Origin of the sequence: Burkholderia sp. LFS061 (assembly GCF_047978125.1) — a bacterium.
Taxonomy (GTDB): domain Bacteria; phylum Pseudomonadota; class Gammaproteobacteria; order Burkholderiales; family Burkholderiaceae; genus Burkholderia; species Burkholderia pyrrocinia_C.
In genome coordinates, this window is sequence record NZ_JBFPFS010000013.1 from 1 (window position 1) to 110827 (window position 110827).

106 protein-coding genes, 1 tRNA gene, 1 other RNA gene and 1 riboswitch (1 of these 109 cut by a window edge) are annotated in these 110827 nt (G+C 67.6%); of the genes, 51 read left to right on the forward strand and 57 right to left on the reverse strand.

Annotated features, from left to right (window positions below; all coding sequences use genetic code 11):
- Positions 1 to 95 precede the first annotated feature (95 nt).
- Together ACNQQL_RS14370 and ppa are read right to left on the reverse strand one after the other, a co-directional pair.
- A complete protein-coding gene (locus ACNQQL_RS14370) occupies positions 96 to 644 on the reverse strand; it encodes a hypothetical protein (RefSeq protein ID WP_347064492.1) in 549 nt (182 codons plus the stop codon).
- 579 nt (positions 645 to 1223) lie between these two features.
- The gene (gene ppa, locus ACNQQL_RS14375; RefSeq protein ID WP_034178734.1) at positions 1224 to 1751 is read right to left on the reverse strand and encodes an inorganic diphosphatase; all 528 of its coding nucleotides are present in this window, start codon (positions 1749 to 1751) and stop codon (positions 1224 to 1226) included.
- Between the two features lie 192 nt (positions 1752 to 1943).
- Between ppa and ACNQQL_RS14380 the strand changes: the two genes are divergently transcribed.
- The 4 genes from ACNQQL_RS14380 (at position 1944) to ACNQQL_RS14395 (ending at position 6222) form a co-directional block, all read left to right on the forward strand.
- Positions 1944 to 3383: an aldehyde dehydrogenase family protein gene (locus ACNQQL_RS14380; RefSeq protein WP_347064493.1), complete on the forward strand. Its 1440-nt coding sequence runs from the start codon at positions 1944 to 1946 to the stop codon at positions 3381 to 3383.
- A gap of 94 nt (positions 3384 to 3477) precedes the next feature.
- On the forward strand, positions 3478 to 4236 hold the full coding sequence (locus ACNQQL_RS14385) for an SDR family oxidoreductase (RefSeq protein ID WP_347064494.1): 759 nt from the start codon (positions 3478 to 3480) through the stop codon (positions 4234 to 4236).
- 275 nt (positions 4237 to 4511) lie between these two features.
- Entirely contained in the window at positions 4512 to 5816 is a 1305-nt protein-coding gene (locus ACNQQL_RS14390; RefSeq protein WP_347064495.1) for an MFS transporter, read from the forward strand.
- A 40-nt stretch (positions 5817 to 5856) separates the two neighbouring features.
- Complete coding sequence (locus ACNQQL_RS14395; protein ID WP_239483339.1) at positions 5857 to 6222, forward strand: DUF4180 domain-containing protein; 366 nt, start codon at positions 5857 to 5859, stop codon at positions 6220 to 6222.
- Positions 6223 to 6341: 119 nt separating this feature from the next.
- Here ACNQQL_RS14395 and ACNQQL_RS14400 read toward each other — a convergent pair whose 3' ends face one another.
- Genes ACNQQL_RS14400 through hemC form a run of 3 tightly spaced genes read right to left on the reverse strand, consistent with a single transcriptional unit; the run spans position 6342 to position 10503 of the window.
- Entirely contained in the window at positions 6342 to 7529 is a 1188-nt protein-coding gene (locus ACNQQL_RS14400; protein ID WP_072440906.1) for a heme biosynthesis protein HemY, read from the reverse strand.
- Positions 7530 to 7531: 2 nt separating this feature from the next.
- Positions 7532 to 9502, reverse strand: coding sequence for a fused uroporphyrinogen-III synthase HemD/membrane protein HemX (hemDX, locus tag ACNQQL_RS14405; protein WP_347064496.1), 1971 nt, complete (start codon positions 9500 to 9502; stop codon positions 7532 to 7534).
- The gene (gene hemC, locus ACNQQL_RS14410) at positions 9502 to 10503 is read right to left on the reverse strand and encodes a hydroxymethylbilane synthase (protein ID WP_347064497.1); all 1002 of its coding nucleotides are present in this window, start codon (positions 10501 to 10503) and stop codon (positions 9502 to 9504) included. Before hemC ends, hemDX begins: the two co-directional genes overlap by 1 nt.
- A gap of 207 nt (positions 10504 to 10710) precedes the next feature.
- On the opposite strand from hemC, the gene ppc reads away from it, so the two are divergent.
- Positions 10711 to 13725, forward strand: coding sequence for a phosphoenolpyruvate carboxylase (gene ppc, locus ACNQQL_RS14415; RefSeq protein ID WP_347064498.1), 3015 nt, complete (start codon positions 10711 to 10713; stop codon positions 13723 to 13725).
- A gap of 137 nt (positions 13726 to 13862) precedes the next feature.
- Here the strand turns inward: ppc and ACNQQL_RS14420 are convergent, their stop codons facing one another.
- Positions 13863 to 14615 carry a class I SAM-dependent methyltransferase gene (locus tag ACNQQL_RS14420; RefSeq protein ID WP_347064499.1) on the reverse strand — a complete coding sequence of 251 codons (753 nt, stop codon included), beginning with the start codon at positions 14613 to 14615 and terminating at the stop codon, positions 13863 to 13865.
- A gap of 211 nt (positions 14616 to 14826) precedes the next feature.
- Between ACNQQL_RS14420 and ACNQQL_RS14425 the strand changes: the two genes are divergently transcribed.
- Positions 14827 to 15636, forward strand: coding sequence for a helix-turn-helix transcriptional regulator (locus ACNQQL_RS14425; RefSeq protein WP_347064500.1), 810 nt, complete (start codon positions 14827 to 14829; stop codon positions 15634 to 15636).
- Between the two features lie 6 nt (positions 15637 to 15642).
- Here ACNQQL_RS14425 and ACNQQL_RS14430 read toward each other — a convergent pair whose 3' ends face one another.
- Positions 15643 to 16641 (reverse strand): spore coat U domain-containing protein, encoded by a 999-nt coding sequence (locus ACNQQL_RS14430; protein WP_072440915.1) that lies wholly within the window; start codon positions 16639 to 16641, stop codon positions 15643 to 15645.
- A 252-nt stretch (positions 16642 to 16893) separates the two neighbouring features.
- Between ACNQQL_RS14430 and ACNQQL_RS14435 the strand changes: the two genes are divergently transcribed.
- The 5 genes from ACNQQL_RS14435 (at position 16894) to ACNQQL_RS14455 (ending at position 22800) form a co-directional block, all read left to right on the forward strand.
- Positions 16894 to 17427 carry a spore coat U domain-containing protein gene (locus ACNQQL_RS14435; protein ID WP_347064501.1) on the forward strand — a complete coding sequence of 178 codons (534 nt, stop codon included), beginning with the start codon at positions 16894 to 16896 and terminating at the stop codon, positions 17425 to 17427.
- 6 nt (positions 17428 to 17433) lie between these two features.
- Positions 17434 to 18144 (forward strand): molecular chaperone, encoded by a 711-nt coding sequence (locus tag ACNQQL_RS14440; RefSeq protein ID WP_347064502.1) that lies wholly within the window; start codon positions 17434 to 17436, stop codon positions 18142 to 18144.
- A gap of 34 nt (positions 18145 to 18178) precedes the next feature.
- Positions 18179 to 20524 (forward strand): fimbria/pilus outer membrane usher protein, encoded by a 2346-nt coding sequence (locus tag ACNQQL_RS14445; RefSeq protein ID WP_347064503.1) that lies wholly within the window; start codon positions 18179 to 18181, stop codon positions 20522 to 20524.
- 88 nt (positions 20525 to 20612) lie between these two features.
- Positions 20613 to 22022, forward strand: a complete 1410-nt coding sequence (gene argH / locus ACNQQL_RS14450; protein ID WP_152864270.1) for an argininosuccinate lyase — start codon at positions 20613 to 20615, stop codon at positions 22020 to 22022.
- Positions 22023 to 22116: 94 nt separating this feature from the next.
- Complete coding sequence (locus ACNQQL_RS14455) at positions 22117 to 22800, forward strand: HAD family phosphatase (protein ID WP_347064504.1); 684 nt, start codon at positions 22117 to 22119, stop codon at positions 22798 to 22800.
- A 105-nt stretch (positions 22801 to 22905) separates the two neighbouring features.
- Here the strand turns inward: ACNQQL_RS14455 and ACNQQL_RS14460 are convergent, their stop codons facing one another.
- The 5 genes from ACNQQL_RS14460 to apbC all read right to left on the reverse strand — a co-directional run bounded on the left by ACNQQL_RS14460 (position 22906) and on the right by apbC (position 28623).
- Entirely contained in the window at positions 22906 to 23736 is an 831-nt protein-coding gene (locus tag ACNQQL_RS14460; RefSeq protein WP_347064505.1) for a lysozyme inhibitor LprI family protein, read from the reverse strand.
- Positions 23736 to 26015 carry an arginine/lysine/ornithine decarboxylase gene (locus ACNQQL_RS14465; RefSeq protein ID WP_034178750.1) on the reverse strand — a complete coding sequence of 760 codons (2280 nt, stop codon included), beginning with the start codon at positions 26013 to 26015 and terminating at the stop codon, positions 23736 to 23738. Before ACNQQL_RS14465 ends, ACNQQL_RS14460 begins: the two co-directional genes overlap by 1 nt.
- A gap of 81 nt (positions 26016 to 26096) precedes the next feature.
- Positions 26097 to 26666: a dCTP deaminase gene (gene dcd, locus ACNQQL_RS14470; RefSeq protein WP_096471512.1), complete on the reverse strand. Its 570-nt coding sequence runs from the start codon at positions 26664 to 26666 to the stop codon at positions 26097 to 26099.
- Between the two features lie 195 nt (positions 26667 to 26861).
- Positions 26862 to 27398: a superoxide dismutase [Cu-Zn] gene (gene sodC / locus ACNQQL_RS14475; protein WP_347064506.1), complete on the reverse strand. Its 537-nt coding sequence runs from the start codon at positions 27396 to 27398 to the stop codon at positions 26862 to 26864.
- A gap of 133 nt (positions 27399 to 27531) precedes the next feature.
- Positions 27532 to 28623 carry an iron-sulfur cluster carrier protein ApbC gene (gene apbC, locus ACNQQL_RS14480; protein WP_034178752.1) on the reverse strand — a complete coding sequence of 364 codons (1092 nt, stop codon included), beginning with the start codon at positions 28621 to 28623 and terminating at the stop codon, positions 27532 to 27534.
- Positions 28624 to 28972: 349 nt separating this feature from the next.
- Here apbC and ACNQQL_RS14485 point away from each other — a divergent pair, with 349 nt between their 5' ends.
- The 4 genes from ACNQQL_RS14485 (at position 28973) to ACNQQL_RS14500 (ending at position 34680) form a co-directional block, all read left to right on the forward strand.
- A complete protein-coding gene (locus ACNQQL_RS14485) occupies positions 28973 to 29617 on the forward strand; it encodes an OmpA family protein (RefSeq protein ID WP_072440929.1) in 645 nt (214 codons plus the stop codon).
- 377 nt (positions 29618 to 29994) lie between these two features.
- Positions 29995 to 32148: a methionine--tRNA ligase gene (gene metG, locus ACNQQL_RS14490; RefSeq protein ID WP_347064507.1), complete on the forward strand. Its 2154-nt coding sequence runs from the start codon at positions 29995 to 29997 to the stop codon at positions 32146 to 32148.
- 203 nt (positions 32149 to 32351) lie between these two features.
- On the forward strand, positions 32352 to 33560 hold the full coding sequence (locus ACNQQL_RS14495; RefSeq protein WP_239483341.1) for a hypothetical protein: 1209 nt from the start codon (positions 32352 to 32354) through the stop codon (positions 33558 to 33560).
- Positions 33544 to 34680 (forward strand): DNA methyltransferase, encoded by a 1137-nt coding sequence (locus ACNQQL_RS14500; RefSeq protein ID WP_347064508.1) that lies wholly within the window; start codon positions 33544 to 33546, stop codon positions 34678 to 34680. Before ACNQQL_RS14495 ends, ACNQQL_RS14500 begins: the two co-directional genes overlap by 17 nt.
- A gap of 25 nt (positions 34681 to 34705) precedes the next feature.
- On the opposite strand, the gene ACNQQL_RS14505 is transcribed toward ACNQQL_RS14500, so the two are convergent.
- Positions 34706 to 38746 carry a translocation/assembly module TamB domain-containing protein gene (locus ACNQQL_RS14505; RefSeq protein ID WP_347064509.1) on the reverse strand — a complete coding sequence of 1347 codons (4041 nt, stop codon included), beginning with the start codon at positions 38744 to 38746 and terminating at the stop codon, positions 34706 to 34708.
- Positions 38747 to 38774: 28 nt separating this feature from the next.
- The gene (locus tag ACNQQL_RS14510; protein ID WP_347064510.1) at positions 38775 to 40589 is read right to left on the reverse strand and encodes an autotransporter assembly complex family protein; all 1815 of its coding nucleotides are present in this window, start codon (positions 40587 to 40589) and stop codon (positions 38775 to 38777) included.
- 252 nt (positions 40590 to 40841) lie between these two features.
- Between ACNQQL_RS14510 and ACNQQL_RS14515 the strand changes: the two genes are divergently transcribed.
- The 4 genes from ACNQQL_RS14515 (at position 40842) to panD (ending at position 43448) form a co-directional block, all read left to right on the forward strand.
- Positions 40842 to 41030 (forward strand): DUF3460 family protein, encoded by a 189-nt coding sequence (locus ACNQQL_RS14515; RefSeq protein WP_034178757.1) that lies wholly within the window; start codon positions 40842 to 40844, stop codon positions 41028 to 41030.
- Between the two features lie 4 nt (positions 41031 to 41034).
- Positions 41035 to 41907, forward strand: a complete 873-nt coding sequence (locus ACNQQL_RS14520; RefSeq protein WP_034178758.1) for a segregation and condensation protein A — start codon at positions 41035 to 41037, stop codon at positions 41905 to 41907.
- A 270-nt stretch (positions 41908 to 42177) separates the two neighbouring features.
- Positions 42178 to 43017: a pantoate--beta-alanine ligase gene (gene panC / locus ACNQQL_RS14525; protein WP_347064511.1), complete on the forward strand. Its 840-nt coding sequence runs from the start codon at positions 42178 to 42180 to the stop codon at positions 43015 to 43017.
- A 44-nt stretch (positions 43018 to 43061) separates the two neighbouring features.
- Positions 43062 to 43448, forward strand: coding sequence for an aspartate 1-decarboxylase (gene panD / locus ACNQQL_RS14530; RefSeq protein ID WP_031398432.1), 387 nt, complete (start codon positions 43062 to 43064; stop codon positions 43446 to 43448).
- 141 nt (positions 43449 to 43589) lie between these two features.
- Here panD and ACNQQL_RS14535 read toward each other — a convergent pair whose 3' ends face one another.
- The 4 genes from ACNQQL_RS14535 to ACNQQL_RS14550 form a co-directional block, all read right to left on the reverse strand.
- Complete coding sequence (locus tag ACNQQL_RS14535; protein WP_347064512.1) at positions 43590 to 44249, reverse strand: ParA family protein; 660 nt, start codon at positions 44247 to 44249, stop codon at positions 43590 to 43592.
- Positions 44250 to 44385: 136 nt separating this feature from the next.
- Complete coding sequence (locus tag ACNQQL_RS14540) at positions 44386 to 44799, reverse strand: DoxX family protein (RefSeq protein ID WP_347064513.1); 414 nt, start codon at positions 44797 to 44799, stop codon at positions 44386 to 44388.
- A 151-nt stretch (positions 44800 to 44950) separates the two neighbouring features.
- Positions 44951 to 45094, reverse strand: coding sequence for a hypothetical protein (locus tag ACNQQL_RS14545; protein WP_175964185.1), 144 nt, complete (start codon positions 45092 to 45094; stop codon positions 44951 to 44953).
- 80 nt (positions 45095 to 45174) lie between these two features.
- Entirely contained in the window at positions 45175 to 46677 is a 1503-nt protein-coding gene (locus tag ACNQQL_RS14550) for a cobyric acid synthase (protein ID WP_347064514.1), read from the reverse strand.
- Between the two features lie 75 nt (positions 46678 to 46752).
- On the opposite strand from ACNQQL_RS14550, the gene cobU reads away from it, so the two are divergent.
- Genes cobU through ACNQQL_RS14570 form a run of 4 tightly spaced genes read left to right on the forward strand, consistent with a single transcriptional unit; the run spans position 46753 to position 50183 of the window.
- Positions 46753 to 47319: a bifunctional adenosylcobinamide kinase/adenosylcobinamide-phosphate guanylyltransferase gene (cobU, locus tag ACNQQL_RS14555; RefSeq protein ID WP_347064515.1), complete on the forward strand. Its 567-nt coding sequence runs from the start codon at positions 46753 to 46755 to the stop codon at positions 47317 to 47319.
- Complete coding sequence (gene cbiB / locus ACNQQL_RS14560) at positions 47313 to 48257, forward strand: adenosylcobinamide-phosphate synthase CbiB (protein WP_347064516.1); 945 nt, start codon at positions 47313 to 47315, stop codon at positions 48255 to 48257. Before cobU ends, cbiB begins: the two co-directional genes overlap by 7 nt.
- Positions 48250 to 49269: a threonine-phosphate decarboxylase CobD gene (gene cobD / locus ACNQQL_RS14565; RefSeq protein WP_204424149.1), complete on the forward strand. Its 1020-nt coding sequence runs from the start codon at positions 48250 to 48252 to the stop codon at positions 49267 to 49269. Before cbiB ends, cobD begins: the two co-directional genes overlap by 8 nt.
- Positions 49266 to 50183: a cobalamin-binding protein gene (locus ACNQQL_RS14570; RefSeq protein WP_347064517.1), complete on the forward strand. Its 918-nt coding sequence runs from the start codon at positions 49266 to 49268 to the stop codon at positions 50181 to 50183. The genes cobD and ACNQQL_RS14570 overlap by 4 nt, the downstream gene beginning before the upstream one ends.
- A 100-nt stretch (positions 50184 to 50283) precedes the next feature.
- Here the strand turns inward: ACNQQL_RS14570 and cobC are convergent, their stop codons facing one another.
- Genes cobC through ACNQQL_RS14600 form a run of 6 tightly spaced genes read right to left on the reverse strand, consistent with a single transcriptional unit; the run spans position 50284 to position 56499 of the window.
- Positions 50284 to 50868 carry an alpha-ribazole phosphatase gene (gene cobC, locus ACNQQL_RS14575; protein WP_347064518.1) on the reverse strand — a complete coding sequence of 195 codons (585 nt, stop codon included), beginning with the start codon at positions 50866 to 50868 and terminating at the stop codon, positions 50284 to 50286.
- Positions 50853 to 51605, reverse strand: coding sequence for an adenosylcobinamide-GDP ribazoletransferase (locus ACNQQL_RS14580; RefSeq protein WP_347064564.1), 753 nt, complete (start codon positions 51603 to 51605; stop codon positions 50853 to 50855). Before ACNQQL_RS14580 ends, cobC begins: the two co-directional genes overlap by 16 nt.
- 13 nt (positions 51606 to 51618) lie before the next feature.
- A complete protein-coding gene (gene cobT, locus ACNQQL_RS14585; protein ID WP_347064519.1) occupies positions 51619 to 52674 on the reverse strand; it encodes a nicotinate-nucleotide--dimethylbenzimidazole phosphoribosyltransferase in 1056 nt (351 codons plus the stop codon).
- A 52-nt stretch (positions 52675 to 52726) separates the two neighbouring features.
- Positions 52727 to 53548 (reverse strand): ABC transporter ATP-binding protein, encoded by an 822-nt coding sequence (locus ACNQQL_RS14590; protein WP_347064520.1) that lies wholly within the window; start codon positions 53546 to 53548, stop codon positions 52727 to 52729.
- Positions 53545 to 54543 carry a FecCD family ABC transporter permease gene (locus tag ACNQQL_RS14595; protein ID WP_310138967.1) on the reverse strand — a complete coding sequence of 333 codons (999 nt, stop codon included), beginning with the start codon at positions 54541 to 54543 and terminating at the stop codon, positions 53545 to 53547. Before ACNQQL_RS14595 ends, ACNQQL_RS14590 begins: the two co-directional genes overlap by 4 nt.
- Before the next feature lie 39 nt (positions 54544 to 54582).
- Positions 54583 to 56499, reverse strand: a complete 1917-nt coding sequence (locus ACNQQL_RS14600) for a TonB-dependent receptor domain-containing protein (RefSeq protein ID WP_347064521.1) — start codon at positions 56497 to 56499, stop codon at positions 54583 to 54585.
- A gap of 63 nt (positions 56500 to 56562) precedes the next feature.
- Positions 56563 to 56817: riboswitch (cobalamin riboswitch) on the reverse strand.
- A 154-nt stretch (positions 56818 to 56971) separates the two neighbouring features.
- On the opposite strand from ACNQQL_RS14600, the gene ACNQQL_RS14605 reads away from it, so the two are divergent.
- The 5 genes from ACNQQL_RS14605 to ACNQQL_RS14625 all read left to right on the forward strand — a co-directional run bounded on the left by ACNQQL_RS14605 (position 56972) and on the right by ACNQQL_RS14625 (position 59403).
- Entirely contained in the window at positions 56972 to 57322 is a 351-nt protein-coding gene (locus tag ACNQQL_RS14605) for an ATPase (RefSeq protein WP_006478092.1), read from the forward strand.
- Complete coding sequence (locus tag ACNQQL_RS14610) at positions 57319 to 57633, forward strand: cell division protein ZapA (RefSeq protein ID WP_011352906.1); 315 nt, start codon at positions 57319 to 57321, stop codon at positions 57631 to 57633. The genes ACNQQL_RS14605 and ACNQQL_RS14610 overlap by 4 nt, the downstream gene beginning before the upstream one ends.
- A gap of 81 nt (positions 57634 to 57714) precedes the next feature.
- Positions 57715 to 57896, forward strand: a non-coding RNA gene (gene ssrS, locus ACNQQL_RS14615) — 6S RNA.
- Positions 57897 to 58007: 111 nt separating this feature from the next.
- A complete protein-coding gene (locus ACNQQL_RS14620; RefSeq protein ID WP_347064522.1) occupies positions 58008 to 58469 on the forward strand; it encodes an EVE domain-containing protein in 462 nt (153 codons plus the stop codon).
- Positions 58470 to 58662: 193 nt separating this feature from the next.
- Positions 58663 to 59403, forward strand: coding sequence for an SIMPL domain-containing protein (locus ACNQQL_RS14625; protein WP_072443552.1), 741 nt, complete (start codon positions 58663 to 58665; stop codon positions 59401 to 59403).
- Between the two features lie 111 nt (positions 59404 to 59514).
- On the opposite strand, the gene lgt is transcribed toward ACNQQL_RS14625, so the two are convergent.
- Positions 59515 to 60405 carry a prolipoprotein diacylglyceryl transferase gene (lgt, locus tag ACNQQL_RS14630; protein ID WP_347064523.1) on the reverse strand — a complete coding sequence of 297 codons (891 nt, stop codon included), beginning with the start codon at positions 60403 to 60405 and terminating at the stop codon, positions 59515 to 59517.
- A gap of 89 nt (positions 60406 to 60494) precedes the next feature.
- Entirely contained in the window at positions 60495 to 61409 is a 915-nt protein-coding gene (locus tag ACNQQL_RS14635; protein ID WP_347064524.1) for a LysR substrate-binding domain-containing protein, read from the reverse strand.
- A 135-nt stretch (positions 61410 to 61544) separates the two neighbouring features.
- Here ACNQQL_RS14635 and ilvD point away from each other — a divergent pair, with 135 nt between their 5' ends.
- Both ilvD and ACNQQL_RS14645 read left to right on the forward strand, forming a co-directional pair.
- Positions 61545 to 63218 (forward strand): dihydroxy-acid dehydratase, encoded by a 1674-nt coding sequence (gene ilvD / locus ACNQQL_RS14640; RefSeq protein ID WP_347064525.1) that lies wholly within the window; start codon positions 61545 to 61547, stop codon positions 63216 to 63218.
- 127 nt (positions 63219 to 63345) lie between these two features.
- Positions 63346 to 63672, forward strand: a complete 327-nt coding sequence (locus ACNQQL_RS14645) for a c-type cytochrome (protein WP_347064526.1) — start codon at positions 63346 to 63348, stop codon at positions 63670 to 63672.
- Positions 63673 to 63800: 128 nt separating this feature from the next.
- Here the strand turns inward: ACNQQL_RS14645 and ACNQQL_RS14650 are convergent, their stop codons facing one another.
- From ACNQQL_RS14650 to ACNQQL_RS14660, 3 genes are read right to left on the reverse strand one after another with little or no spacing between them, the layout of a single operon-like run.
- Positions 63801 to 64541 (reverse strand): DUF2486 family protein, encoded by a 741-nt coding sequence (locus ACNQQL_RS14650; RefSeq protein ID WP_347064527.1) that lies wholly within the window; start codon positions 64539 to 64541, stop codon positions 63801 to 63803.
- A gap of 25 nt (positions 64542 to 64566) precedes the next feature.
- Positions 64567 to 64983: a DNA polymerase III subunit chi gene (locus ACNQQL_RS14655; protein ID WP_048250341.1), complete on the reverse strand. Its 417-nt coding sequence runs from the start codon at positions 64981 to 64983 to the stop codon at positions 64567 to 64569.
- Between the two features lie 34 nt (positions 64984 to 65017).
- Entirely contained in the window at positions 65018 to 66529 is a 1512-nt protein-coding gene (locus tag ACNQQL_RS14660) for a leucyl aminopeptidase (protein WP_175964199.1), read from the reverse strand.
- 122 nt (positions 66530 to 66651) lie between these two features.
- On the opposite strand from ACNQQL_RS14660, the gene lptF reads away from it, so the two are divergent.
- The 3 genes from lptF to ACNQQL_RS14675 are packed head-to-tail and all read left to right on the forward strand — an operon-like array spanning position 66652 to position 69309.
- Positions 66652 to 67746, forward strand: coding sequence for an LPS export ABC transporter permease LptF (lptF, locus tag ACNQQL_RS14665; RefSeq protein WP_072443565.1), 1095 nt, complete (start codon positions 66652 to 66654; stop codon positions 67744 to 67746).
- Between the two features lie 3 nt (positions 67747 to 67749).
- A complete protein-coding gene (lptG, locus tag ACNQQL_RS14670; RefSeq protein ID WP_175964197.1) occupies positions 67750 to 68898 on the forward strand; it encodes an LPS export ABC transporter permease LptG in 1149 nt (382 codons plus the stop codon).
- 27 nt (positions 68899 to 68925) lie between these two features.
- Positions 68926 to 69309: a sirohydrochlorin chelatase gene (locus tag ACNQQL_RS14675; RefSeq protein ID WP_034178781.1), complete on the forward strand. Its 384-nt coding sequence runs from the start codon at positions 68926 to 68928 to the stop codon at positions 69307 to 69309.
- A gap of 78 nt (positions 69310 to 69387) precedes the next feature.
- Here ACNQQL_RS14675 and cobA read toward each other — a convergent pair whose 3' ends face one another.
- From cobA to ACNQQL_RS14705, 6 genes are all read right to left on the reverse strand, one after another.
- Entirely contained in the window at positions 69388 to 70137 is a 750-nt protein-coding gene (gene cobA, locus ACNQQL_RS14680) for a uroporphyrinogen-III C-methyltransferase (RefSeq protein ID WP_347064528.1), read from the reverse strand.
- Positions 70138 to 70212: 75 nt separating this feature from the next.
- Positions 70213 to 71529 (reverse strand): sulfate adenylyltransferase subunit 1, encoded by a 1317-nt coding sequence (locus ACNQQL_RS14685; RefSeq protein ID WP_204424179.1) that lies wholly within the window; start codon positions 71527 to 71529, stop codon positions 70213 to 70215.
- Between the two features lie 22 nt (positions 71530 to 71551).
- A complete protein-coding gene (cysD, locus tag ACNQQL_RS14690) occupies positions 71552 to 72514 on the reverse strand; it encodes a sulfate adenylyltransferase subunit CysD (RefSeq protein WP_072443575.1) in 963 nt (320 codons plus the stop codon).
- A 77-nt stretch (positions 72515 to 72591) separates the two neighbouring features.
- Positions 72592 to 73335 (reverse strand): phosphoadenylyl-sulfate reductase, encoded by a 744-nt coding sequence (locus tag ACNQQL_RS14695; RefSeq protein ID WP_347064529.1) that lies wholly within the window; start codon positions 73333 to 73335, stop codon positions 72592 to 72594.
- Positions 73332 to 73874, reverse strand: a complete 543-nt coding sequence (locus ACNQQL_RS14700) for a DUF934 domain-containing protein (protein ID WP_347064530.1) — start codon at positions 73872 to 73874, stop codon at positions 73332 to 73334. Before ACNQQL_RS14700 ends, ACNQQL_RS14695 begins: the two co-directional genes overlap by 4 nt.
- Positions 73875 to 73899: 25 nt before the next feature.
- On the reverse strand, positions 73900 to 75579 hold the full coding sequence (locus ACNQQL_RS14705; protein ID WP_347064531.1) for a nitrite/sulfite reductase: 1680 nt from the start codon (positions 75577 to 75579) through the stop codon (positions 73900 to 73902).
- A 217-nt stretch (positions 75580 to 75796) separates the two neighbouring features.
- Here ACNQQL_RS14705 and ACNQQL_RS14710 point away from each other — a divergent pair, with 217 nt between their 5' ends.
- From ACNQQL_RS14710 to ACNQQL_RS14735, 6 genes are all read left to right on the forward strand, one after another.
- Positions 75797 to 76738 (forward strand): CysB family HTH-type transcriptional regulator, encoded by a 942-nt coding sequence (locus ACNQQL_RS14710; protein WP_034178788.1) that lies wholly within the window; start codon positions 75797 to 75799, stop codon positions 76736 to 76738.
- Positions 76739 to 76910: 172 nt separating this feature from the next.
- Positions 76911 to 78068, forward strand: coding sequence for an ABC transporter substrate-binding protein (locus ACNQQL_RS14715; RefSeq protein ID WP_347064532.1), 1158 nt, complete (start codon positions 76911 to 76913; stop codon positions 78066 to 78068).
- 95 nt (positions 78069 to 78163) lie between these two features.
- Positions 78164 to 78248, forward strand: a tRNA-Leu gene (locus tag ACNQQL_RS14720).
- 869 nt (positions 78249 to 79117) lie between these two features.
- Complete coding sequence (locus ACNQQL_RS14725) at positions 79118 to 79675, forward strand: hypothetical protein (protein ID WP_175660277.1); 558 nt, start codon at positions 79118 to 79120, stop codon at positions 79673 to 79675.
- A 130-nt stretch (positions 79676 to 79805) separates the two neighbouring features.
- Positions 79806 to 80204, forward strand: coding sequence for a hypothetical protein (locus tag ACNQQL_RS14730; protein WP_347064533.1), 399 nt, complete (start codon positions 79806 to 79808; stop codon positions 80202 to 80204).
- A gap of 62 nt (positions 80205 to 80266) precedes the next feature.
- Positions 80267 to 80569 carry a hypothetical protein gene (locus ACNQQL_RS14735; RefSeq protein WP_175660279.1) on the forward strand — a complete coding sequence of 101 codons (303 nt, stop codon included), beginning with the start codon at positions 80267 to 80269 and terminating at the stop codon, positions 80567 to 80569.
- A 161-nt stretch (positions 80570 to 80730) separates the two neighbouring features.
- Here ACNQQL_RS14735 and ACNQQL_RS14740 read toward each other — a convergent pair whose 3' ends face one another.
- Positions 80731 to 81633, reverse strand: a complete 903-nt coding sequence (locus ACNQQL_RS14740) for a LysR family transcriptional regulator (protein WP_347064534.1) — start codon at positions 81631 to 81633, stop codon at positions 80731 to 80733.
- Between the two features lie 119 nt (positions 81634 to 81752).
- Here ACNQQL_RS14740 and ACNQQL_RS14745 point away from each other — a divergent pair, with 119 nt between their 5' ends.
- Both ACNQQL_RS14745 and ACNQQL_RS14750 read left to right on the forward strand, forming a co-directional pair.
- Positions 81753 to 82490, forward strand: coding sequence for an SDR family oxidoreductase (locus ACNQQL_RS14745; protein ID WP_347064535.1), 738 nt, complete (start codon positions 81753 to 81755; stop codon positions 82488 to 82490).
- Between the two features lie 44 nt (positions 82491 to 82534).
- Complete coding sequence (locus ACNQQL_RS14750) at positions 82535 to 83434, forward strand: SDR family oxidoreductase (RefSeq protein WP_347064536.1); 900 nt, start codon at positions 82535 to 82537, stop codon at positions 83432 to 83434.
- A gap of 30 nt (positions 83435 to 83464) precedes the next feature.
- On the opposite strand, the gene ACNQQL_RS14755 is transcribed toward ACNQQL_RS14750, so the two are convergent.
- The gene (locus ACNQQL_RS14755) at positions 83465 to 84355 is read right to left on the reverse strand and encodes an alpha/beta hydrolase (protein WP_347064537.1); all 891 of its coding nucleotides are present in this window, start codon (positions 84353 to 84355) and stop codon (positions 83465 to 83467) included.
- A gap of 106 nt (positions 84356 to 84461) precedes the next feature.
- Here ACNQQL_RS14755 and ACNQQL_RS14760 point away from each other — a divergent pair, with 106 nt between their 5' ends.
- Complete coding sequence (locus tag ACNQQL_RS14760; RefSeq protein WP_347064538.1) at positions 84462 to 85358, forward strand: LysR substrate-binding domain-containing protein; 897 nt, start codon at positions 84462 to 84464, stop codon at positions 85356 to 85358.
- Between the two features lie 40 nt (positions 85359 to 85398).
- Here ACNQQL_RS14760 and ACNQQL_RS14765 read toward each other — a convergent pair whose 3' ends face one another.
- From ACNQQL_RS14765 to ACNQQL_RS14780, 4 genes are all read right to left on the reverse strand, one after another.
- Positions 85399 to 86334, reverse strand: a complete 936-nt coding sequence (locus ACNQQL_RS14765; RefSeq protein WP_204424205.1) for a LysR family transcriptional regulator — start codon at positions 86332 to 86334, stop codon at positions 85399 to 85401.
- 187 nt (positions 86335 to 86521) lie between these two features.
- Positions 86522 to 87295: an SDR family oxidoreductase gene (locus ACNQQL_RS14770; protein ID WP_006478064.1), complete on the reverse strand. Its 774-nt coding sequence runs from the start codon at positions 87293 to 87295 to the stop codon at positions 86522 to 86524.
- Between the two features lie 179 nt (positions 87296 to 87474).
- Positions 87475 to 87975, reverse strand: coding sequence for a DinB family protein (locus tag ACNQQL_RS14775; RefSeq protein ID WP_072444858.1), 501 nt, complete (start codon positions 87973 to 87975; stop codon positions 87475 to 87477).
- A gap of 65 nt (positions 87976 to 88040) precedes the next feature.
- The gene (locus tag ACNQQL_RS14780) at positions 88041 to 88415 is read right to left on the reverse strand and encodes a copper resistance CopC family protein (protein WP_204424208.1); all 375 of its coding nucleotides are present in this window, start codon (positions 88413 to 88415) and stop codon (positions 88041 to 88043) included.
- A 104-nt stretch (positions 88416 to 88519) separates the two neighbouring features.
- On the opposite strand from ACNQQL_RS14780, the gene ACNQQL_RS14785 reads away from it, so the two are divergent.
- Positions 88520 to 89236 carry a 16S rRNA pseudouridine(516) synthase gene (locus ACNQQL_RS14785; protein ID WP_347064539.1) on the forward strand — a complete coding sequence of 239 codons (717 nt, stop codon included), beginning with the start codon at positions 88520 to 88522 and terminating at the stop codon, positions 89234 to 89236.
- Between the two features lie 105 nt (positions 89237 to 89341).
- Positions 89342 to 89530 carry a hypothetical protein gene (locus ACNQQL_RS14790; protein WP_347064540.1) on the forward strand — a complete coding sequence of 63 codons (189 nt, stop codon included), beginning with the start codon at positions 89342 to 89344 and terminating at the stop codon, positions 89528 to 89530.
- Here ACNQQL_RS14790 and ACNQQL_RS14795 read toward each other — a convergent pair.
- Positions 89513 to 90550, reverse strand: coding sequence for an NAD-dependent epimerase/dehydratase family protein (locus ACNQQL_RS14795; RefSeq protein ID WP_347064541.1), 1038 nt, complete (start codon positions 90548 to 90550; stop codon positions 89513 to 89515). The two genes, ACNQQL_RS14790 and ACNQQL_RS14795, sit on opposite strands and share 18 nt — an antisense overlap.
- A gap of 107 nt (positions 90551 to 90657) precedes the next feature.
- On the opposite strand from ACNQQL_RS14795, the gene ACNQQL_RS14800 reads away from it, so the two are divergent.
- From ACNQQL_RS14800 to ACNQQL_RS14810, 3 genes are all read left to right on the forward strand, one after another.
- Entirely contained in the window at positions 90658 to 91689 is a 1032-nt protein-coding gene (locus ACNQQL_RS14800) for a CDP-6-deoxy-delta-3,4-glucoseen reductase (RefSeq protein WP_072444867.1), read from the forward strand.
- Between the two features lie 285 nt (positions 91690 to 91974).
- A complete protein-coding gene (locus tag ACNQQL_RS14805; protein ID WP_034178802.1) occupies positions 91975 to 93159 on the forward strand; it encodes an acetylornithine transaminase in 1185 nt (394 codons plus the stop codon).
- A gap of 13 nt (positions 93160 to 93172) precedes the next feature.
- Positions 93173 to 93628 (forward strand): GNAT family acetyltransferase, encoded by a 456-nt coding sequence (locus ACNQQL_RS14810; RefSeq protein WP_111016302.1) that lies wholly within the window; start codon positions 93173 to 93175, stop codon positions 93626 to 93628.
- Between the two features lie 27 nt (positions 93629 to 93655).
- Here ACNQQL_RS14810 and ACNQQL_RS14815 read toward each other — a convergent pair whose 3' ends face one another.
- The 9 genes from ACNQQL_RS14815 to ACNQQL_RS14855 all read right to left on the reverse strand — a co-directional run bounded on the left by ACNQQL_RS14815 (position 93656) and on the right by ACNQQL_RS14855 (position 101034).
- A complete protein-coding gene (locus ACNQQL_RS14815) occupies positions 93656 to 94327 on the reverse strand; it encodes a DUF2278 family protein (RefSeq protein ID WP_347064542.1) in 672 nt (223 codons plus the stop codon).
- 302 nt (positions 94328 to 94629) lie between these two features.
- A complete protein-coding gene (locus ACNQQL_RS14820) occupies positions 94630 to 95346 on the reverse strand; it encodes an ABC transporter ATP-binding protein (protein WP_034178805.1) in 717 nt (238 codons plus the stop codon).
- On the reverse strand, positions 95346 to 96122 hold the full coding sequence (locus ACNQQL_RS14825; protein ID WP_034178806.1) for an ABC transporter ATP-binding protein: 777 nt from the start codon (positions 96120 to 96122) through the stop codon (positions 95346 to 95348). Before ACNQQL_RS14825 ends, ACNQQL_RS14820 begins: the two co-directional genes overlap by 1 nt.
- A 23-nt stretch (positions 96123 to 96145) precedes the next feature.
- Positions 96146 to 97315, reverse strand: coding sequence for an ABC transporter permease subunit (locus tag ACNQQL_RS14830; protein ID WP_347064543.1), 1170 nt, complete (start codon positions 97313 to 97315; stop codon positions 96146 to 96148).
- An 18-nt stretch (positions 97316 to 97333) separates the two neighbouring features.
- Positions 97334 to 98284, reverse strand: a complete 951-nt coding sequence (locus ACNQQL_RS14835; RefSeq protein ID WP_034178808.1) for a branched-chain amino acid ABC transporter permease — start codon at positions 98282 to 98284, stop codon at positions 97334 to 97336.
- A gap of 213 nt (positions 98285 to 98497) precedes the next feature.
- A complete protein-coding gene (locus ACNQQL_RS14840; RefSeq protein ID WP_347064544.1) occupies positions 98498 to 99253 on the reverse strand; it encodes an amino acid-binding protein in 756 nt (251 codons plus the stop codon).
- A 204-nt stretch (positions 99254 to 99457) separates the two neighbouring features.
- Complete coding sequence (ispH, locus tag ACNQQL_RS14845; RefSeq protein ID WP_034178810.1) at positions 99458 to 100438, reverse strand: 4-hydroxy-3-methylbut-2-enyl diphosphate reductase; 981 nt, start codon at positions 100436 to 100438, stop codon at positions 99458 to 99460.
- A gap of 2 nt (positions 100439 to 100440) precedes the next feature.
- Positions 100441 to 100896, reverse strand: a complete 456-nt coding sequence (locus ACNQQL_RS14850) for an FKBP-type peptidyl-prolyl cis-trans isomerase (RefSeq protein ID WP_034178811.1) — start codon at positions 100894 to 100896, stop codon at positions 100441 to 100443.
- Positions 100897 to 100899: 3 nt separating this feature from the next.
- Positions 100900 to 101034, reverse strand: coding sequence for a hypothetical protein (locus ACNQQL_RS14855; protein WP_258170484.1), 135 nt, complete (start codon positions 101032 to 101034; stop codon positions 100900 to 100902).
- Between ACNQQL_RS14855 and radC the strand changes: the two genes are divergently transcribed.
- The 4 genes from radC to nadB all read left to right on the forward strand — a co-directional run bounded on the left by radC (position 101033) and on the right by nadB (position 104212).
- Complete coding sequence (gene radC, locus ACNQQL_RS14860) at positions 101033 to 101806, forward strand: RadC family protein (protein WP_347064545.1); 774 nt, start codon at positions 101033 to 101035, stop codon at positions 101804 to 101806. The two genes, ACNQQL_RS14855 and radC, sit on opposite strands and share 2 nt — an antisense overlap.
- Positions 101807 to 102046: 240 nt before the next feature.
- On the forward strand, positions 102047 to 102280 hold the full coding sequence (gene rpmB, locus ACNQQL_RS14865; RefSeq protein WP_004186391.1) for a 50S ribosomal protein L28: 234 nt from the start codon (positions 102047 to 102049) through the stop codon (positions 102278 to 102280).
- Between the two features lie 17 nt (positions 102281 to 102297).
- On the forward strand, positions 102298 to 102465 hold the full coding sequence (gene rpmG / locus ACNQQL_RS14870; protein WP_006478046.1) for a 50S ribosomal protein L33: 168 nt from the start codon (positions 102298 to 102300) through the stop codon (positions 102463 to 102465).
- A gap of 160 nt (positions 102466 to 102625) precedes the next feature.
- Positions 102626 to 104212 (forward strand): L-aspartate oxidase, encoded by a 1587-nt coding sequence (nadB, locus tag ACNQQL_RS14875; protein ID WP_347064546.1) that lies wholly within the window; start codon positions 102626 to 102628, stop codon positions 104210 to 104212.
- Positions 104213 to 104304: 92 nt separating this feature from the next.
- On the opposite strand, the gene nadC is transcribed toward nadB, so the two are convergent.
- The 6 genes from nadC to purN form a co-directional block, all read right to left on the reverse strand.
- On the reverse strand, positions 104305 to 105225 hold the full coding sequence (gene nadC / locus ACNQQL_RS14880) for a carboxylating nicotinate-nucleotide diphosphorylase (RefSeq protein ID WP_347064547.1): 921 nt from the start codon (positions 105223 to 105225) through the stop codon (positions 104305 to 104307).
- Positions 105225 to 106361 carry a quinolinate synthase NadA gene (gene nadA / locus ACNQQL_RS14885; protein ID WP_347064548.1) on the reverse strand — a complete coding sequence of 379 codons (1137 nt, stop codon included), beginning with the start codon at positions 106359 to 106361 and terminating at the stop codon, positions 105225 to 105227. Before nadA ends, nadC begins: the two co-directional genes overlap by 1 nt.
- A 307-nt stretch (positions 106362 to 106668) precedes the next feature.
- Positions 106669 to 107865 (reverse strand): acyl-CoA desaturase, encoded by a 1197-nt coding sequence (locus tag ACNQQL_RS14890; protein WP_347064549.1) that lies wholly within the window; start codon positions 107863 to 107865, stop codon positions 106669 to 106671.
- A 225-nt stretch (positions 107866 to 108090) separates the two neighbouring features.
- Positions 108091 to 109503, reverse strand: a complete 1413-nt coding sequence (locus ACNQQL_RS14895; protein ID WP_347064550.1) for a mechanosensitive ion channel family protein — start codon at positions 109501 to 109503, stop codon at positions 108091 to 108093.
- Positions 109504 to 109521: 18 nt separating this feature from the next.
- Positions 109522 to 110784 (reverse strand): RsmB/NOP family class I SAM-dependent RNA methyltransferase, encoded by a 1263-nt coding sequence (locus ACNQQL_RS14900; protein WP_347064551.1) that lies wholly within the window; start codon positions 110782 to 110784, stop codon positions 109522 to 109524.
- Positions 110781 to 110827, reverse strand: partial view of a phosphoribosylglycinamide formyltransferase gene (purN, locus tag ACNQQL_RS14905; protein WP_347064552.1) — the end only. The gene runs 616 nt beyond the window's last position; the window shows 47 of its 663 coding nt (coding positions 617-663); its start codon lies beyond the right edge, outside the window; it ends in the stop codon at positions 110781 to 110783. The genes ACNQQL_RS14900 and purN overlap by 4 nt, the downstream gene beginning before the upstream one ends.

Genomic DNA, 110827 nt, shown 5'->3' on the forward strand with positions numbered 1-110827 from the left:
AGCGGTCCAGCTTCGACGATCCGTCGCCAACTCAGCAGCCAATCGCATACGAAATCCTTTTGCGCAGCGACCTCGTGATCAAGACGAGGCGTTTTTCAACAGCCTGCTAGAACCTCGGTCTCGAGCTTCAACACGCCGTCGATGTATCCTTTGATGCTCTGGTCGACGGTTTTACTTTCAAGAGATTTTAGGTGGTCAAGCAGCGTCTGAAAATCATCTCCGCCCAAATTAAACCTATCGAGAATCTGAAGAAATTCGTTGGTCTTAGACTCGGACTTATTCGAGACCAGATGGAATTCCGTTTTCTCCACGAATCGAAGCTGCTGCGAGAGCTCCTTTCGCCCTTCTGCTTTGTCACCAATAACCTGACACCAGTTATAAATCGTCTTCCAGAGGTCTGAATCGAGTTCCGTCAACGCAACGGGGTCACCCTTCGCATTACTGCGAACGGTATGTTTGAGCTGAACAAGGATATTGAAGTCAGCGTCGAGTGTCGTGTGGACGTCATCTTTGACTTCCAAACCGACGGTTTGACCTGATTTCAAATTAAGAAGGCGGTCCAGAAAATAGTAATATTGATACTCAAACCCAATACTCTTATCGTCTGCACTGGTCTTCTCGGTGAAACTCTTTTCGTTTGACACGTGCTACGCCCAGTTCTTTTGCTGACTACGCACACACTCGCCATCGCACTTGAACGCTTAAAAGCGCAGAATGGCAGCATCCCCGGAATCGAAAGCCTACAAAGCTAACCACGGCTTTCGGATAGCCAATCATACTTCGTTCCTACGTCTTTTTGTTGGCTGTGTAAGGGTTTGTCCGAGTAGCCTTGAAAAAAGGTACATCTGGCCCTGAACCGTAGAAATCAGCGAACGCATTCGCACTGAACCTGTATCAACCGTCCGCCTATTCGAAACGCGTGACAACCCTTCCTAATAACGCCCTCCCCCCATTTGGTCCGTCAGAACCGTGCCGATTCCCCGTGTGCACAACTCCGCTGTCCACACCACACGGGTGTGGACAGCCGCCCTAAGGGCGGTCCCGGAGTTGCGCACACTCGAAGGACTGCGCGCCGGCTACGCCGGCTTGCCTCAATCAACGAAGATTCCCTAGTCAAAACCGAGCGCAAAGGCCCACGCCCAAGGAACTCAGAGGCCACAAAAAAAAAGCGCTCCCGGAGGAGCGCTCTACCAGCAAAACTTTCGTTTTCTGGTTACCCGGCTCTACTTCTTGTAGTTCGCGGCGCCGTCGGTGATTTCCTTGTGCGCGGCTTCGATGCCGGCCCAGCCTTCGACCTTCACCCACTTGCCCTTCTCGAGCGCCTTGTATTGCTCGAAGAAGTGCTTGATCTGGTCCTTCAGGTACTCGGGCACGTCGTCGATCGACTTCAGGTTCGCCGTCATCGGGCAGATCTTGTCGTGCGGCACCGCGACCAGCTTCGCGTCGACGCCCGACTCGTCGGTCATCTGCAGCATGCCGAGCACGCGCGAACGCACGATCGAGCCGGCCAGCAGCGGGAACGGCGTGATCACCAGCACGTCGACCGGATCGCCGTCGCCCGACAGCGTCTGCGGGATGTAGCCGTAGTTCACCGGATAGCGCATGCCCGTGCCGATGAAGCGATCGACGACGAGGAGGCCCAGCTCCTTGTCCGCCTCGTACTTCACCGGATCGCTTTGCGCGGGAATCTCGATGATCACGTTGAAATCTTGCGGCAGGTCCTTGCCGGCCGGAACATGATTGAAGCTCATGAGCGCTCTCTGTAGGTCGATGGGAATTCGGGACAGGGCGCCGCGGCCGATGCACCGCCGCAGGCGTCCCTCAACGGAATGCGCCATTATAGCCAATCGATCGGTGGCGTCCGGATGACGATCGGCGCGATAATCGTTCCGGATGTCCGGCCGTCGAACCACAAGCGGCATTGCATGTCGACAGGAGCAGGCATGGAAGAGGCGAAGCACTTCATCGCGGGCGAATGGACGTTGCCCGCGCAACTGGAAACGATCGCGGTCGTCGATCCATCCGACGGCCAGCCGTTCGCGACGATCGCGCGCGGCACCGCGCCCGACATCGAGCGCGCGGTCGCCGCGGCCCGCGATGCGTTCGCAGGCGCATGGGGCGCCGCGAGCGCCGCCGAGCGCGGCCGCGTGCTGATGCGGCTGTCGGCGCGCGTGGCCGATTCCATCGAGGAACTCGCGGCAATCGAGGCGCGCGACACCGGCAAGCCGCTGAAGCAGGCGCGCGCCGACGCGGCCGCGCTCGCGCGCTACTTCGAGTTCTATGCAGGCGCCGCCGACAAGCTGCACGGCGAGACCCTCCCCTACCAGGCCGGCTATACGGTGCTGACGGTGCGCGAGCCGCACGGCGTCACGGGCCACATCGTGCCGTGGAACTACCCGATGCAGATCTTCGGGCGCAGCGTCGGCGCGGCGCTCGCGGCCGGCAACGCTTGCGTCGTCAAGCCGGCCGAGGATGCGTGCCTGTCGCTGCTGCGCGTCGCCGAGCTGGCCGCCGAGGCCGGGCTGCCGGCCGGTGCGCTCAACATCGTCACCGGCTACGGCCATGAAGCCGGCGCCGCGCTCGCGCGCCATCCGGGCATCGACCACATCTCGTTTACGGGTTCGCCGGCCACCGGCAAGCTGGTCACGCAGATGGCGGCCGAGAACCACGTGCCGGTCACGCTCGAACTCGGCGGCAAGTCGCCGCAGATCGTGTTCGCCGATGCCGATCTCGAAGCGGCGCTGCCCGTGCTCGTGTCGGCGATCGTGCAGAACGGCGGCCAGACCTGCTCGGCCGGCAGCCGCGTGCTGATCGAGCGCGCGGTCTACGAGCCGCTCCTCGAGCGCCTCGCCACCGCGTTCAACGGGCTGCGCGTCGGCCCGAGCCGCGCCGACCTCGACTGCGGCCCGCTGATCAACGCGAAGCAGCAGCAGCGCGTGTGGGATTTCCTGTCCGACGCGCAGCACGACGGCATTCCGATGGCCGCGCACGGGCAGGTCGTCGCCGACGCGCCCGAAAGCGGCTTCTACCAGGCACCCGCGCTGTTGCGCGACGTGCCGCCGTCACACCGGCTCGCGCAGGAGGAAGTGTTCGGCCCCGTGCTCGCCGCGATGCGCTTCGTCGACGAAGACGAAGCCGTCGCACTCGCGAACGGCACGCCGTACGGCCTCGTCGCGGGCATCTGGACGCGCGACGGCGCGCGCCAGATGCGCATCGCGCGGCGCCTGCGCGCGGGCCAGGTGTTCATCAACAACTATGGCGCGGGCGGCGGCGTCGAACTGCCGTTCGGCGGCGTCGGCCACTCGGGTCACGGCCGCGAAAAAGGCTTCGAGGCGCTGTACGGCTTTACCGCACTGAAGACGATCGCGATCCGGCACGGCTGAACGCGCGGCACGCGAAACGCGGCCGGCAGCGGGCGGCAGCGGCCAGTCGCACGCGCAACACGACGACTCTCATACCCAGCACAGGAGACACACCATGCGGTTGAGCGGCAAAACGGCAATCGTCACGGGCGGCGGCTCGGGTTTCGGCGAAGGCATCGCGAAGACGTATGCGCGCGAAGGCGCGAACGTCGTCGTCAACGACGTGAACGGCGCGGCGGCCGAGCGCGTCGCGAGCGAGATCGCGCTCGCGGGCGGCAAGGCGATCGCGGTGGCGGGCGACGTGTCGAAGCAGGACGACTGGCACGCGCTGCTGCAGGCCGCGCTCGACGATTTCCATTCGGTGCAGATCGTCGTGAACAACGCAGGCACCACGCACCGCAACAAGCCGGTGCTCGACGTGACGGAAGCCGAGTTCGACCGCGTGTACGCGGTCAACATGAAGAGCCTGTTCTGGTGCGTGCAGACCTTCGTTCCGTACTTCCGCGCACAGGGCGGCGGCGTGTTCGTGAACGTCGCGTCGACGGCCGGCGTGCGGCCGCGCCCGGGCCTCGTCTGGTACAACAGCACGAAGGGCGCGATGATCACCGCAAGCAAGTCGCTCGCGGCCGAGCTCGGCGCCGACCGCATCCGCGTGAACTGCATCAATCCCGTGCTCGGCGAGACGGCCCTGATGACCGAATTCATGGGCTGCGAGGACACGCCCGACAACCGCAGCCGCTTCCTCGCGACAATCCCGCTCGGCCGCTTCTCGACCCCGCAGGACATCGCGAACGCGGCGCTTTACCTCGCGTCCGACGAGGCCGAATTCATCACGGGCGTCTGTCTCGAAGTCGACGGCGGACGCTGCATCTAGCCGCACCGGGCTGTTCGCGTGCCGCGTCGGGATTCACCGGCCGGCACGGCATTCATGTATTGCTTCGCACGAAACCGGATCGGGTGCCGATGTATCGGCTCCGGTCAACCATAAAAACCGCAAAGCATGGGACCCTAGCAAGCGCTAAAGCGCCAACTTGGGTCGACCGCATAGCATGGGACCCAAGTAAGCGCTAAAGCGCCAACTTGGGTCGACCGCATAGCATGGGACCCAAGTAAGCGCTAAAGCGCCAACTTGGGTCGACAGGAGACAACATGGCAACATCGACGCAATCGCTGCCGGGCTCGTCCGGCGCATTCGAGGAAGCAACCTACCGCAAGGTGTCGTGGCGGCTCACGCCGCTCCTGCTGCTGTGCTACGTGGTCGCGTATCTCGACCGCGTGAACGTCGGGTTCGCGAAGCTGCAGATGGCGAGCGACCTGAACCTGAGCGACACCGTCTACGGGCTCGGCGCCGGGATCTTCTTCTTCGGCTACTTCCTCTTCGAGGTGCCGAGCAACATCATCCTGCACAAGGTCGGCGCGCGCGTGTGGATCGCACGCATCATGGCGACGTGGGGCGTGATCTCGATCCTGACGATGTTCGTCACGACGCCCACGATGTTCTACGTGATGCGCTTCCTGCTCGGGCTCGCCGAAGCCGGCTTCTTCCCCGGCGTGATTTTGTACCTCACCTACTGGTATCCCGCACACCGGCGCGGCCGGATGACGACCTTCTTCATGACGGCAGTCGCCTTGTCCGGCGTGATCGGCGGGCCGCTGTCGGGCTTCATCCTGAAAGCGTTCGACGGCGTGAGCGGCTGGCACGGCTGGCAATGGCTGTTCCTGCTGGAAGGCATCCCGTCGGTGCTGGTCGGCGTGATCGTGTTTCTCAAGCTCGACGACCGGATCGCGAAGGCGAACTGGCTGACCGACGACGAAAAGGCGCTGCTCGCGCGCAACGTCGATGCGGAGGAAGCGACGAAGGAAGACCTGCCGCTCGGCGCCGTGATGTCGAGCCCGCGCGTGTGGCTGATGGCGCTGATCTACTTCTCGTTCGTGATGGGGCTCTACGGCGTCGGCTTCTGGCTACCGACGATCATCAAGGCGACGGGCGTCACCGACACGTTCGCGATCGGCCTGCTGTCGGCGATTCCGTATGCGGCTGCGGTGGTCGCGATGATCCTGATCGCGCGCAGCGCGGACAAGCGCCGCGAGCGCCGCTGGCACCTCGCGATTCCGGCCGCGATCGGTGCGCTGGGGCTCGTGCTGTCGGTGATCTGGGCGCACCAGACCGCGCTCGCGATGCTCGGCCTCACGCTCGCGACGATCGGCATCCTGACGACGCTGCCCCTGTTCTGGAGCCTGCCGACCGCGTTCCTCGGCGGTGCGGCCGCCGCGGCCGGCATCGCGATGATCAACTCGATCGGCAACCTCGCGGGCTTCCTGAGCCCCTACCTGATGGGTTGGCTCAAGCAGGCGACGGGCGTCAACGATGCGGGCATGTACATGCTCGCGGGGTTCCTCGTGCTCGGCGGGCTGCTCGCACTGTCGGTGCCGAAGCGGCTGGTCGACAAGTGATGCGCGGGGCATAACGATCATGTCGACGGAGCCAACCCTCATGCCCCACCGAATCGTTCAGGCGGCCGACAGCCGCGTACTGGTCCTGGATCCTTCCGCCGGCCGCGTGCAGCGGGAAAGCGATGCGCTCGACCTCGTCGCGCTCGCGCACGAGCATGAAGCCGACTGGGTCGCGGTTCCCGCCGACGCGCTGCACGACGACTTCTACCGGCTCGACAGCGGACTGGCCGGCGCGGTACTGCAGAAACTTGTCAACTACGGCGTGCGGCTCGGCGTGGTCGGCGACATCGACCGCTGGCTCGCGCGCAGCGAAGCGCTACGCGCGCTCGTTCGCGAGTCCAACCGCGGGAAATCGGTGTGGTTCGTCGCAAACGAGGACGACCTGCTGCGCAGGCTCGGTGCGTAGCGTATAAAGCGTCTGGCGCCGGCTCGCAACGAACAAAAAAATGCCCCGAAAGCCGATCGGCGTTCGGGGCATTTTGCGCGGCGCAGCGGGCCGCCGGCAGCAGGCGGCCGCGGCTTGCGTCAGACCACGGTAATCGCGAGCGCGCTTTCGCGGTAGTGCTTCGCGGCCTTGTCGGTTTCGCCGAGCTGCTCGAACAGACGCGCGAGCGCGCGATGCGCACGCACCTTCAGCGCCTCGTTGTCGGCCAGCTTCAGCGCCGCTTCGAGGAACGATTGCGCCTTGCCCCACAGTTGCTGCTGCTGGCAGAGACGGCCGAGCGCGAACAGCAGGTCGGCATCCTCCGGGTGATCCTTCTTCCACCCTTCCGCCTTCTGGATCAGCGGCAGCGCATCGGCGCCGGCCGTGTCCGGGTAACGGCGCAGCAGGCGCGCATCCCAGTTGTGCGCGAGCGCTTCCTCGACGATGCGGCGCGCTTCGTTGCGACGCTCGAGCGACACGAGCAGGTCGGCCGCGAGATCGGCAAGACGCGGCGACTGGCGCTCGGCCGGCGACAGCGACTGCCACACCTCGAGCAGCGCGTCCGGGTCGTGCCGGCGTTCGCGCAGCAGGTTTTCCGCGGCCTGCTGGCGCAGCCGCACGGCCGCAGCCGGATGCAGCGCCTCGCGCTTCTCGAGCGCCTTCGCGAGCTTCAGCACCTCGGCCCAGTTCTTCAACTGCTGCTGCGCGCGCAGCGCAACCTGCTGCGCATGGATGCGCTTGCCGCCCGCCTGCATGTCGGCCAGCGCGGCAAGCGCGCCGTCGGCATCGCGCGCGTCCGCGCGCATGTCGGCCGCGGCGAGCAAGCGCGCGTCCTGCCATTCGGGTGCATCGACCTTCGACAGCCAGTCGTCGCGGCGCGTGTACTCGTGCATCCGGTGCGCGGCGGTGGCCGCGACGAGACTCGCGGCACCCAGGTTCGCGTCGACCGACAGCGCGTCACGCGCGGCCTTCTCCGCGCGCGAGAACCGGCCCGCGTACAGGTTCGAGATTGCATCGCGCAGCGACGCCTGCGCCTTCTCGTTGCGCGAACGCGCACGATACGCGGCGACCCGCTGCGGCATGCGCCAGATGTTGCGCACGATGCGCAGCAGCGCATATACGGCGATGAACAGCACGACGATGGCGATCACGAACAGGTTCAGCGACACGTCGATCCGGTACGGCGGATAGACGAGCAGCACCTGCCCCGCGTCGAAACGGCCGACGGTGGCGAGCGCCGCGGCGATCGCGAACAGGATCGCGAGCCAGACGATTCCTCGAAGCGTCATCGTTACCCCCGGCTCTTGAACTGCTGAACGGTGTTCAGGCTTGTGTTCAGGTTCGGCACCGCGACCGTCAGCGATGCGCCGTCAACCTGCTTGAGCAGATCCTCGACGGTCTGCGTGTCCTTCGACGCCTGATCGAAATACTTCCCGAGCGACGCCTGCGCGGCGTGCAGGTCGGCCTTCATCGCGCTGTCGTTGCGCGCGAGCAGCGACAGCCGCGCGGTGAGCAGGCGCAGCTTCACGTTCTCGCGCACGAAGTAGCCCTGGTCGGGCGACGCGAGCATCGCGTCCGCGTTGTCGATCCGGCGCACCTGCACGAGGCCCTTCAACTGCTGGCCGAGGCCGGCCGAGAAGTCGTGCCACCAGACCTTCCAGCGCGGCTCGCCTGCCACGGCCGTCGATGCGGCGGCGGCCGGCGCGGCCTTCGGCGCCGCATGCGGCACGATCGCCTCGCCGGACAGCGGCAGCGCGTCGATCTTGGCGATCGCGTCGTCGAGCTTGATCGCGAGGCCCGTGAGATCGGCCGCCGGCGCGGCCTTCAGCTTCTCGATGTCCAGCGCGAGCGTCTTGCGCACCGTGACGGCCTGCGCGCTCTGCGACGTCGCGAGACGCGCGTCGGCGTTCTGCAGCGCGATCAGCGCGAGCTGCGTGTTGCCCGTCAGCTGAAGCTGCTGGCTCGCGCTCGACAGCATCTGGTCGACTTCCTCGAGCATCCACGCATCGCGGTTGCGCGACAGGTCCTGGTATTGCTGCTGCAGCGCCTGCTGCGCGCTCTGCGCGTCGGCGAGCTTGCCGTCGAGCTGCGCGAGCTGCGTGTCGACCTGGTGCGTGCTCGCGAGCGCCTGCTCGGTCTTCATGCGCGTCTCGGCCGCCTGCGCGTCGAGCGCCTTCTGGCGCGCGACGAACGTGCCGTCGAGCCGGTCGATCTTGCGGTTCAGCGCATAGCCGCCGACGCCCGCCGCGCAGCCGAGCACGACGACGACGAACCACAGCAGCGCGCTGCCACCGCGGCGCGCGCGCGGCTCGGGCGCGAGATAAGGGGAACTGGACGGCGGTGCGGATGCAGCGGCCGGCTGGGAAGCGACGCTTTTGGAATCGTTGGTATCTGTCATGCGTTTAGTCACCGGTGCGGCTGTCGCCGGTTGGACGGCCTCGTCGGCCATCGTTCGAAACGCGCGGACGATGCGCTCATCGCCCGCGCCGGTCAGCGTAATCCTATCAAAACCCAATGCGCGCGCGGTCTGCTCGATCCGCGGGTGCGGCGTCACGAGCGGCGCATGCTTCAGCGCGTCGATTTCGGCATCGTTCAGGTGCGCCCGCGCGAGTTCGTGCAGGTTGCGCACGCCTTCCGAGCTCGTGACGAGCCACGCATGCGGTGCGCCGTCGAGCAGCGCGTGCACGCGCTCCCATGCGCCGACGCGCGGCTCGGGCACGACGCGCCGGTACGTGGCGACGAGCGTGACGTCCGCGCCGGCTTCGCGCAGCCGGTCGGCAAGCCATTCGCGCCCGCCGTCGCCGCGCACGATCAGCACGCGCTTGGCCGCCAGCGCCTGCGCGCCGCCGAACGCGGCCTCGATGCACGCGAACAGGCTTTCCGAATCGTAACGGGGCACGCCGCCGTCGGCCGGCGCCTGCGGCGCGATCACGCGATGCGCGGGCGCCGCGATGCCGTGCCGCTCGAGCGCCGCGACGCTGCCGGGCCCGACCACACCGACCGGCAGCGCATTCGGCCAGATCGCGCCATACTGCGCGAGCGCGCGATCGATCGCGTTCGGCGACACGAAAATCACGAGCGCGTAGTCGGCAAGCGCCGCGAACGCGGCGTCGAGCGGCGCCGGATCGTCGACCGGCGCGATGTCGATCAGCGGGAATTCGAGCACGTCGCAGCCGGCATCGGCCAGTTGCGACGCAAGCGCGTCCGACTGGCCGTCCGGACGCGTCAGGACAGCGGTGAACGCGCGCGCGCCGCCCGCCATCAGGCGTCGCCCTTGCCGGCCGGCGAGCCGGCGAGCAGCGCCTTGACGATGTCGAGCGCGCCTTGCGCCTCGAGTTCGTCGGACACCGCGCGGCCGAGCGCGAGCGCATCGGCGACGGTCATGACGGCCCCGCACTCCTCGGCCGTCAGCACACGCTTGCCGTCGGTCGTCGACACGCGGCCCGTCAGGTACAGTTCGCCCGCGCGCCACACCGCGTGCGCGGCGAGCGGCACCTCGCAGCTGCCGCCGAGCGCACGCGACACCATCCGCTCGGCCTCGACCGCGAGCGCGGTCCGCGGGTCGTGCAGCGGCGCGAGCCATGCGGCGACGTCGTCGCGGTGCGCGGCGATCTCGATGCCGAGCGCACCCTGGCCGGCCGCGGGCGGGCTGGTCTCGACGTCGAGCAGTGTGCGGATCCGCGCTTCGAGGCCGAGGCGCTTCAGGCCGGCCGCAGCGAGAATGATCGCCGCGTAGTCGCCGCGGTCGAGCTTCGCGAGGCGCGTATCGAGATTGCCGCGCAGCGGCAGCACGTCGAGGTGCGGATAGCGCGCGCGCAGCATCGCTTCGCGGCGCAGGCTCGACGTGCCGACGACCGCGCCGGCCGGCAGCGCGTCGAGCGACGCGTAGTCGTTCGACACGAACGCGTCGCGCGGGTCCTCGCGCTCCATGATCGCGGCAAGCGAGAAGCCGTCGGGCAGCGCCATCGGCACGTCCTTCAGCGAATGCACGGCGAGATCGGCGCGGCCGTCGGCCAGCGCGCTCTCCAGTTCCTTCACGAACAGGCCCTTGCCGCCGACCTTCGACAGCGTGCGATCGAGAATCTGGTCGCCGCGAGTCGTCATCCCGAGGATTTTCACGTCACAAGCTGGATATAATTTGCGCAGCGCATCACGCACATGTTCGGCTTGCCACATCGCCAGGCGGCTCTCGCGCGAAGCAATCGTCAACGTCGCGGGCGGCTGTGCCTGTTGCGGCCCGGCCGCAAGGGTCTCGGAATTCATTGCTGGAACATCGAAGGACGGGATTGAAGACCGAACAATGGTAGCACGCACGCCCCGGCCCGCCCGGGCCCGGAGCCTGCGCCCGGCCGGCCGCCGAGCGGGTCGCGGCGCCGATGCGCGGATGTGCCGCACGTAGCTGGTTGCTTGACCGCAGTTCCCGCAGTTTCGCAGTTCCTTTTGACTCGAGCTTTCCCAAGGAAACCCATCGTGAAGTCTTCCGGATCGGCGCGTACGGCGCGCCGCAATGCTGCCCTGTCCTCCTCCGACGCCCCGACGGACACCGTCGCCACCGCCGCGAACGGCCGTGCGAAAACGGCAACGAAACCGAAAGACCCGATACGTCAGACAAAACGCACGACGAAAGCCGCCGGCCCCGCTGCCCGCAAGGCCGGCGCGTCGAAGTCCGGCACGCGCACGCGCGAGGACAAGGACGGCCCGCTGTTCGAGGACATCCGCTTCCTCGGCCGCCTGCTCGGCGACGTCGTGCGCGAGCAGGAAGGCGACACCGTGTTCGACGTCGTCGAGACGATCCGCCAGACCGCGGTCAAGTTCCGCCGCGAGGACGACAGCGAAGCCGCGCAGACGCTCGAGAAGAGGCTGCGCAAGCTGACGCCGGAGCAGACGGTGAGCGTCGTGCGCGCGTTCAGCTATTTCTCGCATCTCGCGAACATCGCGGAAGACCGCCACCACAACCGCCGCCGCCGCATCCACGCGCTGGCCGGCTCCGCGCCGCAGCCCGGCACGGTCGCGTACGCGCTCGATCAGCTGAAAACGACCGGCAATGCGTCGAAGCGCCTGCTGCAGCGCTTCTTCGACGATGCGCTGATCGTGCCGGTGCTGACCGCGCACCCGACCGAGGTGCAGCGCAAGAGCATCCTCGACGCGCAGCACGACATCGCGCGCCTGCTCGCCGAGCGCGACCAGGAGCTGACCGCGCGCGAGCGCCAGCACAACGAATCGATGCTGCGTGCGCGCGTGACCGCGCTGTGGCAGACGCGCATGCTGCGCGACGCGCGCCTGACGGTCGGCGACGAGATCGAGAACGCGCTGTCGTACTACCGCGCGACGTTCCTCGACGAGCTGCCCGCGCTGTACGGCGACATCGAGGCCGCGCTCGCCGAGCACGGCCTGTCCGCGCGCGTGCCCGCGTTCTTCCAGATGGGCAGCTGGATCGGCGGCGATCGCGACGGCAACCCGAACGTGACGGCGCCGACGCTCGACGAGGCGATCAACCGCCAGGCCGCGGTGATCCTCGAGCACTATCTGGAACAGGTGCACAAGCTCGGCGCCGAGCTGTCGGTGTCGAACCTGCTGGTCGGCGCGAGCGATGGCGTGAAGGCGCTCGCGGCCGCATCGCCCGACCAGTCGCCGCACCGCGTCGACGAACCGTATCGCCGCGCGCTGATCGGCATCTATACGCGGCTCGCCGCGAGCGCACGCGTGCGCCTGGGCGAAGGCACGGTGCCCGTGCGCAGCGCGGGCCGCGGCGCGCCACCCGTGCGTGCGATCCCGTATGAGGATTCCGAAGCGTTCGTCGCCGACCTGAAGGTGCTGACCGCGTCGCTCGACGAACACCACGGTACGTCGCTCGCCGCGCCGCGCCTCGCGCCGCTCGTGCGCGCGGCCGAAGTGTTCGGCTTCCATCTCGCGAGCATCGACCTGCGCCAGAGCTCCGACATCCATGAAGCGGTGGTCGCCGAACTGTTCGCACGCGCGGGCGTCGAGGCCGACTACGCGGCGCTCGCCGAGGAAGACAAACTCCGCGTGCTGCTCGCCGCGCTCGCCGATCCGCGCCCGCTGCGCTCACCGTACTTCGAATACTCGGCGCTCGCGCAGAGCGAGCTCGGCGTGTTCGAGAAAGCGCGCGAGGTGCGCGCGCAATTCGGCGCGCGCGCGGTGCGCAACTACATCATTTCGCATACGGAAACCGTCAGCGACCTCGTCGAGGTGCTGCTGCTGCAGAAGGAGACGGGGCTGCTCGAAGGTGCGCTCGGCGTGCCCGGCGGCCATGCAAGGAACAGCCTGATGGTGATTCCGCTGTTCGAGACGATCCCCGACCTGCGCGACGCGTCGCGCATCATGCGCGAATACTTCGCACTGCCGGGCGTCGACGCGCTGATCGCACACCAGGGCGCCGAGCAGGAAGTGATGCTCGGCTACTCGGACAGCAACAAGGACGGCGGCTTCCTCACGTCGAACTGGGAGCTGTATCGCGCGGAACTCGCGCTCGTCGACCTGTTCCGCGACCGCAAGATCACGCTGCGGCTGTTCCACGGCCGCGGCGGCACGGTCGGCCGCGGCGGCGGCCCGACCTACCAGGCGATCCTGTCGCAGCCGCCGGGCACCGTGAACGGCCAGATCCGCCTGACCGAACAGGGGGAGGTGATCGCGAGCAAGTTCGCGAACCCCGAGATCGGCCGGCGCAACCTCGAGACGGTCGTCGCCGCGACGCTCGAGGCGTCGCTGCTGCCGCAGTCGAACGCCCCAGCGCAACTGCCCGCGTTCGAGGCTGCGATGCAGACGCTGTCCGACTCGGCGATGGCCGCGTACCGCGCGCTCGTCTATGAAACGCCCGGCTTCACCGACTACTTCTTCTCGTCGACGCCGATCACCGAGATCGCCGAGCTGAACATCGGCAGCCGCCCGGCTTCGCGCAAGCTGCAGGATCCGAAGCAGCGCAAGATCGAGGATCTGCGCGCGATTCCGTGGGGCTTCTCGTGGGGCCAGTGCCGGCTGCTGCTGACGGGCTGGTACGGCTTCGGCAGCGCGGTGAGCGCGTATCTCGACGGCGCGCAGGATGAAGCCGAGCGCACGAAGCGCGTCGCGCTGCTGAAGAAGATGAACAAGACCTGGCCGTTCTTCTCGAACCTGATGTCGAACATGGACATGGTGCTGGCGAAGACCGACCTCGCGGTCGCGTCGCGCTACGCGCAACTCGTCTCCGACCGCAAGCTGCGCAAGCACGTGTTCGAGCGGATCGTCGCGGAATGGGAGCGCACGTCGAACGCGCTGGCGGAAATCACCGGGCACGAAGGCCGCCTCGCGACCAACCCGCTGCTCGCGCGCTCGATCAAGAACCGCTTCCCGTACCTCGATCCGCTGAATCACCTGCAGGTCGAGCTGATCAAGCGTCACCGCGCGGGCGACACGAACGCGCGGCTGCGCCGCGGGATTCACCTGACGATCAACGGGATCGCGGCCGGCCTGCGCAACACGGGCTGATCCGCATGCGGCGCGGACCCGTTCCGCGCCAGCCGGCATCGCAAAAGCCGCGCTACGCCACCGTACCCACGGTGCGTATCGCGGCTTTTTTCATCGGAAGGCCGGCGCGCATCGGCGTGCCGCGCCGGCTGGCCCGGTCAATGCGCGTCGATCAGCAGCGCGTCATGCTCGAACGAACCGTCGGGCCGCACCCCGTAGTAGCCGCGCACCTCGTCGGGCGCATGTGCCCACAGCGCGCGAATGCCGGCGACGCTGTCGGCCGGCGTGCGGATGCGCGCGACCCACGTGTCGAAATCGATCGGCAGCCGCCAGCGGCTGTGCACGTGCGCGTCGAAACCGGCATCGCGGAACATCGCGAGCCATTCGTCCGCGCGGTAGTCGCGCACGTGCGACGCGTCGCGCAGCACTTCGGCCGCCTGCAGGTACGTGTCGAGCAGCGGATGGTCGTTGCCCGCGATGTCGATCATCAGCACGCGTCCGCCCGGTTTCAGCACGCGGCGCACCTCGGCGAGCGCCGCGCGCATGTCGTGCCAGTGGTGCGCGCTCATCCGGCTCACGACCCAGTCGAACGTCGCCGTGTCGAACGGCAGCCGTTCCGCCGGGCCCTGCTGCGTGCGGATGTTCGCGAGCCCGCGCTCGCGCGCGGCCGCGTCGACGGTCGCGAGCATCGGCGCGGCGAGATCGTATGCAACCACGTCGCGCACGTGCGGCGCGACCGCGAAGCTCGCGTGGCCGGCACCGCAGCCGAGATCGAGCACGGCGGCATCGGGCGTCGCGCGCACCGCGTCGGCGAGCGTCTGCAGATCGGCGCCCGTCGCGTGGACCGTGCTGGTCAGATAGGCGGCGGCCGTCGTGCCGAATGCGTCGGCGACCTGGTCGTGGTGTTTCATCGTTCGCTCCTTTGTGCTGTCGACCGGAGTTGGCGCTTTAGCGCTTGTTCCGGCCCCTGCAACGCGTTTTGTGGGACGCCCGCTGCCTGTCAGCGCGCGAGCCGCTACAATAGGCCTGCGTTTGTACCAGTACAAGTCAAGCAGTTATTCTGGTATTCGATACACCTGTCTGATCGTTGCCGCGCCCTCGCCCCCACTTCGCCGTTTCCGCATGAACCAGCCGTCCTCCGCTCCCGTCCCGCCGCTCGACGCCACGCCCGCCCGCGCGCTCGGCGAATTCATCCGCGCCCACCGCGAGCGGCTGTCGCCGCAGGCCGTCGGCCTGCCGCCCGGCCCGCGCCGCCGCACGCCGGGGCTGCGGCGCGAGGAAGTCGCGCAACTGTGCGGCGTCAGCCCGACCTGGTACACGTGGATCGAACAGGGCCGCCCGGTGTCGGCGTCGGCCGACGCGCTCGCGCGGATCGCCGTCGCGCTGCAGTTGTCGAAGGCCGAGCGCGCGTACCTGTTCGAACTGGCCGCGCAGCGCGATCCGGCCGAGCCCGACGTCGCGGGCGGCGACCTGCCGCCGACGCTCGCCGCGACCGTCGCGGCGATCGCGACACCCGCGTACGTGCTCGACCGGCAATGGAACGCGCTCGCGTGGAATGCGCCGGCCGCCGCGCTGTTTTCCGGCTGGCTCGACGGCGAGCACGACCGCAACCTGCTGCGCTTCACGTTCATGTCGCCGGCCGCGCGCACGCTGATCGTCGGCTGGGAAACCCGCGCGCGGCGCCTCGCGGCCGAATTCCGCGCCGATTCGATCCGCCACCTGGCCGACGCGCCGACCCGCGCGCTGATCGACGCGCTGACTGCCGGCAGCGACGCATTCGCGCAGTACTGGGCGTCGCAGGACGTGTTCGAGCGCGAAGGCGGCCTGCGCGAATTCGACCATCCGGCCGACGGCCGCCTCGTGTACCAGCAGATCACGCTGAAGCCCGCGCACCGCGAGGACCTGAAGCTGGTCGTGCTGGTGCGCGACTGAGCCGGCTCAAAAACTGATCGTCGCGGTGATCGTGTCGCTGTAGTTGCCCGGCGCGGGCGTCGCCTGCGCGGGCACGCGACCGTAGACGGTGAGCGCCTGCGCGAACCCGCTGCCGGTGCCGGTCGCCATCGACGTGCCGCCGGTGCCGTCGCCCCATGGCGTCGTCAAGCCGCTGTCCTGGTAGAGCTGATAGCCGACCGAGCCGCCGCCGCCCGAGCGCTGCATCGTGCGGGCCGCCACGTTGCCGCTGCTGCCGCCGTTCAGCGCGATCTGGAACGCATCGCCGTTCGTGCATTGCGCGCTGATCGAGCCGCTCGCCGTCAGCGCCGACGCGAGCACGCCCGTTGCGGGAAACGCAACATTCGTCGCACTGATGAAGCAATTGTTCACGATGGTCGCGTTCGTCGAATACGCGAACGTGCCCGCCGACGCCTGCGACGTGCATGGCACCAGCTGGATGCCGAGCAGTGCGAAGTTGTAGCTGTACGACGCCTGGTTCCCGGCGAACGTCTGCGAGTAGAGCGTGCTGCTGTTGTTCACGCTCGGCACGGTCGGCTGGTTCGGCGCGATGCGGCCGTAAACGGTCAGGGTCGCATTCGCGCTCGTGCCGATCCCCGGCTTCGCCAGCGTGACCGACATCGGCGTCGTGCCGCTGGCGACCGCGCCCCAGACCTGCGTATAGCCGTTGTCCTGGTACAGGTCGTACTGCATCTGGTTGGCCCCGTTCGTCATCGCGCGCGGGCTCGTGGCGCCGAGATTCAGGCAGACCAGCGCGGTCGTGTTGAGACTCAACGTATCCCACGTGCACGTTACGCCCACCGTGCTGGTCGTCGTGTACGCTGCCTGCGTGATCGGGCTGACCGAACCGAAGCTCGTCGTCTGCGCGCTCACCGTGCAGCTGTCCGCCTGCGCGGACAGCCACGGCCCGCACAGCAGCGCGGCCAGCAGCCAGCACGCCACCCGATGCAGATACCGGTAAGCCCGCACGCCCCGCCGCTCCGCCATGGTTTCCCCCGATAGAAAAGCATTCGCTCCGGTCGCTGCCCGGCTGCCGCCCCAACCGTTGATCCAGATCAAGCCGCCCGCCCGCACAATATTCAGACAATGCGAACTAGTCCTCATTTCTATCATTGCATGCAACCAAATGCGTAGAGTAATCTAGTCAGACGAATGTGCGGTTCGGTCGACACGTCGAATCACGCGGTTCGGGCACTGCAGGCCGGGGCGACACGCCCAGAACGGCTGGAGATCATCACAATGAACGCCATCACGCGTCACGGGCTGTCCACCGCCATCGCGGCGACCATCGCACTCACGCCGGCCTGGCGCCCTGTCGCCGCCGCCGTCTATTCCAACGGCACCGCCACCGCGCAATTCAACGTCACGCTGACCATCCAGGCGAACTGCTCGGTCAGCGTGAACCCGCTCGCATTCGGCGCCTCGGGCGTACTGACGTCCGCGATCAACCAGCAGACCACGCTTGCCATCACCTGCAGCAACACGACGCCCTACAACGTCGGGCTCGACGCCGGCGGCGTCTCCGGCTCGACGGTCAGCGCGCGGCTGATGGCCGGCACGACCAGCGGCAACACGGGCACGACGGTCGGTTTCCAGCTGTTCCAGGACAGCGGCCACACGACGATCTGGGGGAACACGCAGGGCACCGACACCGTCGGCGGCACCGGCAACGGCTCCGCCCAGACGATCAACGTATACGGTCAGGTGCAGACGCAAGCCACCCCGACACCGGACACCTACCAGGCCACCGTCACCGCGACCGTCTACTTCTGACCCGCCGTGGCGATCGGCCCCTGTTTTGTCGCCGCGCTGTGCGCCGCGTCGGCTGCAACCGCGCCGGCCGCGACGCTGCAGATTTCGCCGGTAACGCTCGAGCTTTCGCCGTCGATCACGGCGGCGGGCGTCACGCTCAGCAATTCGGGTGTGCAGCCGATCTACGGCCAGGTGCGCACGTTCCGCTGGACGCAGGAGAACGGCGAGGACGTGCTGACGCCGACCGATTCGCTCGCCGCGTCGCCGCCGTTGCTGCAGATCAGCGCGAACGCCGAGCAGCTGATCCGCCTCGTGCGCACCACGCGCGCGAGCCCGGTCACGGAGGAAAGCTATCGCGTGCTGATCGACGAGCTGCCCGCGCCCGGCACACCGGCGCAGAACGGCATCACGATCCGCGTGCGCTACTCGGTGCCGGTGTTCGTCGAACCCGCCGCACCGCCCACCCCGCCGCAGCTCGACTGGCGCATCGAGGCCGATTCGCAGGGCCTGCGGCTGTCGGTCGCGAATCTCGGCGGCCGGCGCGCGCAGCTCTCCGCGGTGCAGCTCGTCGATGCGCACGGCAACGCGCACGATGTCGCGCGCGGGCTGCTCGGCTACGCACTGGCCGGCAGCGTGCGGCACTGGCCGCTCAAGCTCGACGCGCGCCCGTCGCCGTTCGTGAAAGTCCGCGCGACAGTAAACACGCAACCCGTCGAGGCCCGGCTGACGCCGCGCTGAATCCGGCGCTGGCGCCCTCCCGCCCCCGTTGCGCGTGCCGACGACGCGACATGCCAATCGAACGACGCCTGCCAGGCGATACGCGTGGCTCGCCGCCCTCACGCTGGCGCTGCGCGCGGGCACCGCAGGCGCGCAGCCGGCCCCCGAGCTGCCCCCTTCCGCCGCCCCGGAGCCCGGCGTGCTGTACCTCGACGTGTCGATCAACGGCGAGCCGACCCACCGGATCGCGCGCTTCCGGCAGGCCGACGGGCACCTGTTCGCGGCGTCGGCCGACCTGAACGACTTCGGCATCGCCAGCGGCGGCCGCGCGCAACCGCTGTCGAACACGCCGGTCGCGCTCGACGCGCTCGCCGGCCTGCGCTACGACTACGATCCGGGCCGCCAGACGATCGACCTGCACGTGCCCGACGCGCTGCGCATTCCGCATACGTTCGACGCGCGCGGGCTCGCCGCCACGCCGCCCGCGACGTCCGGCCGGGGCATCGTGCTCAACTACGACGCATACGCGCAGACCGCCGCGCATTCGCCGCTCGCGGTGTGGACCGAGGCGCGCTACTTCGATCCTGCCGGCGTGTTCAGCAACACCGGCATCGGCTACTTCCGTCGCGACGGGCAGCGCTACATGCGCTACGACACGTCGTGGACGGTGTCCGACCCGCGCACGCTCACGACGACCCAATTCGGCGACACCATCTCGTCGTCGCTGTCGTGGACCCGCTCGTTGCGCATCGGCGGCGTGCAGTGGCGCAGCAACTTCGGCCTGCGCCCCGATCTCGTGACCTTCCCGGTGCCGGCGCTGTCGGGCAGCGCGGTCGTGCCGTCGGCGGTCGACCTGTACGTGAACAACGTGCGCCAGTTCAGCGGCAACGTGCCGGGCGGCCCGTTCGTGATCAACAGCGTGCCGGGCATCACCGGCGCCGGCAACGCAACGGTGATCACGCGCGACGCGCTCGGCCGCACGATCGCGACGTCGATCCCGCTCTACGTCGACACGCGCCTGCTCGCGCCCGGCCTCGCCAGCTATTCGGTGGAGGCGGGCTTCCTGCGCCGCGCATACGGCCAGGACGCGTTCGACTATGCGCGCACGCCGGCCGCGAGCGGATCGGTGCGCTACGGCGTCACCGAGCGGCTGACGGCCGAGGCGCACGCCGAGGCGACGAGCGACGTCTACAACGCCGGCGCGGGCGTGCTCGCGCGCATCGGCGGCGGGGGCGTCGCGAACGCGTCGCTGGCCGTCAGCGCCGGGCGCTTCTCCGGCGCGCAGGCCGGCCTCGGCTACCAGTACGTGACGCCGCGCTTCTCGGTCGACGCGCAAACGCTGCGCGCGTTCGGCGGCTACGGCGACCTCGGCGCGCGCGAAGGCACGCCGGTCGCGACCATCAGCGACCGCGTGACGGTGTCGTTCCCGTTCCTCCGCGCGCAGACGCTGTCGTTCAGCTATCTCGGCCTCAAATACCCGGGCGCGCCTGCATCGCGGATCGGCTCGGCGGCGTGGTCGGTCAACTTCGGGATGCTCGCGTCGATGACCGTCAGCGCATTCCAGGATTTCCGGCAGCACAACGCGCGTGGCTTCTTCGTCAGCCTGAGCGTCGGCCTCGGCGACAACACGTCGGTCGCGGCGAGCGTCGGCCGGCAGAACGGCGAGGCGACCCGCGCGGTCAGCGCGTCGCGCGCGCCCGACTACGACGGCGGCTTCGGCTGGAACGTGCAGGCTGGCGAGAACGGCCCGCTGCGCTACGGCCAGGGGCAGCTGCAATACCTGGGCCGCGCGGGCCAGGTCACGCTGCTCGGACAGTCGTTCGGCGGGCAGCGCGACGCGTCGGTCGACGTGACCGGCGCGCTCGTGCTGATGAACGGCCAGTTGCTGACGTCGCGCCGCATCGACGACGGCTTCGCGCTCGTGTCGACCGATGCCGGGCGCGTGCCGGTGCTGCACCAGAACCGGCCGATCGGCGAGACCGACCGCACGGGCTACCTGCTGGTCCCCGATCTGAGCGCGTACCAGCACAATCGCGTCGCGATCGACGGCACGACGCTGCCGGCCGATGCGCGCCTCGCGGACACGACGCTCGACGTCGTGCCGCAGGCCCGCTCGGGCGTGCTCGCGCGCTTCCCGGTCACGCGCTACCGCGCGGCGTCGATCGCGCTGCGCACGCCGGACGGCGCGCCGCTGCCGCCCGGCCTCGACGTCGTGCACGTCGAAAGCGGCCAGCGCACGATCGTCGGCTACGACGGCCTCACGTTCGTCGACGGCCTGGTCGCGAACAACCACCTGGAAATCTCCGGCGGCGGCCACGACTGCGTCGTCGCGTTTGCGTACCGGCGGCCGGACGACGGCACGCTGCCGCGGATCGGCCCGCTGACCTGCACGCCCCGCTAGCCCGCGCCGGCCGCCAGGCCCGCGAATGTTAGAATTGCGGGATTCCCTCGGCGGCGCACGCCGCCCAACTCCCCTTCGAAGAATCGCCATGACGTCCCAACTGCACAAAAAGGGCGAGGCCTGGTCGGCCCGCTTCTCGGAACCGATGTCGGAGCTGGTCAAGCGCTACACGTCGTCGGTGTTTTTCGACAAGCGCCTCGCGCTCGTCGACATCGCCGGCTCGCTCGCGCACGCGAACATGCTCGCCGCGCAGAAGATCATCAGCGCCGACGACCTGGCCGCGATCGAACGCGGGATGGCGCAGATCAAGGGCGAGATCGAGCGCGGCGAATTCGAATGGCAGCTCGATCTCGAGGACGTCCACCTGAACATCGAGGCGCGCCTGACCGCGCTGATCGGCGATGCCGGCAAGCGCCTGCACACGGGCCGCTCGCGCAACGACCAGGTCGCGACCGACATCCGCCTGTGGCTGCGCGGCGAGATCGACCGCATCGGCGGCCTGCTGAACGACCTGCGCGGCGCGCTGCTCGACCTCGCGGAACAGAACGCCGACACGATCATGCCGGGCTTCACGCACCTGCAGGTCGCGCAGCCCGTCACGTTCGGCCACCACCTGCTCGCGTACGTCGAGATGTTCTCGCGCGACGCGGAGCGCATGCGCGACTGCCGCACGCGCGTGAACCGCCTGCCGCTCGGCGCGGCCGCACTCGCGGGCACGAGCTACCCGATCGATCGTCACGCGGTCGCGAAGACGCTCGGCTTCGACGGCATCTGCGCGAACTCGCTCGACGCCGTGTCGGATCGCGATTTCGCGATCGAATTCACGGCGGCCTCCGCGCTCGTGATGACGCACGTGTCGCGTTTCTCCGAAGAACTCGTGCTGTGGATGAGCCCGCGCGTCGGCTTCATCGACATCGCCGACCGCTTCTGCACCGGCAGCTCGATCATGCCGCAGAAGAAGAACCCGGACGTGCCCGAGCTCGCGCGCGGCAAGACGGGCCGCGTGAACGGCCACCTGATGGCGCTCCTGACGCTGATGAAGGGCCAGCCGCTCGCGTACAACAAGGACAACCAGGAAGACAAGGAACCGCTGTTCGACACGGTCGACACCGTCGCCGACACGCTGCGGATCTTCGCCGAAATGGTCGCGGGCATCACCGTGAAGCCGGACGCGATGCGCGCTGCCGCGCTGCAGGGCTTCTCGACCGCCACCGACCTCGCCGACTATCTCGTGAAACGCGGCCTGCCGTTCCGCGACGCGCACGAAGCCGTCGCGCACGCGGTGCGGATCTGCGACGACCGCGGCATCGATCTCGCCGACCTGACGCTCGACGAGATGAAGCAGGAACTGCCGAACGTTGCGCACCTGATCGGCGACGACGTGTTCGGCTACCTGACGCTCGAGGGTTCGGTCGCCAGCCGCAACCATCCGGGCGGCACCGCACCCGACCAGGTGCGCGCGGCGGTCAAGGCTGCCCGCGCCGCGCTCGGCCGGTAAACCCGCTGTTCCGGACGGATGCCTTCGGCGTCCGTCGTTCATTCGGGCGGCCGTCGCGCCGCCCATTGCCTGCCCCGCTTCCCGGATGCCGCCGATGACCTTTTCCGCCGCACTCTTCGACATGGACGGCCTGCTCGTCGATTCCGAGCGGACCATCATGAACACGTGGATCGACGTGTCGAGCGCACACGGTGTCGCGCTGACGGCCACCGACTACCTGCAGATCGTCGGCCGCTCGTTCGCCGAGGGCCAGGTCATCCTGGCCCGGCTGATCGGAAACCCGGATACGTTCGACGCCGTGCGCATCCGCGTACGCGAACAGCTCGCGTCGCCCGAGCCCCATCCGAAGTTCCCGTTGAAGCCCGGCGCGTTCGCGCTGCTCGACACGCTCGCGCAGGCCGGCATCCCGTGCGCGGTCGCGTCGTCGTCCGCATGCGACGTGATCCGCGCGCGGCTCGACGCGGTCGGCGTGCTGCCGTTCTTCCGCGCGATCGCGGGCGGCGACGAAGTCGCGCGCGGCAAGCCCGACCCGGCCGTCTACCGGCTCGCGGCCGAACGCCTCGGCGTGCCGGCACATACGTGCGTCGCGTTCGAGGACAGCGACTTCGGCGCGCAATCGGCCGCCGGCGCGGGCGCGTCGGTCGTCACCGTGCCCGACCTGAAGGCGCCGACGCCCGAAATCGTCGCGCTGAGCCTGCACGTGCTCGCGTCGCTCGACGATGCGGTCGCGCTCGTGCCGTCGTGGTTCGGCCGGTACGATACGCAGAAGCCCGCGTAGCGCACGCGAGCGCGAAACACGGTGCGTTGCGCGCCGCCGAATGCAAACGGGCACCCAAGGTGCCCGTTTTGCGTTGCCGCCGAACGACTGACGTCGCGACGGCTTCTACTTGTTGCCGGCCGTCTCCGACAGCCGCTTCATCGTCGCGATGCGCGCGCCGATCAGGTCGACGCGCCCGTCCTCGCCGACGAGCGGCGCCGTCGCATCGCGGAACGCGACCCACGCGCGCTGCGCGCGCACCAGAGTCGCGGCCGAATGCGCAGGCATCTTGCGGCGCAGCTTCTGGTAATAGCGGTTCAGGTCGAACAACGCGTGCTCGCACGCGGCATCCTGTTCGCACGGCCGCACGCGGCGCACGGCCGGATCGCGCGGTGCGTTCGCAGCCGGCTTGCCGTTCGACGCGGCCCCGCCCTGGGCCGCGCCCTCGGCCGCGCTCGTGCCGCTCGTGGCCGCGACCGGTACGGCGGCGGGCAGCGGCGCATAACGATCGGCCGCGCCGCGCAGCGCCAGCGCGCGATCGCGCACGGGCTGCAACTGCATGTCGGCGCTCGACATCGTGTACGCGGTGCCGCGCGTCGTGTCGTACACGGCCTTCAGCAGAAGGACTTCATCCTTGCGCCACGTGACCCAGCGGCGCTGGCTGTCCTGCCAGCCGCGCTTCGCGTCGGCCGGCGCATCCTTCAACAGGCGCTGGTACGCGCCGTCCATCACCGCCTGCCACTGCTGCTGTGCTTCGCCCATGCACTGGATCTGGCCGGCCGTCGACGACCGGTCGCGCCGCGCGAGGCATTGCCGCATCGCGACGTCGATCGGGTCGGCCGCCGCGACTTCCGCGTGTGCGACGCCCGACCCCGCCAGCCCCGCCGCCCCTGCCGCCCAGACGACGAGCGCGGCCACCGCCGCGCGCATCGCCCGGAATCGTCCGTGCGTCGCCATCAGTCGCGCACGCAGTCGACGTAGTACTCGACGCGGCCGTTCACCTCTTCCGCGACGAGGCCGTGGATGTCGGTGTGGAAGCCCGGGAAACGCTCGTTGAAGTCGCGCGCGAACCGCAGGTAGTTCACGATCGTCTTGTTGAAGCGCTCGCCCGGGATCAGCAGCGGAATGCCCGGCGGGTACGGCGTCAGCAGGATGCTCGTCACGCGGCCTTCGAGCTCGTCGAGCGGCACGCGGTCGATCTTGCGGTGTGCGAGCTTCGCGAACGCGTCCGACGGCTTCATCGCCGGTTCCATGTCCGACAGGTACATCTCGGTCGTCAGGCGTGCGATGTCGTTCGCGCGGTACACGTCGTGGATCTGCGTGCACAGGTCGCGCAGGCCGACGCGCTCGTAGCGCGGATGCTGCGCGACGAATTCCGGCAGCACGCGCCACAGCGGCTGGTTGTTGTCGTAGTCGTCCTTGAACTGCTGCAGCTCGGTCACCATCGAGTTCCAGCGGCCCTTCGTGATGCCGATCGTGAACATGATGAAGAACGAGTACAGGCCGGTCTTCTCGACGATGATCCCGTGCTCGGCCAGATACTTCGTGACGATCGCGGCCGGAATGCCCGTCTCGCCGAACTCGCCGTCGACGTCGAGCCCCGGCGTGATGATCGTCGCCTTGATCGGGTCGAGCATGTTGAAGCCTTCCGCGAGCGGGCCGAAGCCGTGCCAGTGGTCATTCGGCTTCAGCATCCAGTCGTCGCGCGAACCGATGCCCTCTTCCGACAGGTTGTCCGGGCCCCACACGCTGAAGAACCAGTCGTCGCCGTATTCGGCGTCGACCTTGCGCATCGCGCGGCGGAAGTCGATCGCCTCGGCGATCGATTCCTCGACGAGCGCGGTGCCACCCGGCGGCTCCATCATCGCGGCCGCGACGTCGCACGACGCGATGATCGCGTACTGCGGGCTCGTCGACGTGTGCATCAGGTACGCCTCGTTGAAGCGGTGCTTGTCGAACGTGCGGTTCTCCGAATCCTGCACGACGATCTGCGACGCCTGCGAGATGCCGGCGAGCAGCTTGTGCGTCGAGTGCGTCGCGAACACGAGCGCGCCCGTGCGCGGGCGGCCGTCGCCGATCGCGTGCATGTCGCGGTAGAAATCGTGGAACGTCGCATGCGGCAGCCACGCTTCGTCGAAGTGCAGCGTGTCGAGCAGGTCGCCGAGCAGGTCCTTGATCATCTCGACGTTGTAGACGACGCCGTCGTACGTGCTCTGCGTGATCGTCAGGATCCGCGGCTTCATGTCCGGGTTCTCGCGCAGCGCCTCGCGCGCGAACGGGTTCGCCTCGATCTTCTTGCGGATGTTCTCCGGCTTGAATTCGTCGCGCGGGATCGGCCCGATGATGCCGAAATGGTTGCGCGTCGGCGTCAGGAACACCGGAATCGCGCCCGTCATCGTGATCGCGTGCAGGATCGACTTGTGGCAGTTGCGGTCGACCAGCACGATGTCGCCCGGCGCCACCGTCGCGTGCCAGACGATCTTGTTCGACGTCGACGTGCCGTTGGTCACGAAGAACAGGTGATCGGCGCTGAAGATGCGCGCCGCATTGCGCTCGGACGCCGCGACCGGGCCCGTGTGATCGAGCAGCTGGCCGAGTTCGTCCACCGCGTTGCAGACGTCCGCGCGCAGCATGTTCTCGCCGAAGAACTGATGGAACATCTGGCCGAGCGGGTTCTTCAGGAACGCGACGCCGCCCGAGTGGCCCGGGCAGTGCCACGAGTACGAGCCTTCGTCCGCGTACTTGACGAGTTCCTTGAAGAACGGCGGCGCGAGCGAGTCGAGATAGACCTTCGCCTCGCGGATGATGTGGCGCGCGACGAACTCCGGCGTGTCCTCGAACATGTGGATGAAGCCGTGCAGCTCGCGCAGGATGTCGTTCGGCAGATGCCGCGACGTGCGCGTCTCGCCGTACAGGAAGATCGGGATGTCCGCGTTGCGGCGGCGCACTTCGGTGACGAACGCGCGCAGCTCGATGATCGCGGTCGCGAGTTCGGGCAGCTCGCCGTCCGGGCCGGTTTCGCCGAGCATGAGTTCGTCGTCGTCGATCGACAGGATGAAGCACGACGCGCGGCTCGACTGCTGCGCGAACGACGTCAGATCGCCGTAGCTCGTGAGGCCGAGGACTTCGACGCCCTCTTTCTCGATCGCTTCGGCCAACGCCCGGATGCCGGAGCCCGAGATGTTCTCGGAGCGGAAATCTTCGTCGATGATGACGACGGGGAAACGAAACTTCATGGGCGATTCTCCAAAAAGAACGACCGCGGCGCGTCACGCGCAGCGGTCACCCGGAAACTGGTGAGACGATATGCAACCAGATCAGGTTTTCGGCAGCGTGACACCGCGCTGCCCCTGATACTTGCCGCCGCGATCGGCGTACGACACGTCGCACACTTCGTCGCTCTCGAAGAAGAGCACCTGCGCGACGCCTTCGTTCGCGTAGATCTTCGCGGGCAGCGGCGTGGTGTTCGAGAATTCCAGCGTGACGTAGCCTTCCCACTCGGGCTCGAACGGCGTCACGTTGACGATGATCCCGCAGCGCGCATAGGTCGACTTGCCGAGGCAGACCGTCAGCACGGTGCGCGGGATGCGGAAATATTCGACGGTGCGGGCCAGCGCGAACGAGTTCGGCGGGATGATGCACACGTCGCCCTTGAAATCGACAAACGAACCCTCGTCGAAGTTCTTCGGATCGACGATCGTCGAGTTGATGTTCGTGAAGATCTTGAATTCGTCTGCGCAGCGGATATCGTAGCCGTAGCTCGACGTGCCGTAGCTGACGATCCGGCGGCCGTCCGCGGACGCGCGAACCTGATCGGGCACGAACGGCTCGATCATCTTGTGCTCTTCGGCCATGCGCCGAATCCATTTGTCGGACTTGATGCTCATGTCAGCCTCCGCCGGGCCGTCCCAAGGAGGCTGACCGCCCCCTCGGGGGGCAGCGAACAAAGTGAGCGTGGGGGTCGATTCATATCGGGGCGCCAGGAAACGCTGCGTGACAGTCAGGAACGGCCGCTCGCGCGAGGTGGCGGCCCGGAAAGGCGGACATTTTACGCGATCATCGGCCCGCGCACGCGGCAGCCGTCAGCGGATCACGCCGCAGGCGAGCGCGGGCCCCGCGCCATGCTGCGGAAACGCGGGATCGCCCGGGTCGCGGTGCACCAGCGCCGCGCGGCTCATCGCCGAGCGCACGCCATCGAGGGCCAGATCGGGAGCGACGATGAAGCCGGCCGCGACACCGTTCGCATCCGCATGGATGTTGCCGAGATCGCCGGCGACGCGGGCGCCCGCGCGCAGACGGTCGGCGGCCGGCGCGAACACCTGGCCGGCGCTCGAGCCGTCGCCCGCGTTGCAGTCGCCGCGCTCGTGCACCTGCAGCGCGTGATCGCTGTTCGGCGGCAGGCCGACCAGGTTGTAGGTGACCTGGACGCCGTCCGGGCGTTCGACGAACGTCACCGCGCCGCGCGCCTGCGAGCCGACCGTCGGCTGCAGTTGTGCGTCGGCCCGTTTTTCGTGCGACGAGGAAAAGGAGGTGCAGCCGGCCAGCAGGCCCAGCGCGGCGACGGCCAGCAGCGCGTGCCGCGCGCGGCCGGCGCGCACCCCGTGATGTCGTTGTTTCATTCGATCCTCATGCCGGCTGACGGCCGTTTGACACGGCGGCCGTGCCGGGCGGGTAAAGGGACCCGGGAAAAGTCGCCATGATACCGCGCCTCGCGGCGCCGTAAACAGCGTGAGGCCCCGCCCCGCAAGGGTTTTACGTATTTTGAACAACGATGGTCGGGAACTTCGACGTCATGTCGCGCGCGCGCTCGGCAATCGCCAGCGCGACCCCGCGCGCGATGTCGCGGTAGCGACGCGCCAGCGCGCCGTCCGGATCGGCCGCGACCGTCGGCGTGCCGCTGTCGGCCCGCTCGCGGATCGCGATGTCGAGCGGCAGGCTGCCGAGCACGTTCACATCGTAGTCCTTCGCCATCCGCTCGGCCCCGCCGGCGCCGAAGATGTGCTCCTCGTGGCCGCAGTTCGAGCAGATGTGGATGCTCATGTTCTCGACGATGCCGAGGATCGGAATCCCGACCTTCTCGAACATCTTCAGGCCCTTCTTCGCGTCGAGCAGCGCGATGTCCTGCGGCGTCGTGACGATCACCGCGCCCGTGACGGGCACGCGCTGCGCGAGCGTCAGCTGGATGTCGCCCGTGCCGGGCGGCATGTCGACGATCAGGTAGTCGAGCTCGCGCCAGTTGGTCTGGCGCAGCAACTGCTCGAGCGCAGAGGTCGCCATCGGGCCGCGCCACACCATCGGGTTGTCTTCCTCGATCAGGAAGCCGATCGAGTTCGCCTGCAGCCCGTGGCCGACGAGCGGGTTCATCGACTGGTTGTCGGGCGACTCGGGGCGCTGGCCGTGGATGCCGAGCATCGTCGGCAGCGACGGGCCATAGATGTCGGCGTCGAGAATGCCGACCGATGCGCCTTCCGCGGCGAGCGCGAGCGCGAGGTTCACGGCCGTCGTGCTCTTGCCGACACCGCCCTTGCCCGACGCCACCGCGACGATGTTCTTCACGTTCGGCAGCAGCTTCACGCCGCGCTGCACCGTGTGCGCGACGATCTCCTGCGACACGGCGACGCGCGCGTCGCGCACGCCCGGCACGGCCTGGAGCGCCGCCGCAACGCGTGCGCGCACGTCGTCGTGCTGGCTGCGCGCGGGATAACCGAGCACCACGTCGAGCGCCACGACATCGCCGTCGATCGCGACGTTGCGCACGCCCTTGTTCGCCGCATACGGCCGGCCGGTATTGGGGTCGACGACAGCCGCCAGTGCGGCGTCGACTTGTGCCCGGTCAATGCTCATCGAAACTCCATGAAAACGTTTTTCTCGCGCGCAAACGTCAAAAAATATCAAATTACGCTGCGAAAATCGGGAAAAGTGAAAGAATCTGTTGCATGCCATTGCGCGAACGCGCGACCCGGCGCACTCTTCGCGTGCGGCACGCTATGGGGCCAAATCGGCCACTAACCGCCTATATTGTAGAGGCTGACGCGTCGCGCTGTCCGAACAGCCATGTTGACGGACAGGGCATGCGGCCGCCTCGGCGGCTGCCGCGAGCGCCAGGCCCGCCCTCCTTTTTCGGGCGGCCTGTGCGGGGAGCCGTAACTGTAGTTGTCGTTGTCGACTCGTTCAACCAAGAGAGGAATCCAAGATGAACATGAAAATCGCGACTCGCCTGTCCGTCTTCGCCCTGGCCGGTGCAGTGCTGGCCGGCTGCGCATCTCCGCAAGGCACCAACACGGCCGTCGGTACCGGCACGGGTGCGGCGCTGGGCGCGGGCATCGGCGCACTGGCGGGCGGCGGCAAGGGCGCGGCGATCGGCGCGGGCGTCGGCGCGCTGGTCGGCGGCGTGACGGGTTACAACTGGCAGGCGATCAGGAACAAGCTCGCGCCGTCGGCAGCGCAGACGGGCACGCAGGTGACCGAGCAGCCGGACGGCTCGCTGAAGCTGAACGTGCCGAGCTCGGTGACGTTCGCGACGAACCAGTACGCGATCACGCCGGCATTCACGCCGCTGCTGAACGACCTGGCGACGACGCTGAACCAGAACCCGCAAGTGACGGCATCGGTCGTCGGCTACACGGACAGCACGGGCTCGGCGCAGCTGAACCAGACGCTGTCGCAGAACCGCGCGCAAAGCGTCGTGAACGCGCTCGCGCAGCGCGGCGTCAACGGCGGCCGTCTGTCGGCGCAAGGCATGGGCGCATCGAACCCGATCGCGGACAACGCGACCGAAGCCGGCCGCGCACAAAACCGCCGCGTCGAAATCTACCTGCGCGCAGCGCAGGCGCAATAAGCGCACGACGAGGGGAAGGCGCGGGCACGCCGCCCGCGCAGCCCCGCCGGACAAGGCATCCGTCGGGGCCGGTAACAAATCGAAAAAATTTTCGAACTTCCGTGGCGGGGCGTGGTCAGTATTTACGGTACGCGGCTGGGAGTTGCCGGCGCGTCACCATTCTCCTCTTGTCGTTGTTGCTCCGGGGCCATATCCGCCCCGGTTTTTTTTGCCTGCGGAATTCGTGTTGCGGCGCAACATATCACTGCCGGGCACACCGCTTGCGCGGCCCCGCCGGCTCCGGCGCCCGCTACGCGGCGCCAGCCCGCCTCCCCGGCCCGCGCCCCTGCTAGAATCGCAGTTTCCCGTCGTATTTCCGCCGTTCCTCTACAGACCCTATGTCCGCAACCGACCTCACTTCCGTGCAGGCTGCGGTGCCGCAAGGCGCCCGCCAGATCCTCGTTACGTCCGCACTGCCCTATGCCAACGGGCAGATCCACATCGGCCACCTGGTCGAGTACATCCAGACCGACATCTGGGTGCGGACGCTGCGAATGCACGGCCATGAGGTCTACTACATCGGCGCCGACGACACGCACGGCACGCCGATCATGCTGCGCGCGGAGAAGGAAGGCCTGAGCCCGAAGCAGCTGATCGACCGCGTCTGGACCGAGCACAAGCGCGATTTCGACAGCTTCGGCGTGTCGTTCGACAACTTCTACTCGACCGACTCGGACGAGAACCGCGTGCTGAGCGAGCAGATCTACCTCGCGCTGCGGGAAGCCGGCCTGATCGCCGAACGCGAGATCGAGCAGGCGTACGACCCGGTCAAGGAAATGTTCCTGCCGGACCGCTTCATCAAGGGCGAGTGCCCGAAGTGCCACGCGAAGGACCAGTACGGCGACAACTGCGAGGTGTGCGGCTCGACCTACCTGCCGACCGAACTGCTGAACCCGTATTCGGTCGTGTCGGGCGCGACGCCGGTGCGCAAGACGTCGAAGCACTACTTCTTCCGCCTGTCCGACCCGCGCTGCGAGACGTTCCTGCGCGAATGGGTGAGCGGCCTCGCGCAGCCCGAAGCGACCAACAAGATGCGCGAATGGCTCGGCGACGCCGGCGAGGCCAAGCTCGCCGACTGGGACATCTCGCGTGACGCGCCGTACTTCGGCTTCGAGATCCCCGGTGCGCCCGGCAAGTATTTCTACGTGTGGCTCGACGCGCCGGTCGGCTACTACGCGAGCTTCAAGAACCTGTGCGACCGCAACGGCATCGATTTCGACGCGTGGATCCGCGCGGGCTCGAAGGCCGAGCAGTACCACTTCATCGGCAAGGACATCCTGTACTTCCACACGCTGTTCTGGCCCGCGATGCTCGAGTTCTCGGGCCACCGCACGCCGACCAACGTGTTCGCGCACGGCTTCCTGACGGTCGACGGCGCGAAGATGTCGAAGTCGCGCGGCACGTTCATCACCGCGCAGAGCTACATCGACACGGGCCTGAACCCGGAATGGCTGCGCTACTACTTCGCCGCGAAGCTGAACGCGACCATGGAAGACATCGACCTGAACCTCGACGACTTCCAGGCACGCGTGAACAGCGACCTCGTCGGCAAGTACGTGAACATCGCGAGCCGCGCGGCCGGCTTCCTGCTCAAGCGCTTCGACGGCCGCGTGCAGGACAGCGCGATGAACCATCCGCTCGTCGCGAAGCTGCGCGATGCGATTCCCGCGATCGCCGCGAACTACGAAGCACGCGAATACAGCCGCGCGCTGCGCCACACGATGGAGCTCGCGGACGACGTGAACGCGTACGTCGACGGCGCGAAGCCGTGGGAGCTCGCGAAGGATCCGGCCAACGCGGTCGCGCTGCACGAAACCTGCAGCGTGAGCCTCGAGGCGTTCCGCCTGCTGTCGCTCGCGCTGAAGCCGGTGATGCCGCGCGTCGCCGAATCCGTCGAATCGTTCTTCGGGATTGCGCCGCTCACGTGGGCCGATGCCGCGAAGCCGCTGTCGTCGGAACAGCCGATCAAGGCTTACCAGCACCTGATGACGCGCGTCGACGCGAAGCAGATCGACGCGCTGCTCGCCGCCAACCGCGATTCGCTGCAAGCCGACGCGGCTGCTCCGAGCGCGAACGCCGCGAACGCCGCGAAGGATGCGAAGAACGCCAAGGCGAATGCGAAGCCGGCCGTCGTGAACGGCGCCGACGACGCCCCCATCTCGATCGACGATTTCGCGAAGATCGATCTGCGCATCGCGAAGATCGTCGCGTGCCAGGCCGTCGAAGGCTCGGACAAGCTGCTGCAGCTCACGCTCGACATCGGCGAGGAAAAGACCCGCAACGTGTTCTCGGGCATCAAGTCCGCGTACCAGCCCGAGCAGCTCGTCGGCAAGCTGACGGTGATGGTCGCGAATCTCGCGCCGCGCAAGATGAAGTTCGGCCTGTCCGAAGGGATGGTGCTCGCGGCGTCGGCAACCGACGAGAAAGCCGAGCCGGGCCTCTACATCCTCGAGCCGCACAGCGGCGCGAAGCCCGGCATGCGCGTGAAGTAAGCAGCACACGCCACTGCTTGAGAAGAAAGCCTCGCACGATACGTGCGGGGCTTTTTTTCATGGCGTGGCGCGCGCAGCACCGCCCGACGCGCAGCGCGCGAGTTCGGCTAACATGGCGACGACATCGGGCCCGCCGGATTCCGAAGACCGCATCCAGCGGTCCACCCAGGCCGTGGCGGCAGGCCCCACCCAAGAATAACGACATGACACACACTTCCGACACCCCGCCAGCGGAACGCACGCGTGCTTCGCCGCGCGCGAGCCATGCCCGCGCCCCGATCACGATTCCGCTCGTGCCGATCGCGCACGCCAACGCCGTCGCGCCGCTCGTCGCGCGCAGCCGCGCGTTCGACACGCTCGCCCGGCGCTTCGCGTGGCTCGCGTTGCGCGAGCCGCCCGCCGACGACAGCCGCCGCTGGCATGTCCATACCGTTGCCGGCCGAACGATCCGCTTCGCGCAGCCGCTCACGTTCACGCCGTACGCGGCGGCGCAGCCCTGCTCCGCGCGTTGCCGGTTCTGCTCGGAAACGCTGGTCGACGAAACCGCGTCGGGCCCGGTAGCGGCAGGCCTGCGCCCGGCGGCCGACTATTTCGACACGCTGCGGCGTGCGCTGAGCACCCTGCGCGGCGTGCCGCTGTCGTATTCGCTGTCCGGGCTCGAGAACACGGACGATCCGCGCTGGCTGCTGTCGCTCGTCGCGACGCTCGGCGCGGCCGGCGACGACGGTCCGGACGCAACCGGCAGCGTGCTGTACACAAACGGCGCCGGGCTCGTCGAACACGGCGACGCGCTGCTGCCGGCCCTCGCGGACTTCGGCATCTCATGGCTCGAATGGTCGCGGCATCACGACCGCGACGACGTGAACCAGTCGATCATGCGCTTTCGGCCAGGCCGGCACGTGAGGCACCAGCACGCGTTCGAAACGGCATTTGCCGCCGCGCGCGCGCACTTTCCGGTCAAGCTCGTCTGCATCGTGCAGCGCGGCGGCATCGAGACGCCGGCGGACGTGCTCCGCTATCTGGCCCATGCACGCGCGCTCGGGGCCCGCTCGGTGATCTTCCGCGAGTTCTCCGCGCTGCCCGACACCTATCGGCACAACGCGACGCGGCGCTACATCGACCGCACACGTGTTCCGATCGACGCGCTGCTGCTCGCCTGCGCGGCGGACGCCGCGTTTTCCGCGCAGTACGAACCGATCGCGCTGACGGCCGGCTACTACTTCTGGAATGCGCGCTGGACGCATCGCGACGGCTTCGAGGTCGTGTTCGAGACGTCCGACTACGGCGCGATGCGCGAGCACGAGTTGCGCGATGCCGTGTACAAGCTCGTGTTCCACCCGAACGGCAACCTGTGCGCCGGCTGGCATCCGGCGCGCGACATCCTGTGGAGCAACGATGACCGTCGTGACTAGCTGGCTGCGCCTGACCGACGAGGCCGCCGACACCACCCTGCCCGCCGACCTGCGCGCGCGGGATGCGTTTGCCGCGCGCGATTGCGGCTGGGTCGAGCAGATGATGCCATTCATCGGCAGCCACGCGACGCCGGGCGGCTGGATCGTCGATCCGTTCGGCGGCTTCGGCACGACGCTCGTCGCCGCCGCGCGATGCGGCGTGCCGGCGCTCGGCGTCGAGATCGACCCGGCGCGCGTCGCATTCGCACGCGAACGACTCGCGCGCACGGGCGCGCCACCCGCCCGCTATCCGGTGCTGGCCGGCGACCTGTCGAGCGACGCGACGCAGGCCGCGGCACGCCGCGCTGGCGGCCCGTTCACGCTGTGCCTGACGAGCGTGCCCTACTTCGGCTGCACGGGGTTGCCCGACAGCCCGCGCGACGGGCAACTGTACGGCGTCGATTGCTATGCGCCGTATCTCGAGCGGATGCGCAACGTGTTCGCCGGCGTGCATGCGCTGCTCGAGCCGGGCGGCTGGTGCATCGCGATGGCGCAGAACCTGCGGGTCGGCGGCCGGTTCGTGCCGCTGGCATGGGATGTCGCGCGATTGCTCGGCGAGCGCTTCGTGTTGCACGACGAACGCGTGCTGATCTACGAACGCGCCGACGGCCCGGCGCCGCACGGCGCCGGCGCCACCGACCGCACGCATGAATACGCGCTCGTGTGCCGCAAGGCGCCGCTCGCGAGTGACGTCGACGCAGCCCGCGCGCTGGTGGCCGCGCTGACGCGCGAGGGCTTCGCGTTCGCGGCGATCGGCGGCTTCGCGCAACGGCTCGCGGCGGCAGCGGACGATGCCGCCGCTGCGCCGCTGAACGACGTCGACCTCGTCGTGCCGCCCGACGATGCGGATCTGTCACGGCTGCTGCAATGGCTCGACGCCGACGGCTTCTCGATCGAATCGTGGAATGCGCGGGTGACGCCGCCGGTCGCGGCTACCGCGCTGCAATACCGCCACTACTTCCGCGCACGGCGGCTTGATGCACGCGGCCGCTGGCTGCAGGTCGACGTGACGGTCGCCGCTACGCGCGAAGCCTTCGACGCATGCCTGCGCGCCGACCCGAGGCCGGGCGCGTCGGGCTGAGCGGGGGCCGGAGCGCGCCCCTTGATCACCGCTGCCCGAACCAGCGATCGAAGCGCCGCGTGTAGTTCAGGTCGACGCCCTGGAACGTGCCGCCGTACGCGGACACCGACCAGAAGCGCGTCAGGTTGATCGTCGCCTTGAACGCGTTGCTGGCCGACTGCAGCCCCTGCTCGTAGCCGAGCACGAAGCGCTCGTTGATCGCCTTCGACACCTGCACGACCTGCGGGTCGGTCAGGCCGACGTCGCTGCGGCCGATCGAGAATTCGTCGAGGCCGATGGTCTGCGCGACGCGCTTGCCGGTCGCGCTGCCGAGCAGCGCGAGCGCGGCCGTCATCGCGCCCTGCTGGCCGACGTTGTTGCCCTGGTCGGTGCCGTGCCCGAACAGCAGCCACGACAGCTTCTCGTTGTCGGTGACGTTCGGCTCGGACACGAGCTTGACCGTCGACGACTGGATCATGCCCGTCACCTGCACGCCGGCCTCGACCTCCTGGTTGCGCCGCATCGCGAGGATGTTGACGCCCGGGTTCGACACGGGCCCGTTGAACGTGAAGAAGCCGTTCTCGATCGCGAGCTTGCGGCCGAACGCCGTGTACGTCGATCCTTCGGTCACGCGCACGTTGCCGACCGCACGCAGCGGCACGCCTGGCGCGCTCATCACGGTGATCGTGCCGCGCAGCCCGAGATCCGCGCCGTGGCCCTTGAAGCGGAAGTTGTTGCCGAGGCCGATGTCGATGTTCGCGCGCGGCGCGACCGACGGCGCCGGCTTGTCCGTGGCCGGCGGCGGCTTCGCGACCGCGGTGCCGGTCGGCGTCTCGCCGCGCACCGTGCCGTCCGGCTGCACGATCACGACATCGTCGGACAGGTGCGGCGCCGATTCCTCGGGCAGGTCGAACAGCGCGCGGTCGACGACGAACTTGCCGTCGATCGACAGCGCGCCGCGCGGCCCGTCGTTCGCGACCGTCGCCTTGCCCGACAGCGACAGCTTGCGGTCCGGCGCCGCGAACAGTTCGAGCTTGTCCGCGACGATGCTCGCGGTCAGGTCGGGCGCCTCGCCGTCGAGGCGCACGCGGCCGAGCGCGCGCAGCGTGCCGTCGCCGCCGTGGAACTCGACCTGCTGGAATTCGACGAGGTTTTCCGAGAGCTTCACGCGCACGATGCCATCCTTCAACTGCACGCCCTGGTCGACGAGCGTCGCGGACAGGTCGTCGCCCGTCAGCATCCCCGACAGGTTCGGCTTCACCGGCGTGCCGGCGACCGTCAGCTTCAGCGCCGCGCGCCCGCCGAGCAGGTAGCTCGGCCCGAACAGGTTGCCGGTCGCTTTCAGCGACGGGATGTCGGCGTCGATGCGGCCCGACAGCGCGCCGTCGTTGACAACCCCGAACACGCCGTCGCGCAGCGCGAACGGCACCGTGACGTTCGCATCGAGCGTGCCGATCCGGTTCGCCTTCGCGAGCGCCGTCACGTTGAGCCGGTTGCCGGGCGCGAAGCTCGCGCGCGCGGACAGGTCGGTCAGCCCGAGCGACGCGATGCCGCGCCCGCTCTCGACCGTCACGTCGCCGCCGCGGCGCTTCGCCTGCACGTAGCCCGTCGCGTTCGCGCCGAGCGAGAAATCCCAGTCGGCATCGAGCACGACGTCGGTGCGTACCGGCGGCCGCTGGCCCGTCAGCTCCTGGCGGACCTCGAGGAAGCGTGCGACCGATGCGCCTCTCACCGAGCCCGCCGAGCGCATCTGGCCGTGATCGAACACAAACGACTTCAGGTCGATCGCCGCACCTTCCAGCGTGAGCCGCGTCGCGCCGAGCGCCACGCGGCCGGCGCCGGCCGACACGGTGAGCGGCGCCTGCAGCGCGACGGCCGGCGTGCCGCGGTTCGCGAGGCGCGTGACGGTGCCGTCCCAGCGCATCCCGTCGCGGTTCTCGATCACGCCGCCGTTAGCCGCGAGCGTCACGTCGATCACGCGGCCGCCGGTCGTCCCGAGCGCCGATGCGTCGAGCGTGTGCTTCGCGCGCGTGCCGTTCAGATTCGCGCGCAGCGATTTCAGCTTCAGCGAGCCAAGCGCGATGTCGGTCGCGTCGGCCGTGAACACGAGTGCGCCGTGCGCGCCGTCGCGGATGTCCGCGCGGCCCTGTGCGGCGCCGATCCGGTTCGATCCGACGACGACGCGCTCGGCCTTGTAGGTGGCCGTCACGTTCGGGTGCGCGAAGCTGCCGGTCAGGTCGCCCTGCGCCTGCACGAGCCCTTCCACGCCGAAGCCGAGCCGGTCGAGCTGCGGCGCGTCGACGACGAAGCGCAGCCGGTCGCCGGGCGCGCCGAAGCTGCCGCGCAAATCGACGTGGTTGCCCGCGATCGACAGGTTCGCGTTGCTCGGCAGGATTCGCGAGCCGGCGAGCTGCACGACGCCGGCACCGGTCAGCGGCACGCCGTCGTACAGGCTGTCGCCGAGCTTGAAGGTCGCCTTCGTCGACACCTGCGGCGCAAACGCGCCCGACGCGGTCAGCGTGCCCGACACGCGCGTCTCGCCGCGCCTGGCCGGCGCCTTTGCGTTGGCGGCCGCCTTGCCGCCGCCGGCCTTCGGCGCGCTCATCACGGCGAGCAGCAGCGGATCGAACGCCGTCAGCGTCGCCTTCGCGTCGTAGCTCGAGTGCGCGTCGTGGCGAAACACGCCCGTCAGGTCGATACGACCCTTGGCCGCAGTCACGCGCGCGTCGGTCAGCACGGTCTGCTGCGGCGTCAGCGCGACCTTCGCGCGCGCGCCGAGCGCGAGCTTCGGGTCGTTCAGGTCGAAATCGACGGTCGTCACGTCGCCCGCGAGCGTCACGCCGAGCGGGCCGCCCAGGCGCATCGGCCGCAACTCGGCGACGAATGCGTTCAGGTCGAGGTTCGCGACCTTCAGGTCGAAGCGGCCCTTGCCGCCCGTCAGCGTGCCATTGCCCGTCACGCTGCCGTCGCGGATCAGCTTCAGCGCGAGATCGTCGATCTGCTGCGCGTGCGCGTCGAGATGCACGTTCGCGTGCGCGTCGATCACCGGCAGCAGGTGATCGCCGAGCGTGCCGGGCTTCGCGTTGACGATCGACACGGGGCCCGTCACCGCGAAACCCTTCGCGGGTGCGGTGCCGGCAGGCGCGGTCACGGGCGCGAGCTCCGCGCGCACCGCGAGATCGGCGGCCGGCGCGCCGGGTGCGAGCGCCTGCGGATTCACGTGATCGAATGCGAGCGATGCGCGCGTGAGCGGCACCGCGCCGAACGGCGCGGCCTCGACGTGCGCGCGCCCGCTCAGCTTCATCCCGCTCGCATCGACGTCCGCGACGAGCGCCTCGAGCGAACCCGACACGCGGGCCCGCGCGTCGACCGGCTCGTCGGACAGCTTGCCCGCGTAGGTGGCTTCGCCCGTCAGCGCGAACGGCTTCACGCCGTCGAGCTTCGCGCGCGCGGTCAGCGCGCCGTACGGCGTGTCGATGCTGTCGAGCACGAGTTCATGATGACGGCCGTCGCTGCGGCCGTTCAGCGCGAGGCGGTCGAGTTGCGTCGTCGATCCGCCGTCGTGAATCGCGAGGTGATCGACGCGCAGATCGTCGATCCGCAACTGCAGCGGCAGGCTGAGATCCTGCGGCGTCGTGCTCGGCGTCGACGGCCCCGGTGCGATCCGCACGTCGATCGTGCCCGCGCGAAGATAGGCGATGGATAGCCGCCACGGCGCGCGGGTCAATGCCCAGCGGCCGTCGATCCGGTCGATGCGGACCTCGGTGCCGGTGCCGTCGGGGCTCGTCCACGCGAAGCCGCGCAACCGCACGCCGGTCGCAAGCGAGCCGCCTTCGAGCGTGCCCGCGAGCCGTGCGCCGAGCACGCGCCCGGCCACCTGCCATGCGAGCCGCGTGCCGCGCTCGGTCGTCGCCGCGGCCAGCACGAGCCCGGCGGCCAGCACGACGAGCAGCACGGCCGTGGCGAGCGTCCACGCGACGACGCGCACCACGCGTCCGCGGCGCGGCGCGCGCGGCGGCGCGTCGGGCGCGCCGTCGGGCGAGTCCGGATCGTGAGGCGGCGGCGTGTCGTTCGGGTCCTTCGTCATGCGGTTCGTCGTGGATGAAACGGTACGTTCAGAAAGCGATGCCGAGCGTCAGGTACGGACGCACGCTGTGGTTGCGCAACCCATACGCGACGTCGACGTTGATCGGGCCCACAGGGCTTCGCCAGCGCGCACCGATGCCGACGCCCGGATAAAACACCTTCTCGCCCCACGCATCGGTCGCGGTGCCGATGTCGAAGAACGTCGCAGCGCCCCAGTCGCGGTTGAACCAGTGCTGGTATTCGGCGGTGCCCGTCATCAGGTACTTGGTCGGCAACACGGAGCCGGCGACGCTGTTGCCGATGCTCTGGTAACCGTAACCTCGCACCGAGTTCGAGCCGCCCGCGCGGAACAGCAGCGACGCCGGCACGCCGGTCGAGCTGCCGCTCGTGAACACGCCGCCGAGCTCCGCGCGGAACACGAACAGGTCGCGCTTGCCGATCGGCAGGTACTGCTGGCCGCGCGCGTAGCCGCGGATGAAGGTCTGGTCGGTTGCCACGCCCTTGATCGCGAAGCCGGCCTCCGCGTGGATCAGGTTGCCCGAGCGCGGAAACAGCGGATCGTCGATGTTGCGGCGCGTCCAGGCCCATTGCGGTACGAGCGCGCGGCTCGTGGTCGGCCCCGCGCCGTTCTGGTCGAGCCGGTCCTGGTAGAACATCAGCGAATACGCATAGTCGATGAACTGGCCGGTGCGCGTGCGCTGCACGCCGACCCGCGCGCTGTAGATGCGCGTGTCCGACACGTTGGTGTTCGTATACGACGCGAGCACGCTGTTGGTCCACCCTTTCTCGCCCGGCGGCATCGACAGCTGGACCTGCCCGTACTGCTGGATCTGGTCGAGCCGGCCCGACACGGTCAGCGGCCACGCGGCGCCGAACGTGTCGAGATACGTATAGGAGCCCTGCACATGCGGGCCCGTGTCGGTTGCATAGCCGACGCCGCCGCGGATGTTGTTGTACGGGAACTCGCTGACCTTCACGTGCACGGGCGTGCGCTCGGGCTTCGTCGTATCGTCGCCGACGTCGATCGCGACGCTCGCGTAGTACGGCGTGTTCTGCAACTGCCGCTGCAATTCGGTGATCCGCTGCGCGTCGTAGATCTCGCCTTCCGACAGCGGATTGACGTTCGTGACGATCTTCTCCGGATAGCGGCGCACGCCGTCGACATCGACCTTGCCGATCGTAAACGTCGGGCCGCTGTCGAACGCGACCGCGAGCGTCGCGCGCTGCGTGCGCGGGTCGACGCGCGCCTCGGACGACACGATCTTCGCGCCGAGATAGCGGCGCGACTGCAGTTGCTTGAGCGCCGCGCCCTTCGCGCCGTCCCAGTCGGACTGCGTGAACGGGTCGCCCGGCTTCAGCGAGAACGCGAAGCGGGTCGCGGCCTCCTGCTTCGGATCTTCGATGTCGACGGGGCCCTTGAACGTCAGGTCGACCGTCGACACGACGGTCTGCGGGCCCGGATCGACCGCGATGCGCACGTCGCGCTTGCCGTCGCGCATACGCACGTCGGTGCGCACGACCGGCGAGAAATAACCGGCCGTCGCGGTCAGGTCGCGCACCTGCTGCGGCGTGGCGGTCACGAGGAAATCGAACTGGTCTTCGCTGATGTCGTCGCGCTTCGCGAAGCGCGCAATATCGAGATGCGACTTGAGCAGCTTGCGGACCGAGCGCGGCGCGTCGATGTCGACGTCGTACTTCGCGTGGGCCGGCAGCGCGAAGAACGCGGCGACGCACCCCGCGAGGACCGCCCGCGCGGCGCGGGCCGCGGCGCCGGCGCGATTGCGTGCCGCGCGCGGGCCCGGGTCATGCGCCATGTGTGCTTGCTGGTTCGACTGCCCCGCCAAATATAACCTCGCCCTCGGTTGTCACGGTTTCGTGGAAACCCTGTATTTGACCACAGGGCAGCGGCCATGCCCGCACGCGCGGGGCTTTGACGCTTGCGCGCAACGGCGCGCACACCGGCCCGGGCCGCTTCGCCGCAGGTGCGGGCCCGCGGATTCGACGCGCGATTGGCGCCGGCCGTTCCCGCGATGCGGTAAAATCCCGCCAACGCGAATCCGGCGCATCGTGCGCCGCCCGAAACGGAAAATCCAGCCATGCCGTACCAGTCCGACGTCACGCAGTTCCTGAACCAGCTCAAGCAGCAGAAGCCGACGCTCGAGGAAGAGCAGCGCAAGGGCCGTTCGCTGCTGTGGGACAAGCAGCCGATCGACCTCGAAGAGCGCGCCGACCAGCAGGAATCGCGCGTGAAGCAAACGTCGTACGTCTACTACCAGAACTTCTGACGACGTGAGCGCCGCCGACGAGGCCAGCGCCGCCCGGCAGGACGACGCGATCGCCGCGCCCGCGGGCGCCGATTCGACGCCCGACACGGTCGACGGTGTCGCGGCGTTCGCGCGCCTGTACGGCGAGCCGCTCTTCAAGCTGCCGCAGGATCTCTACATTCCGCCCGACGCGCTCGAGATCTTCCTCGAGACGTTCGAAGGCCCGCTCGACCTGCTGCTGTACCTGATCCGCAAGCAGAACTTCAACGTGCTCGACATCCCGATGGCGCAGGTCACCGCGCAATACCTGGGCTATGTCGACCAGATCCGCACGTCGAACCTCGAACTGGCGGCCGAATACCTGCTGATGGCCGCGATGCTGATCGAGATCAAGTCGCGGATGCTGCTGCCGGTCAAGAAGGCCGACACCGGCGACGAAGCGGAGGATCCGCGTGCCGAACTCGTGCGCCGCCTGCTCGAATACGAGCAGATGAAGCTCGCCGCGCAGCGCCTCGACCAGTTGCCGCAGCTCGGCCGCGACTTCCTGCGCGCCGAGGTCTACATCGAGCAAAGCATCACGCCGCGCTTTCCCGACGTGAACTCCGACGACCTGCGCGCCGCGTGGGCCGACGTGCTCAAGCGCGCGAAGCTCGTCCAGCACCACAAGATCTCCCGCGAGGAGCTGTCGGTGCGCGAACACATGAGCCTGATCCTGCGCCGGCTGCAAAACGCGCGCTTCATGGAGTTCGCCGACCTGTTCGACACGTCGCGCGGCGTGCCGGTCGTCGTCGTGAACTTCATCGCGATGCTCGAACTCGCGCGCGAATCGCTCGTCGAGATCACGCAGCCGGAGCCGTTCGCGCCGATCTACGTGCGCCTCGCGTACCTCCCCGCTTAAGGCCCGCGCCCGCCCTTCCCGTTCTCCCGATTCACGCCGACGCTCGCCGCTTCGCCGCGGCGGTGGCCGCGCCCCCAGGTCGCCGCCCGTTTCCGGCACGCCCGATTAAAAAGTGAACGATCGTTCTCTTTTCGATGCGTTTGGCGGCCAAATCCTCTACAATCCGCCGACGCCCGATGCGCCGCCCGCGCGCCGGCGTTCTCCGCTTCGACCCCGACGCCGCTGCCGCGGCGCCAACGCGCGCATGCGCGAGGAACCCGCTACCCGATCATGAAAGTCATCAGCTCGATCCAGGAACTGCGCGACCAGCTGCGCGGACAGAACCGCACGGCGTTCGTGCCGACGATGGGCAACCTGCACGAAGGGCACCTGTCGCTGATGCGCCTCGCGCGCCAGCACGGCGACCCGGTCGTGGCGAGCATCTTCGTCAACCGGCTGCAGTTCGGCCCGAACGAGGATTTCGACAAATACCCGCGCACGCTGCAGGACGATATCGAGAAGCTGCAGAGGGAAAACGTCTATGTGCTGTTCGCGCCGACCGAGCGCGACATGTACCCGGAACCGCAGGAATACCGCGTGCTGCCGCCGGACGATCTCGGCGGGATCCTCGAAGGGGAATTCCGGCCCGGCTTCTTCACCGGCGTGTGCACGGTCGTGTCGAAGCTGATGGCCTGCGTGCAGCCGCGCGTCGCCGTGTTCGGCAAGAAGGACTACCAGCAGCTGATGATCGTGCGCCGCATGTGCCAGCAGCTCGCGCTGCCGGTCGACATCATCGCGGCCGAAACCGTGCGCGACGAGGACGGCCTCGCGCTGTCGTCGCGCAACCGCTACCTGTCGGCCGACGAGCGCCGGGAGGCGCCCGAACTCGCGAAGACGCTGCAGCGCATGCGCGAAAGCGTGCTCGGCGGCGAGCGCGACCTCGGCAAGCTCGAGCAACAGGCGCGCACGCACCTGGCCGAGCGCGGCTGGGCGCCCGACTACCTGTCGATCCGCCGCCGTGCGAACCTGATCGCGCCGAGCGCCGCCGAACTCGAAGCCGGTGAGCCGCTCGTCGTGCTCGCGGCCGCGAAGCTCGGTGCGACGCGCCTCATCGACAACCTGGAAATCTGACGGGCCGCCCGCCCGCGCCTCTCACGACGCATCACGGAGACACCATGCAGCGCCACATGCTCAAATCGAAGATCCACCGCGCGGCAGTCACGCACTGCGAGCTGCATTACGAAGGCTCGTGCGCGATCGACGAAGACCTGCTCGAAGCGTCGAACATCGTCGAAAACGAACGCATCGACATCTGGAACATCAACAACGGCGAGCGCTTCTCGACGTACGCGATCAAGGGCGAGCGCGGCAGCGGGATGATCTCGCTGAACGGCTCGGCCGCGCGCCGTGCGCAGCTCGGCGACCTCGTGATCATCGCGGCGTTCGCGATGGTCGACGAAGCCGAACTGCAGGCCGGCTGGAAACCGAAGCTCGTGTTCATCGACGACGGCAACAAGATCAAGGGCCACCGCGATCACGTGCCGACGCAGAACTGGACGTAACCTGACTGACCGCCCGCCCGCGTGCCGTGGCGCGCGGGAGCGGCTGCGCCGCCTGTGGTCGAAGGGCCGAATCCCGTGCGACACAGGATCCGGCCCTTTCTCATTTCGGCGCGCGCCGGCCTCGTTGGCCGCGCGATCGGATCAGGACGCCTTGGCGGCCTTCTCCGCCTTCGGCGCACCGCGCTCGGCCCATTCGACGATCGGCCGCCACTGTTCGAGATCCTTTTCGACCCGGCTCTTCGCGACGTCCCACAGCGTGAGGCCGTGCGCGGCGATCTGCACGTAGTTCTGCGTGTCGCGCACGTAGCCGAGCACCGGCAGGCCGAGCCCTTCGACGAAGCGGTGCAGCTGGTCCGACGAGCGCGTGCGCGCATCGACCCGCATCCCGACGATCCCGACCTCGACGCCGCCCTTGCGCACGGCCTTCTCGCCGGCGAGGCGCTCCAGAAACTGCTGGGTCGCGAGAATATCGAACATCGACGGCTGCAGCGGCACGATCACCTTGTCGGCCAGTTGCAGCGCGACGCCGAGCCGGTTGCCGTGCAGGCCGGCCGGCGTATCGATCACCGCATATTCGAGGCCGCGCGGCGGCTTCGACGGCGCGTCCGGATCGAGATCCCACGACTCGATCGCCGGCAAGCCGGCCGGCCGCAGGTCGAGCCACGCATGCGCGGACTGCTGCCGGTCCAGGTCGGCGAGCGCGACCCACGCGCCCTGCGCCGCGAAATAGCCGGCAAGATTGGTGGACAGCGTGCTTTTCCCCACGCCGCCCTTCGGATTCGCCACCACGATCACCGTCATGAATTCCCCCGAAAAAGCCACGCGGCGCCGGCCGCATGGCTGGCGCCGCTCGATTGCGGATACAGGGAGCGATGATATCGGCAAACGGGGGATCACCGGAACGGGTCGCGCCGAACCGCGCGCCCCTGATACTTCCTTACATGCGCTGAACCGCGACCTTCCGGGCGCCGATCGCGAACGCGCCGCCGCCCAGCAGCGCCTGCACGGCAAGCGTGACGGCCCAGAACGCCGGATATTCCCAGCCGCCGTTCGGCGACGAGAAGCTCCAGCCGTTCGGCAGATGCGCGGCCGTCGCGCCGAGCATGAACGGCAGCAGCGCGAGCGCGGCAACCCGCACGCGGAAACCCGCGAGCAGCGCCAGGCCGCCGGCCAGTTCGACGAACGTCGTCAGGTATGCGAGCCAGCCCGGCAGGCCGATCGACGCGAAGAACTGCGCGGTGCCGGGCAGCGTGAAGACGAACACCTTCTGCGCGACGTGCGCGAGGTACAGCACGCCGAGCGCGACGCGCAGCAGCATCGCGGCGAATTCGTTCAGGCGATTGGGGTTCATGGCGGATTCCTTCGTGAGTGGATGAGAATGGGCCCCACTCTATTCGAACCGATTTGGCCGATAAACATGCCAATCCGCTTTAACTGATTCCCAACAGGAACGAATAAGATTCAAAAAAAGGGGCACGACCGATCATGCCCCGATCCCCACTTCAGTACCCGCTCTTGCCTTGTGTGGCGTCGCCGGAACCGGACTGGCCGCCGCCCGGTGTGTACGAATCGCACGCGTGCGCAACCGCCGATGCGCCCAGCAGCGCCGCGAGCAGCACGCTCCACCACCATCGAACCTTCATCATCGGACTCCTTCAGGCGGACCTCCGCCCTCCTTGTGTTGTACGCGATCCGGCGGAAAAAGCGAGGGCGGCCCGGAGCCGCTTCAGCGAAACTCGGCGTACAGCGCGTCCAGGTCGAGATGTTCGGCGAACGTGTCGGCCAGCCGTTCCAGCGATGCCTCGCGCAGCGCCGGATAGTCGATGCGCTCCGCGCCGTCGAGCCCGGCCCACGCGAGCAGCGCCGCGCACGCGTCGGGCGCGTCGAACAGCCCGTGCACGTAGGTCGCGAGGATCTGGCCGTCGGCCGAAACCGCGCCGTCCGGGCGCGCGCCGTCCTGTGCGGTGTCGGCTGCCAGCGCCAGCGCGGGCGCGGCGAGCGCGGGCCCGCGCGTGTCGCCCATGTGGATCTCGTAGCCGCGCACGGCGGCCCCGCCCGGCAGCGCGAGATGACCGGTCACGTTCTTCAGCGTCTTGTCGGGCTGCAGCGTCGTGTCGAAATCGAGCAGCGCGAGCCCCGGCACGCTGCCGGGCGCGCCTTCGAGGCCGAGCGGATCGTCCAGCGTGCGGCCGAGCATCTGCATCCCGCCGCAGATGCCGATCACCTTGCCGCCGTAGCGCAGGTGGCGACGGATCACCGCGTCCCAGCCCGCGTCGCGCAGCCATCCGAGATCGCGCTGCACGCTCTTCGAGCCGGGCAGGATCAGCAGGTCGGCATCCGGCACCGGGCCGCTCTTCCAGTACGTGAACTCGACCTGCGGATGCGCGCGCAGCGGATCGAAATCGGTATGGTTGCTGATGCGCGGCAGCGCGGGCACGACGACGCGCAGTACGCCGGCGGCGCCACGTGCGGCGGCGCTGCGCGCCTGCGCGGGCAGCATGTCCTCCGCATCGAGCAGCAGCCCGTGCAAGTACGGCAGCACGCCGAACACGGGCTTGCCGGTCTGCGCGCGCAGCCAGTCGAGCCCCGGTTCGAGCAGCTTGAAGTCGCCGCGGAAACGGTTGATCACGAAGCCGCGCACGCGCGCGCGCTCGCTGTCCGACAGGCACGCGAGCGTGCCGACCAGATGCGCGAACACGCCGCCGCGGTCGATGTCGGCGACGAGCACGACCGGGCAGTCGACGCGTTCGGCAAAGCCCATGTTCGCGATGTCGCCGTCGCGCAGGTTGATCTCGGCCGGGCTGCCTGCGCCCTCGACGATCACCGTGTCGTAACCGGCACGCAGGCGCGCGTACGACTCGAGCACCGCGTCGAACGCGACCGGCTTGTAGCCGTGATACGCCCGCGCGTCGAGGTTCGTGCGCGCCTTGCCGTGAATGATCACCTGCGCGCCGCGATCGCTCGTCGGCTTCAGCAGCACGGGGTTGAAATCCGTATGCGGCGCGACGCCCGCGGCCAGCGCCTGCAGCGCCTGCGCGCGGCCGATCTCGCCGCCGTCGGCCGTCACCGCGCTGTTGAGCGCCATGTTCTGCGGCTTGAACGGCGCAACGCGCGCGCCGGCACGGCGCGCCAGGCGGCACAGGCCCGCGACGAGCGTGCTCTTGCCCGCGTCGGACGTCGTGCCCTGGATCATCAGCGTACCGCGCGGCCGCGGCTCGGGTGCATTCATCGTGTTAAAGGTCGTCGCGAAGCAAAGGCCGCATTATCGCCCGCGCCGGTACGCCTGCGCCGTTACAATCACGCGATGATTCCGCACGACCTCACCTTCGTCCTCGGCGGCGCGCGCTCGGGCAAGAGCGCGCATGCCGAGCGGCTCGCGGCCGACAGCGGCCGCCCCGTCACCTACATCGCGACCGCGACCGCCGCCGATGCCGATGCCGATGCCGAATTCGCGCAGCGCATCGCGCATCATCGCGCGCGCCGGCCGGCCGACTGGGGGTTCGCCGATGCACCCGTCGACCTCGCCGGCACGCTCGCGCGGCTCGACGATCCGCATGCATGCCTGCTGGTCGACTGCCTGACGCTGTGGCTCACGAACCTGCTGTGCCCGGCCGACGGCGAACCGCTCGACGATGCGCAGTACGCCGCGCAGGTCGAGCGGCTCGAACACGCATTGCGCGGCACGCGTGCGAAGGTGATCGTCGTCAGCAACGAGATCGGGCTCGGCGTCGTGCCGCTCGGGGCGGCCACGCGCCGCTACGTCGACGAACTCGGGCGCCTGAACCAGCGCGTCGCCGCGCTCGCGACGCGCGTGACGCTGCTCGTCGCCGGGCTGCCGCTCGACCTCAAGACGGGAGCGCCGTCATGCTGATGCTGTCGCTGCCCGTCGTCGCGATGCTCGCGGTCGCGGCCGCGATCGTCGACCGCGCGATCGGCGAACCCGCCGGCTGGCATCCGCTCGTCGCGTTCGGCCGGCTCGCCGCGCGCATCGAAGGTGCATTGAACACGGGCCGGCGCGGCCGCGTGGTCGGTGTCGCCGCGTGGGCCGCGGCCGTCGTGCCGCCAGTGGCCGTCGCCGCATGGCTCGTGGCCGTGCTGCCGTGGCCGCTCGCGACCGCGCTGCACGTCGCGCTGCTGTGGTTCGCGCTCGGCGCGAAAAGCCTCTCCGACCATGTCGCGCCGATCGCCGCGGCGCTGCTGCGGCGCGATCTCGACGCCGCGCGTAAGCTGACCGCGCGCATCGTGTCGCGCGACACGAGCGACGCCGACGAAGGCGCGTTGTCGCGCGCGGCCGTCGAATCGGCGCTCGAAAACGGCAACGACGCGATCTTCGGCGCACTCTTCTGGTTCGTCGTCGCGGGCGGCCCCGGCGCGCTGCTGTTCCGGCTCGCGAACACGCTCGACGCGATGTGGGGCTACCGCACGCCGCGCTTCCTGACCTTCGGCTGGGCCGCCGCGCGCCTCGACGACGCGCTGAACTGGATTCCCGCGCGCCTCACGGCAGCAAGCTACGCGCTGCTCGGCGACACGGCCGCCGCATGGCGCTGCTGGCGCACGCAGGCGCGCCACTGGGACAGCCCGAACGCGGGCCCCGTGATGGCCGCGGGCGCCGGCAGCCTGAACGTGCAGCTCGGCGGCCCGGCCGTCTATCACGGCGAGATCGAGGATCGTCCGACGCTCGGCACCGGTGCAACGGCGACCGCCGTCCACATCGTCGCCGCGCTGTCGCTCGTCACACGCACGCTCGCACTGTGGCTCGCGCTGCTGGTCGCGAGCGGCGCTCTCGTCATGGCCACCCATCATGTCTGACACACGCATCGCGCACGGCGGCAACCTGCATGAAGCCGCACGCCGCCACGGCATTCCGTACGACGCGTGGCTCGACCTGTCGACCGGCATCAATCCGGTCGGCTATCCGGTGCCGCCCGTCCCGGCCGACGCGTGGCGCCGGCTGCCCGACGACGGCGACGGCCTCGCGGCCTGTGCCGCGCAGTACTACCACGCGCCCGATCCCGCGCACGTGCTGCCGGTCGCCGGCAGCCAGGCCGCGATCCGCGCATTGCCTGCGTTGCTGCCGACCGGCGACGCCGGCGTCGCGTCGCTCGCGTACGGCGAATACGCACCCGCGTTCGCGCGTCACGGCCATCGCGTCGTTCCGCTCGACATCGGCACGGATACGCTGCCGGCGACGCTGCGCCACGTCATCGTCGGGAATCCGAACAACCCGACCGCCGAATTCGTGCCGGCCGAGCGCCTGCTCGGCTGGCATGCACAGTTGTCGGCCCGCGGCGGCACGCTGATCGTCGACGAGGCGTTCGCCGATACGGGCGCGACGCAATCGCTCGCGCCGCAGGTTGATCGGCCGGGGCTCGTCGTGCTGCGCTCGGTCGGCAAGTTCTTCGGTCTCGCCGGTATCCGCGCGGGCTTCGTGCTCGCATGCCCCGAACGGATCGTCGCGCTGCGCGACGTGCTCGGCGCATGGACGGTCGGCGGCCCCGCGCGTCACGCGGTCGCCGCGGCATTCGCGGATCGCGCATGGCAGGCCGCCGCCCGCGAACGGCTCACGGCCGACGGCGAGCGGCTGGCCGCACTGCTGCGCGCGCACGGCTTCACGGTTCGCGCGACACCGCTGTTCAGCTGGACCGACGACCCGCGCGCCGCGGCGCTGCATGCGGCGCTCGCGGCACGCGGGATCTGGACGCGGTACTTCGCGAAGCCGTCGAGCGTGCGCATCGGCCTGCCGGACAGCGAAGCCGAATGGCAGCGCCTCGGTGTTGCGCTCGCGCACTGCGTGCCGACGCTGCAACAGGAATCCGCATGAACCCGCGCATGTTCCGCCGGCTGGCGCGGGCCGCGACGCTGGCCGCGCTCGCTCACGCGCCGTTCGTTCATGCCGATGTCACGACGCGCGACGACGCCGGCAATACGGTTACGCTACCTGCACCCGCGCAGCGCGTGATCAGCCTCGCGCCGCACGCGACCGAGCAGATCTACGCGGCCGGCGGTGGTACGAAGCTCGTCGGCACCGTCACGTACAGCGACTATCCGCCCGCCGCGCAAGCGGTGCTGCGCGTCGGCGACAACAAGGCGCTAGACCTCGAACGAATCGCAGCGCTGAAGCCGGACCTGATCGTCGTCTGGCGGCACGGCAATGCCGAGCGGCAGACCGACGCGCTGCGCGCGCTGCATATCCCGCTGTTCTTCAGTGAACCGAAACATCTCGACGACGTGTCGTCGTCGCTGCGCCGGCTCGGCACGCTGCTCGGCACGCAGCCGGCAGCCGATGCGGCCGCGGCGTCCTTTGCGCACGACATCGCGACGCTGCGCACACGCTACGCCGCGCGGCCGCCCGTCACGATGTTCTTCCAGGTCTGGGACCGCCCGCTGACGACGCTCAACGGCGCGCACCTGATCAACGACGTGATCGCGCTGTGCGGCGGCCGCAACGTGTTCGCGTCGCTCAAGCCGCTCGCGCCAAGCGTCACCGACGAGGCCGTGCTCGCGGCGAATCCGGAAGCGATCGTGACGACGAGCGCCGGCGCGACGCGCTCGGACGAACCGTTGCCGAGCCTGGCACGCTGGCGTGCGTGGCCCGCGCTGACGGCCGTGGCGCGCAACAACCTGTTCGCGATCGACGGCGATCTGCTGACGCGGCCGTCGCCGCGGATCGCGCAGGGTGCGGCCGCGCTGTGCGAGGATCTCGATGCCGCGCGTGCGCGGCGGCCGGCGCGCTGATTTCCGCTGACTTGCGCGTTTGCCGCGCACCTACTGATGCGTTCGTGCTTGAGGTGGTTTGATCGCGCGTTGTGTCGTTCACATGCTGACTCAGGCGAGCCTATTCGTCCCAGTGCACGACTTCCCATGTTCGCGCCGCGTCGTCCGCACGCAGCCAGACGACACCGCCCGTCGGCACCGGCCGCGACAGCAGCGTATCGAGCGGCACACGCAACACATGCGATACGAACGCGCGGATCACGCCCGCATGCGTGACCGCCCATTGCGTCCGATCGACCTGCGCAACCGCGTCAGCCTGCCGCGCAACCCGCGCGGCGAACCGCGCGACGCTTTCGCCGCCATGCGCGCACGCATGCATCAGGTCGGCCGCCCACGCATCGAGCGCTGCACGGTCGATATCGTCCCAGCGCCGCATTTCCCACGCGCCGAAATCCATTTCCTGCCAGCCGGCATCGCGCTGCAGCGGCACATCGAATGCGTGCGCGAGCCGTTCGGCAACCGAAGCGCATCGCGTCAGCGGGCTCGTCCGGAGCTGTTCGGGCGGCGGCGCGCCGAGAGCCGACAGATGCGCACGCACGGCATACGCGCCGACGTCGGCCGACGCGGCGAGCGGCACGTCGCTGCGTCCGTAACACATGCCCGGCTCGACGCCGACGGCCGGATGACGGATCAGGACGACATCCATCCGAGCACCACGAGATAGATCGCCAGTTCGCTCAGTTGCTGCGCGAAGCCGAGACAGTCGCCCGTATAACCGCCGATCCGTTTCACGAAGTAGCGGGCCACCCACACGCGCACGAGCACGAGCGCGACGCCCGCGGCGACACCCGTGCGCCAGTCCGGCCAGAACAGCCACGGCAACCCGAATACCGCCGCGACGCACGCCGCGCGTGCGCCCATCCGTTGCGCGACCGGCTTCGCCTTGCCTTCGGGCCGCACATAGTCGAGCGACATAAGCAGGCTGACGGCCGCCGCACGGCTCGCCGCATGCGCGGCGATCATCGTCCACGCGGCGCGCAGCGGCGGCATGGCCGCGAGCGCCTGCCATTTCAGGCCGAGCGCGATCACGAGCGCGACCGCGCCGAACGTGCCGATCCGCGAGTCGTGCATGATGCGCAGCACGTCGTCGCGCGTATAGCCGCCGCCGAACGCATCGCAACTGTCGGCGAGGCCGTCCTCGTGGAATGCGCCGGTCGCGAGCAGCGTCGCGGCCATCGACAGCCCGACCGCGATCGACGCGGGCAGCACGCGCAACGCGGCGAGATAGACGAGCGCACCCCACGCGCCGACGCATGCGCCGACGAGCGGGAAATAGCGCGCGGCCTGGTCGAGATCGCCGGCCGCGTAGCCGATCGCGCGCGGCACGGGCACGCGCGTGAAATAGCCGAGCGCGACGAAGAAGTAGCGCAGTTCGGCACGCATGCCGCTTGCGCGATCAGGCGTCACGATTGTCGACGCCGGCGGACTCGAAGCTCGCCATCTCGCTGAGGAACGCAGCCGCCGCGCGCACGAGCGGCAGCGCGAGCGCCGCGCCCGTGCCTTCGCCGAGCCGCAGGTCGAGCGCGAGCAGCGGCTTCGCACCGAAATGCTCGAGCATGCGCCGATGCCCGGCCTCGTGCGACGTATGCGAGAACACGCAGTAGTCGCGCACGCCGGGCGCGATGCGCTCGGCGACGAGCAGCGCGGCCGTCGCGATGAAACCGTCGACGAGGATCGTCATCCGCTCGCTCGCGGCCGCGAGATACGCGCCCGTCATCATCGCGATCTCGAAGCCGCCGAACGTCGCGAGCACGTCGAGCGGCGCGATCGCGTGCGAGTGCTTGACGAGCGCGCGGCCGAGCACCGCGCGCTTGTGCGCGAGGCCCTGGTCGTCGAGGCCCGTGCCGCGCCCGACGCACGCGTCGATCGGCACGTCGAGCAGGCGGCTCATCAGGCACGCGGCCGACGACGTGTTCGCGATCCCCATCTCGCCGAAGCCGATCACGTTCGTGCCGAGCGATGCATGCAGGCGCACGCGTGCCGCACCGGCCGCGAGCGCCGTCATCGCCTCGTCGCGCGTCATCGCCGGCTCCGCCGCGAAGTTGCGCGTGCCGCGCGCGACCGGCAGCGACACCAGCCGGTCGGACAGCGGAAGCGGCGACGCAACGCCCGCATCGACGATCTCGAGCGTGCTCTGCGCGACGCCTGAGAACGCGTTGATCGCCGCGCCGCCGGCCAGGAAGTTCGCAACCATCTGCGCGGTCACCGCTTGAGGGTAAGGACTCACGCCCTCGGCCGCGATCCCGTGGTCGCCGGCGAACACGATCGTCACCGGGCGCTGCACGGTCGGCCGCTCGGTGTGCTGGATCAGGCCGATCTGCAGCGCGACCGCCTCGAGCTGGCCGAGGCTGCCGGGCGGCTTGGTCTTGTGGTCGATCACATGCTGCAGGCGCTTGCGCAGCGCGTCGTCGAGCGGCGCGATCGCGGGTGGGAAGTGGGTCGGAGTCGTCATCGGGAAGCCGTGTCGTTGGCGCGGCCTGCGCCGCGCATCGGAAAGGAAAAGGTCATTGTCGCTCGGGCCACGCAGGCAGCAGCGCGTCGCGGCCATGCTCGCGGATCAGCACGAGCGGATAGCCGAACGCATCACTCGCACGCTCGGGCGTCAGCACATCGTGCACGGGGCCGGCCCACGCATGACCGCGGCCGTCGAGCAACAGCGCATGCGTCGCGAAACGCCGCGCGAGATTCAGGTCGTGGCACGAGAACAGCACGGTGCGCGGGCCGGCGTCAAGCCACGCTGCCAGCGCCGTCAGGCAGTCGATCTGGTGATGCAGGTCGAGATGCGCGAGCGGCTCGTCGAGCAGCATCAGCGGCGCATCCTGGCACAGCGTCGCGGCCAGCGCGACCCGCTGCCGCTCGCCGCCCGATAGCGACAGCACGTCGCGCGACGCGAGCGCGGTCAGGTCGAACGTCGCGAGCGCGTCGCGCGCGGCCGCGCGGTCGCCGTCGCGCTCCCAGCCCCAGCCGCCGAGATACGGAAAGCGATTGAGCAGCACCGTGTCGAACACGGTCGCGCTGAATGCATCGTGCAGTTGCTGCGGCATCAGCGCACGGCGCTGCGCGAGTTGCGCCGGCTGCCACGCGGCGAGCGGCCGGCCGTCGATCTCGACCCGGCCGCCGGCCGGCGGCTGCAGCCCCGCGAGCGTCGCGAGCAGCGTCGTCTTGCCCGCGCCGTTCGGCCCCGCGACGCACCAGATTTCGCCGGGGCGGAAGGCCTGCGTGAAGCCGTCGAGCAGCGTGCGCGCGCCGGCCTTCAGCGTCAGGTCGACGGTCGCGCAGGCCATGTCGTTGACGGAAGCAGCGGCGTACTGCGCAGTACCTGTCATCGCATCGGCCTCCTCAGCAACATCCACAGGAACACCGGCACGCCGATCAACGCGGTCATCACGCCGACCGGCAGTTGCGCGGGCGCGATCGCGGTGCGCGCGAGCAGGTCGGCCGCCATCACGCCGCCGCCGCCCGCGAGCATCGCGGCCGGCAGCAGCATGCGCTGGTCGTTGCCGAACGCGAGCCGCAGCGCGTGCGGCACGACGAGGCCGACGAAGCCGATCGTGCCGGCCGTCGTCACCGCGGCCGCGGCGGCCAGCGACGCGACGAGATAGATCCGCACGCGCAGGCGCGCGACGGGCACGCCGAGCGCGAGCGCGGTCGCGTCGCCACGCAGCAGCACGTTCAATTGCGGCGCGGCCGGCAGCGCGACACATGCGGCCAATAGCAGCGCGCCCCACGCGAACCACGGTGCGGTCACACCGTTCAGGTCGCCCGTCAGCCAGAAGATGATCCCGCGCAACCGCGCATCGGGCGCGAGCGACAGCAGCAGCGTGACGAGCGCGCCCCACCCTGCCGCGATCACGACACCGGTAAGCAGCAGCCGCGGCGACGCGTCACGCGAGTCGCCGCGCCACAGCTCGCGGCGCGCGAGGCCGAGCACGAGCGCGACCGACACGAGCGCGCCGGCGAACGCCGACGCATCGACGAGCCACCACGCACCGCCCGCGATCATCGCGACGAGCGCGAACCCGGCCGCGCCGCCGGACACGCCGAGCACGTACGGTTCCGCGAGCGGGTTGCGCAGCAGCACCTGCAGCAGTGCACCGGCAAGCGCGAGCAGCGCGCCGCACGCGAAGCCCGCGAGCGCGCGCGGCAGGCGCAGCGTGCGGACGATGTCGGCGAACAGCGCATCGCCGCCATGCGGCGCGAGCGACGCGAGCGCCTGCCACGGCGACATCGGCACGCTGCCGATCGACAGCGACGCGACGAACAGCAACGCGACCGCGGCGGCCAGCGCGGCCCAGATCGCGGCGGCGCGCGCGGCGCTCATGCCGCGCACGGCGCTGCGCACGACGCGCGGCGCATCCGCTTACTGCTGCTGCCAGCCGAGCGTGACATAGGCGCCGCGCTTCGGCGTGTTGTAGGCATATGCAAGCTCGTAGTCCTTGTCGAGCAGGTTGTCGATACGCGCGCTGACGTACCACGACTTCGTGATGTTGTAGCGCGCGGACAGGTTGACGATCCCGTAGCCGCCGAGCCGCCCGCCGCCCGAATCGTTGCGCGCGCCGCTCACGAGCCATTCGCCGCCGACGCGCCACGCGCCGAATGCGCGGTTCACGGCCATCGAAGCGAAACGCCGCGCGCGGCGGTCGAGATCCTGATTCTGCGTTTCGTTGACCGGGTTCTGCAACGTGGCGGCAACCCGTACGTCGGTCGCGCCGACATGCCCCTGCCACGATCCTTCGAGCCCCTGCACCTTCGCGCTGCCGACGTTCTGCGCAATATAGTAGAAACCGCTCCCGTCGGGCCGATAGTTGATCAGGTTCGCGTAGCGCGTCTGGAACGCGGTGAGCCGCATCACGCCCACTGTGTCGGACGCGTACTGCAGCGCGGCCTCGATCGAATGGCTGTGCTCCGGCTGGATCGACGGATTGCCGGCCATCGGGTAATAGAGGTCGTTGAAGCTCGGCGCGCGAAACGCGTCCGAATAGCTCGCGGTCACCTTCCAGCGATCGGTCAGTTCGAGGCCGTAGCCGAGATAGTACGAGTTGGCACCGCCGAAGTCCGAGTACTGGTCGCGGCGCAGGTTCGCCTGGAACTGCTGGCGGCCGAAGCGCCCCGAATAACCGATCCAGCCGGAATTCACGTGACGCTGCGGCGCGGCATACGCATTCGACATGAATTGCTGGTCGAGCCGCTCGTAGCCGGCCTGGATCAGGTGATCCGGTGCGATCCGGAAATCGTTCTGCCACGTGTACTGGCGGTTGTCGGTATTGAAGTGATCGGTATAGACGCCGTTCAGCGCCGACTGGCTGCGATCGTTGCCGGTCGACACGCTCAGGCGAGCGGTCCACCAGTCGGTCAGCTTGCCGTTCGCGAACGCACGCACCTGCTGCACGCGCGAATAGAGGTTGTTCAGGTCGGTCGGCACGCCCCACGCATTGTCGTAGCTGTTGTTGCCGTTCGACTGGAAATAGCTGACGCCCGCATCCCAGCGATCGTTGAAGCGGTGGCGTAGCGCCGCGGTGATGCTCTCGTTCAGATAGCCGTTCGCATTCGGGTTCGCGTTCGGCTTCTTCGCCGGGTCGAGCGCGGAAAAACCGTTGTCCTTGTCGCGTGCGATCGACACGCTGAACGTCGTCTTCCCGTCGCTGTCGAGCCGGCCCGCTACGCCGGCCTGCTGCGTCTGCGTGCCGTAGCTGCCGACGCCGACCGCGAAGTTGAAGCGCGGCGGATGATTGCCGCCGTCCTTCGTGAACACCTGCACGACGCCGCCGATCGCGCCCGAGCCGTACAGCGACGACACGTTGCCGTTGACGATCTCGACGCGCTCGATCTGATCGAGCGGCAGCTGGCTCAGTTGCGCAGCACCGAGACTCGCGGAATCGACCCGCACGCCGTCGATCAGCACGAGCGACTGCGTCGACTCCGCGCCGCGCAGAAACATCGTCGTGCTCGCGCCGGGGCCACCGTTACGCACGATCTGCGCGCCCGGTGCGAACGCGAGCAGCGTCGGCAGATCGGCGCCCGGATGCGCGGCGATATCCTGCGCGTCGAATACGGTGGTTTGCGGAATCGTGTCGGCCAGCGCCTGCGGCGCGCGCTGTGCGGTGACGACGACCGGTTCGAGCATGGTCGCAGCGGCAGGCCGGGCCGTTGGCGCGGCGGACGTTGCCGCGGGTACGGCGGGCGCCGCGGCATCGGCATTCGCCGCGGTCTGCGCGGCGGCGGCAAGCGGCAATCCGCAGAGCGCGCCGAGCGCCGTGCGGACGATTGGGGTCAGCATGAAGATAAATCCCGTGAAGCACTGCGCACCCCGCCTCCCCGCAGGCCGCGCGTCACGAAGCCCGTGCGGGCTCCCCGCCTCGGCCGGTATCCGGGCTGGCGGCGTACCGGCTCGCCTTCCCGCGCGATGACGCGCAGTGGCCCGCGCCCGCGTGCGAAACCTGCACGCGGAACGCGCCTGAGCCGGCCTGCGTCACTGGACGCGGCCGCTTACCGTTGCGGGGGCAGCGCAGGTTGGCGGCCTCCCGGCGGAGCCCGCGCCCTGCTTCCCGTTTAACCGCGCGTTTCACGCGCGAGCACCGAGGCGGCGCCAGTTTAGGAGCCGCTCGCGCGAGCGTCAAGGAAGCGTCCGGACCCGCACGTGGCGCGCCTATTCGCGGCAAGAAGCGGGGGTGTTACGACTGGAAACGTTACAGATGTCGGATTGCGCGTTATTCCGCGCTAAAATGCTGGGTCTTTAGAGGACGCAGCAAATGCTCAACGAACTCGAAACCCTATCTCAAAATATTGGCCGTCTGATTTCGCTGAACAAGCGCTATCACTCGGAACGGCTCGCGCTCGAGGAGCAGGTCGCGCAATTGCGCGCGGAAGCGGACACGGTCCGCGCGGAACTCGCGCAACTGCGCGATGAACGCAATGCGCTCGCGGCCGAGCGCGACACGCTGTCGGCAAAGATCGACGACGCACAGGTGAAACTGAACGCGATTCTCGAAAAGCTGCCGCGCTCGAAAAGCGCGGAGCAAGCCGACAACCAGCTCGACCTGCTGGATGCGCAGGCGCGTACGGATGGCGATGACGCGGCCAGCCACGGAGAACATGCATGAGCACCAAGCAGATCGAAGTCTCGATTCTCGGTCAGGCCTATCGTCTCGCCTGTTCGGCCGAGACCGAAGCGGCACTGCTCGAGGCGGTCGCGCGCGTCGACGCCGAAATGTCGAAAATCCGCTCGAACAGTTCGGTACGCGGCACCGATCGCATCGCGGTGATGGCGGCACTGTCGCTCGCATCGGAATTGCTGCGGCTGCAAACGAGCGTGCGGCACGGTGAAGCATTTCCGGCAGAGGAAATCCGTCGTACAATGCACCAGATGAACGAACAGCTCGGCGCGGTGCTCGCACAGCACGAGACGCAGTAAGGTTTTAATCGATGCGTCGATTCCCCTTGATCTCGGCGATCAACGGTGGTCAAATTGGCGCATCGAAACACAGTTCAGTCAGCTTCCCTGCCTGGTTCGCCAAGGTCATATATTCCTTGAACCAATGCCATGTGCACGGTTGCGGAAATTTGTAGCACGGGCGCGCGCGTCACTCTGTCTGATGTACCCGAAGTGCTGCTAACTGCGACCAATTCTGAACCTCAGGTTCAGGATGCCGGCCTAGCGGCCAAGGCGGGGGCCTATCCAACGGCATCGGGCGAGTCCCGGTGCCGTTTTCTTTTTCAGGGTCTGTTTGCATGCGGAACGCGCATGCAAACAGACCCTCATGCCTCCTGCTGCGTCGATCACGATCCATGCAATACTGGCTGATGAAGTCCGAACCGGACGAAGCAAGCATCGACGATCTCGCCAACGCACCGCAGCGCTCGCTGCCGTGGACCGGCGTGCGTAACTATCAGGCGCGCAATTTCATGCGCGACACGATGAAGATCGGCGACGGCGTGCTGTTCTATCACTCGAGCTGCCCCGAGCCGGGCATCGCGGGCCTCGCCGAAGTATCGTCGACGCCCTACCCCGATCCCACACAGTTCGATCCGAAAAGCCCCTATTACGACCCGAAGTCGACGGAGGAAGCGCCGCGCTGGCTGCTCGTCGACGTGCGCTATGTGAAAAAGTCGCCGCTCGTGCCGCTCGCCGCACTGCGCGAACACGACGAACTCGCCGACATGCGCGTGCTCGCACGCGGCAACCGGCTGTCGATCACGCCCGTCACGCGCGCCGAATGGCGGTTCATCACCGAAAAGCTGATGAAGTAGGCGCACGCAGTAGGCGCACGCGCCAAACGTCAAATCTGGTCAGCACGCGCTGCCGCCGCGGAACTCGCGGGTCTTTCGCGCAGCCTAAGCAACCGCTGTCGGCCAATCGGGCCGGCTGTTGTTTTCTTCGCGCGGTACGCCCGCGTCGCGCACGCCTGATCCGCGTGCGCGCCCTCGCACAAGGAGTCCAACAATGACCAAGAAATCCGCACTCGCGCTGTCGCTCGCACTCGCCGCCGCCGTTCCCGTCGCACTGACGCTCGCGTCGCCCGCCGCGCACGCGCAGACCGCGAACCCGCACTTCCCGGAACCGGCGGGCGTGCTGTCGCTTTCGTCGCAGGCCAGCGCCGACGTGCCGCAGGACATCATCCACATCACGCTGTTCTACGAGCAGCAGGCAAAGGATCCGGGCAGCCTCACGTCCGCGCTGAACCAGCGTGCCGATGCCGCGCTGTCGCAAGCGAAGGGCGTATCGGGCGTCACCGCGCACACGGGCGCATTCTCCGTGTATCCGAGCACCGATCGCGACGGGAAGATCTCCGCATGGCGCGGCCGCACCGAGGTCGCGCTCGAATCGCGCGATTTCGCCGCGGCGTCGAAGCTTGCAGGCCAGTTGTCGAACCTGATGCAGGTCGCGAACGTCGAGTTCTCGCTGTCGCCTGAAGCGCAGCGCACGGCCGAGCAGAAGCTCACGACCGAAGCGATCAAGTCGTTCCGCGCCCGCGCTGACGAAGCCGCGAAGGCGTTCGGCTACAGCAGCTACACGATCCGCGACGTCAACGTCGGCAGCGGCCGCAACGTGCAGCCGTACCCGCGCATGATGGCGATGGCCGCGGCGCCGATGGACAGCGCGAAGATGAGCGCACCGATCGCGGTCGAAGGCGGCAAGGCCACCGTGTCGGTCACCGTCAACGGCTCGGTGCAGATGAAGTAACGCGCAACGCGCGGCTGTCGGAAACGCAAAACGCCGGCCCGAGGGCCGGCGTTTTTCATTTGCATGCGTGTTGCCGATGCACGCGCCAGTTGCGCGCGCATCGGTATCGCATCACGCAGCCGCATTCGCCGCGCGGCGACGATACGCCCAGACCATCAGCGCGATGCCCCCGAGGATCATCGGCAGCGACAGCCACTGCCCCATCGACAGGCCGAGCGCCAGCAGGCCCAGGAAGTCGTCGGGCTCGCGCGCGAACTCGACCGTGAAGCGCGCGAGGCCGTAGCCGATCAGGAACAGCGCGGACACGGCGCCCATCGGCCGCGACTTGCGCGAGAAGAAGAACAGCGCGAAGAACAGCGCGATGCCTTCGAGCGCGATTTCATAGAGCTGCGAAGGATGGCGCGGCAGCATCTGGTACTGCATGAACACGTCGGCGAGATGCCACTTCTCGACGAGCGCCGGATGTTTCGGCAGCCACGCCGCATCGTCGCGCATCGCGCCCGGGAACAGCATCGCCCACGGCGCCGCCGGGTCGGTCACGCGGCCCCACAGCTCGCCGTTGATGAAGTTGCCGAGACGCCCGGCCGCGAGCCCCGTCGGCACCATCGGCGCGACGAAATCGGTGACCTGCAGCCAGTGGCGCTTGCGCTGCCACGCGAACAGCATCATCGCAAGCGTCACGCCGAGGAAGCCGCCGTGAAACGACATGCCGCCCTCCCACACCTTGAACACGTCGAGCGGATGCGAGAAGTAGAAATCGGCCTTGTAGAACAGCACGTAGCCGAGCCGGCCGCCGAGCACGGTGCCGAGCACGCCGTAGAACATCATGTCGTCGATGTCCTTCGCGGTCCAGCCCTGCGCCGCGACGTGCGGCAGCTTCAGGCGGACCCGGCCGACGACGATCGCCGCGATGAAGCCGACGAGATACATGAGGCCGTACCAGCGCACGGCCAGCGGCCCGAGATGGATCGCAACGGGGTCGAAATTCGGGTGAATGATCATGGGTTAGCGAAGAAGTTTTCGAATGCGGTACGGCCATCGCGAACGCGCAGCACCGCGCGTTGGACGTCACCGGCGCTCCATCGTTCACGTCACGCGGCGAGGCCCTGCGCGCGCACGACGTCGATGAAGCCGGCGAGCACGGGACTCACGTCGCCCGTGCGCCACACGAGGCCTGTCTCGACGACCGGTGCGTGACCGGCGAGCGGCCGGTAGACCACGCCGGTGCGCCGCAGGTTACGCAGCGATTGCGGCACCAGTGCGACGCCCATGCCGGCCGACACGAGGCTGACGATCGTCTGCATCTGGATCGCCTCCTGGCCGATGCGCGGAGTTTCCCCCGCCGCGCCGTAGCAGCCCGTAATGATGTCATAAAAGCCGGGCGCCAAACGACGCGGAAAGATCACGAGCGGCAATGCGGCGACATCGGCGAGATGCACGGGTTCGTCCTCGGGTGCGTCGGATGCTGCGGCCGGCATCGCGACCACCAGCGGCTCGCGCACGACGGGCAGGTACGACAGCCCGGCCGCGTGACGCGGCGGCACGGGCGGAATGACGAGCCCTGCGTCGATGCGGCCGGCGACGAGCTCGTCGATCTGCACGTCGCTCGTCGCCTCCGCGAGCTGCAGGCGCACCTGCGGATAGCGCGCGCCGAACGCGCGCAACAGCGACGGCAGCAGCCCGTAATCGGCGGTCGACACGAACGCAAGCGACAGCGAGCCGGCCTCGCCGCGTGCGAGCCGCCGCGCGAGCGGCGGCAGCGCATCGGCCGACACAAGCAGCCGGCGCACGTCGGGCAACAGCGCCGCGCCGACCGCGGTCAACGCCACCGAGCGCTTGGTGCGCACGAACAGCGCGACGCCGAGCGCATCCTCGAGCGCCCGGATCGCCTGCGACAGCGGCGGCTGCGTCATCGACAGGCGTTCGGCCGCGCGGCCGAAATGGCGCTCGTCGGCAACGGCCATGAAATAGCGCCACTGGCGCAGGTCGGGTGTCGGATCGGCCATGTGTCACTCATTCGAAAAACGACTTAATAGGCGACAAATAATATATTGGACATCCCAATCCGGACACCCCATTCTTGTTTCATCCGAACCGGCGCGCCGCTCACGGGCGTCGCCCAGACAACGATGGAGTCCCCCATGCCGTACAACCGTCGCTCGAAGCACATCACGCAAGGCGTGGCCCGTTCGCCGAACCGCTCGATGTATTACGCACTCGGCTACCAGAAGGACGATTTCGACAAGCCGATGGTCGGCATCGCGAACGGCCATTCGACGATCACGCCGTGCAATTCCGGCCTGCAGCGCCTGTCGGACGCGGCCGTCGCGGCCGTGAAGGCGTCCGGCGCGAACCCGCAGATCTTCGGCACGCCGACGATTTCGGACGGCATGTCGATGGGCACCGAGGGCATGAAGTACTCGCTCGTGTCGCGCGAGGTGATCGCCGACTGCATCGAGACCTGCGTGCAAGGGCAATGGATGGACGGCGTGGTCGTCGTCGGCGGCTGCGACAAGAACATGCCGGGCGGCATGATCGCGCTCGCTCGCCTGAACGTACCCGGCATCTACGTGTACGGCGGCACGATCCGCCCCGGCCACTGGAAGGGCCGCGACCTGACGATCGTGTCGTCGTTCGAGGCCGTCGGCGAATTCACCGCGGGCCGGATGTCGCAGGAGGATTTCGAAGGCGTGGAGCAGAACGCGTGCCCGACGTCGGGTTCGTGCGGCGGCATGTACACCGCGAACACGATGAGCTCGTCGTTCGAGGCGCTCGGGATGTCGCTGCTGTACTCGTCGACGATGGCGAACCCCGACCAGGAGAAGGTCGATTCGGCGGCCGAATCGGCGCGCGTGCTCGTCGAGGCCGTGAAGCGCGACCTGAAGCCGCGCGACATCATCACGAAGGCGTCGATCGAGAACGCGGTGTCGGTGATCATGGCGACCGGCGGCTCGACCAATGCGGTGCTGCACTATCTCGCGATCGCGCATGCGGCCGAGGTCGACTGGACGATCGACGACTTCGAGCGCATCCGCAAGCGCGTGCCCGTGATCTGCGACCTGAAGCCGTCGGGACGGTACGTCGCGACCGACCTGCACCGGGCCGGCGGGATTCCGCAGGTGCTGAAGATCCTGCTCGATGCGGGGCTGCTGCACGGCGACTGCATGACGATCACCGGCCGCACGATCGCCGACGAACTGAAGGACGTGCCGAGCGTGCCGCGCGCGGATCAGGACGTGATCGTCCCGATCGACCGCGCGCTGTACAAGGAAGGCCACCTGGCGATCCTGAAGGGCAATCTCGCGGAAGACGGCGCGGTCGCGAAGATCTCGGGCCTGAAGAACCCGGTGATCACGGGCCCGGCCCGCGTGTTCGACGACGAGCAGAGCGCGATGGATGCGATCCTCGGCGACCGGATCCGCGCCGGCGACATCCTCGTGCTGCGCTACCTTGGCCCGCAGGGCGGCCCCGGCATGCCGGAAATGCTCGCGCCGACGTCCGCGATCATCGGCAAGGGGCTCGGCGAATCGGTCGGCTTCATCACGGACGGCCGCTTCTCGGGCGGCACGTGGGGCATGGTGGTCGGCCACGTCGCGCCCGAGGCGTTCGTCGGCGGCACGATCGCGCTCGTGCAGGAAGGCGACTCGATCACGATCGACGCGCACCGGCTGCTGCTGGAGCTGAACGTCGACGATGCCGAGCTCGCGCGCCGTCGCGCCGTGTGGAAACAGCCGGCGCCGCGCTACACGCGCGGCGTGCTCGCGAAATTCGCGGCCCTCGCCCGGCCGGCGAACCAGGGCGCCGTCACGGGTTGACGCGATATCGCCGCCGCATGCGCCCCCAATGGAAATGGCCGCCGGGGGAACGCGCAAAACGTGCGTTCTCTTTGCTTTTATAATGCGCGGACCATGAAGCCGGCCGTCCCCGCCGGCGGAGAACCGCATGAAACAGACGATATTGCGCGCGCTGCTCGTGATGCTGCTGACCGGCGGCGCAGCGGCGGCGCGCGCCGATCAGGCCGACGGGCTCGCGCTTGCGCAGCGCAAGAACTGCATGGCCTGCCACGCGGTCGGCAAGCCACTGATGGGCCCGTCGTTCCGCGACATCGCCGGCAAGTATGCGGCGCGCGGCGACGCCGTCGATTACCTTGCCCAATCGATCGTGAAAGGCAGCGTCGGCGTGTGGAGCGGCGTGCCGATGCCCGCCAATACGCAACTGACGAGCGGCGAAGCCCACGCACTCGCGCAATGGGTGCTGTCGCTGCGTTGAACCGGATGCCCCGGAGGGCATGACCGTTGTGCCGGGCGCCGCCGACAGGCGGGCTTGCCCGTCGCCGGCAGCTTCGCCGGCACTTACTGGAACCGCCCTTTTTTTCTGTCGCCGGAACGACCGGGCGTTCAGCCCGAATGACCGGCGCGGCGGCGCGCGATCTCTTCGTCGACCGCGTCGCGAACCCAGTCCATGACCTCGGTTTCCAGCGTCAGCGCCACCTCGCGCGTGACCTGGCCGACCAGCCAGGCCGAATGCTCATGCAGCGCGTCGCGGCAGCGGGCCTCGATGGCCTCGCGCCCTGCTCCGGTCAGATAGCTCGTCAGCCGATTGCGCAGGCGCTCGGCGATGTGCTGCGCATCTTCCGGCGTCAGCCCGACGGCTGCCTGCCCATCCGGCTGCGGCGCCGCGACCGGTACGACCACCTCCGGCACGGCCGCTTCAGACGCGTGCCCGGCCGCGTCGCGCGCCACCGCAGCGAACGCATGCTGCGACGCATCGTCGTCGGCCAGCGACGACCGGAGCGGCGCATTCATGACCGCTGCGTGCTCGGCGACCACATGCTCCGCGACGCCCGGTTCGGCCGGCGCATCGGTCTCGCCCATTGCCGCCGCAGCAGCCGTCGCGACGTCGCCCGGCAGCTCGACCGCCGGCACGTGCAGCGTCGGCACGGGGTCGATCACGACGAATTCGGGGTCGGCCTCGGTTTTCGTGGAATCGGCCGGCGCGATCATGTCGGTCAACACCGGAATCGCCGCGCCGGCGTGCGGCTGCGGCGCGTCGGGCGCGGGCGAGCGCGCCGGCACCGGCTTGCCCGGCACCAGCACGTCGGTCAGCGTCGGGATCGAGGATGAATCGGCTTGTGTCACGGGAACGCTCCGTCAACGGTTGCGGCTAGCTGCCCTGCTTGTAGTTGTTCAGCGCGTATCCGCGATCGCGGTAGAAGCGATAGCGGTCGCGGCCCGCGGCCAGTTCGTCCGGCGCGTTGCCGACCACTTCGAGCAGGCGCTCGAAGCGGGCGAACTGCGCGGGCACGGCCGCGCCGAGGTTCAGCAGCACGTGATGATGCGGCGCCTTGTCGAGATCGGCGGCCAGCACGATCGGCGTGCCGGCCGCGTGCTCGCTGTCGACGCCGCAATGCGGAATGAAATCGAGCGGCGAGAACGTCCAGAGCCGCTCGTCGAGCGCGCGCAGGCGCGCGGGCTCGGCGAGCACGACGACCGGCTGCCCGGCCTGGTAGGCCTTGCGCAGCAGCCGGCACGCGTACGCGAGCGAATCGCCGACGTTCGAGTGGAAATCGATCCGCGTCATTGCCTGCGCACCCGCATCGTCGTCAGCACCGCCATCACTGGCCGGCGCGGTCGATCAGGAACTGCGCGAGCAGCGGCACCGGACGGCCCGTCGCACCCTTCGCGGCGCCGCTCTTCCACGCGGTGCCCGCGATGTCGAGGTGGGCCCACGGGTAGCTCTCGGTGAAGCGCGACAGGAAGCACGCGGCCGTCACGCTGCCGGCCGGACGTCCGCCGATGTTCGCGAGATCCGCGAAGTTCGACTTCAACTGATCCTGGTACTCGTCGTCGAGCGGCAGGCGCCATGCCGGGTCGCCCGCCTCGCGCGACGCGTCGAGCAGTTCGCCCGCGAGCGCGTCGTCCTTCGAGAACAGGCCGCTGTTGTGATGGCCGAGCGCAATGATGCACGCGCCCGTCAGCGTCGCGACGTCGATCACCGCGGCCGGCTTGAAGCGCTCCGCATACGTGAGCGCGTCGCACAGGATCAGGCGGCCTTCGGCGTCGGTGTTCAGCACCTCGATCGTCAGGCCCTTCATGCTCGTGACGATGTCGCCCGGCTTCGTCGCATTGCCGCCCGGCATGTTCTCGCAGGTCGGCACGATCGCGACGACGTTGATCTTCAGGCCCATCTCGGCAACCGCGCGCATCGTGCCGAGCACGGAACCGGCGCCGCACATGTCGTACTTCATCTCGTCCATGCCCTCGCCCGGCTTCAGCGAGATGCCGCCCGTGTCGAACGTGATGCCCTTGCCGACCAGCACGACCGGCGCGGCCTTCGCGGCGGCGCCCTGGTAGTGCAGCACGATGAACTGCGGCGGTTCGACCGATGCGCGTGCGACCGACAGGAACGAGCCCATCTTCAGCGCCTGGATCTGCTTGAGCCCGAGCACCTCGGCCTTCAGGCCCCAATCCTTCGCGAGCTTCTTCGCGGTGTTGCCGAGATAGGTCGGCGTGCAGACGTTGCCGGGCAGGTTGCCGAGGTCGCGGGTGAGATCCATCCCGTTCGCGAGCGCGACGGCCTGCTTGACCGCGACCTTCGCGGCCTTTTCGTCCGACGGATCGACGCTGAACACGACGCGCTTGAGCGTGTGCGACGCCGGTTCCGGCTTGCTCTTCATCTGCGTGAAGCGGTAGGTCTCGTTGCGCAGCGCGAGGATCGCCGCGCGCACGCCCCAGTCGGAGCTGCGCTCGTCGACCGGCAGTTGTGCGAGCGTGAACGTGACCTGGACGACCTTGGTCGCCAGCAGCGCGCGCCAGGCGGCCGTGGCCGCGTCGTTATAGGCTTTCTGATTGAAAGCATCCTGCTTGCCGAGGCCGACGAGCAGCACGCGCGACGCGCCGATGCCCGACACTTCGTGCAGGAACAGCGTCTTGCCGCGCTTGCCGTCCATGTCGCCGGCCTTCACCACGCGCGAAATCAGTCCCTTGGTGGCCGTGTCGATGTCGAGCGCCGCGCCGGAAAGCGTCTGCGCCTCGAAGATGCCGAGCACGATGCAGTCGGACTTCCCGGTCAGGAACCCCTTGGCCTCGCCTTTGCTCCAATCACAGCCTTTTATGCTAAAGTCCATCGCGCTTGTCCTCGGATAAAATCTGGGCTAAGGATGAAAGCCGCAATTATCCGCTATTTTTCCCGTGGCGGCGCGAGCGCTCCACCACGCGTGCGCAGCCTCCCGCCCTCTTCTCATCAAGAATGATCTTCGAACGCTCCCTCCAGCGCGAGCTTGCGTATACGGCTGGCGCCGTGTTCATGGTGCTGCTCACGATCATGCTCACGACGATGATGATCCGCATCGTCGGCTACGCCGCGTCCGGCGAAATCGACCCGCGCGACGTGCTCGTGCTGATCGGCCTGACCGTGATCGGCTATCTCGCCGTGATGCTCGTCGTCACGCTGTTCGTGTCGATCCTGTTCGTGCTGACCCGGTGGTACCGGGACTCCGAAATGGTGGTGTGGCTCGCGTCGGGCGTGAGCCTCACGCGCCTCATCAAGCCGATCGGCGTGTTCGCCACGCCGATCATCCTGCTGATCGCGTTCTTCGCGTTCGTCGGCTGGCCGTGGTCGAACCAGCAGAGCAAGATGATCAAGGCACGCTTCCAGCAGCGCGACGAGATCTCGCTGCTCGCGCCGGGCCAGTTCCGCGAGTCGGCCTCGAACCATCGCGTGTTCTTCATCGAAAAGATGACGCCCGACCAGAGCAAGGTGCAGAACGTGTTCGTGACGTCGACCGAGAACGGCAAGGTCAACGTCGTCGTGTCGCAGACGGGCCATACGGAAACGTCGAAGGACGGCGACCGCTTCGTCGTCCTGGAAGACGGCCGCCGCTACGACGGCACGCCCGGCCAGCCGAACTTCAAGATCATGGAGTTCGAGCGCTACGGTGTGAAGATCACCAGCAAGCCGGTCGTGAACGTGCAGACCACCAACAGCACGCCGACGCCCGAGCTGCTGCGCAACCCGACGCGCGACAACCTCGCGGAATTCGCGTGGCGCGCGGGGCTGCCGCTGATCGCGCTCAACCTGATGGTGCTCGGCATCCCGCTCGCGTACCAGAACCCGCGCCGCAGCCGCACGATCAACCTCGTGATGGCCGTGCTGATCTACCTCACCTACTCGAACCTGCTGAACGTCGTGCAGGCGCAGATCGAGCAGGGCAAGATGTCGTTCGGCGTCGGCCTCGTCGGCCTGCATGCGCTCGTCGCGGCGATCGTCGCCGTCATCTTCTGGTTGCGCGTGCGCAATCGTCCGCTGTTTACACGCGCGCTGTTCGGCCGCTCGGGAGCATGATCGATGCGGCTCTATGAAAAGTACTTCGCGCGACAGATCTACGTCACGTTCATCTTCATCCTGTTCGCGTTCTCGGGCCTGTTCTTCTTCTTCGACCTGATCAGCGAACTGAACTCGGTCGGACACGGCAACTACAAGTTCGGCTACGCGGTGATGCGCGTCGCGCTGCAGACGCCGTCGCGCTTCTACGAGATCATCCCGGTCGCCGCGCTGATCAGCGCGATCTACGTGTTCGCGCAGATGGCCGCGAATTCGGAATTCACGATCTTCCGCGTGTCGGGCCTCGCGACCAACCAGGCGCTGCGCTCGCTGCTGAAGATCGGCGTGCCGCTCGTGATCGTCACCTACCTGATCGGCGAATTCGTCGGCCCGTACGCCGACCAGTTGTCCGAACGCGTGCGGCTGCAGGCGCTCGGCGCGTCGGTGTCGTCGAACTTCCAGTCGGGCGTGTGGGTGAAGGACACGCTCGCGGCCCGCGAAAACGGCGAACAGGTCACGCGCTTCGTCAACGTCGGCAGCCTGTCGCCCGACTCGACGATCAGCAACGTGCGCATCTACGAGTTCGACTCGAAATTCCAGCTGCAGAACGTACGGATCGCGCAGACGGGCCGCTACGAGCCGCCCGGCCACTGGCTGCTGACGGGTGTCACCGAAACGGAGCTCACGCCGATCAAGCCGATCAGCGGCCAGCCGGCCGACGCGCTGAACCCCGTCTACCGGTCGCAGCAGGTATCGCTGCCCGAATACCGGCTGCGTTCGGACCTGACGCCGCAGATCCTGTCGGTTCTGCTCGTGTCGCCGGAGCGCATGTCGATCATCAACCTGTTCCGCTACATCCAGCACTTGCGCGAGAACCAGCAGGACACGCAGCGCTACGACATCGCGCTGTGGCGCAAGCTGCTGTATCCGTTCGCGGTGTTCGTGATGCTCGTGCTGTCGCTGCCGTTCGCGTATTTGCACACGCGCGCCGGCGTGGTCGGCGTGAAGGTGTTCGGCGGCATCATGCTCGGCATGAGCTTCCAGCTGCTCAATACGCTGTTCTCGCACATCGGCACGCTGAACACGTGGCCTGCACCGCTCACCGCCGCGACGCCGGGCCTGATCTATCTCGCGCTCGGCCTGTTCGCGCTAAAGTGGGTCGACCGGCACTGAGCGCCGCATCACGACGGAGACTTCGACATGAGCTCGCACGGCATCGTCCTGTTCGGCCACGGCGCCCGCGATCCGCGCTGGGCCGAGCCGTTCGAGCGGCTCGCCGCGCGGCTGCGCGGCGCCGGCTCCCCGGCGTCGCACGTGTCGCTCGCGTTCCTCGAACTGATGACGCCGTCGCTCGGTGAGGCCGTGGCCGCGCAAGTCGCCGCCGGCTGCACGCGCATCACCGTGGTACCCGTGTTCTTCGGCCAGGGCGGCCATATCCGCCGCGACCTGCCGCAGCTCGTCGATGCGTGCCGCGCCGCGCATCCGGGCGTCGAGATCCGCTGCGCGACGGCTGTCGGCGAAGACGACGGCGTGCTCGACGCGATCGCACGCTATTGCATCGACCGGATCGGCGACGACGCGTAGGCGCAACGGCGGCTCCAAATAAAAAAGCGCTGGCTTCCGCCAGCGCTTTTTTCGTTTCGGACTGCGGCCGAATTCCGCTCAAGCCGCGTCCCGCAGCGGATCGCCCGTTTTCGCGTGCCGTGCGCGCTCGGCGAACGCGTCGCCGATCATCAGCAGGCTCGGTTCTGCGGGGTCGAGCCACGCCTGCGCGTCGCCCGCCGCCATCTGCGCGAGCGTCAGCGTCAGCGAGCGCTCGCGCGCGGTGCTGCATGCCTCGACGATCGCCACGGGCGTCGCCGGCGCACGGCCGGCATCGATCAGCTCCTGCGCGATGCCGGGGGCGCTGTCGCGTCCCATGTAGTAGACGATCGAATCGGCGCGCGCGGCTTCGCGGATCTCGTCGCTGCCCGGCGCACGGCTGTGCGTCGCGAACGCGACGCTGCGCGACACGCCGCGCAGCGTCAGCGAACGCTTCAGCGTCGCCGCGCCGGCCAGCGCCGCGGTGATGCCCGGCACGACCTCGTAGTCGATGCCGGCCTCATCGAGCGCGAGCATTTCCTCTTCGGCACGACCGAACAGCATCGGGTCGCCGCCCTTCAGCCGCACGACGCACGCATGCTCGCGCGCCGCATCGACGATCTGCTTGTTGATGAAGTGCTGCGCGGTCGAGCGCTGCCCGCAGCGCTTGCCGACCGCGATCCTGCGCGCGTTCGGCGCGTAGTCGAGCATCGCGGGCTCGACCAGCGCGTCGTGCAGCACGACGTCGGCCTGCGCCAGCAGCCGCGCGCCGCGCACCGTGATGAGGTCCGCTGCGCCCGGCCCTGCTCCGATCAGATATACCTTGCCCATGTTTGTCGCTTCGCTTGTCCTGCGGACGGCGGCGTCCGGCTCGCGCCGCCGCATGGCGGCGCGGTTTGCCGGTGGTTACGCCGAGAACGCCCGGATCATGCCTGCGGCGACCGTGTGGTGCGTCGCCTCGTCGATCAGCACGAACGCGCCCGTGCCCGGATGCGCGTCGTACGTGTCGCAGACGATCGGCTTCTGCAGCGTCAGCGCGACGCGGCCGATGTCGTTCATCTTCAGTTCGTGACGGTCGGTCGCGTGCGACAGCGTATGCACGTCGAGCACCTGCTTGACCGCGCCGATCTTCGCGAACACCGTGCTCGTGGTCTGCTTCAGCAGGTACTTGCGCTGCGGCGACAGCGGCGCTTCGTCGAACCAGCACAGGTCGGCCTCGAGCTTCTTGGCCGGCTCGACCGGCTCGACGGTCGTGACGAACATGTCGCCGCGCGACACGTCGACATCCTGTTCGAGACGGATCGTCACCGTCTGGCCCGCGAACGCTTGCGCGACGGACGCGGTGCCGCCCGGCACCGGTGCGACGATCTCGGCCACCGTCGCGGTGCGGTTCGACGGCAGCACGACGATCTCGTCGCCAACCTTCACTTCACCCGACTCGATGCGGCCCATGTAGCCGCGGAAATCGTCGGCCGAGCTGCCGTCCTGGCGCGCGACCCACTGCACCGGGAAGCGCAGCGCATCATGCGCCTGCGTCTCGACCGGCAGCGCCTCGAGCACGTCGAGCAGCGGCTCGCCCGCGTACCACGGCATGCGCTCGCTCGCGCCGACGATGTTGTCGCCCTTCAGCGCCGACACCGGCACGAAGCGCACGTCGTCGAGGCCGAGCTGCTTCGCGAGCGAAACGTACGCGTCGCGGATCTCGTTGAAGCGCGCCTCGCTGTAGTCGACGAGGTCCATCTTGTTGATCGCGACGATCACGTGCTGCAGCGCGAGCAGCTTGACGATCGCGCTGTGGCGTTTCGTTTGCGGCAGCAGTTCGGCAACGCCGTTCTCGACCGTCACGCGCGTCGCGTCGATCAGGATGATCGCCGCGTGCGCGGTCGACGCGCCCGTCACCATGTTGCGCGTGTACTGCTCGTGGCCCGGCGTATCGGCGATGATGAACTTGCGCTTCGCGGTCGCGAAGTAGCGGTATGCGACGTCGATCGTGATGCCCTGCTCGCGCTCGGCTTCCAGGCCGTCGGTCAGCAGCGCGAGGTCGAGCTCGTCGCCGACCGTGCGCTTGTTCTTCGCGCGCGACAGCGCGGACAACTGGTCCGACAGCACGGCCTTGCTGTCGTACAGCAGGCGGCCGATCAGCGTGCTCTTGCCGTCGTCGACGCTGCCCGCGGTGATGAAGCGCAGCACGCCGAGGTCTTCGTGATTTTCGATGATGCTCATGATGTGAATGTCCTCGTGTGCTTCAGAAATAACCTTGCTTCTTGCGCTGTTCCATCGCGGCTTCGGAGGTCTGGTCGTCCATCCGCGTCGCACCGCGCTCGGTGATCTCGGTCACCGCCGTCTCGGCGATGATCTTCTCGACGTCGTCCGCGTCGCTCTCGACCGGGCACGTGCAGCTGATGTCGCCGACCGTGCGAAAGCGCACCTGGGCGACTTCGCTCGTCTCGCCGTCGCGCATCGGCGTGAGCGGCGTGACGGGCACGAGCAGGCCGTTGCGGCGCACGATCTCGCGCTGATGCGCGTAATAGATCGACGGCAGCTCGAGGTTCTCGCGCGCGATGTACTGCCACACGTCGAGCTCGGTCCAGTTCGAGATCGGGAACACGCGCAGGTGCTCGCCTTTATGCAGCCGTGCGTTGAAGAGGCTCCACAGCTCCGGGCGCTGCGCCTTCGGATCCCACTGGCCGAACTCGTCGCGGAACGAGAAGATGCGCTCCTTCGCACGCGCCTTCTCTTCGTCGCGGCGCGCGCCGCCGATCAGCGCGGTGTAGCCGTGCTGCTCGATCGTCTCGAGCAGCGTGACGGCCTGCGCGGCGTTGCGCGAATCGGTTTCGCGGCGCAGCACGACCGTGCCGCGCTTGATCGAATCCTCGACGTGGCCGACGATCAGCTCGGCGCCGAGCTCCTGCGCGCGGCGGTCGCGGAAATCGATCACCTCGTCGTAGTTGTGGCCCGTGTCGATGTGCACGAGCGGGAACGGCAGCGTCGTCTTGCGGTTCGCGCCGAGGCCGAACGCCTTCAGTGCCAGATGCAGCACGACGACCGAATCCTTGCCGCCCGAGAACAACAGCGCCGGCTTGCTGCATTCGGCGACCAGTTCGCGCAGGATGTGGATCGACTCGGCTTCGAGCCAGTCGAGGTGGCCCATGCGGCTGTCGCCGCCGGTGGCCGGGGCAAAGGCGGATTGCTCGAGCGTCGTGCTCATGATTTCAGTCCTTCTCTTCTGGGTTCGTGTCGCCCGCTGTCGCAGGCGGCGCAATATTCAGTTTTTTTGTCGGGCTTTCAGCGCGCCGCACCTGCTTCGGCGGTCGCGGGAATCGGCGTGATCGTGATGTGCAGCCCGCATTCCTTCGTGTCGCGCGACTCCCACCACCAGCGGCCCGCGCGGCTGTCCTCGCCGGGGCGGATCGCGCGCGTACACGGCTCGCAGCCGATGCTCGGATAACCGCGCGCGTGCAGCGGGTTCACCGGCACGTCGAACGCGCCAAGGTACGCCCACACGTCGGCTTCCGTCCAGTCGGCGAGCGGGTTGTACTTCGCGATCCCGCGCGCTTCGTCCTGTTCTCCCTCGTGCAGCTCCGCGCGCGTGACCGACTGCTCGCGGCGCTGGCCCGTGACCCACGCGCCGACATCGGCCAGCGCGCGGTTCAGCGGCTCGACCTTGCGGATGTGGCAGCACGACTTGCGCAGCTCGACGCTCTCGTAGAACGCGTTCAGGCCGTGCTCGGCGACGTATTGGTCGACCGCATCCTGCTGCGGATGGAACTGCTCGATCTCGTAGCCGTAGCGCTCGCGCACGCGGTCGATCATGCCGAGCGTTTCAGCGTGCAGACGGCCCGTGTTCAGCGAGAAGATGCCGATCGACACGCCCTTCGACAGGATCGCGTGCGTGAGCAGCATGTCTTCCGCGGCGAGGCTGCTCGCGAACTTCACCTTCTCGTGACGTGCGCCGATCTGCGCGAGCAGCGCGTCGAGGCGCTCGACCTTCGCGGCGAGTTCCGGCGTCAGCGCGGTAGCGGTACTCATGCGCCCACCTTGGCGTCGGCCGCGGCGGCGCGGCGGCGGAACAGCGGCGCCGGCTCGTCGAACGCGCCCTGGTAACGCTGCGTGAATTCCGTGAACGCATTCAGCGCGTCGTGGATGTCCCTGTCGGCACGCACAGCGAATGCGTCGAAGCCGCAACGCGACATGTACAGCAACTGGTCGCGCAGCACGTCGCCGATCGCGCGCAGCTCGCCCGTCCAGCCGTAACGCTCGCGCAGCAGGCGCGCGATGCTGTAGCCGCGGCCGTCCGCGAAGCGCGGGAAGTCGACGGCAATCAGCGAAATCGCGCCGAAATCGGCCGCGAGATCGGCCGGCTCGCTGTCCGGCGCGAGCCACACGCCGAGTTCGTCCTTCGTCTTCGCGGCGACGAGCGCCGCGCGCTCGGCCTGCCACAACGCGAACGGCACCAGCACCTTGCCGGCCGGCAACGCGTCGACCGCGGGCAGCGCACCGTCTTCCGCCACGCGCACGACCTGCCATGCATCGTCGATCACTGCGCGGTTTTTGATAATCGAAGCCATCTGCAAATTCCTTGTACCCGGTTGGTTACGCGTTCACTGCCTGGCGCGCCGCATACACGCGCTCCTTGAACGGCGCGATGCCGATGCGGTCGTACGTGTCGACGAAACGCTCGCCGTCGATGCGTGCTTCGACGAACGTGTCGATCAGCTTCGCGATCACGCCCGGCACTTCTTCCGCCGAGAACGACGGCCCGATCACGCGGCCGAGGCGCGCGCCGTTCCGGCCCGTGCCCTGCTCGCCGCCGAGCGACACCTGGTACCACTCGGCGCCGTCCTTGTCGACGCCAAGGATGCCGATGTTGCCGACGTGGTGATGGCCGCACGAATTCATGCAACCGGAAATGTTCAGCGACAGGTCGCCGAGGTCGTACACGTAGTCGAGATCGTCGAAGCGCTGCTGGATCGCCAGCGCGATCGGGATCGACTTCGCGTTCGCGAGCGAGCAGAAATCGCCGCCCGGGCACGCGATGATGTCGGTCAGCAGGCCGATGTTCGGCGTCGCGAAACCGGCCGCCTTCGCCTTTTCCCACACCGCGAACAGATCGCGCTTCTTCACGTTCGCGAGGATCAGGTTCTGCTCGTGCGACACGCGCAGCTCGCCGAACGAGTATGCGTCGGCCCAGTCGGCGACCAGTTCCATCTGCTGGTCGGTCGCGTCGCCCGGCGCCACGCGATGATCCTTCAGCGACAGCGTGACGGCCGCGTAGCCGGACACCTTGTGCGGCGCGACGTTGCGCTCGACCCAGCGCGCGAACGCCTTGTTCTCGAGCAGGTGCTGTTCGAACGATGCGTCGGTGTCGGCCAGCTTCTCGTAGACGGGCGGCTTGAAATACTGCGACACGCGGTCGACTTCCGCCTGCGTGAGCGTCGACGGGCCGTCCTTCAGGTGCTGCCACTCTTCCTCGACCTGCTGCGCGAACTTCGCGGGCGACAGCGCCTTCACGAGAATCTTGATGCGCGCCTTGTACAGGTTGTCGCGGCGGCCGAAGCGGTTGTATACGCGCAGCACGGCTTCGCAGTAGGTAAGCAGGTGCTGCCACGGCAGGTCTTCCTTGATCACCGCGCCGATGATCGGCGTACGGCCGAGGCCGCCGCCCGCGAGGATGCTCGCGACCACCTCGCCCTGCGCGTTCTTCTTCAGGTACACGCCGAGATCGTGGATCTGCACGGCCGCGCGGTCGTGCTTCGAGCCCGACACCGCGATCTTGAACTTGCGCGGCAGCCACGCGAATTCGGGATGGAACGTCGACCACTGGCGCAGGATTTCCGACCACGGACGCGGATCGATCTCCTCGTCCTGGGCGACGCCCGCGAACTGGTCCGCCGTGATGTTGCGGATACAGTTGCCCGAGGTCTGGATGCCGTGCATTTGCACCGACGCGAGCTTCGCGAGGATCTCGGGCGTGTCTTCGAGCTGGATCCAGTTGAACTGGATGTTCGAGCGGGTCGAGAAGTGGCCGTAGCCGCGATCGTGTTCGCGGGCGATGCGCGCCAGCATCCTGAGCTGGTCGCTGCGCAGGTTGCCGTACGGAATCGCGATGCGGTGCATGTACGCGTAGCGCTGCATGTACAGGCCGTTCTGCAGACGCAGCGGACGGAATTCGTCTTCGCTCAACTCGCCCGACAAGCGGCGGCGCACCTGATCGCGGTACTGCGCGACACGCTCGTCAACGATCGTCTGGTCGTATTGGTCGTACTGATACATTCGGGGACCCCAGGGGTTTTCGTGGTGACCGCGCGACGTCCTAGCCACGTCGCGCCCGAATCTCCGTTCCGCCGCCCTCGCCGGCCTTCCGCTGCCCGGCTGGATTGCTAATGACGAAAACAGATATCCATATTTGAAAAACTCCGGTGAATCGTAATAAACTCGCCTTATATTTCAAACGACTAAAAAATTCTGTTGATATGCGGAAGGGTTATAAATGAACCTGCACCAATTTCGCTTCGTGCGCGAGGCCGTCCGGCAGAATTTCAACCTCACCGAGGCCGCCAAGGCGCTCTACACGTCGCAGCCGGGGGTGTCGAAGGCGATCATCGAGCTCGAGGACGAGCTGGGCGTGGAGATCTTCACGCGGCACGGCAAGCGCGTGCGCTCGCTCACCGAGCCGGGCAGGATCATCCTCGCATCGGTCGAGCGGATCCTGCAGGAGGTTGAAAGCCTTAAAAGGGTCGGGAAGGATTACGCCGCGCAGGACCAGGGCAACCTGACCATCGCAGCCACCCACACGCAGGCCCGCTACTCGCTGCCGGCCGCGATCGCCGAATTCAAGAAGCGCTTCCCGAAGGTGCACCTGTCGATCCTGCAGGGCAGCCCGACGCAGGTGGCCGAGATGGTGATCCACGACCAGGCCGATCTCGCGATCGCGACCGAGGCAATCTCCGACTACAAGGAACTCGTGTCGCTGCCCTGCTTCCAGTGGCACCACGCGGCCGTCGTGCCGGCCGATCACCCGCTGCTCGAACGCAAGCCGCCGTCGCTCGACGATCTCGCGCAATATCCGCTGATCACGTACGACGACGCGTTCGCGGGCCGCAAGAAGATCAACCAGGCGTTCGCGCTGCGCGGGCTGTCGCCGGACATCGTTCTCGAGGCGATCGACGCCGACGTGATCAAGACCTACGTCGAACTCGGCCTCGGCGTCGGCATCATGGCCGACATCGCGTTCAATCCCGAGCGCGACCGCAACCTGCGCCTGATCCCGGTCGGCCACCTGTTCGGCAGCAACGTGACGCGCGTCGCGCTCAAGCAGGGCGCCTACCTGCGCAGCTATGTGTATACGCTCGTCGAACTGCTGTCGCCGACGCTGAACCGCAAGCTGATCGAGCAGGCGCTCAAGGGCGAATCCGAATCGTACGAACTGTAAGCGCCCCCCCGGACCTGTCGCTTCGCGCCAGGCCCCCCAAGGCGGTCATCCCCCTAGGGGACTTCCTTCGGGGCGGAAAACTTGGGGCGGCCCGGCGTTTTCCTGAAATCGGCGTGTATAAATACAGGGGCGCATATCGCGCCCCTTTTTGCTGCCCGACGGAGATTCCCGCATGACGCTTCCCGCCCTGCTGCGCCGCGCCGCCGGCGCCGCCCTCGTGCTGGCCTGCGCGGCCGCGCAGGCCGACCTGAAGGTCGGCGTCGACCTGTCGTCGACCGGCCCCGCCGCCGCGATCGGCATCACGAGCAAGAACGCGATCCTGATGTGGCCGAAGACGATCGCCGGGCAGCCGGTGCAGGTAACGGTGCTCGACGACGCATCCGACCCTGGCACCGCGGTGCGCAACATCCGCAAGCTGGTCGACGAGGATCACGTCGACGTCGTGGTCGGGCCGAACATCACGCCGGCCGCGCTCGCGGCGCTCGACGCGGTGGCCGCAGGGCAGACGCCGATGATCACGCTGGTCGGCTCCGGCGCGATCGTCGAGCCGCAGGAAGGCGCGCGGACCTGGGCGTTCAAGATGGCGCAGAGCGACCGCGCGATGGCCGACGTGATGACGCGCGCCATGTCGAACCGCGGCGTGAAGACGGTCGGCTTTATCGGCTTTGCGGACAGCTACGGCGACAGCTGGCTGAACGAGTTCACGCGCTTCGCCGACCTGCGCAAGATCCGCGTCGTCGCGACCGAGCGCTTCAACCGCACCGATGCGAGCGTCACGGGCCAGGCGCTGAAGCTGATCGCGGCGAAGCCCGACGCGATCCTGATCGCGGGCTCGGGCACGCCGGCCGTGCTGCCGCAGCGCACGCTGATCGAGCGCGGCTACAAGGGCGCGATCTATCAGACCCACGGGATCGCGACGCCGGAATTCATCAAGCTCGGCGGCAAGGACGTCGACGGAACGCTGTTCCCGACCCAGCCGGTCGTCGTCGCACGCACGCTGCCGGCCGACCATCCGGCGCGCAAGGCCGCGCTCGCGTTCGTCGACGCGTACGAGGCGAAGTACGGCGCAGGCACGGTCACGCAGTTCGCGGGCGACGCGGCTGGCGTCTACCCGCGCCTCGCCGACGCGGTCGGCCGCGCACTGAAGACCGCGCAGCCCGGCACGCCGGCGTTCCGCGCGGCGCTGCGCCGCGAACTCGAACGCGCGCACGAGCTCGTCGTGCCGAACGGGGTCGTCAACACCAGCGACAATGATCATGTCGGGCTCGACCAGCGCGCGAGCGTGATGGGGATCGTGAAGCAGGGGCGGTTCGTCTACCTGAGCCAGTAACTCGCGCGTCGGCAACCGGGTAGCTTGCCCGGCATCCGGATTTCCGCCATAATCCGCGTTTCGCCGCACACAATCGCGTGCGCGGCCAGGAACAAGCCCAGGTGGTGAAATTGGTAGACGCAGGGGACTCAAAATCCCCCGCCGCAAGGCGTGCCGGTTCGATTCCGGCCCTGGGCACCAGAAGAAAAGCGCAAGAGAATCGAAAACTTGCGCAGCGCCTTCCCCCCGGAGGGCTGTAGAAGACCGAAGCAGCAAACATCTTCCGAGCGACAAGACGCGCCGAAGAGTCTGCCGGAACAGAGCCCCGTGTCAGTGATGACCGGGGCTTTTTCTTTTCGCGCTTCGTCCAGTGGCCAACAGCGGGTTCGCCGGCCTGCTCCCGTTCCTGCTCGACCGGCTAATACGTGCTGCGCCGCCCCCTCAAGCTTCGAACTCGCATGCTGGCCCGGGAAGAACGCACGAGCAATAACGTGATTCCATGCTGTACCCGGCACGCCCGCACAATTTCAAATACCGATTTCAAGCATGGAATTGCACCAAAATATAAACCAATGGATTTATAAAAACACATCCCAATACCAATAACCCAGCCAATCAACGACCCCATCTATCATGGCAGTTACCACGAGCATATAAACCGAATGTTTGATTCTCGGTATATTTTGTTTTATTGAGCAGCAAAATCCCAAATGTTAAATATTCTACAGAACCGCATTTAACGAATATTCACAATGATCCTGTAGGATTTGCCAGTTTGCCTAAGTGATTCCAAGTCATAAACTCAAATCACGTTATGTTTTAGGCACCCCACATAGAAATAAATAGAACCAGATACACCTCCGTTTTTAATCGATTTCCATTCGGATCCGCTCCCGAGTGGCCGGGACGTGTTTTAGCGAAGCGACAACCCTATAGAACATTTACATACGAGATCGCCAGGTCGGCAATTTCCATCCAGTCTGGAGGTATTGCGCCGTAAACGAAAAAACCCGCCGACCGAGCGAGGCGCAATACCTTCATCGCGACACGAAGATCATAGAGGCATCAAAATGAGTGAAACGCTTAAAGATGTGACGCCGGATCAGATTGCCGAACTCGAAAAGAAATCTCAGGCGGCCTACGACGTGGCGATCAAGAACAGGCAAGCACTGGTCGCCAAGAAGCCGGAACTGAAGACTGCCTTTGACCAGAGCGTGCAACCGCAATCGTTGTGTGGCTGCGGATGCCAGCAGTATATCTGCGGCTATTTTTGCTTCGAGGGTTGCGGCTGCGGTTGCGGGCCTAATGACGAAACGGTCTATATCAGTACGTCAGTTGCCGCGATAGGCCCGCAGCCCAATCAAGGAATCCGGGTGAAGTTCGTGGGGCAAGCAACAGGGAGTGGAACGAATATCAACGTTTCCGGCATGTATATGCAGGGGACGGTTCCCGATGCGGAGAATCTGATCGGCGTTCCGCTTTCGTTGTCGCTGTCGATCAATTCCGGCTCGGTTTCCATGACCCTATTGGAAGGCCCGCGCGTGCTGGCCGTGCTGGTATCGGGACCGTGGGTAAGCGCGAACGGCGAGTTCACGGGTTCCGGAACCGGCATGTTCACGCAAGCCTGAAGTAGCCGGCGGCACGACATTACGTCACTGGCGCGCGCTACACGCCCGATGCCAGCCGACGACCGGTCAGGGCGTCACTTCGACGGCGCCCTGATCCGTTCAATAGAAAGACATCCATTCAGGACACGAAATGACTGCCATTACCCTCAAATATTCGGGAACGCCTTCACTCTATTTGTCCGTGGACAGCAACGGACGGTTGGCGTTCAGCGAAAATCCGTCGATATGGAATACCATCAACCCCGTCACAGGTAACGAATTCGAGAAGGTGACGTTGCAGCTGAATTCCCCCGGAAACGCTTTCGACCTACGGTATCTCAGCTGCCCTCCCAATCCGGAGTCCGGCAATCCTTTTTTGCTGCTCCCGGATGCCCATGCCGCTGCCCGGCTTTCCCAGGTCGGCCCGAGCATCAATGGTTTTCCGATCATCGTCAACGGCCTGACGAGCGCCTTCCTGAACCGCACCATTGAAAATGATGTCGTCGTCGGAAGCGACGGGATGCAAGCTTTTATCGTGACCCCGGTTTAACTGTCGAGAAAGCACTTCGCTTCAGCAAAATTCACGTGGCATTCTTATCCAAGGAAAATCCGATGAACAAAGAAGCATTGAAGAACGATGCGCGATTCCAGGCATTCGCGTCTCGCGATAGCTCGGCGTCGCTGGCCTTCGTCACGGTCACGGGAGTGAACTTCGTCAACAAGTTCGGCGCAACGTTGACCGACGCATCCGAGGGCGTCGCGTATCAAGTGACGAATGACAGCATCGATGCCAGCATCGTGGCCATTTTATGCGCGGCCCGGACGACAGGCGCCCCCGTTTTGATCGCATTCAATCGAGTCGGCCCTGCCTACCAGAACCAGCAAAACATCATCCTTACCGATCTTACCTATTGAGGTAGCGGGAAGCTGAAGAGCAGCGAGTGGCGTTCATGCAATGGGTAATTGACGCCACTCGATGCCCCACTATGGTCTTCCGTCCCGCTAATTGGGACCTTGTCCGATTGTCGCGTGCGCAAATCCCGCCGCACGACCGCACCGTGTGCTGTCACATCGCCTCAACCCGTCAGCTCCCGCACGAAGTCGAGAAACACGCGCACCTTTGCGGAAACGAGATTCGACGCATGGTGATACGCGTAGAGCGGGAATGTCTCGTCCGCCCATTCCGGCAGCAACTGTACCAGCCGCCCGTCGGCGAGGATGTCCCTCGCATAGAGTTCCAGTAACTGCGCGACGCCCTCACCGCCAACGCATGCGCCGAGCAGCGCGCCCGTATCGTTGACCGTCAGCCGCCCGGTGGCATCGAACGCCACCACCTCGTCGCCGCGATGGAATTCCCATCCGTACGGCCGGCCCGTCACCGGATCGCGAATCAGCACGCAGCGGTGGCCGTCCGCGAGATTCCGCGGGTGCCGCGGCTCGCCGTGACGCTCGACATAGGCCGGCGACGCGCAGGTCAGCACATGCGTCTCCAGCAGCAGCCACGCACGGTATGACGACGGCTCCGGAATGCCGAAACGCACCGCCACGTCGAACCCGTCGGCGACGAGGTCGCCCATCCGGTCCCGCACGCTGATCTCCACCGACAGCTCGGGAAAGCGGTCGAGGAATTCCGCCATTCTCGGCGCGAGCACCGCGTGGCCGAACGTGCCGTCCACGTTGACGCGCAGCCGCCCACGCACGCGCGCCTTCGACTGGCCGGCGTCGAGCGCGGCCTCCTCGATCCCCGCCAGCAGCGGCGCGACCGCCTCGTAAAAGCGCCGCCCTTCGTCGGTCAGCGTGATCGCCCGCGCGGTGCGATTGAAGATTCGAATGCCGACCCGCTCTTCGAGCCGGGCGACGGCGCGGCTCACGGCCGGCTGCGTCAACCCCATCGCCTCGCCGGCGCGCGCGAACGTGCCCGCCTCGATTACCGCCGAGAGCACCCCAATGCCGCTGAGCAGCCTGCTGTCGAAAGCCATTGACTTACTTTTAGTCATTCATCCACTGATTATTATTCATTATTTTTATTAATCGAGGAAGCCTACAGTAGTCCTGTCGCCGGATCGCACGGCACTTATCCCCTACCAAGGAGCAGGACATGAGCACATCTGAACAGGTCGCACTCGTCACGGGTTCGTCGCGCGGCATCGGCGCGGAAATCGCCCGCCATCTCGCCCGGGACGGCTTCCGGGTCGTCGTCAACTATGCTGGCAGTGCCGGGCCGGCGCGCGAAGTCGTCGACGCGATCGTCGGCGACGGCGGCCAGGCCGTCGCGGTGCAGGCGAACGTCGCCGATCCGGCCGGCGTGGCCGCGCTGTTCGATGCGGCGCGCGACACGTTCGGCGGACTCGACGTGGTCGTCAATTCGGCGGGCGTGATGAAGCTCGCCGCGATCGCCGAGTTCGACGATGCGGTGCTCGACGAGACGCTCGCGATCAACGTGAAGGGCACCTTCAACGTCTGCCGCGAAGCGGCGAAGCGCGTGCGCGACGGCGGACGCATCATCAACCTGTCGACCAGCGTGATCGGCATGCGCATGCCGACTTACGACCTGTACGTCGCGAGCAAGGCCGCGGTCGAAAGCCTCACGCAGGTGCTCGCTCAGGAAATGCGCGGGCGCGGGATCCGCGTGAACGCGGTAGCGCCGGGGCCGGTCGCGACCGAGCTGTTCCTCGACGGCAAGAGCCCCGAGCTCATCGACCGGCTCGCGAAGCTGAATCCGCTCGAGCGGCTCGGCCAGCCCGACGACATCGCGCGCGTCGTCGCCTTCCTCGCCGGCTCCGACGGCGCATGGGTCAACGGCCAGATCCTGCGCGCCAACGGCGGCATGTGCTGACGCACCGGGCACGCCCGCCCCATCCTGCTGCCAGGAGATCCATCATGAACGAAGTCATCCTCGTCACCGGCGCATCCAGCGGCTTCGGCCTGCTGACGGCCCAGGCGCTGGCGCGCGCCGGCCATACGGTCTACGCGTCGATGCGCGAAACCGCCGGCCGCAACGCGCCGCGCGTCGCGGCGGTCGCCGCCTATGCGCGTGAGCACGGCGTCGACCTGCGCACCGTCGAACTCGACGTCGGCGACGACGCGTCCGTCAATGCCGCAATCGGCCGCGTGATCGCAGAGCACGGCCGCCTCGACGTCGTCGTTCACAACGCCGGCCACATGGTGTTCGGGCCGGCCGAAGCGTTCACGCCGGAGCAGCTCGCGCAGCTCTATGACATCAACGTCGTGTCGACCCAGCGCGTGAACCGGGCGGCGCTGCCGCACCTGCGCCGCCAGGGGCGCGGCCTGCTGGTGTGGGTGTCGTCCTCGTCGGCGCGCGGCGGCACCCCGCCGTTCCTCGCGCCCTACTTCGCCGCGAAGGCCGCGATGGATTCGCTCGCGGTGTCGTATGCGGCCGAGCTCGCCCGCTGGGGCATCGAAACGTCGATCGTCGTGCCGGGCGCGTTCACCCGGGGCACGAATCACTTCGTCCACGCGGGCAAGCCAGCCGATGCCGTCGTGCAGGCGGCCTACGACAGCGGGCCGTACGCGGGCGTCGCCGAGCAGGCGCTGCAGGGCCTCGCCGCGCTCGAACCCACGGACGCCGATGCCGGCGCCGTCGCGACGGCGATCGCCGACCTCGTCGCCGCGCCGGCCGGCAAGCGCCCGTATCGCGTGTTCGTCGATCCGTCGCAGGACGGCGCGGAGGAAGTGTTCCGCGTCGGCGATCGCATCCGCCGCGAGATGTTCCGGAACATCGGCCTCGCCGACCTGCTCGCGCCCCGCGTCGGCGGTTGATCCCCTGCGCGCCGGGCCGGCCGGCGCGCGTCAGCCGCGCTCGCAGAACCCGAGGATCGCGTCGGCGACCGCCGCCGGCGCCTCGCGCTGCGGAAAATGCCCCACGCCGTCCAGCACCTGCCGCGCGTAGCGCCCGGCGAAGAACCGTTCGCGCCCAGCCGAGCTGTCCGGATGATTGCAGGTGTCCGCGCCGCCGTGCAGCACGAGCGTCGGCACCGACAGCGCGGGCGCCGGATTCAGCCGCGCATTGTCGTCGGCATAGGCCGGCGCGCCCGGCGCGAAACCCCAGCGATGCCGGTACGAATGCAGCACGACGTCGATCCAGTCGGGCCCGTCGAACGCGGCGGCGGCCGCATCGAAATCGCTGTCGCGATACCAGCCGGGCGGCGACCACGTGTCCCACATCACGCGGGCAAACGCACGGCGATCGTCGCGCAGCGCCTGCTCGCCGCGCGGCGTCGCCATGAACCAGTGATACCAGTAGTTGCGCGCCTGCTGCAGCGACAGCGGTTGATCGGGATCGTTGGTGCCGTACCCGACCGACAGCATCACCAGATGCGATGCGACGCCGTCGCGCAACCCGCACGCGTTCGCGACCGCACGGGCCCCCCAGTCGTGCCCGACCAGCACCGGCCGCTCGACGCCGAGCACATCGACGAATTCGAGCAGGTCGCGCCCGAGCGCCGCGAGCTCGCCGCTGCGCGGCACGGATGCGTCGCGAAAGCGCGTCGGCGCAAAGCCGCGCAGCGCGGGCGCGAGTACGCGGTAGCCGCGCGCGGCAAGCGCCGCCGCCACAGGCTCCCAGCCGACCGGGCTGTCCGGCCAGCCGTGCAGCAGCACGGCCACGCGTTCGCCGCGCGGGTTCCATTCGAGATAGGCGATATCGAGCGACGCGGTCGTCGCATACGCATAGGCAGTCATCGTGTTCTCCGTCGGGTCAACTTGAGCAAACGATGGTAGGTCGGCCTTTCATCACGATTCGCGGAGTATCATGATTCATTCATCGAATATTGCGTTGAATTGATCTATGGAACCGCTGACCGACCCCGCGTCGACCTCGCTCGACATCGCGCTGCTGCGCACCTTCCTCGAAGTCGTCGACAGCCGCGGGTTCGCGCCGGCAGCAGAACGCCTCGCGCTGACGCCGTCCGCCGTCAGCGGCCATATCAAGCGGCTCGAACAGGCGGCCGGCACCGTGCTGCTCGCGCGCACGACGCGCCGTATCGCGCTCACGCCGGCCGGCGACACGCTGTATGCGTATGCGCGCAACATCGTCGACATGGAGCGCGAAGTGCGCGCAAGGCTGCGCGGCGCGCCGGCGCACGGGCGGCTGCGCGTCGGCGCGTCGGAGGATTTCGCGGGTGCGTGGCTGCCTCACGTGCTGCGCACGTTCCGCGACCGCCATCCGCGTATGGCGATCGAGCTGAAGGTCGGGATCACCGCGTCGCTGCTGCGCGAGCAGGCGCTCGGCCGGCTCGATGTCGTGTTCGGCAAGCAGTGCCGGCAGGTCGATGCGTCGGGCGAACTGCTGTGGGAAGAACCGCTCGTATGGGCATTCGCGTCGGACCGCACGCTCGAGGCCGGCGGCGAAATGCCGCTCGCGCTGTTTCCGGAACCGTGCGTCTATCGGGAAGCCGCCGTATCGGCGCTCACCGCCGCGCTGCGGCCGTTTCGCGTGCTGTTCGAGAGCAGCAGCATGGCCGGCTGCGTGTCGGCCGCGCTCGCGGGCTTCACGGTCACCGCGCTGGCGCGCAGCCAGCTGCGTGACGGGCTGCGCGCATGCGGGCCGCAGGACGGCCTGCCCGCGCTGCCGGCCGCGCGTTTTTATGCGTTCGCGTCGAAGCCGGACGGCACCGGCGCGGCGCTGATCGAAGCGGTGCGGGAAGTCGGGCGCAACCGGCAGTTCGCAGCGCCGGCCGACTGAAACACGCGCGACGGCGCACGCCGCAAACCGGCCGCCCCGATCAATCGCCTTCCGCGCCCTTCCCGGCCGCAGCCCCCGTCAACGCATCCGCCATCAGCTCCCCGAACCAATCCACGAACGCATTGAGCCGGCGCGACCGGTGCCGCCGGTGCGGATACACGGCCGACACACCCATCGGCTCGGCGCGATGGCCAGGCATCACGTCGACGAGCGCGCCGCTGTCCAGCAGATGCTCGACGTCGAACCGCGGAATCTGGATCAGCCCCATCCCGGCGATGCAGCCGGCGATATAGGTTTCGGCGTTGTTGACGATCACGCGGCTCGGCAGCGTCAGCGTGTGCCGCTCGCCGTCCACGCAGTATTCCCACCCGAGCTCGCGCCCCGTCGTCGGCGACGCATAGCCGATCGCCCAGTGCCCGTGCGCGAGCGCATCCGGATGCTCGGGCACGCCGCATTCGCGCAGGTAGTCGGGGCTCGCGCAGTTGATCAGCGTGAACTGTCCGAGCGGCCGCACGACGAGGCTGCTGTCCGCGAGCCGCCCGACGCGGATCGCGCAGTCGACGCCCTCCTGAACCAGGTCGATCGAGCGGTCCGTCGAGCCGAGCGACAATTGCAGCTTCGGGTAGCGGCGAAACAGCGACGGCAGCGCGGGCGCGATCACGCGGCGCGCGATCCGGCTAGGCACGTCGACGTTCAGCCGCCCGACCACGTCGCGGTCGCGGCGGCGGAACAGTCGATCGAGCTCGTCGGCCTCGGCGAGCAGGCGCCGGCCGCGTTCGAGCAGCAGCGCGCCGTCGGCGGTCAACTGCACCTGGCGCGTCGTGCGGTGCAAGAGGCGCGTGCCGAGCCCCGCCTCGAGCTGCTGGACGGCCGCCGACACGGTCGCGCGCGGCACGTCGAGCGCATGCGCGGCCTTGATGAAGCTGCCCATCTCGGCAACCTGCAGGAAGATTCTGACCTGATCCAGCTTGTCCATCGGCGGGGAACGTGGGTTCGGACGACCGTCGCCGCCAGCCGTCGCGCATCGCGGCAGGGTCCGGCGGCAGAGAGAAAACGGGCGCGCGGCCTCGCGGCTGCGCGCCCGTCCATTGTCCACGCAAACGAGCCATTGCGGTGCGCCGTGCGCCCGCGGCGGCGGCCGATGCGGCCCATTAAGCGGTCGGTTACTTGGTCGTATAGCCGCCGTTGATCAGGATCGTCTGGCCCGTGATCCACCAGCCGTCGGTCACGAGATGGCGGATGAACGGCACGACGTCCTCGATGTCGGTCAGGCCCGTCTTGCTGAACGGCGACAGCGCGGCCGCCGTCTTGTGATATGCGACCGCATCGGCGCCCTCGGCCGGATAGAAGAACGGCGTGTCCATCGGGCCGGGCCCGACGGCCGTCACCGAAATCCCGCGTGCGCCGTACTCCTTCGACGCCGCGCGCGTGAAGTGCTCGACCGGTGCCTTCGACCCTTCGTACGCCGCATAGAACGGTGTGAACGCGCCGAGCAGCGACGTCACGAGCGTGACGAGCTTGCCGTGATCCTCGAGGTGCCGCCCCGCTTCCTTGATGAAGAAGAACGCCGACTTGCTGTTGACGGCGAACATCTCGTCGTACTCGGCTTCGCTGATCTCGGTGAACGGCTTCTTCAGCACCTTGCCGACCGTGTTGATCGCGATGTCGATCTTGCCGAAGCGCTGCTTCGCATCGTCGAACAGCTTCTCGACCGCGGCGGCCGTCGTCAGGTCGGCCTGGAACGTTGCGGCCTCGGCACCGGCCGCGCGCACCGCTGCGGCCGTCTCCTCGGCCTGCGCCTGCGACGCCGCGCTGTTGTAGTGAATCGCCACCGCCTTCGCGCCGTGGCCCGCCAGGTCCCGCGCGATCAGGCCGCCCAGATTCTTTGCGCCGCCTGCGATCAGGACGACCTTGTCTGCGAGCGTGTGAGTTGCCACGGTTGACTCCTTTTTTCGTTGAACGAAGCTTGGAGTGTAGGCACGCGCGCCGCGCCGGTCAGCCGGTCGCGGCTGGATGGATTATCCAAAAAACCGATCCAATCGGAACATCGCAGTGTGCGCTGCCGCACCGACGGCGGCACCGGAATCCGCTCGCGGTGGCGCGAGCGCCGGCCGGTTCAGCGTGCGTACAGCGCCGCGTCGATCTTGCCGAGCAGCCATTGCATGCCGGCCAGATGCTGCTGATCGTGGCTGCACAGGTAATGGACGAGCCCGCGCACGGTCAGCGAGCCGTAGCCGTCGAACTCGCCGATACGCTCGAACTGTTCGGGCGTGAGGCGCGACACGAGGTCCAGCGTCTCGCGTCGCGCTTCGCGGATCGCCGCGAGCACGTCGGACGCATAGGCATCGTTGTAGCGGCGCTCGACCGCGAGCGCATCACCGTCGATCGACACGAGCAGCGGCCGATCTTCGTCGAGCATCCGCCGCAGCCGCACGTGATAACCGTCGATCTCGATGTCGCGCACATGGCAGAGCTGCCCGAGCGGCGAGAAGTGCTCGCTCGGGATCCCGGCCCAGTCGTCGGGTGTCCAGCGCGCATAGCCGTCGGGCACGGCCGCGAAATGGGCTTCGAGCAGACGGGGGAAATCGGCGAGTGCATCGAGCGTCGTCGGATTCATGCGGGAAACTCCCTGTCGGATAAGAGCGGCGGCAGCCCTGGCACGGGCCTGCCGCCGCCATTGCGTCACTTCACGCCGAAGCCGTACGCACCTTGCGTGCGGTGCCCGTCGGTCGCGACGGCCACCCATTTCACCGTATAGGCGCCCGTGCCGACCGCCGTGAGCGGCACCGTCATCCGCTTGCGGTTCGACGCATCGATGCGCGCGTTGCCGTCCGACACCGTCTTGCCGTCGCCGTCGACGACGACGATCGAGCTGAACGCCGGCTCCAGCGGCTCGGTGAAGTCGATCGTGACGGCGGCCGGTGCGGCGGCCAGCACCACGCCCGCCGCCGGATCGCTCTTCGCGAGATGCGCATGCGCGAACGCGGCCGACGAAGCGGTCGCGGCAAGGATGACTGCGGCAGCCTTGCGGCCGAACGGGAACGAATCGAAATGCATGGACTTTCCGTGAAGAATGAACGAGCGCCGCGCGGCGTTCCGGGAGCTTACCAGCGCATGCGTGCTCATGCCGGTCGCGCGCTGCTTGATAGAATGCGCCCGCTATGGATCTCGAAAGTATTCTCTACACCCAGGGCTTCGGCTCGCGCCGCCAGTGCCGCGGCCTGATCGAAGCGGGCCGCGTCGCCGTCGCCGGCGCCAGCGCGACCGACCCCGACGCGTCGTTCGACACCGACGGCCTCGTATTCTCGGTCGACGATACGGCCTGGCCGTTCCACGCGCACGCGTATCTCGCGCTCAACAAGCCGGCCGGCTACGAGTGTTCGCGCGATCCGCAACATCATGCAAGCGTGTTCAGCCTGCTGCCCGCGCCGCTCGTCGCGCGCGGCGTGCAGTGCGTCGGCCGTCTCGACCAGGACACGACAGGCCTGCTGCTGCTGTCCGACGACGGCCAGTTCGTGCACGCGTACACGTCGCCGAAGCGCAAGGTGCCGAAGACCTACGTGGCGACCGTGCGCCACCCGCTCGACGATGCGCAACTGCATGCGCTGCGCACCGGCGTGCAGCTCCACGGCGAGCCGAAGCCGATCGTGGCGGTCGCCGCCGATGCGCGCGACACGCACGCGCTCGCGCTGACCGTTCTGGAAGGCAAGTATCACCAGGTGAAACGCATGGTCGCGGCGGCAAGCAACCGCGTCGAGTTGCTGCACCGCGAAAGCATCGGCGGCTTCGCGCTGCCGGACGACCTCGAACCCGGCTCGTGGCGGTGGCTCGATGACGCCGACCTTTCAGCGTTGCGCAATCCCGTCAAAACCCTGTAAGGGAAAATCCGCACGACCGTTCGGTGTCCGGCCGCGTCTCGGCCTCACGATCCCCCGCTATACTCAAATCACAAGCTGCACGAGCAGCGATGCAGGGGAGACATCATGAACCTCAACCATTCTTCCGAACTGCCGTACATGATGATCGCGTTCGCGGTCGTCGGCGTCATCGTGATCGGCGGGCTGCTGGCCACGATGCACCGGAAGCACAAATATCATCCGAACCTGATCGGCGCGCTGATCGGCGCGCTGCTGTGCTTCCTGCTGATCGAGGCGTTACCGGCGCTGACCTGACGCGCTGCCCGGCGCGAGCGTTTGAAGGAAATCGTCTACGGTCGGATAACGCAACGTCACGCACAATTCGGCCTTGAGCCGTGCGTTGGACAGGCGCCGCGACTCGCGCATGAACGACAGCAGCGCCGGCTCGAGCTGACGCTCGGCGTCCGCGCGGCTGACGCGCGGCGGCCGCGGCAGGCCGAGCGCCTGCGCGACCCGGTCGAAATACTCCCCCATCCGCAGTTCGCTGTCGTCCGACGCGTGCACGGCGCGCGCCGGCCTGCCGCGCTCGGCCGCGCGGCGCAGGATCGCCGCGAGATCGTCGGCGTGGATGTGGTTCGTGTAGACGTCGTCGGCCGGCTCGAGCGCCGGCGTGCCGCGCTCGAGCCGCGCGACCGGCAGACGGTTCGCCGCGTAGATGCCGGGAATGCGCACGATGCGCGCGGACAGCACGCCGCGCACCGTCGCCGCGCGCAGTTGCCGCTCGGCCGACACGCGCCGGAACGCGCGCGGATTCGCGGGACGCAGCGGGTGCGTTTCGTCGATGCGCGCGCCGCCGCAATCGCCGTATACGCCCGTCGTGCTCGCGTAGACGAGCCTCGGCGCACGAAGACCGTCGGGTACAATACGCGCTGCCCGAACGGGCGTGCCGGCCTGCCGGGCAGCGGCGCGCAGCGTTCGGAGCCGGCCGACCGCAGGGGCCGGCGGTGCCGACGGTCGCCGCATGGGCACGGTCGTTGCGGCGATCAGCGCACGCGTGCGCCGGTCGTCACGGCCGTCGGACTGCGGCGGCGCCAGATGCAGGATCGTGCCGGCAAGGCCCGCGAGGCGGCCGAGCGTCGCCGGGCGATCGAGGTCGCCGACGATCGGCGTCGCGCCTGCGGCACGCAGCTCGTCGCGGCGGGCCGGGTGGCTCGTCAGCGCGAAGATCCGCAGATTGCGGCGCGTGTCGCGCCATTGCGCGACGCAGCGCATGCCGACGTCGCCACAGCCGACGATCAGTGCGCGCGGCCGGCGCAGGATTCGTGTCGCGATCATGTTGGTTGCGAAATCAGTAGCCACCGTTGCGCGACGCGCAACGGGTTTGCATTGTAGCTGCCGTGCTCGACATGCACGGTCCCCACATTTTGTTCTAGTTTGGTTCTATGGCATTCAACGTCACTCTCAAGCAAAGCGGCCGGCAATTCCAGGTCGAGTCGGACGAAACCGTGCTGGCGGCCGCGCTGCGCCAGAACGTCCATCTGCCGTACGGCTGCAAGAACGGCGCGTGCGGCTCCTGCAAGGGCCAGATCGTGTCGGGCCAGATCGAACAGGGCCCGCATGCCGCGTCGGCCCTGTCCAATGACGAGCGCACGCGCGGCCTCGCGCTGCTGTGCTGCTCGAAGGCGCAGTGCGATCTCGAGATCGACGTGCGCGAAATCGCCGGCGTCGACGGCGTGCAGGTCAAGAAGCTGCCGTGCCGGATCGCCGCGCTCGAGCGCAAGGCCGACGACGTGATGGTCGTGAAGCTGCAGTTGCCCGCCAACGAGCGCCTGCAGTACCTCGCGGGCCAGTACGTCGAGTTCATCCTGAAGGACGGCTCGCGCCGCAGCTACTCGATGGCAAACGCGCCGCACGAGGAAGGCCCGATCGAGCTGCACATCCGCCACATGCCGGGCGGCAAGTTCACCGACCACGTGTTCGGCGCGATGAAGGAGCGCGACATCCTGCGCTTCGAAGGCCCGCTCGGCACGTTCTTCCTGCGCGAGGATTCCGACAAGCCGATCGTACTGCTTGCATCGGGCACGGGCTTCGCGCCGATCAAGGCGATCATCGAACACGTGAAGCACCGCGGCATCACGCGCCCGATGACGCTCTACTGGGGCGCACGCCGCAAGAAGGACATCTACCTCGGCGAACTCGCCGAGCAGTGGGCCGGCGAAATCCCGAACTTCAAGTACGTGCCGGTGCTCTCCGAGCCCGACGACGGCGACCAATGGACGGGCCGCACGGGCTTCGTCCATCGCGCGGTGATCGAGGACCTGCCCGATCTGTCGGGTCACCAGGTGTACGCGTGCGGCGCGCCGGTGATGGTGGAATCCGCGCAGCGCGACTTCACGCAGCACCACGCGCTGCCGGCCGACGAGTTCTACGCGGACTCGTTCACGAGCGCCGCCGATCTCGCGCATCCGGTCTGAGTACGGCACACCCGCGTTCCGCGCCGCGCTGTCACATCCGTGGCGTCGCGGCGGTTTACAGTGGGGCGCGGGATGCCTTATGCTTGCGCACATGAACCGCTTCCTGTCCGCTCTCCGACGTCGCCGCTCGCCGCTCCGCCCGGATGCCGCAGGCTCGTCACGGACTCGCGCGTAACCCCACACTGCTTCACCGGTTACGCACAAGCTGTTCGAACCCACCAGCCACGGCCTTCCGTGGCTTTTTATTGCCCGTTTCCCTTTCAACGTCCGCTGGAGTCTGCTGCCATGCCCTTGAACGATTACCCGATCGACTCGCTGATGTACATCACGAACCGCCCCGACATCGTGTTTACGCACGGCAAGGGTTCGTGGCTCTACGATCACACGGGCAAGCGCTATCTGGACTTCATCCAGGGCTGGGCCGTCAACAGCCTCGGCCACTGCAACGACGGTGTCGTCGAAGCGCTGAAGACGCAGGCCGAAAAGCTGCTGAACCCGTCGCCGGCGTTCTACAACGAGCCGATGGCGAAGCTTGCGGGCCTGCTCACGCAGCACAGCGTGTTCGACAAGGTGTTCTTCACGAACAGCGGCGCCGAGGCGAACGAAGGTGCGATCAAGCTCGCGCGCAAGTGGGGCCGCAAGTTCCGCAACGGTGCATACGAGATCATCACGTTCGACCACAGCTTCCACGGCCGCACGCTCGCGACGATGTCGGCCAGCGGCAAGCCGGGCTGGGACACGATCTACGCGCCGCAGGTGCCGGGCTTCCCGAAGGCCGAGCTGAACAACATCAACTCGGTCGAGAAGCTGATCACCGACAAGACCGTCGCCGTGATGCTCGAACCGATCCAGGGCGAAGGCGGCGTGATCCCGGCAACGCGCGAATTCATGCGCGAACTGCGCGCGCTGACGAAGCAGCACAACCTGCTGCTGATCGTCGACGAAGTGCAGAGCGGCTGCGGCCGTGCGGGTACGCTGTTCGCGTACGAGCTCGCCGACATCGAGCCGGACGTCATGACGCTCGGCAAGGGTATCGGCAGCGGCGTGCCGCTCGCGGCGCTGCTGTCGAAGGCCGATGTCGCGGTGTTCGAGGCCGGCGACCAGGGCGGCACGTACAACGGCAACCCGCTGATGACGGCGGCCGGCTATTCGGTGATCTCGCAGCTCGTCGCGCCCGGCTTCCTCGAAGGCGTGCGCGCACGCGGCGAATACCTGAAGCGCAAGCTGCTCGAGCTGTCGGAGGAGCGCGGCTTCGAAGGCGAACGCGGCGAAGGCCTGCTGCGCGCGCTGCTGCTCGGCAAGGATATCGGCCCGCAGATCGTCGAGAAGGCGCGCGACATGCAGCCCGACGGCCTGCTGCTGAACGCCGCGCGGCCGAACCTGCTGCGCTTCATGCCCGCGCTGAACGTGACGACCGACGAGATCGACCAGATGATGGCGATGCTGCGGTCGATCCTCGACACGCTCTAAGGAGACCGCCGCGATGGATGCCGCCGCCGATGCTGTCGCGATTCGCCCGTTCGAACGCGCCGACACCGATGCCGTGCTCGCGGTATGGCGCGACGCGTTCCCGCAGTACGACGAAGCCGGCGCGCCGCCGCACCGCGATCCGCTGCGATCGATCGAGCTGAAGCTCGCGACGCAGCCCGAGCTGTTCTTCGTCGCGACCAGCGGCGCGCGCGTCGTCGGCACGCTGATGGCGGGTTTCGACGGACATCGCGGCTGGCTCTACTCGTTCGGCGTCGCGAACGACGCGCGGCGGCTCGGCGTCGGCCGCGCGCTGATCGCGCACGCGGAAAGCGCGCTCGCCGCGCGCGGCTGTCTGAAGATCAACCTGCAGGTGCTGCCCGGCAACGACGATGCGTGCCGCTTTTATGCGGCGCTCGGCTATCGCGTCGAGGAGCGCATCTCGTTCGGCAAGACGCTGCCGGCCGCATGATGCAGCCGGCAGCGACAGCGGCCGGCCTCAGCGCGTGATCGGCCCCGCGCCCGGCAGCGGATTGCCGAGCGCGTCGGTCGGCACGGCCTGCTGTTCGAACGCCGCGAAATACGCGGCCCACTGCGTATCGCTCACGCGCACGATCAGCGCGCCGTCCTGCCAGACGTCGTTGTGGTCGTTATGGTCGTCGCCTGCGCGATGCAGGTAGTTCGGGCCGGTCGAGCCCTGGTCCATGTGCGTGTCGTGAATACCGTTGCCTTCCGCATACGTGCGGCCGAACACGACGACGTCGAGGCCCTGCGACTGCGCGGCGCTCACGAGCCGCAGCAGCGACGGGATCGGCTCCGGGTTCTCGGTGCCGTCCATCACCGCGCTCGCGCGCCACGCGCCCGTCTCGTTCAGGATGTCGCTGCGCAGGTAGTCGAGCGCGGGCAGCGCGGCCTGCCCCGCGAGGTCGGTGTAGCCCTCCGCCGCAGCCGCGAGCGTCTGCGTGACGGGATGGTGGAAATCGTAGACCAGCTTGTAGTTCAGCAAGTCGTCCGCATCGCTCGTGCCGACGTTGATCGCGACGTCCCAGTCGCCGGCCGGCAGCGCCAGCGTCAGGTGGATGTGATACTGGATCTCGCTGCCGTGCGGCGAGCCCTTCAGCTTCGCCACCGATGTCACCTTCGCCTTCACGAAACCGTAGTCCAGACTCATGCGTGTTCTCCGTGTGCCGATGGGCCGTCGATGCTACGCGGCCCGCGTGTCGGTTTGCGGGCGACCGGCGGCGGGCGACCGGCGGCGGGCGACCGGCGGCGGGTGGCCTGCCCTGCCGTTTCCCGCGTCGCGTGCGTGGTGCAACAGTCGAATGGAGTCGCCTTCGCACACACAGTTCGACACGAATCGCACAACACGAAAAAAAAGGCTGTCACGGCATCCCGTGACAGCCTTTCGAAAGCCCTTGCAAGACGCGCGCGGCGTATGCCGCCGCGCGTCACCGGGCCCGCTCATTCATTCACTTACTCACCCAGATACGCTGCACGCACCTTCGGATCGTCGAGCATCTGCTTCGCGTCGCCTTCCATCGTGACCATGCCCGAGTCCATCACGTAGCCGCGGTCGGCCGCCTGCAGCGCGAGGCGCGCGTTCTGCTCGACGAGCAGCACCGTGATGCCCTCCTTCGAGATCTCGCGCACGACTTCGAAGATCTTCTCGACCATGATCGGCGACAGCCCCATCGACGGCTCGTCGAGCAGCAGCAGCTTCGGCTTGGAGAGAATCGCGCGCGACATCGCCAGCATCTGCTGCTCGCCGCCCGACAACGTGCCCGCGAGCTGCGACGCACGCTCCTTCAGGCGCGGGAAGAAGCCGAACATCCGGTCGACGTCCTTCTTGATCTGCTCGGTGTCGTTGCGCAGGTACGCGCCCATCTGCATGTTCTCGACGATCGACATCCGCGCGAAAATCCCGCGGCCTTCCGGCACCATCGCGAGGCCGCGCTTGAGCAGCTCGTGTGCCGGGATGCCCTTGATCGACTTGCCGTCGTACTCGATGTCGCCCGCCGAATACGGCTTCAGACCCGTGATCGCCTTCATCGTCGTGGTCTTGCCCGCGCCGTTCGCGCCGATCAGCGTCACGAGCTCGCCCTGACGGACTTCCATGTCAACGCCCTTGACGGCCTGGATGCCGCCGTAGTTGACCTGCAAGCCCTTGATTTTCAACATTGCCGCTGCCATCAGTGCACCCCTGCGCCGAGATATGCCTCAATCACCTTCGGGTTCTTCTGCACGTCCTGCGGCAGACCCTCGGCGATCACCTTGCCGTAATCGAGCACCGTCATCCGGTTGCACAGCCCCATCACGAGCTTCACGTCGTGCTCGATCAGGAGAATCGTGCGGCCGTCCGAGCGGATCTTGTCGAGCAGGCGCGTGAGTTCGACCTTCTCGGTCGCGTTCATCCCAGCCGCCGGCTCGTCGAGCGCGAGCAGCTTCGGGTCGGTCGCCAGCGCCCGCGCGATCTCGAGACGGCGCTGGTGGCCGTACGACAGGTTGCGCGACGTGTAGTCCGCGTACTGCAGCACGCCCACGTATTCGAGCAGCTCGATCGCGCGTTCCTTGATCTCGCGCTCTTCCTGGCGTTCGGCCGGCGTCTGGAACACCGCGCCGAGCAGGCCGTGCTTGGTGCGCACGTGGCGGCCCACCATCACGTTCTCGAGGGCCGTCATCCCGCCGAACAGGCGGATGTTCTGGAACGTGCGCGCGATGCCGGCCTTCGCGACCTGGTGCACGGCCGTCGGCGTGTAGTTCTGGCCGTCCAGCTTGAAGTCGCCGGAGTCCGGCGTGTAGAGGCCCGTGATCACGTTGAAGAACGTCGTCTTGCCGGCGCCGTTCGGGCCGATCAGACCGTAGATCTCGCCTTCCTTGATCTGCAGGCCGACGTCGGACAGTGCCTGCAGGCCGCCGAAGCGTTTGTTCACGCCCTGCACGGACAGTCGGATTTGCTTGTCGCTCATGTGTGTATCCCCTTGTCCGTTCGTTACGCGCGCACCGGCTTCTTGCTGGCGCGCTTCGCCAGTTTCGCGATCTTGTCCTCATGCTTCGGCGCGGGCCACAGGCCTTCCGAGCGGTACAGCATGATGATCACCATCGCGAGGCCGTACAGCGCCTGACGGATCACTTCCGTATCGACGATGTCATGACCGAACAGCGCATGCTGCAGCGGGCTCATCGTCGAGCGCAGGAATTCCGGGAAGATCGCGAGCAGCACCGCGCCCAGGATCACGCCCGGGATATGGCCCATGCCGCCGAGCACCACGCAGGCGAGCACGACGATCGATTCCCAGAACGTGAACGACTCGGGCGACACGAAGCCCTGGAACGCGCCGAACATCGAGCCCGACAGGCCGCCGAACGACGCGCCCATCGCGAATGCGAGCAGCTTCACGTTACGGGTGTTGATGCCCATCGCCTTCGCCGCGATCTCGTCCTCGCGGATTGCCGCCCATGCGCGGCCGATACGCGAGTGCTGCAGGCGCGTACACACCCAGATCACCAGCAGCGAGCACAGCACGAACAGGTAGTAGTACATGTAGACCGACGGCAGCTGGAAGCCGAACAGCGAGTGCGTCTGCGACAGGTTGAAGCCGCCGACATGCACCGGATCGATGCCCGTGATCCCCTTCGGGCCGTTGGTGATGTTCACCGGACGGTCGAGGTTGTTCATGAAGATCCGGACGATTTCACCGAAGCCGAGGGTCACGATCGCCAGGTAGTCGCCGCGCAGGCGCAGCGTCGGCGCACCGAGCAGTATCCCGAAGGTGGCCGCCAGCGCCATCGCGATCGGCACGATGATCAGGAACGGGATGTGCAGCCCGCCGGGCGCGATGGCCGCGATCCACTCGAACTGCGAGGTCAGGTGCGGCGAAGACAGCAGCGCCGCCGTGTAAGCGCCCACCGCGTAGAACGCGATGTAGCCGAGGTCGAGCAGGCCGGCGAAGCCGACCACCACGTTCAGGCCGAGCGCGAGCATCACGTACAGCATCGCGAAGTCGAGCACGCGGACCCAGTAGTTGCCGCCGGCCGAGCCGATGATGATCGGCGCGGCGATCACGAACACAGCGGTCAGGATACCGATGATGACGGTCTTGGCGGTATTGCGCTCTTCGACGAGCGACGTCGAGGATTCGATCGGTTGAATGGATGTCATGTTGTTTGCTCCCTTCCGTTACGCGCGATCCGCGACCCGTTCGCCCAGCAGGCCCGACGGACGGAACACCAGCACGATGATCAGCACGATGAAGGCGAACACGTCCTGATAGTTGCTGCCGAATACGCCGCCCGTGAGGTTGCCGATGTAGCCCGCACCGAGCTGCTCGATCAGGCCGAGCAGCACGCCGCCGACCATCGCACCGCCGAGGTTGCCGATACCGCCGAGCACCGCCGCCGTGAACGCCTTCATGCCGGGGATGAAGCCCATGTAGAAGTGCACGTTGCCGTATTCGGACGCGATCATCACGCCGGCCAGCGCGGCGAGCGCGGAGCCGATCATGAACGTCGCGGAAATCACGAAGTTCGGGTTCACGCCCATCAGGCTTGCCGTGTTCGGGCTTTCGGCGATCGCGCGCATCGCGCGGCCGAGCTTGGTCTTGTGCACGAGCAGCAGCAGGCCGCCCATCACGATGAACGCCACCGCGATGATCACGATTTCAGTCACCGAGATCACGGCGCCCGGCGTCGTGTCGGTGGCCTTGATCACGTTGATCGGATCGGTCGGCAGCAATTGCGGGAACGGCAGCGGGTTGCGCGACCAGATGATCATCGCGGCCGTCTGCAGCAGGATCGACACGCCGATCGCGGTGATCAGCGGCGCGAGGCGCGGCGCGCGGCGCAGCGGCCGGTACGCGACACGCTCGATCGTGAAGCCGACGAATGCACAAACGACCGCGGCGATGCCCAGGCCGATCGTCAGCGTGGCGATGTTGCCGAGTCCGGGGAAGTGGTTCTGCAGCACGGTGATGGCCGACAACGCGACCATCGCGCCGATCATCAGCACGTCGCCGTGCGCGAAGTTGATGATGCCGAGAATGCCGTACACCATCGTGTAACCCAACGCGATGATGGCGTACACACTGCCGAGCACCAGCCCGTTGAGAACCTGCTGGACGAAAATATCCATTTAAAGCTCCTTGGCCCGTGCTGCCGGAGGACGCTGCGCCCCGCGGGTAAGCGAGGAATCGCGCCTTCTCGGCGACACTGCGGGTACTAGTCGATACCGGTAAGGGTGTGGATCGTCCCGGCGCGCGCCGCCCGGCCTGTACGGCCGGACCTGCCGCCGGAGCGGATACAAAAACGGCACCGCACTGTTCCGGTGCCGTCATGAGTCCCGTCGCTAAATCGTCACGACGTCGAGGACGGTGTTCGTGGCCTCCTTGAAGTCGTAGGGCAGCATGCCGAGACGGCCATCGTCCGGTTGCCCGGCATCCGTGCCTTTTCCCGTCCGGTGCGAGGCAAGCCCCGCATCCGGGCGGATCGGATTCCGTGCCGCGTCGCCTGGCAAGGCATCGCGAAAGCCGCGCCCGACATGCGTCGGGGCTGCGTCGGAATCCATCGTACGAACCAGACCGCACACCACGACACCACCGCTCGCGGCGACACGCTGTTTCGTCGAATCGAAATGAAAAGGGGGCGGTGACATCCGCACGCTGCCCGCATCGCCGCATGCATGCGGCGCCGTAGCCGTCATCCGTCGATCGGCACGCACGGTCGCTGCCACACCGCGACCGGCGGCTTGTTGCAATGCAACCTCCATGCCCGCTGCCCGGCCGTTCGCCAGGCCAAGCGCGTTGATTTCCTCGATCGCCAAACGTGCCCCGTTTTCCTTGTCCTTGCCCAATTGCTGCGCGATGCGGCACACCGATGGTGCCGCACGACCGGTTCCGGCGACGCGCACGCCGCTGGCCGGCGCTGCCGCGAACACCGCAGCCTCCCTGCCCGCCCCGTCGTCGCTCTTTTTGCTGCAACCGGCAAGCATTGCAACCGGTGCGGCGACGGACACGGCGTAAGCCAACTTCACATGCATTGAATGGTCTCCCGCGCCTTGCCCAAATCCGATTTCAAAGCCATTCAGGCCTGAAAACGGGCGCATTGTAACTCCATTTATAGGACGCCAATAATCCTGATTCGATGGGGTTTTCCTGCATTGCAACCAATTTTGAGAGACGGTTACGAACATGCGGAGCAACCGGGTTGCACCATGACCGCGAATAATGGTTGCGATCTCGATTTCGACGTACAAAAAAAAAGCGCGCCGGGAGGCGCGCTTCGGTGTTCCGCGGGTGCGATGCGGCAATCAGGCGGCGGGCGGCAGGTTCAACCCGCGCGGCAGCGGAAACGACACGTTTTCCTCGATGCCGTCGAGCGCGCGAACGTTGCGCACGCCGAGCTCGCGCAGTCGCGCGATCACGGCCTGGGCGAGCACTTCGGGAGCCGACGCGCCGGCCGTCACGCCGATGCGGCGCTTGCCTGCGACCCATGCCGGATCGATCTGATCGGGCGCGTCGACCATGTACGCATCCACACCGCGCTTCTCGGCCACTTCGCGAAGCCGGCTCGAATTCGAGCTGTTCGGGCTGCCGACAACGATCACGACATCGCACTGCGGCGCCATGAACTTCACCGCATCCTGGCGGTTCTGCGTCGCGTAGCAGATGTCCTGCTTCTTCGGCTCGCGGATCTTCGGGTACTTCGCCTTCAACGCGGCGATGATCTCGGCCGCGTCGTCGACGGACAGCGTCGTCTGCGTGACGAGCGCGATGCGCTCGGGATCGGCGAGCTCGAGCTTCTGCACGTCCTCGACGCTCTCGACGAGATGCATCCCGCGCTCGACCTGCCCCATCGTGCCTTCGACTTCCGGGTGGCCCTTGTGCCCGATCATCACGATATCGACGCCGTCCTGACGCATTTTCGCCACCTCGACGTGCACCTTCGTGACCAGCGGGCAGGTTGCGTCGTAAATGCGCAACCCGCGCACGTCGGCCTCGTCGCGCACGGCCTTCGACACGCCGTGCGCGCTGAAGATCACGGTATTGCCGGCCGGCACTTCCTCGAGTTCCTCGACGAAGATCGCGCCTTTCTTCTTCAGATCCTCGACCACGTACTTGTTGTGGACGATTTCGTGACGGACATAGATCGGCGCACCGTGCATCGCGATCGCGCGCTCGACGATCTCGATCGCGCGGTCGACGCCCGCGCAGAAGCCGCGCGGCTGGGCCAGCAGGATTTCGGCGTCGGCGGCGACGGTCTGCCCGGACAGCGTATCGGTGGTGCTCATGATTACAGGATTCCGATGATTTTCACTTCGAACGTGAGCGCCTGGCCCGCGAGCGGATGGTTGAAGTCGAACAGCGCCGAGGTTTCGCCGACTTCCTTCAGCACCCCCGCATACCGGCCGCCGTCCGGCGCATTGAACTCGATCAGCTCGCCCGGCGTGAAATCGTCGCCGACCATCCCGTTCTCGCGCAGCGTCGACAGCGTCACGCGCTGGAGCATGTCGGGATTCCGGGGACCGAACCCCTGTTCGGGCGTTAGCTGAAAAGTCGAGTGGTCTCCAACCCTGAGCCCGAGCAGAATCTGTTCCAGCGACGGCGCCAGTTGCCCCGCGCCGAGCAGCAGCGTGGCCGGCTTGTCGGTGAAGGTGTTGACGATGTCGGCACCGTCGGCCAGTGCGAGCCGGTAATGCAACGTGACGTGGGAACCGGGCTTCACTTCGGATAGGTCGATGAGGCTCATGAATTACTCGTTCAGTCGGCGCCCGATACGGCCGAAAAGGCCCGGCGCAAAACCAATATTGTAAGTCACCTGAGCGCGCAAGGCGGAAAGTGCGACGACGTCGCGCAGACCGCCCGCCGCCAATGGAGTTTCGAGCATGCTGTCACCCTGCCTCGCCTTGCCGCCGGTCGAATGCCGCGACGACGCCGATGTGCCGACCGATCCGCCCCGCCGCGCCCTCCCGATTCGCCGGAGCAAGCGCCGCACGGGCGACTGGCGGCCCGAGCGGCCGCGCGAGCGATTGCTGGAGCGCGGACCGGCCGCGCTGACCGACGACGAACTGATCGCGCTGCTGCTCGGCACCGGCAAGCCAGGACACGACGTATTCGTCAGCGCCCGCGCATTGGTCAAGCAGTTCGGAACGTTGCGCGGGCTGCTCGAGGCGACGACCGACGATTTCGAGGCGCACCCCGGCATCGGCCCTGCGCGCTCCACACGGCTGGCCGCGGTCACCGAGATCGCGCGGCGCATGCTGAAGGAGAAAGCATCCGAACGTACGCCGATCGATTCGCCCGGCGCGGTAGAGGATTATCTGCGGCTGAAGATCGGCTCGCACCCGCGCGAAGTGTTCGTCGCGGTCTACCTCGACGCCCGCCACGGCCTGATCGAGACGGAGGAAATCACGCGCGGCTCGCTGACGCGCATGGCCGTCTACCCGCGCGAGATCGTGCGCCGCGCGATGACGCATAACGCCGCGGCGCTGATCGTCGCGCACAACCATCCGTCGGGCGCGGTGCAGCCGAGCGCGGAGGACCGCCGCCTGACCCGCGTGCTGCGCGACGCGCTCGAACTCGTCGACGTACGGCTGCTCGATCACGTCGTCGTCGGCACCAGCGACACTTTCTCGTTCGCACGTGCCGGTTGGCTGTAGACTGTGGCGCGGCGGCCCGCCTCGGGGCGCCACAACGGCGAAGCGAAATTAGGTTTGATTTTCCTGAACTTTTTCTGCTAGAATCGCCGTCTGTCTTTTTTCCAACCAGTTCTAGCCATCGAAGGGCCTTGTCTGCAAGGGCTACGGCGTTCTGAGAGTGCAGCCATGGATCACGTGGCGGCGCGATGAGAACCTTCATCGGCGATCGAACCCCGAATTTAGCGTATTAGGAGTGCTCTCATGGCACGCGTATGCCAAGTAACTGGGAAAGCGCCGATGAGCGGCAACAACGTTTCCCACGCCAACAACAAGACGAAGCGCCGCTTCCTGCCGAACCTGCAAAACCGCCGGTTCTGGGTAGAGAGCGAAAACCGCTGGGTGCGCCTGCGCGTTTCGAACGCGGGCCTGCGCCTGATCGACAAGAACGGCATCGATTCCGTGCTCGCTGACCTGCGCGCACGCGGCGAAGCCTAAGCCCAAGGAGCACAATCATGGCAAAAGGCGCACGCGACAAGATCAAGCTCGAGTCGACCGCTGGTACGGGTCACTTCTACACGACCACGAAGAACAAGCGCAACATGCCGGAAAAGATGGCGATCAAGAAGTTCGATCCCGTCGTCCGCAAGCATGTGGAATACAAAGAAACCAAGATCAAGTAATCTCCGGTTTCTGCCAGCCTGACGGCGACCGAAAAGCCCCGCGCATGCGGGGCTTTTTGTTTTGCGCGCACGCTCGGGCCCGACGCGGTATGCTCTCCCCTTTCCGCGGCCATGGTCGCCGGAACGCACAAGATCAAAAGCGTAACGATGGAGATGCAGCATGAAATTCGACGTGGCGATCGTCGGCAGCGGCCTGGCAGGCCTGTCGGTCGCACTCAATCTGGCCAGCACGCGACGTGTCGCGCTGATCGCGAAACGTTCGATGATGGAGGGCGCAAGCGATAACGCGCAGGGCGGCATCGCGGCGGTCCTCGATTCGGCGGACAGCATCGAGAACCACGTCGGCGACACGCTGGTCGCCGGTGGCGGCCTGTGCGACGAAGGCGCGACGCGCTATATCGTCGAGCACGGCCGCGAAGCGATCGAATGGCTGATCTCGCAAGGCGTGCCGTTCACGAAGGACGGCGCAGCCGAACTCGGCTTCCACCTGACGCGCGAAGGCGGCCACAGCCACCGCCGGATCATTCACGCGGCCGACGCGACCGGCCATGCGGTGCTTGCGACGCTGTCGGAGCGCGCGCGCCAGCATCCGAACATCACGTTCTTCGAAAATCACCATGCGATCGACCTGATCACGTCGGACCGGCTCGGCCTGCCCGGCCGCCGCTGTCACGGCCTCTATGCGCTCGACGTCGACAACGACCGCACGATCACGATCGAGGCACCGCACACGGTGCTCGCAACGGGCGGTGCCGGCAAGGTCTATCTGTACACAACGAACCCCGACACGGCGACCGGCGACGGCATCGCGATGGCATGGCGCGCCGGCTGCCGCGTGTCGAACATGGAATTCATCCAGTTCCACCCGACCTGCCTGTTCCATCCGTATGCGAAATCGTTCCTGATTTCGGAGGCCGTGCGCGGCGAAGGCGGCCTGTTGAAGCTGCCCGACGGCACGCGCTTCATGCCCGCGCACGATCCTCGCGCCGAGCTCGCGCCGCGCGATATCGTCGCGCGCGCGATCGACTTCGAGATCAAGAAGCGCGGGATCGACTGCGTGTATCTCGACATCAGCCATCAGCCGGAAGCGTTCCTGCGCGAACACTTCCCGACGATCCATGCGCGCTGCCTCGAATTCGGCATCGACATCGCGAAACAGCCGATCCCCGTCGTGCCGGCCGCGCACTACACGTGCGGCGGCGTCGTGACCGATCTCGCCGGGCGCACCGATCTCGCGGGCCTGTACGCGGTCGGCGAAACGTCGTACACGGGGCTGCACGGCGCGAACCGGCTCGCGAGCAACTCGCTGCTCGAATGTCTCGTGATCGGCCGCGCGGCGGCCGAAGCGATCGAGGCGGCAGGCTTCGATTCGGACACGCCGGCCACGCTGCCCGCGTGGGACGAAAGCCGCGTGTCGGATGCGGACGAGGAAGTCGTCGTCGCGCACAACTGGGACGAGCTGCGCCGCCTGATGTGGAACTACGTCGGCATCGTGCGCACCGACAAGCGCCTCGAACGCGCGAAGCACCGGCTGTCGCTGCTGCGCGACGAGATCCACGAGTATTACGCGAACTTTCGCGTGACGCGCGACCTGCTCGAGCTGCGCAACCTCGTCGACGTGGCGACGCTGATCGTGAAAAGCGCGCAGTCGCGCCGCGAAAGCCGCGGGCTGCACTACAGCCGCGACTGGCCGCACACGCTGCCGAAGGCGCTGCCGAGCGTGCTCACGCCGCGCGCGCGTCGCTGAACCGCTGCGCCTTCCCGGCTGCGGTCGCACAGGAAAAAAGCCGTTGGCGTTTGCGCGCCAACGGCTTTTTTGTCTGATCACATGACGCTCGGTCAGTCGACGATCCGCATCGAATAATCCGTCGCACGCACGTCCTTCGTCAGCGCGCCGATCGAGATGCGATCGACGCCCGTCTCCGCGAACGCGCGGACCGTGTCGAAATTGACGCCGCCCGACACCTCGAGCACGGCCTTGCCGGCCGCCACACGCACCGCTTCACGCATCATGTCGAGCGTGAAATTGTCGAGCAGCACCGACTGCGCGCGATGCGCGAGCGCCGTGTCGAGCTGCGCGAGCGTCTCGACTTCAACCTGCACGGGCACGCCCGAATCGAGCGCGAACGCCGCGTCGAGCGCCTCGCCGACACCACCCGCCGCTGCGATGTGGTTCTCCTTGATCAGGATGCCGTCGTACAGCGCGAGACGCTGGTTCTCGCCGCCGCCGACGCGCACCGCGTACTTCTGCGCGAGGCGCAGGCCCGGCAGCGTCTTGCGCGTGTCGAGGATCTTCGCGCGCGTGCCTTCGACGCGGTCGACGTAACGGCGCGTCGCGGTCGCGACACCCGACAGCAGTTGCAGGAAATTCAGCCCGTTGCGCTCGGCCGTCAACAGCGCGCGCGCCGGCCCTTCGAGTTCGCAGACGGTCGAATCGGGCATCATCCGGTCGCCTTCGCGATAGCGCCATTGCACGGCGATCGCCGGATCGATCCTGCCGATCACGGCCTCGAACCACGGCACGCCGCACAGCACGGCTTCCTCGCGCACGATGATGCGCGCGCGGCGACGCCCGCCGGCCGGCACGAGCCGCCCGGTCTGGTCGCCGGTGCCGACGTCTTCCGCGATCGCATCGGCGACGTTGCGCGCGATCGCGTCGTCGAATGCCGCGCCGTATTGCTCGCGAACGACGTCGTAAAGCGGAGATACGGCCGCGACGCCGGACGGCAGCGATCGAATGTGAGCGTGCGGGCCGTCCATTACGCTGCCCCCACGTTCGCAAACAGTTGCTGGTCGCGCTGCAGGTCGCCGCTCGCCTGCACGCGCTTCTTGTGCGCGGCCGCGAAATCGAGCATCCGGTCGATCGGCAGGCGCGCACGTTCGCCGATCGCCTGATCGACGAAGATCTCGTTGTGACCGCGTTCGAGCACGTCGGCGAGGTTCGCAAGACCGTTCATCGCCATCCACGGGCAGTGCGCGCAGCTCTTGCAGGTCGCACTGTTGCCGGCCGTCGGCGCCGCGATGAAGGTCTTGCCTGGCGCCGCGAGTTGCATCTTGTGCAGGATGCCGAGATCGGTCGCGACGATGAAGCGCGTCGCGTCCAGCTTCACGGCCGCATCGATCAGCTGCGTCGTCGAGCCGACCACATCGGCCTGCGCAACGACGCTTTCCGGCGATTCCGGATGGACGAGTACCTTCGCGTCCGGATATTCGGCGCGCAGCAGATCGAGCTCGATGCCCTTGAACTCGTCGTGGACGAGGCACGAGCCCTGCCACAGCAGCATGTCCGCGCCGGTTTTCTTCTGGATATAACTGCCAAGATGGCGATCGGGCGCCCAGATGATCTTCTCGCCGCGCGCGTGCAGGTCGGCCACGATCTCGAGGCCGATCGACGACGTGACCATCCAGTCCGCGCGGGCCTTCACGGCCGCGCTGGTGTTCGCATAGACGACGACGGTACGATCGGGATGCGCATCGCAGAACGCCGAGAATTCATCGACCGGGCAGCCGAGGTCGAGCGAACAGGTCGCATCGAGATCGGGCATCAGGATCCGCTTGTTCGGGCTCAGGATCTTCGCGGTTTCGCCCATGAAGCGCACGCCGGCGACGACCAGCGTCTGCGCGTCGTGATCGCGGCCGAAGCGGGCCATTTCGAGCGAATCGGCAACGCAGCCGCCGGTTTCGTCGGCGAGTTCCTGTAGCTCGGCATCCACGTAGTAGTGCGCGACCAGCACGGCCTTTTCACGCACGAGCAGCGCCTTGATGCGCGCCTTCAGCGCAGCGCGTTCCTCGGGGGACGGCACATCGGGCACCTTGGCCCATGCCTGCCCCACGCCGCACACGGTCCCTGCTGCGACGGGCCGGTCGTACTCGACGGGTTTGATCGTCGATTGCATCTCCATATCTCCTGTCGATCAGAGTTAGCGCTTTAGCGCTTACTCTGATCCCATGCTTCGCGGTCGGTCCGAGTTGGCGCTTTAGCGCTTACTCGGCCCCCATGCTTCGCGGTCAACCAGAATCAGCGCTTCAACACTACTCCGATCCCATCCTCTACGCTCGCCCCGGGGCACCATTGCGCCGCTGCCCCAAGCCTCATACAAATTCGAGCCCTGCCGATTTCTTTCGTCAAAAACCGGCGGCCCAAATGAAAAAACCCCGCCAACGCGGGGTTTTTGACGTCCTGAGATTCTAATCGATTTCGAATCAGGCGTAGCGACGCAGGCGTGTCGCGAATTCCTGCAACGCCTTGATGCCGCTTTGTTCCGCTCGATGGCACCAATCCTGCAATTGCGCGAGAAGCTGTTCGCGCGACGCGGTCGAACGATCCCAGATCGCGGCGAGATCCTGGCGCAACTGGAAGTAGGTATGCAGCTTCTGGCTGTTCGCGAAGATTTCCGGCAGCAGCTTCTTCTGCGGCTCGTCGAGGCCGTCGGCGTCCTTGTGGAACCACTTGCGCGCGCCGCGCATCAACTGGTACTTCTCGCTCGAACCGAGCTCCTTCAGATGCGCGAGCTCCTGACGGTACGCACGCTTCACGGCCTTGCCGTAGCGCGCCATCACTTCGTAGCGGTTCGACAGCACGGCCTGCAGCGTTTCCTGGTCCAGCACCGTCTTCGGCTTGTTCAGGCGCGGCGTCGGCGCGACCTTCTTCACCTTCGCGAGACCGAACGCCGACATGATGCGGATGTACATCCAGCCGATGTCGAACTCGTACCACTTGTTCGACAGCTTCGCCGACGTCGCGAACGTGTGGTGGTTGTTGTGCAGCTCTTCGCCACCGATCACGATGCCCCACGGGAACAGGTTCGTGCTCGCGTCGGCCGAGTTGAAGTTGCGGTAGCCCCAGAAGTGGCCGAAGCCGTTGACGACGCCTGCCGCCCAGAACGGAATCCAGACCATCTGCACGGCCCACACGGTCAGGCCGAGCACGCCGAACAGCGCGACGTCGATCACCATCATCAGGCTCACGCCGAGGATCGGATACTTCGAATAGATATTGCGTTCGATCCAGTCGTTCGGCGTGCCGTGGCTGAACTTGCGCATCGTCTCTTCATTCTTCGCTTCCGCGCGATACAGCTCGGCGCCCTCGAGGAACACCTTCCAGATGCCGCGCGTCTGCGGGCTGTGCGGATCTTCCTCGGTCTCGCACTTCGCATGGTGCTTGCGGTGAATCGCGGCCCACTGGCCGGTCAGCATGCCGGTCGTCATCCACAGCCAGAGGCGGAAGAAGTGGCTCGCGATCGGATGCAGTTCCAGTGCGCGGTGCGCCTGGCAACGATGCAGGTAGACCGTCACGCCGATGATCGTGACGTGCGTGACGGCGAGCGCGAACAGCGCGACCTGCCACCACGAAAAATGCAGGAGCCCGTGGGAAAGAAAATCGAGCAGGGAATTCAACAAGGCAGTTACCTGTGATGAGATGAGAGCGATGCCGGCTCGCGCAGGCGTCAGAAAAATGAAAGCATACCGCGAATAGACTTGGATTTTACTTCAACCGTTCCAAGTCTTTGTAAAAAATGAATATTTTCTTGCCCTGGCGCAACCGGAACAGTCCACGGGCGGACTTGGAAAGGCCCGCGATCCGGTTCCGACCGCGGGATCGATACGATTGACGGCCGCCGCGCGCTATGCAGCCGGCGCGCGCCCGTCCGCCGCACCGTTGCCGGCCACCGGACCGCCGGCCGCCGGATCGCCGGCCGCCGGATCGTGCCCCGCCGCCGCACCAGTGGCGGCAAAACTGTCCGGCAGCCCGACGACGCGCACTTCGCGCTGCGGAAACGGAATCGAAATCCCGTGCTCGCCGAACAGCCGCCAGATGTTGCGGTTCACGGCCGAACGCACGCCCGACGTGCCTTTCGCCGAATCCTCGATCCAGAAGCCGAGCTCCAGGTCGATCCCGTCCGCGCCGAAGCTCACCAGATAAGAGGTCGGCGCAGGCTCCGCCAGCACGCGCGGCACGTCCTTCGCGGCGTCGGCGAGCAGCACGAGCGCGTGCTCGACATCGCTCGTGTACGCGACCTGCACCGCGACCTTCGCATAACCGCGCGTCAGGTACGACGACTGGTTCTGCACGACGTCGGTGATCAGCTTCTCGTTCGGGATCAGCGTCTCGTTGCCGTCGAGGCCGCGCACGACCGTGTAGCGCGTACGGATCTGCGTGACGACGCCCTGCAGCCCGCCGACGCTGATCGCGTCGCCGAGCCGCAGCGAGCGGTCGAGCAGGATGATGAAGCCCGACACGTAGTTGCTCGCGATCTTCTGCAGCCCGAAGCCGAGGCCGACACCGACCGCGCCGCCGAACACGCCGAGCACCGTCACGTCGATGCCGACGAGCGACAGCCCGATCAGGATCGCCGCGAACACGAGCAGCGCGCGGCCGACCCGCGACAGCACGACCTTCAGGTTCGCATCGAGCGTGCTCGCGCGCGTGAGGCGATCCTCGAGCACCGAGCCGAGCCACATCGCGACCATCAGCGTCACGCAGACCCACAGCGCGCCGGAGATCAGCGACAGCAGCGTGAGGTGCGCATTGGCGACGCGGAACTGCACGCTGTCGAGCCAGCCGAGCACGTCGTGCTGGATGCCGAGCACGGTCAGCACCATCGCGGCCCACACGACGGTCGACACGATCTTCTCGACGATCGACAGCCACGCATGCGTGTGGCCATCGCGCGCGAACACGCGCCGCGCGAAGAAGAACAGCACGTAGATCAGCCCGATGCCGAATAACGGCACGAGCGCGAGCGACAGCAGCGCCGTCGACATGAACGGGTCGAACGCAAGCTGCGCGACGCCCACGAAGATGCCGCCGAACAACGGAAACAAAGCGCGTTTCAGGCTATGCGCACCCGCACCGGGCGCGCGTCCGGCCGCCCGCCGGCGCGCATCGATCCGGCCGTGCACGAAGCGTGCGGCCACCCATGCGAAACACAGCGCGCCGACGAGGATCGCCGCCTGCCAGATCATCACCGGCTGGTGAAAGTCGCGAATCACCGATGCCAGCCGGTGCGACAGCAGGCGGCTCTGCAGATTCTCCATAGTCCGTCCGTGCCGCCGTTACTGCGCGCGCCGCTCGAGCACCGCGGCGAAGAAGCCGTCGGTCGCGTGACGGTGCGGCCACAACGACAGGTAGTCGCCCGTCTCGAGTTCGATGCGCTGGTCGGCCAGCACCTTCTGTGCAGGCACCAGCACGAACTCGGGATGGTCGGCCAGGAACTGCTCGACGATGCGCTCGTTCTCGGCGTCGAGCACGCTGCAGGTCGCGTAGACGAGCCGGCCGCCCTTCTTCACGAGGCGCGCGGCGCTCGCGAGGATCGACGCCTGCTTCGGCGCCAGTTCGTCGATCGCCGTGCGCGTCTGGCGCCACTTCAGGTCCGGATTGCGGCGCAGCGTGCCGAGGCCGCTGCACGGCGCGTCGACCAGTACGCGGTCGATCTTGCCGGCGAGCCGCTTGATCTTCGCGTCGTGCTCGCTGTCGATCAGCACCGGGTTCACGTTCGACAGCCCGCTGCGCGCGAGGCGCGGCTTCAGCTTCGCAAGGCGCTTTTCCGACACGTCGAACGCATAGAGGCGCCCGGTCGAGCGCATCATCGCGCCCAGCGCGAGCGTCTTGCCGCCCGCGCCCGCGCAGAAATCGACGACCATCTCGCCGCGGCGCGGCGCGACCAGCGAGCACAGCAACTGGCTGCCTTCGTCCTGCACCTCGATCTGGCCTTCCTCGAACAGCTTCAGGCGCGTCAGCGCCGGCTTGCCGACGACACGCACGCCGAACGGCGCGAACGGCATCGCACCGGCATCGATGCCGTTCGCGCGCAGCGCGTCGATCACCTGGTCGCGGGTCGCCTTCTGCGCGTTGGCGCGCAGGTCGAGCGGCGCCGGGTAATTCAGCGCGGCGGCAAGCTGCGCGAGCTCCTCGGCATCGAATCGGGCCGACAGCGCCTGGTGGATCCAGTCCGGCAGGTTCGTGCGCACGCGCACCGGCAGGCTCGCGGGATCGATCTTCGATACGTGCTCGAGCCATGCGGACTCGGTGTCGGACAAAAACGGCTTAAGCGCATTGCGGCCGGCCGTCTGCATCAGGCCGAGCAGCGTGAGGCGCCGCGCGGGCGTGCCCGTGCCGCTCTCGGCGAGATGCGAAAACTCCATCTTCCGGCGCAGCACCGCGAACACGGCCTCGGCGATCACGCCGCGCTCGGCATGGCCGAGCTTCGGGTGCGCGCGGAAGAACCGGCTCGTCGTCGCGTCGGCGGGGCCGGCGAACTTCAGCACCTCGGCCAGCAAAGTCTCGGTCTGGCCGATCAGGAATCCGTGCAGCTTCATACGCCCTCACTCGTTTCGGTATGCGGTTGATCCGCGAAAATCC

Excerpts from the sequence above, each read along its gene's own strand:
- ACNQQL_RS14610 (WP_011352906.1), top strand. The coding sequence starts at position 57,319 with ATGAGCACCAAGCAGATCGAAGTCTCGATTCTCGGTCAGGCCTATCGT.
- lptF (WP_072443565.1), top strand. The coding sequence starts at position 66,652 with ATGATCTTCGAACGCTCCCTCCAGCGCGAGCTTGCGTATACGGCTGGC.
- ACNQQL_RS14625 (WP_072443552.1), top strand. The coding sequence starts at position 58,663 with ATGACCAAGAAATCCGCACTCGCGCTGTCGCTCGCACTCGCCGCCGCC.
- ACNQQL_RS14515 (WP_034178757.1), top strand. The coding sequence starts at position 40,842 with ATGCCGTACCAGTCCGACGTCACGCAGTTCCTGAACCAGCTCAAGCAG.
- ACNQQL_RS14675 (WP_034178781.1), top strand. The coding sequence starts at position 68,926 with ATGAGCTCGCACGGCATCGTCCTGTTCGGCCACGGCGCCCGCGATCCG.
- rpmG (WP_006478046.1), top strand. The coding sequence starts at position 102,298 with ATGGCAAAAGGCGCACGCGACAAGATCAAGCTCGAGTCGACCGCTGGT.
- ACNQQL_RS14380 (WP_347064493.1), top strand. The coding sequence starts at position 1,944 with ATGGAAGAGGCGAAGCACTTCATCGCGGGCGAATGGACGTTGCCCGCG.
- ACNQQL_RS14600 (WP_347064521.1), bottom strand. The coding sequence starts at position 56,499 with ATGCTGACCCCAATCGTCCGCACGGCGCTCGGCGCGCTCTGCGGATTG.
- cbiB (WP_347064516.1), top strand. The coding sequence starts at position 47,313 with ATGCTGATGCTGTCGCTGCCCGTCGTCGCGATGCTCGCGGTCGCGGCC.
- ACNQQL_RS14635 (WP_347064524.1), bottom strand. The coding sequence starts at position 61,409 with ATGGCCGATCCGACACCCGACCTGCGCCAGTGGCGCTATTTCATGGCC.
- ACNQQL_RS14710 (WP_034178788.1), top strand. The coding sequence starts at position 75,797 with ATGAACCTGCACCAATTTCGCTTCGTGCGCGAGGCCGTCCGGCAGAAT.
- ACNQQL_RS14745 (WP_347064535.1), top strand. The coding sequence starts at position 81,753 with ATGAGCACATCTGAACAGGTCGCACTCGTCACGGGTTCGTCGCGCGGC.
- ACNQQL_RS14655 (WP_048250341.1), bottom strand. The coding sequence starts at position 64,983 with ATGACGCGGATCGATTTCCACTCGAACGTCGGCGATTCGCTCGCGTAC.
- ACNQQL_RS14820 (WP_034178805.1), bottom strand. The coding sequence starts at position 95,346 with ATGGCAGCGGCAATGTTGAAAATCAAGGGCTTGCAGGTCAACTACGGC.
- ACNQQL_RS14505 (WP_347064509.1), bottom strand. The coding sequence starts at position 38,746 with ATGACGAAGGACCCGAACGACACGCCGCCGCCTCACGATCCGGACTCG.
- cobT (WP_347064519.1), bottom strand. The coding sequence starts at position 52,674 with ATGACGACTCCGACCCACTTCCCACCCGCGATCGCGCCGCTCGACGAC.
- ACNQQL_RS14385 (WP_347064494.1), top strand. The coding sequence starts at position 3,478 with ATGCGGTTGAGCGGCAAAACGGCAATCGTCACGGGCGGCGGCTCGGGT.
- nadC (WP_347064547.1), bottom strand. The coding sequence starts at position 105,225 with ATGGACGGCCCGCACGCTCACATTCGATCGCTGCCGTCCGGCGTCGCG.
- ACNQQL_RS14755 (WP_347064537.1), bottom strand. The coding sequence starts at position 84,355 with ATGACTGCCTATGCGTATGCGACGACCGCGTCGCTCGATATCGCCTAT.
- nadA (WP_347064548.1), bottom strand. The coding sequence starts at position 106,361 with ATGCAATCGACGATCAAACCCGTCGAGTACGACCGGCCCGTCGCAGCA.
- ACNQQL_RS14550 (WP_347064514.1), bottom strand. The coding sequence starts at position 46,677 with ATGAATGCACCCGAGCCGCGGCCGCGCGGTACGCTGATGATCCAGGGC.
- metG (WP_347064507.1), top strand. The coding sequence starts at position 29,995 with ATGTCCGCAACCGACCTCACTTCCGTGCAGGCTGCGGTGCCGCAAGGC.
- cobA (WP_347064528.1), bottom strand. The coding sequence starts at position 70,137 with ATGGGCAAGGTATATCTGATCGGAGCAGGGCCGGGCGCAGCGGACCTC.
- lgt (WP_347064523.1), bottom strand. The coding sequence starts at position 60,405 with ATGATCATTCACCCGAATTTCGACCCCGTTGCGATCCATCTCGGGCCG.
- ACNQQL_RS14485 (WP_072440929.1), top strand. The coding sequence starts at position 28,973 with ATGAACATGAAAATCGCGACTCGCCTGTCCGTCTTCGCCCTGGCCGGT.
- ACNQQL_RS14760 (WP_347064538.1), top strand. The coding sequence starts at position 84,462 with ATGGAACCGCTGACCGACCCCGCGTCGACCTCGCTCGACATCGCGCTG.
- ACNQQL_RS14700 (WP_347064530.1), bottom strand. The coding sequence starts at position 73,874 with ATGGCTTCGATTATCAAAAACCGCGCAGTGATCGACGATGCATGGCAG.
- ACNQQL_RS14645 (WP_347064526.1), top strand. The coding sequence starts at position 63,346 with ATGAAACAGACGATATTGCGCGCGCTGCTCGTGATGCTGCTGACCGGC.
- ACNQQL_RS14840 (WP_347064544.1), bottom strand. The coding sequence starts at position 99,253 with ATGCGCCCGTTTTCAGGCCTGAATGGCTTTGAAATCGGATTTGGGCAA.
- argH (WP_152864270.1), top strand. The coding sequence starts at position 20,613 with ATGACGTCCCAACTGCACAAAAAGGGCGAGGCCTGGTCGGCCCGCTTC.
- ACNQQL_RS14435 (WP_347064501.1), top strand. The coding sequence starts at position 16,894 with ATGAACGCCATCACGCGTCACGGGCTGTCCACCGCCATCGCGGCGACC.
- ACNQQL_RS14715 (WP_347064532.1), top strand. The coding sequence starts at position 76,911 with ATGACGCTTCCCGCCCTGCTGCGCCGCGCCGCCGGCGCCGCCCTCGTG.
- ACNQQL_RS14540 (WP_347064513.1), bottom strand. The coding sequence starts at position 44,799 with ATGAACCCCAATCGCCTGAACGAATTCGCCGCGATGCTGCTGCGCGTC.
- ACNQQL_RS14595 (WP_310138967.1), bottom strand. The coding sequence starts at position 54,543 with ATGAGCGCCGCGCGCGCCGCCGCGATCTGGGCCGCGCTGGCCGCCGCG.
- ACNQQL_RS14730 (WP_347064533.1), top strand. The coding sequence starts at position 79,806 with ATGACTGCCATTACCCTCAAATATTCGGGAACGCCTTCACTCTATTTG.
- ACNQQL_RS14810 (WP_111016302.1), top strand. The coding sequence starts at position 93,173 with ATGGATGCCGCCGCCGATGCTGTCGCGATTCGCCCGTTCGAACGCGCC.
- ACNQQL_RS14545 (WP_175964185.1), bottom strand. The coding sequence starts at position 45,094 with ATGATGAAGGTTCGATGGTGGTGGAGCGTGCTGCTCGCGGCGCTGCTG.
- ACNQQL_RS14815 (WP_347064542.1), bottom strand. The coding sequence starts at position 94,327 with ATGAGTCTGGACTACGGTTTCGTGAAGGCGAAGGTGACATCGGTGGCG.
- ACNQQL_RS14455 (WP_347064504.1), top strand. The coding sequence starts at position 22,117 with ATGACCTTTTCCGCCGCACTCTTCGACATGGACGGCCTGCTCGTCGAT.
- ACNQQL_RS14725 (WP_175660277.1), top strand. The coding sequence starts at position 79,118 with ATGAGTGAAACGCTTAAAGATGTGACGCCGGATCAGATTGCCGAACTC.
- hemC (WP_347064497.1), bottom strand. The coding sequence starts at position 10,503 with ATGAATTCCGAGACCCTTGCGGCCGGGCCGCAACAGGCACAGCCGCCC.
- ACNQQL_RS14605 (WP_006478092.1), top strand. The coding sequence starts at position 56,972 with ATGCTCAACGAACTCGAAACCCTATCTCAAAATATTGGCCGTCTGATT.
- dcd (WP_096471512.1), bottom strand. The coding sequence starts at position 26,666 with ATGAGCATCAAGTCCGACAAATGGATTCGGCGCATGGCCGAAGAGCAC.
- nadB (WP_347064546.1), top strand. The coding sequence starts at position 102,626 with ATGAAATTCGACGTGGCGATCGTCGGCAGCGGCCTGGCAGGCCTGTCG.
- ACNQQL_RS14430 (WP_072440915.1), bottom strand. The coding sequence starts at position 16,641 with ATGGCGGAGCGGCGGGGCGTGCGGGCTTACCGGTATCTGCATCGGGTG.
- cysD (WP_072443575.1), bottom strand. The coding sequence starts at position 72,514 with ATGAGCACGACGCTCGAGCAATCCGCCTTTGCCCCGGCCACCGGCGGC.
- cobU (WP_347064515.1), top strand. The coding sequence starts at position 46,753 with ATGATTCCGCACGACCTCACCTTCGTCCTCGGCGGCGCGCGCTCGGGC.
- ACNQQL_RS14395 (WP_239483339.1), top strand. The coding sequence starts at position 5,857 with ATGCCCCACCGAATCGTTCAGGCGGCCGACAGCCGCGTACTGGTCCTG.
- ACNQQL_RS14580 (WP_347064564.1), bottom strand. The coding sequence starts at position 51,605 with ATGCGTGCCGAACTGCGCTACTTCTTCGTCGCGCTCGGCTATTTCACG.
- ACNQQL_RS14570 (WP_347064517.1), top strand. The coding sequence starts at position 49,266 with ATGAACCCGCGCATGTTCCGCCGGCTGGCGCGGGCCGCGACGCTGGCC.
- ACNQQL_RS14765 (WP_204424205.1), bottom strand. The coding sequence starts at position 86,334 with ATGGACAAGCTGGATCAGGTCAGAATCTTCCTGCAGGTTGCCGAGATG.
- ACNQQL_RS14695 (WP_347064529.1), bottom strand. The coding sequence starts at position 73,335 with ATGAGTACCGCTACCGCGCTGACGCCGGAACTCGCCGCGAAGGTCGAG.
- ACNQQL_RS14420 (WP_347064499.1), bottom strand. The coding sequence starts at position 14,615 with ATGAAACACCACGACCAGGTCGCCGACGCATTCGGCACGACGGCCGCC.
- hemDX (WP_347064496.1), bottom strand. The coding sequence starts at position 9,502 with ATGGCGGGCGGCGCGCGCGCGTTCACCGCTGTCCTGACGCGTCCGGAC.
- ACNQQL_RS14850 (WP_034178811.1), bottom strand. The coding sequence starts at position 100,896 with ATGAGCCTCATCGACCTATCCGAAGTGAAGCCCGGTTCCCACGTCACG.
- ACNQQL_RS14790 (WP_347064540.1), top strand. The coding sequence starts at position 89,342 with ATGAACCTCAACCATTCTTCCGAACTGCCGTACATGATGATCGCGTTC.
- ACNQQL_RS14425 (WP_347064500.1), top strand. The coding sequence starts at position 14,827 with ATGAACCAGCCGTCCTCCGCTCCCGTCCCGCCGCTCGACGCCACGCCC.
- ACNQQL_RS14590 (WP_347064520.1), bottom strand. The coding sequence starts at position 53,548 with ATGACAGGTACTGCGCAGTACGCCGCTGCTTCCGTCAACGACATGGCC.
- ACNQQL_RS14775 (WP_072444858.1), bottom strand. The coding sequence starts at position 87,975 with ATGAATCCGACGACGCTCGATGCACTCGCCGATTTCCCCCGTCTGCTC.
- ACNQQL_RS14465 (WP_034178750.1), bottom strand. The coding sequence starts at position 26,015 with ATGAAGTTTCGTTTCCCCGTCGTCATCATCGACGAAGATTTCCGCTCC.
- ACNQQL_RS14785 (WP_347064539.1), top strand. The coding sequence starts at position 88,520 with ATGGATCTCGAAAGTATTCTCTACACCCAGGGCTTCGGCTCGCGCCGC.
- panD (WP_031398432.1), top strand. The coding sequence starts at position 43,062 with ATGCAGCGCCACATGCTCAAATCGAAGATCCACCGCGCGGCAGTCACG.
- ACNQQL_RS14740 (WP_347064534.1), bottom strand. The coding sequence starts at position 81,633 with ATGGCTTTCGACAGCAGGCTGCTCAGCGGCATTGGGGTGCTCTCGGCG.
- ACNQQL_RS14495 (WP_239483341.1), top strand. The coding sequence starts at position 32,352 with ATGACACACACTTCCGACACCCCGCCAGCGGAACGCACGCGTGCTTCG.
- ACNQQL_RS14795 (WP_347064541.1), bottom strand. The coding sequence starts at position 90,550 with ATGATCGCGACACGAATCCTGCGCCGGCCGCGCGCACTGATCGTCGGC.
- ACNQQL_RS14390 (WP_347064495.1), top strand. The coding sequence starts at position 4,512 with ATGGCAACATCGACGCAATCGCTGCCGGGCTCGTCCGGCGCATTCGAG.
- apbC (WP_034178752.1), bottom strand. The coding sequence starts at position 28,623 with ATGAGCATTGACCGGGCACAAGTCGACGCCGCACTGGCGGCTGTCGTC.
- ACNQQL_RS14535 (WP_347064512.1), bottom strand. The coding sequence starts at position 44,249 with ATGACGGTGATCGTGGTGGCGAATCCGAAGGGCGGCGTGGGGAAAAGC.
- ACNQQL_RS14895 (WP_347064550.1), bottom strand. The coding sequence starts at position 109,503 with ATGGAGAATCTGCAGAGCCGCCTGCTGTCGCACCGGCTGGCATCGGTG.
- ispH (WP_034178810.1), bottom strand. The coding sequence starts at position 100,438 with ATGAGCACCACCGATACGCTGTCCGGGCAGACCGTCGCCGCCGACGCC.
- ppa (WP_034178734.1), bottom strand. The coding sequence starts at position 1,751 with ATGAGCTTCAATCATGTTCCGGCCGGCAAGGACCTGCCGCAAGATTTC.
- ACNQQL_RS14750 (WP_347064536.1), top strand. The coding sequence starts at position 82,535 with ATGAACGAAGTCATCCTCGTCACCGGCGCATCCAGCGGCTTCGGCCTG.
- ACNQQL_RS14660 (WP_175964199.1), bottom strand. The coding sequence starts at position 66,529 with ATGGACTTTAGCATAAAAGGCTGTGATTGGAGCAAAGGCGAGGCCAAG.
- cobD (WP_204424149.1), top strand. The coding sequence starts at position 48,250 with ATGTCTGACACACGCATCGCGCACGGCGGCAACCTGCATGAAGCCGCA.
- sodC (WP_347064506.1), bottom strand. The coding sequence starts at position 27,398 with ATGAAACAACGACATCACGGGGTGCGCGCCGGCCGCGCGCGGCACGCG.
- ACNQQL_RS14620 (WP_347064522.1), top strand. The coding sequence starts at position 58,008 with ATGCAATACTGGCTGATGAAGTCCGAACCGGACGAAGCAAGCATCGAC.
- ACNQQL_RS14500 (WP_347064508.1), top strand. The coding sequence starts at position 33,544 with ATGACCGTCGTGACTAGCTGGCTGCGCCTGACCGACGAGGCCGCCGAC.
- ilvD (WP_347064525.1), top strand. The coding sequence starts at position 61,545 with ATGCCGTACAACCGTCGCTCGAAGCACATCACGCAAGGCGTGGCCCGT.
- panC (WP_347064511.1), top strand. The coding sequence starts at position 42,178 with ATGAAAGTCATCAGCTCGATCCAGGAACTGCGCGACCAGCTGCGCGGA.
- ACNQQL_RS14800 (WP_072444867.1), top strand. The coding sequence starts at position 90,658 with ATGGCATTCAACGTCACTCTCAAGCAAAGCGGCCGGCAATTCCAGGTC.
- radC (WP_347064545.1), top strand. The coding sequence starts at position 101,033 with ATGCTGTCACCCTGCCTCGCCTTGCCGCCGGTCGAATGCCGCGACGAC.
- ACNQQL_RS14825 (WP_034178806.1), bottom strand. The coding sequence starts at position 96,122 with ATGAGCGACAAGCAAATCCGACTGTCCGTGCAGGGCGTGAACAAACGC.
- ACNQQL_RS14835 (WP_034178808.1), bottom strand. The coding sequence starts at position 98,284 with ATGGATATTTTCGTCCAGCAGGTTCTCAACGGGCTGGTGCTCGGCAGT.
- ACNQQL_RS14805 (WP_034178802.1), top strand. The coding sequence starts at position 91,975 with ATGCCCTTGAACGATTACCCGATCGACTCGCTGATGTACATCACGAAC.
- lptG (WP_175964197.1), top strand. The coding sequence starts at position 67,750 with ATGCGGCTCTATGAAAAGTACTTCGCGCGACAGATCTACGTCACGTTC.
- cobC (WP_347064518.1), bottom strand. The coding sequence starts at position 50,868 with ATGGATGTCGTCCTGATCCGTCATCCGGCCGTCGGCGTCGAGCCGGGC.
- ACNQQL_RS14460 (WP_347064505.1), bottom strand. The coding sequence starts at position 23,736 with ATGGCGACGCACGGACGATTCCGGGCGATGCGCGCGGCGGTGGCCGCG.
- ACNQQL_RS14855 (WP_258170484.1), bottom strand. The coding sequence starts at position 101,034 with ATGCTCGAAACTCCATTGGCGGCGGGCGGTCTGCGCGACGTCGTCGCA.
- ACNQQL_RS14780 (WP_204424208.1), bottom strand. The coding sequence starts at position 88,415 with ATGCATTTCGATTCGTTCCCGTTCGGCCGCAAGGCTGCCGCAGTCATC.
- ACNQQL_RS14900 (WP_347064551.1), bottom strand. The coding sequence starts at position 110,784 with ATGAAGCTGCACGGATTCCTGATCGGCCAGACCGAGACTTTGCTGGCC.
- ACNQQL_RS14830 (WP_347064543.1), bottom strand. The coding sequence starts at position 97,315 with ATGACATCCATTCAACCGATCGAATCCTCGACGTCGCTCGTCGAAGAG.
- ACNQQL_RS14400 (WP_072440906.1), bottom strand. The coding sequence starts at position 7,529 with ATGACGCTTCGAGGAATCGTCTGGCTCGCGATCCTGTTCGCGATCGCC.
- rpmB (WP_004186391.1), top strand. The coding sequence starts at position 102,047 with ATGGCACGCGTATGCCAAGTAACTGGGAAAGCGCCGATGAGCGGCAAC.
- ACNQQL_RS14735 (WP_175660279.1), top strand. The coding sequence starts at position 80,267 with ATGAACAAAGAAGCATTGAAGAACGATGCGCGATTCCAGGCATTCGCG.
- ACNQQL_RS14705 (WP_347064531.1), bottom strand. The coding sequence starts at position 75,579 with ATGTATCAGTACGACCAATACGACCAGACGATCGTTGACGAGCGTGTC.
- ACNQQL_RS14685 (WP_204424179.1), bottom strand. The coding sequence starts at position 71,529 with ATGAGCATCATCGAAAATCACGAAGACCTCGGCGTGCTGCGCTTCATC.